Source organism: Sphingopyxis sp. (assembly GCF_036675685.1).
GTDB lineage: Bacteria > Pseudomonadota > Alphaproteobacteria > Sphingomonadales > Sphingomonadaceae > Sphingopyxis.
Map to the genome: position 1 here is coordinate 1 of NZ_JAKFEM010000017.1, position 109,967 is coordinate 109,967.

At 65.0% G+C, this 109,967-nt stretch carries 121 protein-coding genes and 4 tRNA genes (1 of these 125 running past the window's edge); 34 read left to right on the top strand and 91 right to left on the bottom strand.

Annotated features, from left to right (window positions below; genetic code table 11):
• From nuoL to V6M50_RS07635, 15 genes are all read right to left on the bottom strand, one after another.
• Positions 1–1,917: NADH-quinone oxidoreductase subunit L (gene nuoL / locus V6M50_RS07565; RefSeq protein WP_332817947.1), on the bottom strand; the 1,917-nt coding region annotated here is incomplete at its 3' end.
• A gap of 4 nt (positions 1,918–1,921) precedes the next feature.
• A complete protein-coding gene (gene nuoK / locus V6M50_RS07570) occupies positions 1,922–2,227 on the bottom strand; it encodes an NADH-quinone oxidoreductase subunit NuoK (RefSeq protein WP_260583119.1) in 306 nt (101 codons plus the stop codon).
• Entirely contained in the window at positions 2,224–2,835 is a 612-nt protein-coding gene (locus tag V6M50_RS07575) for an NADH-quinone oxidoreductase subunit J (RefSeq protein WP_332817948.1), read from the bottom strand. Before V6M50_RS07575 ends, nuoK begins: the two co-directional genes overlap by 4 nt.
• A gap of 12 nt (positions 2,836–2,847) precedes the next feature.
• Positions 2,848–3,336 (bottom strand): NADH-quinone oxidoreductase subunit NuoI, encoded by a 489-nt coding sequence (gene nuoI / locus V6M50_RS07580; protein ID WP_332817949.1) that lies wholly within the window; start codon positions 3,334–3,336, stop codon positions 2,848–2,850.
• Positions 3,333–4,382 (bottom strand): NADH-quinone oxidoreductase subunit NuoH, encoded by a 1,050-nt coding sequence (nuoH, locus tag V6M50_RS07585; protein ID WP_332817950.1) that lies wholly within the window; start codon positions 4,380–4,382, stop codon positions 3,333–3,335. The genes nuoI and nuoH overlap by 4 nt, the downstream gene beginning before the upstream one ends.
• The gene (locus V6M50_RS07590) at positions 4,379–4,516 is read right to left on the bottom strand and encodes a hypothetical protein (protein WP_332817951.1); all 138 of its coding nucleotides are present in this window, start codon (positions 4,514–4,516) and stop codon (positions 4,379–4,381) included. The genes nuoH and V6M50_RS07590 overlap by 4 nt, the downstream gene beginning before the upstream one ends.
• The gene (nuoG, locus tag V6M50_RS07595) at positions 4,513–6,525 is read right to left on the bottom strand and encodes an NADH-quinone oxidoreductase subunit NuoG (RefSeq protein WP_332817952.1); all 2,013 of its coding nucleotides are present in this window, start codon (positions 6,523–6,525) and stop codon (positions 4,513–4,515) included. Before nuoG ends, V6M50_RS07590 begins: the two co-directional genes overlap by 4 nt.
• Complete coding sequence (locus V6M50_RS07600) at positions 6,525–7,313, bottom strand: hypothetical protein (protein ID WP_332817953.1); 789 nt, start codon at positions 7,311–7,313, stop codon at positions 6,525–6,527. Before V6M50_RS07600 ends, nuoG begins: the two co-directional genes overlap by 1 nt.
• A complete protein-coding gene (gene nuoF / locus V6M50_RS07605; protein WP_332817954.1) occupies positions 7,310–8,599 on the bottom strand; it encodes an NADH-quinone oxidoreductase subunit NuoF in 1,290 nt (429 codons plus the stop codon). The genes V6M50_RS07600 and nuoF overlap by 4 nt, the downstream gene beginning before the upstream one ends.
• A 109-nt stretch (positions 8,600–8,708) precedes the next feature.
• Positions 8,709–9,377 (bottom strand): complex I 24 kDa subunit family protein, encoded by a 669-nt coding sequence (locus V6M50_RS07610; protein WP_332817955.1) that lies wholly within the window; start codon positions 9,375–9,377, stop codon positions 8,709–8,711.
• On the bottom strand, positions 9,370–9,606 hold the full coding sequence (locus tag V6M50_RS07615) for a hypothetical protein (protein ID WP_332817956.1): 237 nt from the start codon (positions 9,604–9,606) through the stop codon (positions 9,370–9,372). The genes V6M50_RS07610 and V6M50_RS07615 overlap by 8 nt, the downstream gene beginning before the upstream one ends.
• On the bottom strand, positions 9,603–10,820 hold the full coding sequence (locus V6M50_RS07620) for an NADH-quinone oxidoreductase subunit D (protein WP_332818071.1): 1,218 nt from the start codon (positions 10,818–10,820) through the stop codon (positions 9,603–9,605). The genes V6M50_RS07615 and V6M50_RS07620 overlap by 4 nt, the downstream gene beginning before the upstream one ends.
• A 35-nt stretch (positions 10,821–10,855) precedes the next feature.
• Positions 10,856–11,761, bottom strand: a complete 906-nt coding sequence (locus tag V6M50_RS07625) for an NADH-quinone oxidoreductase subunit C (protein WP_332817957.1) — start codon at positions 11,759–11,761, stop codon at positions 10,856–10,858.
• Positions 11,761–12,285: a NuoB/complex I 20 kDa subunit family protein gene (locus V6M50_RS07630; protein WP_332818072.1), complete on the bottom strand. Its 525-nt coding sequence runs from the start codon at positions 12,283–12,285 to the stop codon at positions 11,761–11,763. Before V6M50_RS07630 ends, V6M50_RS07625 begins: the two co-directional genes overlap by 1 nt.
• Before the next feature lie 59 nt (positions 12,286–12,344).
• Positions 12,345–12,719 carry an NADH-quinone oxidoreductase subunit A gene (locus V6M50_RS07635; RefSeq protein ID WP_332817958.1) on the bottom strand — a complete coding sequence of 125 codons (375 nt, stop codon included), beginning with the start codon at positions 12,717–12,719 and terminating at the stop codon, positions 12,345–12,347.
• 228 nt (positions 12,720–12,947) lie between these two features.
• Here V6M50_RS07635 and V6M50_RS07640 point away from each other — a divergent pair, with 228 nt between their 5' ends.
• Complete coding sequence (locus V6M50_RS07640; RefSeq protein ID WP_332817959.1) at positions 12,948–13,430, top strand: YbjN domain-containing protein; 483 nt, start codon at positions 12,948–12,950, stop codon at positions 13,428–13,430.
• A 127-nt stretch (positions 13,431–13,557) separates the two neighbouring features.
• Here V6M50_RS07640 and V6M50_RS07645 read toward each other — a convergent pair whose 3' ends face one another.
• The 4 genes from V6M50_RS07645 to thiE all read right to left on the bottom strand — a co-directional run bounded on the left by V6M50_RS07645 (position 13,558) and on the right by thiE (position 18,033).
• Entirely contained in the window at positions 13,558–14,376 is an 819-nt protein-coding gene (locus tag V6M50_RS07645; protein ID WP_332817960.1) for an inositol monophosphatase family protein, read from the bottom strand.
• Positions 14,377–14,472: 96 nt separating this feature from the next.
• Complete coding sequence (gene efp / locus V6M50_RS07650; RefSeq protein ID WP_332817961.1) at positions 14,473–15,036, bottom strand: elongation factor P; 564 nt, start codon at positions 15,034–15,036, stop codon at positions 14,473–14,475.
• A 100-nt stretch (positions 15,037–15,136) separates the two neighbouring features.
• Entirely contained in the window at positions 15,137–17,095 is a 1,959-nt protein-coding gene (locus V6M50_RS07655; protein ID WP_332817962.1) for an OPT family oligopeptide transporter, read from the bottom strand.
• Between the two features lie 299 nt (positions 17,096–17,394).
• Positions 17,395–18,033, bottom strand: coding sequence for a thiamine phosphate synthase (thiE, locus tag V6M50_RS07660; protein ID WP_332817963.1), 639 nt, complete (start codon positions 18,031–18,033; stop codon positions 17,395–17,397).
• Between the two features lie 35 nt (positions 18,034–18,068).
• Between thiE and V6M50_RS07665 the strand changes: the two genes are divergently transcribed.
• Entirely contained in the window at positions 18,069–18,473 is a 405-nt protein-coding gene (locus V6M50_RS07665) for a hypothetical protein (RefSeq protein ID WP_332817964.1), read from the top strand.
• A gap of 28 nt (positions 18,474–18,501) precedes the next feature.
• On the opposite strand, the gene V6M50_RS07670 is transcribed toward V6M50_RS07665, so the two are convergent.
• The 5 genes from V6M50_RS07670 to tkt all read right to left on the bottom strand — a co-directional run bounded on the left by V6M50_RS07670 (position 18,502) and on the right by tkt (position 24,467).
• Positions 18,502–19,158 (bottom strand): O-methyltransferase, encoded by a 657-nt coding sequence (locus V6M50_RS07670; protein ID WP_332817965.1) that lies wholly within the window; start codon positions 19,156–19,158, stop codon positions 18,502–18,504.
• A gap of 3 nt (positions 19,159–19,161) precedes the next feature.
• Positions 19,162–20,031: a fructose bisphosphate aldolase gene (locus V6M50_RS07675; protein ID WP_332818073.1), complete on the bottom strand. Its 870-nt coding sequence runs from the start codon at positions 20,029–20,031 to the stop codon at positions 19,162–19,164.
• A 100-nt stretch (positions 20,032–20,131) separates the two neighbouring features.
• Positions 20,132–21,328, bottom strand: a complete 1,197-nt coding sequence (locus V6M50_RS07680) for a phosphoglycerate kinase (RefSeq protein ID WP_332817966.1) — start codon at positions 21,326–21,328, stop codon at positions 20,132–20,134.
• 126 nt (positions 21,329–21,454) lie between these two features.
• On the bottom strand, positions 21,455–22,462 hold the full coding sequence (gap, locus tag V6M50_RS07685) for a type I glyceraldehyde-3-phosphate dehydrogenase (protein ID WP_332817967.1): 1,008 nt from the start codon (positions 22,460–22,462) through the stop codon (positions 21,455–21,457).
• 37 nt (positions 22,463–22,499) lie between these two features.
• Positions 22,500–24,467, bottom strand: coding sequence for a transketolase (gene tkt / locus V6M50_RS07690; RefSeq protein ID WP_332817968.1), 1,968 nt, complete (start codon positions 24,465–24,467; stop codon positions 22,500–22,502).
• Between the two features lie 181 nt (positions 24,468–24,648).
• Between tkt and V6M50_RS07695 the strand changes: the two genes are divergently transcribed.
• The 4 genes from V6M50_RS07695 to V6M50_RS07710 all read left to right on the top strand — a co-directional run bounded on the left by V6M50_RS07695 (position 24,649) and on the right by V6M50_RS07710 (position 26,377).
• A complete protein-coding gene (locus tag V6M50_RS07695) occupies positions 24,649–24,855 on the top strand; it encodes a hypothetical protein (protein WP_332817969.1) in 207 nt (68 codons plus the stop codon).
• Positions 24,848–25,294 (top strand): cell division protein ZapA, encoded by a 447-nt coding sequence (locus tag V6M50_RS07700; protein ID WP_332817970.1) that lies wholly within the window; start codon positions 24,848–24,850, stop codon positions 25,292–25,294. The genes V6M50_RS07695 and V6M50_RS07700 overlap by 8 nt, the downstream gene beginning before the upstream one ends.
• Before the next feature lie 247 nt (positions 25,295–25,541).
• Positions 25,542–26,135 carry a 5-formyltetrahydrofolate cyclo-ligase gene (locus tag V6M50_RS07705; RefSeq protein ID WP_332817971.1) on the top strand — a complete coding sequence of 198 codons (594 nt, stop codon included), beginning with the start codon at positions 25,542–25,544 and terminating at the stop codon, positions 26,133–26,135.
• Positions 26,132–26,377 (top strand): DUF2842 domain-containing protein, encoded by a 246-nt coding sequence (locus V6M50_RS07710; protein WP_332817972.1) that lies wholly within the window; start codon positions 26,132–26,134, stop codon positions 26,375–26,377. Before V6M50_RS07705 ends, V6M50_RS07710 begins: the two co-directional genes overlap by 4 nt.
• 79 nt (positions 26,378–26,456) lie before the next feature.
• On the opposite strand, the gene V6M50_RS07715 is transcribed toward V6M50_RS07710, so the two are convergent.
• Both V6M50_RS07715 and V6M50_RS07720 read right to left on the bottom strand, forming a co-directional pair.
• Positions 26,457–26,533 (bottom strand) — tRNA-Asp (locus V6M50_RS07715).
• Between the two features lie 43 nt (positions 26,534–26,576).
• Complete coding sequence (locus V6M50_RS07720; protein ID WP_332817973.1) at positions 26,577–27,803, bottom strand: AI-2E family transporter; 1,227 nt, start codon at positions 27,801–27,803, stop codon at positions 26,577–26,579.
• Positions 27,804–27,968: 165 nt separating this feature from the next.
• Between V6M50_RS07720 and V6M50_RS07725 the strand changes: the two genes are divergently transcribed.
• From V6M50_RS07725 to V6M50_RS07740, 4 genes are all read left to right on the top strand, one after another.
• On the top strand, positions 27,969–28,973 hold the full coding sequence (locus tag V6M50_RS07725) for a hypothetical protein (protein ID WP_332817974.1): 1,005 nt from the start codon (positions 27,969–27,971) through the stop codon (positions 28,971–28,973).
• A gap of 11 nt (positions 28,974–28,984) precedes the next feature.
• Complete coding sequence (locus V6M50_RS07730) at positions 28,985–29,449, top strand: hypothetical protein (protein ID WP_332817975.1); 465 nt, start codon at positions 28,985–28,987, stop codon at positions 29,447–29,449.
• Positions 29,450–29,524: 75 nt separating this feature from the next.
• Entirely contained in the window at positions 29,525–30,586 is a 1,062-nt protein-coding gene (locus V6M50_RS07735) for a hypothetical protein (RefSeq protein WP_332817976.1), read from the top strand.
• 68 nt (positions 30,587–30,654) lie between these two features.
• Complete coding sequence (locus tag V6M50_RS07740) at positions 30,655–35,763, top strand: hypothetical protein (RefSeq protein WP_332817977.1); 5,109 nt, start codon at positions 30,655–30,657, stop codon at positions 35,761–35,763.
• A gap of 114 nt (positions 35,764–35,877) precedes the next feature.
• Here the strand turns inward: V6M50_RS07740 and V6M50_RS07745 are convergent, their stop codons facing one another.
• The 4 genes from V6M50_RS07745 to thyA form a co-directional block, all read right to left on the bottom strand.
• The gene (locus V6M50_RS07745; protein WP_332817978.1) at positions 35,878–37,185 is read right to left on the bottom strand and encodes a dihydrolipoamide acetyltransferase family protein; all 1,308 of its coding nucleotides are present in this window, start codon (positions 37,183–37,185) and stop codon (positions 35,878–35,880) included.
• A 4-nt stretch (positions 37,186–37,189) separates the two neighbouring features.
• Positions 37,190–38,194, bottom strand: a complete 1,005-nt coding sequence (locus tag V6M50_RS07750; RefSeq protein WP_332817979.1) for an alpha-ketoacid dehydrogenase subunit beta — start codon at positions 38,192–38,194, stop codon at positions 37,190–37,192.
• A gap of 20 nt (positions 38,195–38,214) precedes the next feature.
• The gene (locus tag V6M50_RS07755) at positions 38,215–39,525 is read right to left on the bottom strand and encodes a 3-methyl-2-oxobutanoate dehydrogenase (2-methylpropanoyl-transferring) subunit alpha (protein WP_332817980.1); all 1,311 of its coding nucleotides are present in this window, start codon (positions 39,523–39,525) and stop codon (positions 38,215–38,217) included.
• Positions 39,526–39,617: 92 nt separating this feature from the next.
• Positions 39,618–40,553 (bottom strand): thymidylate synthase, encoded by a 936-nt coding sequence (gene thyA / locus V6M50_RS07760; RefSeq protein WP_332817981.1) that lies wholly within the window; start codon positions 40,551–40,553, stop codon positions 39,618–39,620.
• Between the two features lie 130 nt (positions 40,554–40,683).
• Between thyA and V6M50_RS07765 the strand changes: the two genes are divergently transcribed.
• Both V6M50_RS07765 and V6M50_RS07770 read left to right on the top strand, forming a co-directional pair.
• Positions 40,684–41,115, top strand: a complete 432-nt coding sequence (locus tag V6M50_RS07765) for a JAB domain-containing protein (protein ID WP_332817982.1) — start codon at positions 40,684–40,686, stop codon at positions 41,113–41,115.
• 116 nt (positions 41,116–41,231) lie between these two features.
• Positions 41,232–41,308 (top strand) — tRNA-Pro (locus V6M50_RS07770).
• A gap of 182 nt (positions 41,309–41,490) precedes the next feature.
• On the opposite strand, the gene V6M50_RS07775 is transcribed toward V6M50_RS07770, so the two are convergent.
• Complete coding sequence (locus tag V6M50_RS07775) at positions 41,491–42,366, bottom strand: N-formylglutamate amidohydrolase (protein WP_332817983.1); 876 nt, start codon at positions 42,364–42,366, stop codon at positions 41,491–41,493.
• Positions 42,367–42,521: 155 nt separating this feature from the next.
• Here V6M50_RS07775 and cpdR point away from each other — a divergent pair, with 155 nt between their 5' ends.
• Entirely contained in the window at positions 42,522–42,899 is a 378-nt protein-coding gene (gene cpdR / locus V6M50_RS07780) for a cell cycle two-component system response regulator CpdR (protein ID WP_332817984.1), read from the top strand.
• Positions 42,900–42,970: 71 nt separating this feature from the next.
• Positions 42,971–43,045 (top strand) — tRNA-Val (locus tag V6M50_RS07785).
• A gap of 95 nt (positions 43,046–43,140) precedes the next feature.
• Here the strand turns inward: V6M50_RS07785 and V6M50_RS07790 are convergent.
• Positions 43,141–43,359: a hypothetical protein gene (locus V6M50_RS07790; RefSeq protein ID WP_332817985.1), complete on the bottom strand. Its 219-nt coding sequence runs from the start codon at positions 43,357–43,359 to the stop codon at positions 43,141–43,143.
• Between the two features lie 114 nt (positions 43,360–43,473).
• A complete protein-coding gene (locus V6M50_RS07795; protein WP_332817986.1) occupies positions 43,474–44,265 on the bottom strand; it encodes an SDR family oxidoreductase in 792 nt (263 codons plus the stop codon).
• Between the two features lie 108 nt (positions 44,266–44,373).
• Between V6M50_RS07795 and V6M50_RS07800 the strand changes: the two genes are divergently transcribed.
• The 4 genes from V6M50_RS07800 (at position 44,374) to V6M50_RS07815 (ending at position 49,394) form a co-directional block, all read left to right on the top strand.
• Positions 44,374–45,243, top strand: coding sequence for an alpha/beta fold hydrolase (locus tag V6M50_RS07800; RefSeq protein WP_332817987.1), 870 nt, complete (start codon positions 44,374–44,376; stop codon positions 45,241–45,243).
• 84 nt (positions 45,244–45,327) lie between these two features.
• Positions 45,328–46,014 carry an energy transducer TonB gene (locus tag V6M50_RS07805; protein ID WP_332817988.1) on the top strand — a complete coding sequence of 229 codons (687 nt, stop codon included), beginning with the start codon at positions 45,328–45,330 and terminating at the stop codon, positions 46,012–46,014.
• Between the two features lie 134 nt (positions 46,015–46,148).
• Positions 46,149–48,653: a TonB-dependent receptor gene (locus V6M50_RS07810; protein WP_332817989.1), complete on the top strand. Its 2,505-nt coding sequence runs from the start codon at positions 46,149–46,151 to the stop codon at positions 48,651–48,653.
• Between the two features lie 57 nt (positions 48,654–48,710).
• Positions 48,711–49,394: a Fe2+-dependent dioxygenase gene (locus V6M50_RS07815; RefSeq protein WP_332817990.1), complete on the top strand. Its 684-nt coding sequence runs from the start codon at positions 48,711–48,713 to the stop codon at positions 49,392–49,394.
• On the opposite strand, the gene V6M50_RS07820 is transcribed toward V6M50_RS07815, so the two are convergent.
• The 5 genes from V6M50_RS07820 to V6M50_RS07840 all read right to left on the bottom strand — a co-directional run bounded on the left by V6M50_RS07820 (position 49,391) and on the right by V6M50_RS07840 (position 52,650).
• Positions 49,391–50,260, bottom strand: a complete 870-nt coding sequence (locus tag V6M50_RS07820) for an FAD:protein FMN transferase (protein ID WP_332817991.1) — start codon at positions 50,258–50,260, stop codon at positions 49,391–49,393. The genes V6M50_RS07815 and V6M50_RS07820 overlap by 4 nt on opposite strands.
• A 92-nt stretch (positions 50,261–50,352) precedes the next feature.
• Positions 50,353–51,180, bottom strand: a complete 828-nt coding sequence (locus tag V6M50_RS07825; protein WP_332817992.1) for a DUF4198 domain-containing protein — start codon at positions 51,178–51,180, stop codon at positions 50,353–50,355.
• Between the two features lie 17 nt (positions 51,181–51,197).
• Positions 51,198–51,725: a DUF2271 domain-containing protein gene (locus V6M50_RS07830; RefSeq protein WP_332817993.1), complete on the bottom strand. Its 528-nt coding sequence runs from the start codon at positions 51,723–51,725 to the stop codon at positions 51,198–51,200.
• An 11-nt stretch (positions 51,726–51,736) separates the two neighbouring features.
• A complete protein-coding gene (locus V6M50_RS07835; protein WP_332817994.1) occupies positions 51,737–52,381 on the bottom strand; it encodes a PepSY-associated TM helix domain-containing protein in 645 nt (214 codons plus the stop codon).
• A gap of 176 nt (positions 52,382–52,557) precedes the next feature.
• Positions 52,558–52,650, bottom strand: a tRNA-Ser gene (locus V6M50_RS07840).
• 243 nt (positions 52,651–52,893) lie between these two features.
• Here V6M50_RS07840 and V6M50_RS07845 point away from each other — a divergent pair.
• Both V6M50_RS07845 and V6M50_RS07850 read left to right on the top strand, forming a co-directional pair.
• Complete coding sequence (locus V6M50_RS07845) at positions 52,894–53,670, top strand: DUF1134 domain-containing protein (RefSeq protein ID WP_332817995.1); 777 nt, start codon at positions 52,894–52,896, stop codon at positions 53,668–53,670.
• A gap of 224 nt (positions 53,671–53,894) precedes the next feature.
• Positions 53,895–55,022 carry a GGDEF domain-containing protein gene (locus V6M50_RS07850; protein ID WP_332817996.1) on the top strand — a complete coding sequence of 376 codons (1,128 nt, stop codon included), beginning with the start codon at positions 53,895–53,897 and terminating at the stop codon, positions 55,020–55,022.
• A gap of 24 nt (positions 55,023–55,046) precedes the next feature.
• Here the strand turns inward: V6M50_RS07850 and V6M50_RS07855 are convergent, their stop codons facing one another.
• Genes V6M50_RS07855 through petA form a run of 4 tightly spaced genes read right to left on the bottom strand, consistent with a single transcriptional unit; the run spans position 55,047 to position 58,332 of the window.
• Complete coding sequence (locus V6M50_RS07855) at positions 55,047–55,601, bottom strand: adenine phosphoribosyltransferase (protein WP_332817997.1); 555 nt, start codon at positions 55,599–55,601, stop codon at positions 55,047–55,049.
• A 26-nt stretch (positions 55,602–55,627) separates the two neighbouring features.
• The gene (locus tag V6M50_RS07860) at positions 55,628–56,443 is read right to left on the bottom strand and encodes a cytochrome c1 (RefSeq protein ID WP_332817998.1); all 816 of its coding nucleotides are present in this window, start codon (positions 56,441–56,443) and stop codon (positions 55,628–55,630) included.
• Positions 56,444–56,474: 31 nt separating this feature from the next.
• Positions 56,475–57,761 carry a cytochrome b gene (locus tag V6M50_RS07865; RefSeq protein ID WP_332817999.1) on the bottom strand — a complete coding sequence of 429 codons (1,287 nt, stop codon included), beginning with the start codon at positions 57,759–57,761 and terminating at the stop codon, positions 56,475–56,477.
• Between the two features lie 13 nt (positions 57,762–57,774).
• Positions 57,775–58,332, bottom strand: a complete 558-nt coding sequence (gene petA, locus V6M50_RS07870) for a ubiquinol-cytochrome c reductase iron-sulfur subunit (RefSeq protein WP_332818000.1) — start codon at positions 58,330–58,332, stop codon at positions 57,775–57,777.
• Positions 58,333–58,555: 223 nt separating this feature from the next.
• Between petA and V6M50_RS07875 the strand changes: the two genes are divergently transcribed.
• Together V6M50_RS07875 and hemF are read left to right on the top strand one after the other, a co-directional pair.
• Complete coding sequence (locus V6M50_RS07875; protein ID WP_332818001.1) at positions 58,556–59,014, top strand: tRNA (cytidine(34)-2'-O)-methyltransferase; 459 nt, start codon at positions 58,556–58,558, stop codon at positions 59,012–59,014.
• Complete coding sequence (hemF, locus tag V6M50_RS07880; RefSeq protein WP_332818002.1) at positions 59,011–59,871, top strand: oxygen-dependent coproporphyrinogen oxidase; 861 nt, start codon at positions 59,011–59,013, stop codon at positions 59,869–59,871. Before V6M50_RS07875 ends, hemF begins: the two co-directional genes overlap by 4 nt.
• Positions 59,872–59,927: 56 nt before the next feature.
• Here hemF and V6M50_RS07885 read toward each other — a convergent pair whose 3' ends face one another.
• A complete protein-coding gene (locus V6M50_RS07885) occupies positions 59,928–60,782 on the bottom strand; it encodes a glycerophosphoryl diester phosphodiesterase membrane domain-containing protein (RefSeq protein ID WP_332818003.1) in 855 nt (284 codons plus the stop codon).
• Positions 60,783–60,826: 44 nt separating this feature from the next.
• Complete coding sequence (locus V6M50_RS07890; protein WP_332818004.1) at positions 60,827–61,570, bottom strand: hypothetical protein; 744 nt, start codon at positions 61,568–61,570, stop codon at positions 60,827–60,829.
• Between the two features lie 133 nt (positions 61,571–61,703).
• On the opposite strand from V6M50_RS07890, the gene lipB reads away from it, so the two are divergent.
• Entirely contained in the window at positions 61,704–62,357 is a 654-nt protein-coding gene (gene lipB / locus V6M50_RS07895) for a lipoyl(octanoyl) transferase LipB (RefSeq protein ID WP_332818005.1), read from the top strand.
• A 9-nt stretch (positions 62,358–62,366) separates the two neighbouring features.
• Complete coding sequence (locus V6M50_RS07900) at positions 62,367–62,711, top strand: hypothetical protein (RefSeq protein ID WP_332818006.1); 345 nt, start codon at positions 62,367–62,369, stop codon at positions 62,709–62,711.
• A gap of 8 nt (positions 62,712–62,719) precedes the next feature.
• Here V6M50_RS07900 and queE read toward each other — a convergent pair whose 3' ends face one another.
• The 6 genes from queE to V6M50_RS07930 form a co-directional block, all read right to left on the bottom strand.
• On the bottom strand, positions 62,720–63,352 hold the full coding sequence (gene queE, locus V6M50_RS07905) for a 7-carboxy-7-deazaguanine synthase (protein WP_332818007.1): 633 nt from the start codon (positions 63,350–63,352) through the stop codon (positions 62,720–62,722).
• A gap of 3 nt (positions 63,353–63,355) precedes the next feature.
• The gene (queC, locus tag V6M50_RS07910) at positions 63,356–64,048 is read right to left on the bottom strand and encodes a 7-cyano-7-deazaguanine synthase QueC (RefSeq protein WP_332818008.1); all 693 of its coding nucleotides are present in this window, start codon (positions 64,046–64,048) and stop codon (positions 63,356–63,358) included.
• 192 nt (positions 64,049–64,240) lie between these two features.
• Positions 64,241–64,645 (bottom strand): hypothetical protein, encoded by a 405-nt coding sequence (locus tag V6M50_RS07915; RefSeq protein ID WP_332818009.1) that lies wholly within the window; start codon positions 64,643–64,645, stop codon positions 64,241–64,243.
• A 137-nt stretch (positions 64,646–64,782) separates the two neighbouring features.
• Positions 64,783–65,697 (bottom strand): Hsp33 family molecular chaperone HslO, encoded by a 915-nt coding sequence (gene hslO / locus V6M50_RS07920; protein ID WP_332818010.1) that lies wholly within the window; start codon positions 65,695–65,697, stop codon positions 64,783–64,785.
• 10 nt (positions 65,698–65,707) lie between these two features.
• Positions 65,708–66,634 carry an ornithine carbamoyltransferase gene (gene argF, locus V6M50_RS07925; protein WP_332818074.1) on the bottom strand — a complete coding sequence of 309 codons (927 nt, stop codon included), beginning with the start codon at positions 66,632–66,634 and terminating at the stop codon, positions 65,708–65,710.
• A 28-nt stretch (positions 66,635–66,662) separates the two neighbouring features.
• Complete coding sequence (locus V6M50_RS07930; RefSeq protein ID WP_332818011.1) at positions 66,663–67,850, bottom strand: aspartate aminotransferase family protein; 1,188 nt, start codon at positions 67,848–67,850, stop codon at positions 66,663–66,665.
• A 96-nt stretch (positions 67,851–67,946) separates the two neighbouring features.
• Here V6M50_RS07930 and V6M50_RS07935 point away from each other — a divergent pair, with 96 nt between their 5' ends.
• Both V6M50_RS07935 and V6M50_RS07940 read left to right on the top strand, forming a co-directional pair.
• A complete protein-coding gene (locus tag V6M50_RS07935) occupies positions 67,947–68,435 on the top strand; it encodes a hypothetical protein (protein WP_332818012.1) in 489 nt (162 codons plus the stop codon).
• Positions 68,432–69,355 carry a cation diffusion facilitator family transporter gene (locus tag V6M50_RS07940; protein WP_332818013.1) on the top strand — a complete coding sequence of 308 codons (924 nt, stop codon included), beginning with the start codon at positions 68,432–68,434 and terminating at the stop codon, positions 69,353–69,355. Before V6M50_RS07935 ends, V6M50_RS07940 begins: the two co-directional genes overlap by 4 nt.
• Here V6M50_RS07940 and V6M50_RS07945 read toward each other — a convergent pair.
• The gene (locus V6M50_RS07945; RefSeq protein ID WP_332818014.1) at positions 69,352–70,338 is read right to left on the bottom strand and encodes an LLM class flavin-dependent oxidoreductase; all 987 of its coding nucleotides are present in this window, start codon (positions 70,336–70,338) and stop codon (positions 69,352–69,354) included. The two genes, V6M50_RS07940 and V6M50_RS07945, sit on opposite strands and share 4 nt — an antisense overlap.
• 67 nt (positions 70,339–70,405) lie before the next feature.
• On the bottom strand, positions 70,406–70,858 hold the full coding sequence (locus V6M50_RS07950) for an Lrp/AsnC family transcriptional regulator (RefSeq protein ID WP_332818015.1): 453 nt from the start codon (positions 70,856–70,858) through the stop codon (positions 70,406–70,408).
• Between the two features lie 73 nt (positions 70,859–70,931).
• On the opposite strand from V6M50_RS07950, the gene V6M50_RS07955 reads away from it, so the two are divergent.
• Positions 70,932–71,522 (top strand): LysE family translocator, encoded by a 591-nt coding sequence (locus tag V6M50_RS07955; protein WP_332818016.1) that lies wholly within the window; start codon positions 70,932–70,934, stop codon positions 71,520–71,522.
• Between the two features lie 25 nt (positions 71,523–71,547).
• On the opposite strand, the gene V6M50_RS07960 is transcribed toward V6M50_RS07955, so the two are convergent.
• The gene (locus V6M50_RS07960) at positions 71,548–72,117 is read right to left on the bottom strand and encodes a hypothetical protein (RefSeq protein ID WP_332818017.1); all 570 of its coding nucleotides are present in this window, start codon (positions 72,115–72,117) and stop codon (positions 71,548–71,550) included.
• A gap of 48 nt (positions 72,118–72,165) precedes the next feature.
• On the opposite strand from V6M50_RS07960, the gene V6M50_RS07965 reads away from it, so the two are divergent.
• Positions 72,166–72,618: a DUF411 domain-containing protein gene (locus V6M50_RS07965; protein ID WP_332818018.1), complete on the top strand. Its 453-nt coding sequence runs from the start codon at positions 72,166–72,168 to the stop codon at positions 72,616–72,618.
• 9 nt (positions 72,619–72,627) lie between these two features.
• Here the strand turns inward: V6M50_RS07965 and V6M50_RS07970 are convergent, their stop codons facing one another.
• From V6M50_RS07970 to V6M50_RS07980, 3 genes are all read right to left on the bottom strand, one after another.
• Entirely contained in the window at positions 72,628–72,858 is a 231-nt protein-coding gene (locus V6M50_RS07970; RefSeq protein WP_332818019.1) for a hypothetical protein, read from the bottom strand.
• Between the two features lie 15 nt (positions 72,859–72,873).
• Positions 72,874–73,743, bottom strand: coding sequence for a dienelactone hydrolase family protein (locus tag V6M50_RS07975; RefSeq protein ID WP_332818020.1), 870 nt, complete (start codon positions 73,741–73,743; stop codon positions 72,874–72,876).
• Between the two features lie 237 nt (positions 73,744–73,980).
• On the bottom strand, positions 73,981–74,643 hold the full coding sequence (locus tag V6M50_RS07980) for an HAD family hydrolase (RefSeq protein WP_332818021.1): 663 nt from the start codon (positions 74,641–74,643) through the stop codon (positions 73,981–73,983).
• A gap of 69 nt (positions 74,644–74,712) precedes the next feature.
• On the opposite strand from V6M50_RS07980, the gene V6M50_RS07985 reads away from it, so the two are divergent.
• Positions 74,713–74,901 (top strand): hypothetical protein, encoded by a 189-nt coding sequence (locus tag V6M50_RS07985; protein ID WP_332818022.1) that lies wholly within the window; start codon positions 74,713–74,715, stop codon positions 74,899–74,901.
• Positions 74,902–74,922: 21 nt separating this feature from the next.
• On the opposite strand, the gene V6M50_RS07990 is transcribed toward V6M50_RS07985, so the two are convergent.
• The 10 genes from V6M50_RS07990 to glmU are packed head-to-tail and all read right to left on the bottom strand — an operon-like array spanning position 74,923 to position 81,985.
• Complete coding sequence (locus tag V6M50_RS07990; protein ID WP_332818023.1) at positions 74,923–75,333, bottom strand: GFA family protein; 411 nt, start codon at positions 75,331–75,333, stop codon at positions 74,923–74,925.
• Positions 75,334–75,379: 46 nt separating this feature from the next.
• The gene (locus tag V6M50_RS07995; RefSeq protein ID WP_332818024.1) at positions 75,380–75,877 is read right to left on the bottom strand and encodes an STM3941 family protein; all 498 of its coding nucleotides are present in this window, start codon (positions 75,875–75,877) and stop codon (positions 75,380–75,382) included.
• Positions 75,874–77,697, bottom strand: a complete 1,824-nt coding sequence (glmS, locus tag V6M50_RS08000) for a glutamine--fructose-6-phosphate transaminase (isomerizing) (RefSeq protein WP_332818025.1) — start codon at positions 77,695–77,697, stop codon at positions 75,874–75,876. Before glmS ends, V6M50_RS07995 begins: the two co-directional genes overlap by 4 nt.
• 15 nt (positions 77,698–77,712) lie before the next feature.
• On the bottom strand, positions 77,713–78,081 hold the full coding sequence (locus V6M50_RS08005) for a PIN domain-containing protein (protein ID WP_332818026.1): 369 nt from the start codon (positions 78,079–78,081) through the stop codon (positions 77,713–77,715).
• Positions 78,078–78,302, bottom strand: coding sequence for a CopG family transcriptional regulator (locus V6M50_RS08010; RefSeq protein ID WP_332818027.1), 225 nt, complete (start codon positions 78,300–78,302; stop codon positions 78,078–78,080). The genes V6M50_RS08005 and V6M50_RS08010 overlap by 4 nt, the downstream gene beginning before the upstream one ends.
• Before the next feature lie 25 nt (positions 78,303–78,327).
• Entirely contained in the window at positions 78,328–78,972 is a 645-nt protein-coding gene (locus tag V6M50_RS08015; RefSeq protein WP_332818075.1) for a Pr6Pr family membrane protein, read from the bottom strand.
• Between the two features lies 1 nt (position 78,973).
• Positions 78,974–79,288, bottom strand: a complete 315-nt coding sequence (locus tag V6M50_RS08020) for a hypothetical protein (RefSeq protein WP_332818028.1) — start codon at positions 79,286–79,288, stop codon at positions 78,974–78,976.
• A complete protein-coding gene (locus V6M50_RS08025; RefSeq protein ID WP_332818029.1) occupies positions 79,285–80,046 on the bottom strand; it encodes an ankyrin repeat domain-containing protein in 762 nt (253 codons plus the stop codon). The genes V6M50_RS08020 and V6M50_RS08025 overlap by 4 nt, the downstream gene beginning before the upstream one ends.
• Positions 80,047–80,096: 50 nt before the next feature.
• Positions 80,097–80,633 (bottom strand): GNAT family N-acetyltransferase, encoded by a 537-nt coding sequence (locus tag V6M50_RS08030; RefSeq protein ID WP_332818030.1) that lies wholly within the window; start codon positions 80,631–80,633, stop codon positions 80,097–80,099.
• Between the two features lie 5 nt (positions 80,634–80,638).
• The gene (glmU, locus tag V6M50_RS08035) at positions 80,639–81,985 is read right to left on the bottom strand and encodes a bifunctional UDP-N-acetylglucosamine diphosphorylase/glucosamine-1-phosphate N-acetyltransferase GlmU (protein WP_332818031.1); all 1,347 of its coding nucleotides are present in this window, start codon (positions 81,983–81,985) and stop codon (positions 80,639–80,641) included.
• 59 nt (positions 81,986–82,044) lie between these two features.
• Here glmU and V6M50_RS08040 point away from each other — a divergent pair, with 59 nt between their 5' ends.
• On the top strand, positions 82,045–82,707 hold the full coding sequence (locus tag V6M50_RS08040) for an HAD-IA family hydrolase (RefSeq protein ID WP_332818032.1): 663 nt from the start codon (positions 82,045–82,047) through the stop codon (positions 82,705–82,707).
• Between the two features lie 74 nt (positions 82,708–82,781).
• On the opposite strand, the gene V6M50_RS08045 is transcribed toward V6M50_RS08040, so the two are convergent.
• The 8 genes from V6M50_RS08045 to V6M50_RS08080 all read right to left on the bottom strand — a co-directional run bounded on the left by V6M50_RS08045 (position 82,782) and on the right by V6M50_RS08080 (position 90,385).
• Positions 82,782–83,795 (bottom strand): nucleotidyltransferase domain-containing protein, encoded by a 1,014-nt coding sequence (locus V6M50_RS08045; protein ID WP_332818033.1) that lies wholly within the window; start codon positions 83,793–83,795, stop codon positions 82,782–82,784.
• A complete protein-coding gene (locus V6M50_RS08050; protein ID WP_332818034.1) occupies positions 83,792–84,658 on the bottom strand; it encodes an HprK-related kinase A in 867 nt (288 codons plus the stop codon). The genes V6M50_RS08045 and V6M50_RS08050 overlap by 4 nt, the downstream gene beginning before the upstream one ends.
• Positions 84,655–84,936 (bottom strand): HPr-rel-A system PqqD family peptide chaperone, encoded by a 282-nt coding sequence (locus V6M50_RS08055; RefSeq protein ID WP_332818035.1) that lies wholly within the window; start codon positions 84,934–84,936, stop codon positions 84,655–84,657. Before V6M50_RS08055 ends, V6M50_RS08050 begins: the two co-directional genes overlap by 4 nt.
• Positions 84,929–85,375, bottom strand: coding sequence for a MarR family winged helix-turn-helix transcriptional regulator (locus V6M50_RS08060; protein ID WP_332818036.1), 447 nt, complete (start codon positions 85,373–85,375; stop codon positions 84,929–84,931). The genes V6M50_RS08055 and V6M50_RS08060 overlap by 8 nt, the downstream gene beginning before the upstream one ends.
• A gap of 84 nt (positions 85,376–85,459) precedes the next feature.
• Positions 85,460–87,508, bottom strand: a complete 2,049-nt coding sequence (locus V6M50_RS08065) for a TonB-dependent receptor (RefSeq protein ID WP_332818037.1) — start codon at positions 87,506–87,508, stop codon at positions 85,460–85,462.
• Positions 87,505–88,137: a maleylacetoacetate isomerase gene (gene maiA, locus V6M50_RS08070; RefSeq protein ID WP_332818038.1), complete on the bottom strand. Its 633-nt coding sequence runs from the start codon at positions 88,135–88,137 to the stop codon at positions 87,505–87,507. Before maiA ends, V6M50_RS08065 begins: the two co-directional genes overlap by 4 nt.
• Positions 88,138–88,145: 8 nt before the next feature.
• Positions 88,146–89,174, bottom strand: coding sequence for an SO2930 family diheme c-type cytochrome (locus V6M50_RS08075; protein ID WP_332818039.1), 1,029 nt, complete (start codon positions 89,172–89,174; stop codon positions 88,146–88,148).
• The gene (locus tag V6M50_RS08080; protein WP_332818040.1) at positions 89,171–90,385 is read right to left on the bottom strand and encodes a parallel beta-helix domain-containing protein; all 1,215 of its coding nucleotides are present in this window, start codon (positions 90,383–90,385) and stop codon (positions 89,171–89,173) included. The genes V6M50_RS08075 and V6M50_RS08080 overlap by 4 nt, the downstream gene beginning before the upstream one ends.
• Before the next feature lie 95 nt (positions 90,386–90,480).
• Between V6M50_RS08080 and V6M50_RS08085 the strand changes: the two genes are divergently transcribed.
• Positions 90,481–90,894, top strand: coding sequence for a DUF2147 domain-containing protein (locus V6M50_RS08085; RefSeq protein WP_332818041.1), 414 nt, complete (start codon positions 90,481–90,483; stop codon positions 90,892–90,894).
• A gap of 34 nt (positions 90,895–90,928) precedes the next feature.
• Here the strand turns inward: V6M50_RS08085 and V6M50_RS08090 are convergent, their stop codons facing one another.
• From V6M50_RS08090 to V6M50_RS08120, 7 genes are all read right to left on the bottom strand, one after another.
• Entirely contained in the window at positions 90,929–91,627 is a 699-nt protein-coding gene (locus V6M50_RS08090) for an aspartate/glutamate racemase family protein (RefSeq protein ID WP_332818042.1), read from the bottom strand.
• 128 nt (positions 91,628–91,755) lie between these two features.
• Positions 91,756–93,267, bottom strand: coding sequence for an NAD(P)(+) transhydrogenase (Re/Si-specific) subunit beta (locus tag V6M50_RS08095; protein ID WP_332818043.1), 1,512 nt, complete (start codon positions 93,265–93,267; stop codon positions 91,756–91,758).
• A 1-nt stretch (position 93,268) separates the two neighbouring features.
• Complete coding sequence (locus tag V6M50_RS08100) at positions 93,269–93,550, bottom strand: proton-translocating transhydrogenase family protein (RefSeq protein WP_332818044.1); 282 nt, start codon at positions 93,548–93,550, stop codon at positions 93,269–93,271.
• A 164-nt stretch (positions 93,551–93,714) separates the two neighbouring features.
• On the bottom strand, positions 93,715–94,335 hold the full coding sequence (locus tag V6M50_RS08105) for a fasciclin domain-containing protein (RefSeq protein ID WP_332818045.1): 621 nt from the start codon (positions 94,333–94,335) through the stop codon (positions 93,715–93,717).
• A gap of 41 nt (positions 94,336–94,376) precedes the next feature.
• A complete protein-coding gene (locus tag V6M50_RS08110) occupies positions 94,377–94,985 on the bottom strand; it encodes a fasciclin domain-containing protein (RefSeq protein WP_332818046.1) in 609 nt (202 codons plus the stop codon).
• Positions 94,986–95,090: 105 nt separating this feature from the next.
• Positions 95,091–96,212, bottom strand: a complete 1,122-nt coding sequence (locus tag V6M50_RS08115; RefSeq protein ID WP_332818047.1) for an NAD(P) transhydrogenase subunit alpha — start codon at positions 96,210–96,212, stop codon at positions 95,091–95,093.
• Positions 96,213–96,222: 10 nt separating this feature from the next.
• Positions 96,223–96,345 (bottom strand): aa3-type cytochrome c oxidase subunit IV, encoded by a 123-nt coding sequence (locus V6M50_RS08120; RefSeq protein WP_332818048.1) that lies wholly within the window; start codon positions 96,343–96,345, stop codon positions 96,223–96,225.
• A gap of 264 nt (positions 96,346–96,609) precedes the next feature.
• On the opposite strand from V6M50_RS08120, the gene V6M50_RS08125 reads away from it, so the two are divergent.
• A complete protein-coding gene (locus V6M50_RS08125) occupies positions 96,610–98,013 on the top strand; it encodes a sigma-54-dependent transcriptional regulator (protein WP_332818049.1) in 1,404 nt (467 codons plus the stop codon).
• A 31-nt stretch (positions 98,014–98,044) separates the two neighbouring features.
• Here V6M50_RS08125 and folP read toward each other — a convergent pair whose 3' ends face one another.
• The 7 genes from folP to glmM form a co-directional block, all read right to left on the bottom strand.
• Complete coding sequence (gene folP / locus V6M50_RS08130) at positions 98,045–99,175, bottom strand: dihydropteroate synthase (protein ID WP_332818050.1); 1,131 nt, start codon at positions 99,173–99,175, stop codon at positions 98,045–98,047.
• Between the two features lie 151 nt (positions 99,176–99,326).
• The gene (locus V6M50_RS08135) at positions 99,327–100,466 is read right to left on the bottom strand and encodes a site-specific DNA-methyltransferase (RefSeq protein ID WP_332818051.1); all 1,140 of its coding nucleotides are present in this window, start codon (positions 100,464–100,466) and stop codon (positions 99,327–99,329) included.
• A 345-nt stretch (positions 100,467–100,811) separates the two neighbouring features.
• Entirely contained in the window at positions 100,812–101,708 is an 897-nt protein-coding gene (locus V6M50_RS08140; protein WP_332818052.1) for an oxidoreductase, read from the bottom strand.
• Positions 101,709–101,723: 15 nt separating this feature from the next.
• Positions 101,724–102,278, bottom strand: a complete 555-nt coding sequence (locus V6M50_RS08145) for a ribonuclease HII (protein ID WP_332818053.1) — start codon at positions 102,276–102,278, stop codon at positions 101,724–101,726.
• 28 nt (positions 102,279–102,306) lie between these two features.
• Positions 102,307–103,449, bottom strand: a complete 1,143-nt coding sequence (gene thiD / locus V6M50_RS08150) for a bifunctional hydroxymethylpyrimidine kinase/phosphomethylpyrimidine kinase (protein ID WP_332818054.1) — start codon at positions 103,447–103,449, stop codon at positions 102,307–102,309.
• Positions 103,450–103,555: 106 nt separating this feature from the next.
• The gene (locus V6M50_RS08155; protein WP_332818055.1) at positions 103,556–103,780 is read right to left on the bottom strand and encodes a DUF1272 domain-containing protein; all 225 of its coding nucleotides are present in this window, start codon (positions 103,778–103,780) and stop codon (positions 103,556–103,558) included.
• A 34-nt stretch (positions 103,781–103,814) separates the two neighbouring features.
• The gene (glmM, locus tag V6M50_RS08160) at positions 103,815–105,152 is read right to left on the bottom strand and encodes a phosphoglucosamine mutase (RefSeq protein ID WP_332818056.1); all 1,338 of its coding nucleotides are present in this window, start codon (positions 105,150–105,152) and stop codon (positions 103,815–103,817) included.
• Between the two features lie 176 nt (positions 105,153–105,328).
• Here glmM and V6M50_RS08165 point away from each other — a divergent pair, with 176 nt between their 5' ends.
• Together V6M50_RS08165 and V6M50_RS08170 are read left to right on the top strand one after the other, a co-directional pair.
• Positions 105,329–106,582, top strand: coding sequence for a dicarboxylate/amino acid:cation symporter (locus V6M50_RS08165; RefSeq protein WP_332818057.1), 1,254 nt, complete (start codon positions 105,329–105,331; stop codon positions 106,580–106,582).
• Positions 106,579–107,574, top strand: coding sequence for an aldo/keto reductase (locus tag V6M50_RS08170; protein WP_332818058.1), 996 nt, complete (start codon positions 106,579–106,581; stop codon positions 107,572–107,574). Before V6M50_RS08165 ends, V6M50_RS08170 begins: the two co-directional genes overlap by 4 nt.
• 167 nt (positions 107,575–107,741) lie before the next feature.
• Here the strand turns inward: V6M50_RS08170 and V6M50_RS08175 are convergent, their stop codons facing one another.
• The 3 genes in view from V6M50_RS08175 to V6M50_RS08185 are tightly spaced (at most 50 nt apart) and all read right to left on the bottom strand, a layout consistent with a single transcriptional unit that may run on beyond the window.
• A complete protein-coding gene (locus V6M50_RS08175; RefSeq protein WP_332818059.1) occupies positions 107,742–108,257 on the bottom strand; it encodes a DUF1003 domain-containing protein in 516 nt (171 codons plus the stop codon).
• 3 nt (positions 108,258–108,260) lie between these two features.
• The gene (locus tag V6M50_RS08180; protein ID WP_332818060.1) at positions 108,261–108,962 is read right to left on the bottom strand and encodes an NnrU family protein; all 702 of its coding nucleotides are present in this window, start codon (positions 108,960–108,962) and stop codon (positions 108,261–108,263) included.
• A 50-nt stretch (positions 108,963–109,012) separates the two neighbouring features.
• Positions 109,013–109,967, bottom strand: the 3' portion of a protein-coding gene (locus V6M50_RS08185; RefSeq protein WP_332818061.1) for an amidohydrolase family protein. It continues 347 nt past the right edge of the window; only the last 955 of its 1,302 coding nucleotides appear in the window; its start codon lies off the right edge, out of view — the gene reads right to left on this strand; the stop codon is at positions 109,013–109,015.

A 109,967-nucleotide genomic window follows, 5' to 3' on the forward strand; every position in this document is an offset into this window, starting at 1 on the left:
GCCATCGGGACCGAAGCGGTCGATGGTGCCTTCATCCCCGCGCTTCCAGAAGAAGCGGCCGATCGCGAAGGCGGGCTTCACGAAGAGGATGTTGTAGAGCTCGTCGAAATACCATTTGTTGTAGAGGAACTGGTGGAGCAGCTTGAACTGCGCCACGAAGCGCGCCGGCAGCGTGGTGTTGCGGATATAGCTGTTCCACGCGAGGAACAGGCCGATCGCCATCACCGTGAACGGCGTCCATTTCACCCACAGCGGCACTTCATGCGCGGCGTGCATCAGATGCTCGTCGAACGCGATGCTGGTGCCCCAGAAGGCCATGCCTTCTTCGGGATAGATGAACGGGTGCGCGAAGAAGAAGCCCGCGAACACCGCGCCGACCGACAGCAGGATCAGCGGGATCAGCATCGAGACCGGGCTTTCGTGCGGGTGATACCCCGCCGTGCCCTCGTGCGCGTCGGCGGCGTGCGCATGGTGCACGTCGTGGCCGGCATGCTCGTCCGACGGATGCGCATGATGATCGCCGTGCACCGCGTGCTGGATATGCTCGCTCGCGGCCCAGCGCGGCTTGCCATAGAAGGTCAGGAAGATCAGGCGCCACGAATAGAAGCTTGTCAGCAGCGCGGCGAAAATGCCGACCCAGAAGGCGACTTGCCCGCCGCCACCGGCTGCGAACGCCGCCTCGAGGATGCCGTCCTTCGAATGGAAGCCGGCAAAGCCCGCAACGCCCGCGATGCCGACGCCGGTGATCGCCAGCGTGCCCGCCATCATTGCCCAATAGGTGATCGGGATATGCTTACGGAGATCGCCATAATAGCGCATGTCCTGTTCGTGGTGCATCGAATGGATCACCGAACCGGCGCCAAGGAACAGCAACGCCTTGAAGAAGGCGTGCGTGAACAGGTGGAACATCGCCGCGCCATAGGCGCCGACGCCCGCGGCGAAGAACATATAGCCGAGCTGGCTACAGGTCGAATAGGCGATGACGCGCTTGATGTCCCACTGCGTCGTGCCGACCGTCGCGGCGAAGAAGCAGGTCGCGGCGCCGACGAAGGTGACGACGCCCAACGCAATCGGCGCGGTTTCGAACATCGGCGACAGGCGGCACACCATGAACACGCCCGCGGTGACCATCGTTGCGGCGTGGATCAGCGCCGACACCGGGGTCGGGCCTTCCATCGCGTCGGGAAGCCAGGTGTGCAGGCCAAGCTGCGCCGACTTGCCCATCGCGCCGATGAACAGCAGCAGGCAGAGAATCGTCATCGTGTCGAGGCGCATCCCCATGAAGGTGATGCTGCTGCCCGCCATGCCCGGCGCGGCGGCGAGGATGTCGGGGATCGACACCGTGCCGAACACGAGGAAGGTGCCGAAGATGCCGAGCATGAAACCCAGATCGCCGACGCGGTTGACGACGAACGCCTTGATCGCCGCGGCGTTGGCGCTCGGCTTCTTGTACCAGAAACCGATGAGCAGATACGACGCGAGGCCGACGCCCTCCCAGCCGAAGAACATCTGGACGAGGTTGTTCGCGGTCACGAGCATCAGCATCGCGAAGGTGAAGAGCGAGAGGTAAGCGAAGAAACGCGGCTGGTCCGGATCCTCCTCCATATAGCCCCAGCTATAGAGGTGGACGAGCGCCGAGACGGTCGTGATGACGACGAGCATCACCGCGGTCAGCGCGTCGACGCGCAGCTCCCAGTTGAACTGGAGCGCACCCGACGACACCCAGTGCAGCACCGGCGTCACACCGGCTTCGCCGGTTCCCATCACGAAGGACAGGAAGATCGGCCAGCTCAGGGCGCAGCTTAGAAAAAGCGCGCCCGTCGTGATGATTTTCGACGCGAAGGGGCCGATGGCCCGCTGGCCGAGCCCTGCGACAAGTGCCGCGAGCAGCGGCAGGAAAACGATCGCCTGGATCACCGGCTTACCCCTTCATCCGGTTGGCATCGTCGACGGCAATCGTGCCGCGGCCGCGGAAGTAAATGACGAGAATGGCGAGGCCGATCGCGGCTTCGCCCGCAGCGACCGTCAGCACGAACATCGCGAAGACCTGCCCGACAAGGTCGTTCAGCGCGGCGCTGAACGCGACGAGGTTGATGTTCACCGCGAGTAGGATCAGCTCGATCGCCATCAGGATGACGATGATATTCTTGCGGTTGATGAAGATGCCGAGCACGCCGAGCGTGAACAGCACCGCCGAAACGGCGAGATAATGGCCGACCGAAATCACAATTCCATCCCCTGCCCGACGCCCGGATCGACCAGCCGCGTCGCATCCTGCGGACGGCGCTGGTTCTGCAACGAGATATTCTGGGTGCGGACGCCGCCCCTTTTACGATGCGTCAGCACGATCGCGCCGATCATCGCGACGAGCAGGACGATGCCCGCCGCCTCGAACAGAAAGATGTAGCGCGTGTAGAGAAGCTCGCCGATTTGCTGGATATTGCTCTTGTCGGTGACCGCCGGCGCGGCGCGCGCCGCGAGATCGACCCCGCCCGCGCTCCATGCGCCGACCGCGAAGATCAGCTCGGCGGCCAGGATGATCGCGACCAGCGCGCCGAGCGGCAGATAGCGCACGAAACCCGCGCGCAGCTCGGCGAAATCGATGTCGAGCATCATCACGACGAACAGGAACAGCACCGCGACCGCACCGACATAGACGATGACGAGCAGCATCGCGATGAACTCGGCGCCCGCGAGCAGCATCAGCCCCGCCGCGTTGAAGAAGGCGAGGATCAGCCACATCACGCTATGGACCGGGTTGCGCGCGAAAATCACCATGGCCGCAGAGGCGATGACGATCGTCGCGAACAGGTAAAAGGCGATGAGTTGGATCATGTGCGCGCGCCCTTACCGATAGGGCGCGTCGGCGGCAAGATTCGCCGCGATCGCGCGTTCCCATTTGTCGCCATTGGCGAGCAGCTTGGCCTTGTCATAGAGCAGTTCCTCGCGCGTTTCGGTCGCGAATTCGAAGTTCGGCCCCTCGACCACCGCGTCGACCGGGCACGCTTCCTGACAGAAGCCGCAGTAGATGCACTTGGTCATGTCGATGTCGTAACGCGTTGTGCGGCGCGAGCCGTCTTCGCGCGGTTCGGCCTCGATCGTGATCGCCTGCGCCGGGCACACCGCTTCGCACAGCTTGCACGCGATGCAGCGTTCCTCGCCGTTCGGATAACGGCGCAGCACATGCTCCCCGCGGAAACGCGGCGACAGCGGGTTCTTCTCGAACGGATAGTTGATCGTCGCCTTCGGCTTGAAGAAATATTTGAGCGTCAGCCAATGGGCTTTGACGAATTCCCAAAGCGTGAAGCTTTTGACGAGATGGGCGATGGTGGTCATGAGTACCTCGTCAGCATCAGATAGCCGGAGATCAGGAAGATCCAGAGAAGCGAGATCGGCAGGAAGACTTTCCAACCGAGACGCATCAGCTGGTCGTAGCGGTAGCGCGGGACGGTCGCCTTCACCCAGCTGAAGACGAAGAAGAAGAACAGGATCTTGCCGAACAGCCAGACCCAGCCCGGAATGTCGAACCACGGGATCAGGTCGACATTGAGCGGCGGCAGCCAGCCGCCCCAGAACAGCACCGCGTTGAGCGTGCACATCAGGAGGACGTTGGCATATTCGCCGAGCCAGAAGAGCGCGAAGCTCATCGACGAATATTCGGTCTGGTACCCCGCGACGAGTTCGCTTTCCGCCTCGGTCAGGTCGAACGGCGCGCGCGCAGTTTCGGCGAGCGACGAGATCAGGAACATAACCGCGAGCGGGAAGAGCAGCAGGTTGAAGCCGAAGGCGTTGACCAGCCCAAGCCCGTGGCCCTGCTGCGCCTTGACGATCTCATTGAGGTTGAAGCTGTCGGCGAAGAGCACGACACCGATCAGGATGAACCCGATCGAGACTTCATAGCTGATCATCTGCGCCGAGGCGCGCATCGCCGAAAAGAAGGGATATTTCGAGTTCGACGCCCAGCCCGACAGGATCACGCCGTACACGCCAAGCGAAGAAATCGCGAGGATGTAGAGCAGCCCGACGTTGATGTCGGCAAGCACCGCGCCCGAATTGAACGGGATCACCGCCCACGCCATCAGCGCGACGGTGAAGGTGATGATCGGTGCGATCAGGAACAAGCCGCGGTTCGCGCCCGACGGGATGATCGTTTCCTGCAGGAACACCTTGAGGCCGTCGGCGAAGCTTTGCAGCAGGCCGAAGGGACCAACGACGTTCGGCCCGCGGCGCAACGCGATCGCCGCCCAGATCTTGCGGTCGGCATAGATGATCATCGCGACGCTGAGCATCAGCGGCAGCGCGATGAGCAGGATGCCGACAATCGTCGCGACGCCCCACGCCCAATTCGGGTCCATGCCCCAGGAGATGAAGGTCTCGGTCATTTCCGGGTCCCGTCCTGGTTGCGCCAGCCGTTATGCGGGCCGGGCCTTTCCGACTTGCGCGGGTTGAACCCGCGCCAGACCGAATAGCCCATCCCGACCAGCAAGATGCTGGCAATCGCATGCACCGGGGTCATTCCGCGGCCTCCGCAAAATCGACGCCATGGACCAGCTCTTCCGAGCAGCGCTGCATCGTCGGAGACGCGCGGCAGATGGCGTTGGTGAGGTAGAAATCCTTGATCGGCGACGGGATCGCGCGCGCTTCGGGCTTGGCGGCGAGCTTCGGCACTGACCAGCCGTAGTCGGCGAGGCCCTCAACCCCAAGCGCAGGCACCGCCGCAGCCATCGCCGCGCGGCACTGCGCGAAACTGTCAAAGCCGACCGACACGCCGAGCGCATCGGCCAAAGCCCGGAAAATGCTCCAGTCCTCGCGCGCGTCACCCGGTGCGAACACGGCTTTTTCGCTGCGCTGGACGCGGCCTTCGGTGTTGACCGTGGTGAAATCCTTCTCGGGCCACGCGGCCGCGGGCAGGATCACGTCGGCGGCGTGCGCGCCCTTGTCGCCATGATGGCCGACATAGACCTTCAGCGTCTTGTCGAAGGCGGTGAAATCGACCTCGTCGGCGCCGAGGAAGAAGGCGAGCTTGGGCTTGGCCGCGACTACATCCTTGATCCCGCCGGGCTGCGCATAGCCGAGCATCAGCCCACCCATGCGGCTCGCCGCCATATGGACGACCGAAAAACCGTTCCAGCCATCCTTGACCGCGTTCACCGACTTGGCGAGCGCGAGCGCCGCGCCGTGAACGCCGGGGACCGCGAGGCCGCCGCCGCCGACGATGATCAGCGGGCGTTCGGCGCCCTTGAGCGCGTCGAGCGCCGCCGCGGGCAGTTTCGCGACGAGCGAGGCGTCGTCGCCAAGCCATGCGGTCTTGTAGGTCTGGTCCTTCTCGGGACCGATCGCGAAGACCTTCGCGCCCTTCTTCCACACCGCCTTGCGCAGCCGCGTGTTGATGAGCGGTGCTTCCCAGCGCAGATTCGTGCCGATCAGCAGGATCACGTCGGCGTTTTCGGCCTCGGCGATGCCGGTGTTGAAATTCACCGCCGACAGGCTGGTGACGTCATAGTCGAGCCCGGTCTGGCGTCCTTCGAGCAGGGTCGAGCCGAGCGCGTTCACGAGCGCTTTCGCGGCGAACATCGTCTCGCAATCCGACATGTCGCCCGCGATTGCCGCGACCGACGAGCCGGCCTTGACCGCCGCGATGGCGGCGAAAGCCTCGTTCCAGCTTGCCGGCTGAAGCGCGCCATTCACGCGGACATAGGGCTGATCGAGACGGCGGCGCACCAAGCCATCGACATGGTGGCGCGTCTTGTCGCTCGCCCATTCCTCGTTCACATCGTCGTTGACGCGCGGCAGCACGCGCAGCACCTGGCGCCCGCGCGCGTCGATACGCACATTGGTGCCGACCGCGTCCATCATGTCGATGCCGAGCGTCTTGCTGAGCTCCCACGGGCGCGCTTCGAACGCATAGGGCTTGCTGGTCAGCGCACCGACCGGGCAGAGGTCGACGATATTGCCCGAAAGCTCGCTGCCTACCGCGCGTTCGAGGTAGGACGTGATCTGCATATTCTCGCCGCGATAGATCGCGCCGACATCTTCCACGCCCGCGACTTCCTCCGCAAAGCGGACGCAGCGCGTGCACTGGATGCAGCGGGTCATCACCGTCTTGACGATGGGACCCATATATTTCTCGGTGACCGCGCGCTTATTCTCGTCATAGCGCGTCGCGCCGCGGCCATAGGCGACCGACTGGTCCTGCAAATCGCATTCGCCGCCCTGGTCGCAGATCGGGCAGTCGAGCGGGTGGTTGATGAGCAGGAACTCCATCACCCCTTCGCGCGCCTTCTTGACCATCGGGCTGTCGGTCTTGATCACCTGCCCCTCGGCGGTCGGCAGCGCGCACGACGCCTGCGGCTTCGGCGGTCCCGGCGACACTTCGACGAGGCACATGCGGCAGTTGCCGGCGATGCTCAGGCGCTCATGATAGCAGAAACGCGGGATTTCCTTCCCCGCCAGCTCACACGCCTGCAGCACGGTCGCGCCCTGCGGGACGTCGAGTTCTACGCCATCTACGGTTACTTTAGGCATTACTTCGCTGCCCCGTTTTGTGTGTCTTGGATGATCGGCAAGTCCGCGCGGAGTTCCGGCTCCTCACCGGCCTTTGGCATCAGATTGGCGGGCAACAGGCCCGCAGCCGCCGAAAGGCGGTAATAATTGACTGCGATCGATCCCTTGGTGACGGTTCGGTTCAGGCGGACCTGCTTGCCCGTGGGAATGCAATGCGACATCGCCGGAGCAAAGGCCCTGAAGGCCTCATCCTCTTCGCTGCTACCGATCGGAGCGGCAAGGAGCGCCCTGGCGCCAGCCGGATCGCGGCGCACCGAACATTCACCGAGCATATCGGCGAGAAAGGCGACCGACTTGTTGGCGAGACTCATTTTGGCCTCTTCGGCCTTTTTCACGTCCGCAGGCAATTTTGCGGGATCAAGCGGCTCGGGCATCGGTCGGTGCGACAAGGGCGCGACGTCGGTCAGCGTTGGCACCGGCAATTTGGCGAGGTCGCGGCTGAACAGCGCCTGTGCGAGCACATAGCGATAATGGTCGGCAGGAAAAGTCGCCTGGACCGCGGGCATGGGTGAGTTGATGCTCAGGCAGAAAGGCACGATGACGCCCTTCTTCCAGCGTACCGCCTCGCCGTCGCGGACATCATTCAAGACATAATGGCGAGCAATCCCGCTCCGCTCGCCGACGACGCAATTGCCGTAGTCGCGCCCGATTTTGCGCGCCTTGGCTTCGCTGATTTCCTCGGCATGCGCCATCGCGGCCCCGGCGAGCGGAGCGGCGGCGACCAATGCGAGGGCAAGCACCGTTTTCACTCGGCCGCCTCCAGCACACCGCCATTGTCGCGGATACGCCGCTCCAGCTCAGGACGGAAATGCTTGATCAGGCCCTGGATCGGCCACGCTGCGGCGTCGCCGAGCGCGCAGATCGTGTGGCCTTCGACCTGCTTTGTGACATCGAACAACGTGTCGATCTCGCTGATGTCGGCGTCGCCGGTGCGCAGCCGCTCCATCACGCGCCACATCCAGCCGGTGCCCTCGCGGCACGGGGTGCACTGGCCGCAGCTTTCATGCTTGTAGAAATAGCTGATCCGGCTGATCGCCTGGACGACGTCGGTCGACTTGTCCATCACGATCGCGGCAGCGGTGCCGAGACCCGATCCGACGGCTTTCAGCCCGTCGAAATCCATCGGGCAGTCCATGATTTCGGCCGCGGGGACGAGCGGGACCGACGAGCCGCCGGGGATGACGGCGAGCAGATTGTCCCAGCCGCCGCGAATGCCGCCGCAATGCTTGTCGATCAGCTCGCGGAAGGGGATGCTCATCTCTTCCTCGACGACGCACGGCGTGTTCACATGGCCGCTGATCTGAAAGAGCTTGGTGCCCTTGTTATTCTCGCGCCCGAAGCTCGAAAACCACGGCGCGCCGCGCCGCAGGATCGTCGGGACGACCGCGATGCTTTCGACATTGTTGACCGTCGTCGGGCAGCCATAAAGGCCCGCGCCCGCCGGGAACGGGGGCTTCAGGCGCGGCTGGCCCTTCTTGCCCTCGAGGCTCTCGATCATCGCGGTTTCTTCGCCGCAGATATAGGCGCCGGCGCCGCGGTGGACGAAAACGTCGAAATCATAACCCGATTTTGCGGCATTCTTGCCGAGCAGGCCGGCGTCATACGCCTCCTGCACCGCGGCGAAGAGCGTCTCCGCCTCGCGGATGAACTCGCCGCGAATATAGATGTACGCGGCGCGCGCGCGCATCGCGAAGCCCGCAATCAGCGCGCCTTCGATCAGCTTGTGCGGATCGTGGCGGATGATCTCGCGGTCCTTGCACGAACCGGGTTCGGATTCGTCGGCATTGATAACAAGGAAGCTCGGGCGGTCGGCGCGCGGCTCCTTCGGCATGAAGCTCCATTTGAGCCCCGTCGGGAAGCCCGCGCCGCCGCGGCCGCGGAGGCCCGACGCCTTGATCTCCTCGATGATCGCGTCCTGGCCGCGGCTCATCAGATCCTTGGTATTGTCCCAATCGCCGCGTGCTTGCGCCGATTTGAGGTTCCACGGCTGGAAACCGTAGATGTTGGTGAAGATGCGGTCTTTGTCAGCGAGCATGGCTGGCCTCACTCACCCTTCTTTTTGCCGTTTTGGCGTGCAGCGAAGACGGCGATAAAAATGACGGCGACGCCCATGAAAGTGGAGCCCAATGCGATCCAGACCGCCATTACCAATCCTTCCGATAGTCGTGGTTGGCCTTGACCATTTCCTTCAGCGTCGTCGGGCCGCCCTCGGGTTCGCTGGTGTGGCGGCCCGGGGTCTGCGTTCCCGTCTTCGGCTGCTCGCCCGCGGCAAGCGCGTCGAGGATCGCCGCCATGCGGTCGAAATCGAGGTCTTCGTAATTATCGTCGTTGATCTGGACCATAGGCGCGTTGGTGCAGGTGCCCATGCACTCGACCTCGGTCAGCGTGAACAGCCCGTCGGGGGTGGTCTTGCCCTTGGTCATCCCGCGGTTCTTGCACGCGGCCATCACATCGTCCGACCCGCGCAGCAGGCACGGTGTCGTGCCGCAGACCTGCACATGATAGCGGCCGACGGGAACGAGATTGTACATGGTATAGAAGGTCGCGACCTCATAGGCGCGCATGAACGGCATATCGAGCTGCGCCGCGACATATTCGATCACCGGCACGGGCAACCAGCCCTGCGTCTGCGTCTCGGCGCCGACCTGCCGCTGTGCGAGGTCGAGCAACGGCATCACCGCCGAGCGCTGGCGCCCCGTGGGATAGCGCGCGATGACCGCCTTCGCCTTCTCGGCATTTTCGGCCGTCCACGCAAAAGCGCCCCAGCGCGCGCGGGTTTCGGCTTCGTCGGAGATTTGGGGTGCGTCAGCCATTATTGCCGCCCATATTTGAATTACGTTCTCGATACTTGAGCTGCAGCCAGCGTCCGCCAAATAGCACCAACTCGATCATCACGACGGTCTTGCCGATGCCGATCACCCAAACGATCGCCTTGCTGGTGTCGGGATCGCGAACATCGAAAAACCACTGCGCCACCAAGAGCACCACAAATGTTGACGCAGCTTGTGCCAGCCAACCTTCGGTCTGCTTGAGCGTCCTCACCGGTCACACTCCCCGAACACCACATCGATCGCGCCGATGATCGCGGTCGTATCTGCGAGCATGTGCCCCTTCGCCATCATGTCCATCGCCTGCAGGTGCGAAAACGCCGTCGGGCGGATCTTGCAGCGGTACGGCTTGTTGCTGCCGTCGCTGACCAGATAGACGCCGAATTCACCCTTGGGGCTTTCGGTCGCGACGTAGACTTCGCCCGCGGGGACGTGGAAGCCCTCGGTATAGAGCTTGAAGTGATGGATCAGCGATTCCATCGACTGCTTCATCTCGCCGCGTTTCGGCGGCACGACCTTGCGGTCGAGGCTCGCGATCGGGCCGGTCGGCATGTCGCGCAGGCACTGCTTGATGATCTTCGCCGACTGATAGACTTCCTCGACGCGCACCATGAAACGGTCGTAGCAGTCGCCGCGGGTGCCGACGGGAATGTCGAATTCCATCGCGGCATAGGCGTCATAGGGCTGCGACTTGCGCAGATCCCATGCGATGCCGCTGCCGCGGATCATCGGGCCCGAGAAACCCCATGCCAGCGCGTCTTCCTTGCTCACCGTCGCGATGTCGACGTTGCGCTGCTTGAAGATGCGGTTGTCGATGACGAGGCTCATCGCGTCGCCGAACAGCTTCGGCAGGCGTTTTTCGCACCATTCGCCGATGTCGACCAGCAGCTTTTCGGGGACATCCTGATGCACCCCGCCCGGACGGAAGTACGCGCTGTGCATACGCGCGCCGCTCGCGCGTTCGAAGAAATTGAGGCAATCCTCGCGCAGCTCGAACACCCAGAGGTTCGGGGTCATCGCGCCGACGTCCATGACGTGCGACCCGATGTTGAGCATATGGTTGCAGATGCGCGTCAGCTCGGCGAACAGCACGCGCATATATTGGGCGCGCGCCGGGACTTCGAGGTCGAGCAGCTTCTCGATCGCGAGCACATAGCTATGCTCCATCGCGAGCGGCGAGCAATAGTCGAGCCGGTCGAAATAGGGCAGCGCCTGCAGGTAAGTCTTGTACTCGATCAGCTTTTCGGTGCCGCGGTGGAGCAGGCCGACGTGCGGGTCGACGCGCTCGATGATCTCGCCGTCGAGCTCCATCACCATGCGCAGCACGCCGTGCGCCGCGGGGTGCTGCGGGCCGAAGTTGATCGTGTAATTGGTGACGACCTGATCGCCGACGGTATCGGCCGTATCGACCGGATAGCCTTCGAACATGTCGCTGCCGTGGTGCTTGACCTGAGGAGAGTCGGTCATGCGTCACCTCCTGTTTTGGGCTTGCGCGGTGCGCGCGGCTTTGCCGGCGCCTTTGCTGCCTTGGTCGTGGCGGGCGTTTTGGCCGTCTTGGTAGCGACCTTGGCGCTCGCGACGTCGCGGCTCGTCTTGGCGGCTTTCACATTGGCCTTCGCGCCCGCGCCGGTCTGAGACGGCTTTTCAGTGGTCTTCGGGGTCGGCGGCGGCGCTTTCTTTTCGGCCTTGTCGTCGGCGACCTTCACCTGCTGCGCGGTCATCGGGCTCGGCGCGCCCTTGCCGGGGCCTTCGCCCGTTCCGCCGGCCTTTTCATCGCCCGGCAGCACATAGTCGGCGCCTTCCCACGGCGACATGAAGTCGAAATTGCGGAAATCCTGTGCAAGCTTCACGGGCTCGTACACGACGCGCTTGTCTTCTTCGCTGTACCGCAGCTCGATATAGCCGGTGAGCGGGAAGTCCTTGCGCTGCGGATGCCCCTGGAACCCGTAATCGGTCAGGATACGGCGCAGGTCTGTGTTGCCCGCGAACAGCACGCCATACATATCGAACACTTCGCGCTCGAGCCAGCCGGCGTTCGGCCAGACGGGAACGATCGTCGGCACCGGCGTCGCCTCGTCGGTCGACACGCGGACGCGCAGGCGGTGGTTCTTCGTGACGCTGAGCAGGTGGTAGACGACCTCGAAGCGCTCGGCGCGGTCGGGATAGTCGACCCCGGCGATCTCCATCAGCTGCTGATAGTCGAGATTGTCGCGCAATGCGATCATCACGCCGGCAACGGCATCGCGATCGACGTCGATGCTGTCTTCGCCGACAACGAAGTCGTGCACGAGCAAATCCTTGCCCAGCAGCTTCCTGAGCGCGGCAGCGAGGCCCGGCTGCGGGGCGACGAGCGGAGCAGGACTGGCCATCAGCGTTCGATCGTCCCGGTCCGGCGAATCTTCCGCTGCAACTGCATCACGCCGTAAAGCAGGGCTTCGGCGGTCGGCGGGCAGCCGGGAACATAGATGTCGACGGGCACGATGCGGTCGCAGCCGCGCACCACCGAATAGCTGTAATGATAATAGCCGCCGCCGTTGGCGCAGCTGCCCATCGAGATGACATATTTCGGGTTCGACATCTGATCGTACACGCGGCGCAGCGCGGGGGCCATCTTGTTGCACAGCGTCCCCGCGACGATCATCACGTCGCTCTGGCGTGGGCTGGCGCGGGGTGCGGCGCCGAAACGCTCCATGTCATAGCGCGGCATGTTGACGTGGATCATTTCGACCGCGCAGCACGCGAGGCCAAAGGTCATCCACCACAGCGAGCCGGTGCGCGCCCAGTTGAACAGGTCTTCGGTCGAGGTGACGAGGAATCCCTTGTCGCCGACTTCGCTGTTGAGGTCGTCGAAAAAGCCCGCGTCGGGGCTTGTCCCCGGCGCCACTGGCATCATCTCGGGGTTTGCCCCGGGGGCAACCGGCATCTGGCCGGGCGGCAGGATGATCGAATTGCTCATTCCCAGTCCAACGCCCCTTTCTTCCACGCGTACACAAGGCCGATCGCGAGCTCGGCGAGGAAAATCATCATCGTGGCCCAGCCGGCCCAGCCGATTTCCTTCAGACTCACCGCCCAGGGAAAGAGGAAGGCGGCTTCGAGGTCGAAGATGATGAAGAGGATGGCGACAAGATAGAAGCGCACGTCGAACTGGCTGCGCGCATCCTCGAACGCCGGGAAGCCGCATTCATATTCGGTCAGCTTTGCCGGGTCGGGCTTGTGCGCCCCGGTCAGCCGCGCGACGCCCATCGGCAGGAAGACGAAGGCGGACGACAGGCCGATGGCGACGACCAGAAAGATCAGGATCGGCAAATATTGCGTCAGATCGACCATGGGAGCTCGCAGTTCTGTTGTTCATCTATTGGGGTGCCCTGCACCCGTTTATGGGGGGCGCTTTAGGCCAGCAAGTCGCGCCTCGCAAGCGTCGCGGGCATGAATTTCGCAACCCGCGTGACCAAAAGCACAAACGGCGCTGGCGACCGCCCCTATCCCTGTGATACCCCGCAAAAAAAGGGTCGGTGTACAGCGCTTTTCAGGCGCGACTTCGATATGGGAGTATCTATGGGACCTTTCACCACTCGCGCTGCCCTTGCCCTGGGCGCTGCAGCGTTTTTCTCCGCCACCCCGGCGCAGGCCGAACTGATCAACGCGGTAAATCCCGCAACGATCAAGGCGATCGTCGAGTCGCAGGGCTGGCCCGCGACGATCGTCGCGAAGCCCGGCGACGACCCCTATATCGAGAGCAACCGGGGCGGGCTGAAATTCCTCGTTCTCTTCATGAACTGCACCGAGGGCAAGAAGTGCAAGACGCTGCAATATTATATGGGCTTCAGCGACGCGAAGGACGTCTCGCTCGACAAGCTCAACAAGTGGAACAAGGAAAAGCGTTTCGCCCGCGCCTATAAGGATGATGAGGGCGATCCGGTGCTCGAAATGGACGTCGACCTCGATTTCGCGGGCATCCCGCGCGAAAATGTCGGCGAGACCTTCAACACCTGGGCGTCGCTGATGGACAGCTTTCGCGAGTATGTTTTCGAGAAGTAGGTCGACGTTCGCCTAGCGGGTGAACGTTTAATTTCATCGTCACCCCGGACTTGATCCGGGGTCCATGACCGCGCCGCTGGAATGGATGCCGGATCAAGTCCGGCATGACGAAGAAAAGGTACGACCGTCAGGCGTTGCGCAGCGCGCCCGCGACCAGTTTCTGCAGCTTCGAATGCACCGCGGCGCTGCCCGCGATAAATTCGCTGCGCTCGATCGCGCGGTCGCCGCCGCGAAAATCGCTCACGAAGCCGCCGGCTTCGCGCACGAGCAGCATGCCCGCTGCAACGTCCCAGATCTTGAGGTCGCTTTCCCAGAAACCGTCGTAACGGCCTGCCGCGACCCAGGCGAGGTCGAGGCTGGCGGCGCCGAAGCGGCGGATGCCTGCAACTTCGGGCGCGACCGCACCGAAAATGCGGCTCCACTGCGCCATATTGCCATGGCCCATATACGGGATGCCGGTCGAAACGAGGCATTCGTTGAGGTGACGGCGCGACGCGACACGCAGGCGCCGGTCGTGCAGCCACGCACCACGGCCGCGTTCGGCCCAATAGCTTTCGTCGGTGACGGGCTGATAGATCAGCGCCGCGGTGACATCGCCCCAGCCGCCGCCAATCTTCGGCTCCTGCACCGCGATCGAGATCGCGAAATGCGGGATCGCGTGGAGGAAGTTCGAGGTGCCGTCGAGCGGGTCGATGATGAAGCGCGGCTTGCCCGGCTCGCCTTCGATGATCCCGCCTTCTTCGAGCACGAAGCCCCAGCCCGGACGGTCGCGGCCGAGTTCGTCATACAGCGTGCGCTCGGCGGCCTGGTCGGCCTTCGACACGAAGTCGGCGGGCCCCTTTTGCGAGACCTGCAGATGCTCGATCTCGCCGAAGTCGCGGCGCAGCTTGGTCCCCGCCTTGCGCGCGGCGCGTTCCATGACGGTGATGATGCCGGATATGGCCATTTTCGTTTCCTTCAACGCGTCGCCCCCGCGAAGGCGGGGGCCGCTGTCGGCAATGTAAAACGCTAGCGGCCCCCGCCTTCGCGGGAGCGACGCTATTTAATCCGCGCGGCGGACATATTCGCGGTCGTACACATGCACGACGATCTTGGTGCCGCTGGTGATGTGCGGCGGCACCATCACGCGCACGCCATTGTCGAGGATCGCGGGCTTGTACGACGACGACGCCGTCTGGCCCTTCACCACCGCGTCGGCCTCGACGATCGTCGCTTCGATCGTTTCGGGCAGTTCGACCGAGATCGGGCGCTCTTCCCAAAGCTCGAGCACGACGTCCATGCCGTCCTGCAGGAATTCATGCGCGTCGCCGACGACATCCTTCGAGATGTTGATCTGCTCGAAACTGTCCTTGTCCATGAACACCAGGTCATCGCCCTCGGCATAGAGGAACTGGAAATCCTTGGTGTCGAGGCGGACCTTTTCGACCGTGTCGGCGCTGCGGAAGCGGTTGTTCAGCTTGCGGCCGTCGATGAGGTTCTTGGCCTCGACCTGCATATAGGCGCCGCCCTTGCCCGGCTGGGTGTGCTGGATCTTGGTGACCTTCCAGATGCCGCCTTCAAATTCCAGAATATTGCCGGGACGGATTTCAACGCCGGTGATTTTCATCGCGCACACTCACAGTTCAAGGATGGAAAGAGCAAACCGGCGCCCGCGGGGCATCGGTATCAGGAGCGCGCCTTTAGCCGCGCGCGCGACGAAGGGCAAGTCAGGGCGTTTCGGTCACCAAGCGCCGCGTGCGCTTGTAGCTCAGCCACACCAGCACGACGAACAGGACGAGCCCGACCCACGGCGCATAGGGTGCATAGCCGGCGCCGGTCACCGCGAGCGGCGCGTCATTGTCGGTCGCATAGACGGTGCCCGCGTAAAAGACGCCGAGCAGGCTTTCGCCGACGATCATCCCCGTCGCGGTCAGCACGCCCATCCGGTGCGCGAAGCTTGCGTTCGGGCGCTTCGCGGCCCAGCGGTCGTAGAACCAGCCGCCCACCGCGCCGATCACGACGGGCAGGATCACCGCCATCGGCAGATAAATGCCGATCCCGATCGCGAGCGGCGGCAACCGAAGCTTGCCCGCGCGGCCAAGCAATGCGTCGACGATGATGAAGCCGACGCCGGCAAGCACGCCATAACCGAGCATCGTCCAGTTGAGGTCGCCGCCGAGCACGCCCTTGGCCAATGAGGAGATGAGACCCGCCTGCGGCGCCGCCAGCGCCTCGGGGCCCGCGCCGGGAACCCCGACAAAGCCGACCGTCTCGTTGAGCACGTTGAGCACCGGCGGGACGACGAGCGAGCCGAAGATCACACCGATGATCAGCGCGACCTGCTGCTTCCACGGGGTCGCGCCGACCAGCTGCCCGGTCTTGAGGTCCTGGAGATTATCGTTCGAAATCGTCGCGATGCCGAACACCAGGCCGGTGACGATCAGCGCATAGGCGACCATCGCATTGATTTCCGCTTCACCCCCGGCGCGGCCGAGCAGGCCGAGCAGCAGCAGCGACGAGGCGATGATCGCGAGGATGCCGATCCCCGACACCGGCGAGTTCGATGCACCGATCAAACCGGCCATATAGCCAGTGACCGACGCGATCATCAGCCCGACGACGATGATGAACAGGACCGCGCCCGCGACCAGAATCATCGACGATCCCGCGAGCGGCCCGCCCGCGAGTTCCGACCAGAGCAGCCAGCCGATCGGCAGCATCAGCGCGAGCGAACCACCGAACACCCATTTGATCGAAATATCCTGTTCTTCGATCGCCAGCGCTTGCCCGCCCTGACGCGCGCGGCTTGCCGCCATCGCCGAACGGATGCCGCCGAGCACCGGGCCGGCGATCCGGATCAGCGTCCAGATCGCGGCAACCGCGATCACGCCCGCACCAAAGAAGCGCACGTCGGCGCGAAAAACGGTGTTCGCCAGTGTCTCGGCATCGCCTGCCCCGCCTTGCGTCAGGATCGGGAGCAGCACCCACCAGCCGGTGACCATGCCGACGAGCTGCGCCATACCGACCGACAGGCCAACAAGATGCCCGACGCCGAACAGCGCGAACGCCAGTCCGCCCGCGATGCCGGTCGCGCCGGTGCCGACGGTGAACCAGCGTGCAACTTCGGCGCCCGCGAGTTTCATCTGGGTGAGCAGCGTAAAGGCCGCGGCAACGACGCTGTTCCACATCAAGGCCGAAAGCCCGGCGCGATTTTCCTCGGCACCCTCGGCGCTTGCGGCACCGACCTGCAGCACTTCGGCGGCGGCGCGCCCTTCGGGATAGGGCAGGTCCGAATCGACGACGAGCGCCCGGCGCAGCGGCACCGAAAACAGCACGCCCAATATCCCGCCGAGCATCGTGATCGCGGTGGTCTCGAGCATCGGGAAGCCCTGCCAATAACCGACCATGACGAGCCCCGGCAGCACGAAGATGATCGCCGCCAGCGTGCCCGCGGCGCTCGCGATCGTCTGGACGATATTATTTTCGAGGATCGTCGACCCGGCCATATAGCGCAGCAGCGCCATCGAAATCACCGCCGCCGGGATCGAGGTTGCAAAGGTCAGCCCGACCTTCAGTCCCAGATAGACGTTCGCCGCGGTGAACATCAGCGTCAATATGCCGCCGAGCAGGATCGCGCGGAGCGTCAGTTCGCGTCCGCGTGCGGCCGGCGTGGTAATTTCAGTCATAAACTTCTCCCCGCCCGCTGTGTTGCGACACACCGGGCCCAGTGCAAGTCAAAAATAGGTGCGAGTCAAAAGGCGACGAACCGAAGCCGATTTGACGTATCGATCCAATATGAAAGCGCGCGGCGCTGCCATATCGGCGACATGATGAGTATCGATCTTTCCGATTTGACGCCGCCGCCAAGACGGCGGGATGCGAAGCCTTTGCGGCGCGGGGCGCCTTGCGCCGGCCTGTTCGGCTGGCGCAAGGATGCCGCACCGTCCCGGACGCCCGACGACACGCCGGGCAAGCCCGGGCGCGACTATCCCGCCGGTTGATTTTCAAGCAGCGCGCTGAACGCGCGTACCGCGGCTGCCGGCCCCTCGGGGTGCGCCCACACCCCGCCCGACACGGCAAGAAAATCGGCGCCGGCGTCGACCAGCGGACGCCCATTTTCGGGCGTGATCCCGCCGATCGCGACGCATGGCAATTCGAACATGCCCTGCCACCATTCCAGGATCTCGGGATCGGCATGATGCTCGACCGCCTTGGTTGTCGTCGGGAAAAAGGCGCCGAACGCCACATAGTCGGCGCCCGCCTCGCCCGCTTCCATCGCGAAGTGACGGCTCGCGTGACAGGTCACGCCGATCTGCGCCTGTGGCCCCAGCTCGCGGCGCACTTCCCTGGGATCGCCGTCGTCCTGCCCCAGATGCACGCCGTCGGCACCGAGCCGCTTCGCGAGCGCGACATCGTCGTTGACTATGAACGCCACGTCGCGTGCGGCGCAGATCGCCTGCAACGGCTCGGCAAGCCGCGCCGCTTCATGCTGGTCGAGTCCCTTGACGCGAAACTGGAAGGCCGCGACCGGGCCGGCGTCGAGTGCTTCGGTGAGCCGGTCGGGAAAATCGCCGCTGACGTCGAGCGGCGAGATGAGATAAAGCTGGCAGGGTGTACGGGTCATGGCGCGTTCATAGCGGCGCCGTCAGAGGTGAGCAAATGCAGAACATATATCGCGTCTTCGCTTCCTCCTTTGTCGCCGTCCTTGCCCTGTCGGCTTGCGCTGCGACACAGCAGAAAACACCGCTTGCCGAGGCCAAAAATGTCGCGCTGGGCCAGCAAGCCTATGCCGACGGCCCGATCGTCCAACCGGTCGCGGTGCTGGAGGACAGCCGTTGCCCGCAGGACGTCGTCTGCGTCTGGGCAGGGCAGGTCCGGGTGAAAATGCTGTGGATTCGCTCGGGCGGCCGCCAACAGGAGTTTGAAGTGACGCTGGGCAAGCGCACTCCGATCGCTGACGGATCGATCCTGCTCGAACGCGTCGCCCCGGCGCGAACCACATCGACCAAAGCAATCAAACCCGCTGATTATCGTTTCGATTTCCGTTTCGACGGCGGGCTCTGACCAACTCTCGCCTCCTTGAAATCGCCTCTCACCGCACCCGCGCGACGACAAAGCCGTCCCATTTCTTGACACCGACGGTCTGGACCGCGGTCGCATCGAGACGGGATTCGGCGCTGAGCATGTCGAACAGCGCGCGCGTGCCGACGATACGCTCGTCGTCGCTGTCCGCCTCCAGCACCCCGCCTTCGCGCACGACATTATCGACGATGATCGTCGTACCGGGGCGCCCAAGCCGGATCGCTTCGGCGACATAATGCGCGTTGCTCTGCTTGTCGGCGTCGATGAACACAAAATCAAAGGGCGCTTCGCCGGTGATCGCCGCCAGACTATCCGATGCGGGGCCGACGCGGATGTCGACCTTGTCCGAAACGCCCGCCTGTTGGAGGTTGGCGCGCGCAACCTCGGCATGATGCGGCTCCAGCTCGAGCGTCACCAGTTCCCCGTCTGCGGGCAGCGCCCGCGCAAGCCAGATCGTCGAATAGCCGCCGAGCGTTCCGATTTCGAGAATCCGCCGCGCGCCGGCGATTTGCGCGAACAGGAACAGCATCTTGCCCTGCGCCGGCGACACGTCGATCGGCGGCAGACCTTGCGCCGCATTGTTGGCGAGGGTGGCGGCAAGCACGTCATCGTCGCCAAATAGTTTTTCGGCGATATAGTCGTCGACGGCTTGCCACCTCTCTCCCATCACCTAGGCCACGGAGGCCGCGTGAATTTCCTTGATCGCGCCGCCGAGCGACGCGTTGAACTCGTCATCGCTCATCTGGTGGCGCAGGTCTTCGAGCAGCGCGCGGCTGAAGCTTGCGATCATGCCGCGGTTCTTCGCCAGCTCGGCGCAGGCTTCGGGGCGTGCGAAACCGCCCGACAGCGCGACGACGCGCAGCACCTTGGGGTGGTCGACCAGCGGCGCGAACAGGTTCGCTTCAGCGGGGATCGACAGCTTGAGCATGACGGGCGCACCGTCCCAGCTACCCAGCGCGGTGGTGATTTCCTTGAGCAGCAGGCGGTCGGCGCCATCGCGCTCGGCGCTCTTGATGTTCACCTCGGGCTCGATGATGGGAACGAGGCCGTGCGCAGCGATGCGCTTCGCTTCGGCGAACTGCTGTTCGACGATCGCCTTGACGCCCGCGGGGTTGGCGAGGTTGACGACGCTGCGCATCTTCGTCCCGAACACACCCTTGGCGACCGCGCGCTTGCAGAGGTCATCGAGGCCGGGGTTGGGCTTCATCAGCTGGACGCCGTCGGCTTCGTCTTCGAGCCCCTTGTCGACCTTCAGGAACGGCACCACGCCGCGGTCCCAGAGCAGCGCGGGGACGGGCTTGCCATCGGCGTCACCATCCATCGTGCGCTCGAACAGGATCGCGCCGATCACCTTCTCCCCGTTGAAGCACGGCGCGGTGACGATGCGGCTGCGCATCGCGTGGATCAAGCCGAACATTTCCTCGTCGCTCGAGAAAGCGTCCGCTTCAATCCCATAACCCTTCAATGCCTTGGGCGTCGAACCGCCGCTCTGGTCGAGCGCGGCGATAAAGCCCTGCCCCGATTTGATCTGGTCGAGCATGGCGGCATTGGCGGTGGTCATAAGATCTCCGGTTGTTTGCATACGTATGTGGCGGTGCGCATAGCGACCCCTTGGGCGCGATGCAATGCGGTCGGAAAGTCTAGGCCTTCAGCGCGTCGACGCCCGGCAACGCTTTGCCTTCCATCCATTCGAGGAAGGCGCCGCCGGCGGTCGAAACGAAGGTGAAGTCACCGGCAACGCCGGCATGGTTGAGCGCCGCAACGGTATCACCGCCGCCCGCGACCGAGATCAGCGAGCCTTCGCGCGTCAGTGCCGCGGCAGTCTTGGCAAGCGCAACGGTTGCGGTGTCGAACGGCGGGGTCTCGAACGCGCCGAGCGGGCCGTTCCAGACGAGGGTGCGGCAGTTCTTGAGCACATCGGCGAGCGCCTCGGTCGCGGCCGGGCCGACGTCGAGGATCATTTCGTCGGCCGCGACTTCGTGCACATTGACCGTGCGCGTCGGCGGGTTGGGGGCGAACTGCTTTGCCACCACGACGTCATAGGGCAAATGGATCGTGCAGCCCACGGCATCGGCGGCGTCGAAGATCGCGTTCGCCGTGTCGACCAGATCATGCTCGCACAGCGACTTGCCGACATCGACCCCGCGCGCGGCAAGGAAAGTGTTCGCCATGCCGCCGCCGATGATGAGGTGATCGACCTTGGTGACGAGGTTGCGCAGCACGTCGATCTTGCTCGACACCTTGGCGCCGCCGACGACCGCGGCGACCGGATGCGTCGGGTTACCCAGCGCCGCATCGAGCGCCTTGAGCTCGGCCTCCATCGCGCGGCCGGCGTAAGCGGGAAGCCGACGCGCGATGCCCTCGGTCGAGCCATGCGCGCGGTGCGCTGCCGAAAAGGCGTCGTTGACGTACAGGTCGCCGATTTCGGCGAGTGCATCGGCAAAGGCCGGGTCGTTCTGTTCCTCGCCGGGATAGAAGCGCGTGTTTTCGAGCACCGCGACGTCGCCCGCGGCGAGCACCGCGATCCCCGCCTTCGCGCCCTCACCGATGCAATCGGGGATGAACATCACCGAATGGCCGAGGACGTCCTCGACCCCGCCCATGACGAGCGACAGCGACTGGGTCGGGTTCTTCGCACCCTTCGGCCGCCCGAAATGCGCGAGCAGCAGGACGATCGCGCCTTTGTCCGCCAGTTCACGGATCGTCGGCATCGCCGCCTGGATCCGCGTCGCGTCGCTGACCGCGCCTTCGAACAACGGGACGTTGAGATCGACGCGCACGAGCACGCGCTTGCCGGTGACGTCACCGATATCGTCGAGGGTCTTGAAGCTAGCCATCACGGTCCCCTTTTCCGTTCGCCCTGAGGAACCGCTGAGCTTGTCGAAGCGGTGTCTCGAAGGGCCCTTCGAGACGGGCCTTCGCCAGGCTCAGCCCCTCCTCAGGGCAAACGGCTATCTATCAAATCAAAGCAGGCCGGCAATCACACCCGCGGTGTCGACCATGCGGTTCGAGAAGCCCCATTCATTGTCGTACCAGCTGACGACGCGGACGAGCTTGCCTTCGAGCACCGCGGTTTCGAGGCTGTCGACCGTCGAGCTTGCCGGATTATGGTTATAGTCGATCGAGACCAACGGCTCGTCGGAGAAAGCGAGCACCCCCTTCAGCGCGCCTTCCGACGCGTCCTTCAGGATCTTGTTTACTTCCTCGACGCTCGTGTCGCGCTTCGGCGTGAAGGTCAGGTCGACGAGGCTGACGTTCGGGGTCGGCACGCGGATCGCCGAACCGTCGAGCTTGCCCTTGAGTTCGGGCAGCACTTCGCCGACCGCGCGCGCGGCGCCCGTCGTGGTCGGGATGATCGACATGCCGGCGGCACGCGCACGGCGCATGTCGCTGTGGATCTGGTCGAGGATCTTCTGGTCGTTGGTATAGGCGTGGACCGTGGTCATCAGCCCGCGTTCGATGCCGATGCTGTCGTTGAGCACTTTCGCGACCGGCGCGAGGCAGTTGGTGGTGCAGCTGGCGTTCGAGACGACGATATGCTCGCCGGTCAGCTTGTCATGGTTGACGCCGTAAACGACGGTCAGGTCGACGCCCTTGGCAGGCGCCGAGATCAGCACGCGCTTGGCGCCGGCGGTCAAATGCTTCGACGCGCTGTCGCGGTCAGCGAAGAAACCCGTGCATTCGAGCGCGATGTCGACGCCGAGTTCGGCATGCGGCAGGTTCGCGGGGTCGCGCTCGGCGGTGACGCGGATGCGCTTGCCATTGACGACCATGGCGTCACCATCGGCGACGACGTCACCGGGGAACGGGCCGTGGACGCTGTCGCGCTTGAACAGCAGCGCGTTCGCCTTGGCATCGGCGAGGTCGTTGATCGCAACGAGCTCCAGCCCGCAATCGGGACGTTCGAGGATGGCGCGCGCCACCAGGCGGCCGATGCGTCCGAAACCGTTGATTGCGACTTTCACTGCCATATCGAAAAATCCTTTCTGCGTGTGGGAGGGCGGGCTCTTAGTTGCTCAGCCGTTCCAGGATCCGGGGGGTGATAGCATCGGCGGTCAGGCCGAAATGCTTGAATAGGTCTTCAATCGGTGCCGAGGCGCCGAAGCTGTCGATACCGAAGCGCAGGCCGTGGCGGCCGGTGTAGCGTTCCCAGCCGAAGGTCGTGCCCGCCTCGATCGACACGAGCAGCGCGTCGTCGGGCAGGATATTGGCCTGATAAGCGGCGTCCTGTTCGTCGAACAGCTCGGTCGACACCATCGAAACGACGTCGGCGCCATGGCCCGCGGCTTCGAGCTTGTCGGCGACTTCCATCGCGAGCGACACTTCGGACCCCGTCGCGATCAGCACGACCTTGCGCGCGGCGGCGGCATCGCGAAGGCGGTAACCGCCTTTCAGGCAAAGATTTTCCGTGACGTCATGACGCAGCGGCGGAAGGTTCTGGCGGGTCAGCGCGAGCAGCGACGGGCGATCTTCCTGCGCGAGCGCGAGCGCCCAGCATTCGGCGGTTTCGACCGCGTCGGCGGGGCGCAGCACGAGCAGGTTCGGCATCGCGCGGAGCGACTGGAGATGCTCGATCGGCTGGTGCGTCGGGCCGTCTTCGCCAAGCCCGATGCTGTCGTGCGTCATCACATAGACGACGCGTTGCTGTTGCAAGGCCGACAGGCGGATCGCGGCGCGGCAATAATCGGCGAACACCAAGAAGGTGCCACCATAAGGAACGACGCCGCCATGCAGCGCCATGCCGTTCATCGCCGCCGCCATGCCGAATTCGCGGATGCCATAATAAATATAGCGCCCCGAATAATCGTTTTTGGTCAGCGGCTTGGTCGACGAGGTTTTGGTATTGTTCGAACCGGTCAGATCGGCGCTGCCGCCGACGAGTGCCGCAATATCGGCGGTCAGCGCACCGAGCGTATTCTCCGACGCCTTGCGCGTCGCGACCTTCGGCGGCTCGGCGACCAAGCCGTCGAGATAGGCTTTGAAGGCATCGCCCGGAACGATCTTGCCGCTTAGCCGATCTTCAAATTCCTTTTTCTTTTCGTTGCTTGCAAGACGATCATTCCACTCGGCATGAAGAATCTTGCCCTTCTTGCCGAACGCCGTCCACGCCGAAGCGACATCGGCCGGAATGACGAAGGGCTCGGCGGTCCAGCCGAGCTCCTTGCGCGCTGCCGCAATCTCGTCGGCGCCGAGCGGGGCGCCGTGGGTGGCCGAGGTGCCCTGCTTGTTCGGCGCGCCGAAACCGATGATCGTGCGGCACGCGATCAGCGACGGGCGCGGATCGGCAAGCGCGGCGTTGATCGCACGGCGAATGTCGGCGGGGTCGTGCCCGTCGCAGCTTTCGACATGCCAACCGGTCGCCGCATAGCGCGCGGCAATATCTTCGCTCGTCGACAGGTCGGTCGACCCGTCGATGGTGATTTTGTTGTCGTCCCACAACACGGTCAGGCGACCGAGGCCAAGATGCCCAGCCAAACCGATCGCTTCGTGGTTGATGCCTTCCATCAGGCACCCGTCGCCCGCGATCACCCAGGTGCGGTGATCGACGAGGTCGTCGCCATAGATGGCGTTCAAATGCCGCTCGGCGATCGCCATGCCGACCGAGGTCGCGAGACCCTGCCCCAGCGGCCCGGTCGTCGTTTCGACGCCTTCGAGCTCGAAATTCTCGGGATGCCCCGCGCACGGGCTGTGCAGCTGGCGGAAATTGCGGATGTCTTCGATCGTCGGCCGCGCATAGCCGGCAAGGTGCAGCGTCGCGTAGGCGAGCATCGAGCCATGGCCTGCCGACAGAACGAATCGGTCGCGGTCGGGCCAATGCGGATCGGCCGCGTCGAACTTCAGATAGTCCGAATAGAGCACCGTGGCGACATCGGCCATGCCCATCGGCATCCCCGGATGGCCGCTGTTTGCGGCCTGTACGGCATCCATCGCGAGCGCGCGGATGGCATTGGCGAGCTGACGTTCGGGCAGTGTCATTGGTCCCCCGGAAATGGCTGGGCAGGCGCCGGGCCCAAAGCGATTCTGGGCATCCGGACTGGATGCGCACAGCCCTTTGCGGTGGCGCGGGCAGGAGTCAACCGCCCGTGACGCAAAATCCGTGCATTTTGGGCCGAGAGGGCAATTGCACCCCCTGTCCGGCGCTGCTAACCCCATCGTCATGGAACTCGATCTCGACGAATCCAGCTTGGCCATCGGCCGTATCGAACGCGCGCTCAGCCGCATCGAAAAGGCCCTGGCTGACCGCGCAAGCCGGCCAGCCGCCGCCATCGCAGCACCCGCCGCCGACCAATCGGCGCTAAAAGCCGAGGTTGCCGCGGTGATCGGCGAACTCGACCGCCTGATTGCGGAGGCCGGCCGTGGCTGATGTCAAACTGACCATCGCGGGACGCCCTTATGACGTTCATTGCGCCGACGGGGAGGAAACGCAGCTGCTCCAGCTCGCATCCGTGGTCGACGAAAAGGCGCGCGGGATTCAGGGCGGGACCGAGGTTCGCCAACTGCTTTTTGCCGCCTTGATGCTCGCCGACGATGCACAGGAAGCGAAGGGCAAGGTCGAAAAGACCGCGCCCCAGTCCGATTCGCTCCGCGCTGCGGTGGCGCTCGCCGAAAGCCGCGAGGCGGCGGCGCGCGACGAATTGCGCGCGGCGGTCGCGCGCGAGCAGGCGGCGCTCGAACAATTGGCGATGACAAGCGAAGCGGCTCCGGCGGACGCGCCGCAAGCGCGGCCCGTACACGACCGCGCGCTGTTGCAGATTGCCGACCGGATCGAGGCGCTCGCAGCGAAAGTCGAGCAAATCCCTTAAGAGCGCGCCCTCGCGCTCGCGCAAACCCCTTGAGCCGGCCCCTCCGCGCTCCTACATAGGGGGCGGCGGGTACTGCCCGGCACGAGCTTTTGCGAAAATCCCTGAGGCGATACATCATCCTAGGGAGCTGTCCCTGCCCGGACCCTGGTCCGACGCACATGGTTCCCACCTGACGTTACTGGCGTCAGAGGATCTTCCAGCAAACGACCTCGGCGGTCCCGCCAACCGATCCGTCCCAGAGGAGGCGATGACCCACTTGTCCGCCGATCTGGTTCAGCAAAAGCAGAAATTGCGCGAAAAACTGCGCTTCCGCCGAAAGCATTTCGCCGCGAATCTTGACGGCATGGCGCAGCTTGCGGCGTTTCGCGCGTTGCCCGCGCCGCTGTCCGATCTCATCGCCGATCACCCCGTCGTCGGCGCCTATGTCGCGTGGGGCGACGAGCCCGATATCATGCCGATGCTTGCGGGGCTTGGCGAAGCCGGAGCGCTTGCCCTGCCCCACCATGCGGGCCGCATCGACACGATGGACTTTCGGCGCTGGCGACCGGGCGAACCGCTGGTGAAGGGACCGTGGGGCACGCAGCAACCGGCGGATACCGCGGCTTCGGCAACCCCCAGCCTCATCTTCTGCGCCCTCGTCGGATTCGACCGCCAAGGCGGCCGGATTGGTCAGGGCGGCGGGCATTATGACCGCTATTTCGCGGCGCATCCCGATGCGATGCGGATCGGCGTCGGCTGGTCGGTGCAGGAAATCGACGCCGTTCCCGCCGAATCGACCGACATCGCGCTCGATGCGGTACTGACCGAACAAGAATTCATCATCTGTGGAGACCGCCTGTGAATCAGGACAGCCAGGACCCTTTCAAGGGCAATCCCCAGCCAAGCTGGCGCAAGCCCGTCGGCATGTTCCTGATTCTGCTGCTGATCGCGGTGTGGACGACAATCATCGTCAACCTCTCGCCGTGGGTCGGCGCCTGGCCCGTGCTGGTACAGGCCATTTTCTACCTCATCGCGGGGATCGTCTGGATCCTGCCGCTGAAACCGCTGCTGCGCTGGATGGAATTGGGGAAATGGCGCGGCTGAAGCGCCGCGCCATATCCTGATTTCCAGTGATGGAATGGTCCCAAGCCGCGGTGGCCATTCCGTCCGAAAATGGAAGGAATGGCGCGAGTGACGGGGCTCGAACCCGCGACCTCCGGCGTGACAGGCCGGCACTCTAACCAACTGAGCTACACCCGCGTGTGCTTGGGAGCAGCGCCAATATTGCGCGCATCCCGACCTGTCAACCGTCGCTTTCCTCATGCGTACGATTTAATCGATCGCGGACCTCGTCGGTGGTCGTCAACGTGCCGTGTTCAAACAGGAAACCCGCCAGATCTGGCGTTCCCGTCGATGCGAGCACCGTCTGCAGAATCAGCAGCAGCGGCACCGCGAGCAATGCACCGGGCGTTCCCCACACCCATCCCCAGAAGCTCAGGGACACCAGGATCAAGAGCGGATTGATCGTCAGGCGCTTGCCGAGCACCAGGGGGGTGATCAGATTCGCCTCGACCAGATGGACGCCGATGAAGATCAGCGCGGGCAGCAGCGCGAGCCCGACGGCGTCGAAGGTCATCAACCCGCCCAGCCCGAGCAGCACCGCGGCGACGATCGGTCCCAGATAGGGCACGAAATTGCAGATGCTGACGATTCCGCCCCACATGAAGGGCGACGGCATCCCCAGCGCCCACAGCAGCAGCGAGACCGTCAGGCCCAGAATCGCGTTGATCATCGTGATCGTCGCCAGATAGTCGGCGGTGGCATCGACGACATTCTGGATCACGCGTGCGGTCTGCATCGCGCCGTCGAAGCTGCCGCGGCGCCGGATCGTGCCCTTGCGCAGCCGCGTCCAGCCGGCGAGGAAGAAAAAGATCACCAGCACCGCGAAGAACAGCTGGATCGCCGCCGCGGGCGCCGAAGAGATGAAATAATCGACGACCGACGTCGGCGCGGTCGCCGCTACCGCCTGTGCTGTGGCCTCGGTCCCGCTTGCGACCGACATCAAGGTACGATCGACAAAGCGTTGCAATGTCGAATAAAAATCGATCAACGGCGCGAGATTGCTCTGGATGCGCGGGATCGAATCGGGAAGCCGGGCGAACCAGCCGGTCGCGGGCACTACGATGATCGCGAGCGCGGCATTGATCAGCGCGAGAAAGGCTGCGAGCGCGAGGAAGGCGGCGAGCGCCGACGGCACGCCGCGCCGTTCGAGCCATTCGAGCAGCGGGACGAGAGCGATCGCGATGACAATCGCGGCGGTCAGTGGCAGGAAAAACTCGGCGCCCGCCTGCAACGCGAAGGGCAACCCAAGGCAGAAACTGGCGCCGAAGATCAGCGCGAGCGCCGCGAGCAGCCGGTCGCGGCGGAAATCGTCGACCTCGATCTGGTGCAGCGGATTGGAACGCGCCGGACGCGTGTCCTTGCTCCCCCGGTCTTCCGCCACCCCGCCTCTCCTCGTTAACCGCCTCATCTTACGCGAGCTTATGTCTTCGCGCCAGTCGCCCCGTTTTGCGACGGATTACGGATCATTCTGTCCCTATCCGGGTCAGAACGCCTGTTTCTTCCTGCTTTTTAACCAGAAATTTCCCTTTATCGGCGAATGACGGCTCCAAGGACCAACCTGTTCGGAGTCAAAATGATGATGAAAGCGCCTGTGGGGGGCGCGAAGCATCAGCTTCTTCCCTCTTGTTCTGCTCTCGCCCTGCTGGCCGCGCTCGCGCTGCCGATGCAGGCCCAGGCCGCCGGCACACGCGCCGGATCGACCATCAGCAACACCGCGAGCGCCAGCTTCGATAACGGCGCCGGTACGCAGACGGTCGATTCGAACCGCGTCGACCTGCTTGTCGACGAATTGCTCGATGTCACCGTCGATTCGAGCGATCCCGCCGACGTTCCGACGACGCCCGGCGCGACCAGCCAGGTGCTGACCTTCGCGGTCACCAACAACGGCAACGGCGTCGAGAACTTCGGCCTCAGCACGATCGCGAATGCGGGTGGCGACAATTACGACCCCGTCGTTACGCAACTCTACATCGACAATGGCGACGGCGTTTTCGACGCCGGCACCGACACGCTCTATACACCGGGCGCGAACGACCCCGCGCTCAATCCCGACCAAAGCGTCACCGTTTTCGTCCTTGCGACGACACCGGGAACGGTTGTCGACGGCAATCGCGGCATCGTCAGCCTGGTTGCCGCAGCCAGGACGGGCACCGGTGCGCCGGGCACCAGCTTTGCCGGGCAAGGCGAAGGCGGCGGCGATGCCGTTGTCGGCTCAACCGGTGCCGATGGGCAGGACGCGGGTGCGTATGTCGTGTCGGCCGCCACTGTGACGCTCGTCAAATCGGCGACCGTGACCAATTCGCTCGGCACGACCGACCCGATCCCGGGCGCGTCTATCACCTATACGATCGTCGCCACGGTCGCCGGCAGCGGTTCGGTCAGCGGCCTCGCGATCACCGACAATATCCCTGCGGACACCAGCTATGTCCCCGGCTCGATCACGCTCGGCGGCAGTGGGCTATCCGACGCGGCCGACGCCGATGCGGGCAATTATAATGGCACGCGGATCAACGTCGCGCTCGGCACCGTCGCCGGCGGCCAGACCCGCACCGTCTCTTTCCGTACCACGATCCAATGATGGAGATGCGCATGCGCACCGCCCTTTTCCTTTTGGTCGCCGCCTTTGTGCCCGGCCAGGCGCTCGCCGCGAACCAGGTCGCGCTCGACAACAATGTGTTCGTCGAACGCGTTTCGACCGACGCCGCGGGCAAGCAGCGGATCTTGCTCGAAGAACCGAAGGTCGTCGTCCCCGGCGACCGGCTCGTCTTCGTGCTCAACTATCGCAACGCCGGCGCGCAGCCCGCCGACAAATTCGTGATCACCAACCCGCTGCCCGCCGCGGTCCGCTTTGCGGATGCCGGCGACGCAAGGTCGCTGGTTTCGGTCGATGGCGGCAAGCAGTGGGGACTGCTTTCCGATCTCACCGTTCCGATGACCGACGGCACGCGCCGCGCGGCGCAGCCGGCCGATGTCACGCACATCCGCTGGGCCTTCCAGAAACCGATTCCGGTCGGCGGAACGGGCAAGCTCATGTTTCGGGGAGTTGTAAAATAGATGAATGAATAAAACCGCTTAACGGTTGCCAGCGGTGGGGAAACGGCAACCGACATAAAGCCCAGGAGCTCAGCTATGACCAGCAAGCTGACTTATATGGGTGTCATCGGTCTGACGGCGCTTTCGAGCGTCGCCGCCACGCCGGCTTTTGCCGCCGGCACGACCGCGGGCACCACGATCACCAATACCGCCACCGTCGACTATCAGGTCGGTGGCGTCGCGCAGGGACAGCAGTCGGCGTCGAACAATTTCACCGTCGACCGCAAGATCAACCTGCTAGTCGAAGAAGTGGGGACGGTCACGACCAACGCCGTGCCCGGCCAGACAAATGCCGTCACGACCTTCCAGCTGACCAACAGCTCGAACGAAGCGCTCGACTTCGCGCTTGTTGCCTCGCAGATCGTCGGCGGCACCGCGGCGCATGGCGGAACCGACACATTCGACGCCAATAACGTCCGGATTTACCGCGACAATATAGCGACGGGCACGATCGGCAGCTGGGATGCGGGCGACGCGCTCGTCACCTATATCGACGAGCTTGTGACCGACACGGCGATCCGCCTGTTCGTCGTCGCCGATATGCCGGCCGGGCTCGCCAACAATGCGGTCGCGGGCGTGACGCTGCGCGCAACAGCACGCGAAGGCGCGCTTGTCGGCACCCAAGGCGCGGCGATCACCGAAACCACCGGCGCGAACACCGCCGGCAAGGACACGGTGTTTGCCGATACCGCGGGCGTTACCGGCGATATCGCGCGCGATGCGTCGCACAGCGATAACGACGATTATACCGTACAGACGGCGACGCTCGCGGTCACCAAGACCAGCCGCGTCATTTCGGATCCGTTCAACAACATAACGAATCCGAAATTGATCCCGGGCGCGGTCGTCGAATATTGCATCGCGGTCGCCAACAGCGGCAGTGCCGATGCGACGTCGGTCCTGATCAACGATCCGGTCCCGGGCCAGTTGACGTTCAATGCGGGGACGATCCTGCTGAACGGCACGGTCACCGCGGGAACCTGCAACGCCGATGGCGCTGCGGGTGGCAGCTATGCCGCACCGAATGTCTCGGGGACCATCGCCGCCGTTGCGGCGGGCGCCACACGCACGCTCATCTTCCGCGCGACCGTCAACTGATCGGGTAACGGACGGAGCAGCGGGTGGTCGGGCGAAAGCCGGGCTCCGCTGCTCCCTTCGGGGCTTGCATGGCGATCGGTACAAAATATCTCGGCCTCGTGACCGCCCTGGTCGCGGCAGCGCTGCTGCCTGCGATCCCGGCAGCGCGCGCGCAGGTGATTACGAACACGGCTTCGGCGCAGTGGACGCAAGACGGCCAGCCCGGTCAGGCGCTGTCGAACCGCGTCGACGTGACGGTTACGCCGCGCCCGCCCGAGCGACCGGCAATCACCACCTATCGGCTGGTCGATGGCGGCGGCAACAAATCGGTGCCGCTCGCCCCGACCCGGTGCAGCCGCGCGGGCGCGAGCGCGCGCAGCATCAGCAGCAGCACGATCCCGCTCAGCGGCGTTTATGAAGGCATATCGACCGCTCCCGCCTCGCTCCAGAGCACCGGCAGCTTCCGCGCCGGCGAAGTGCTGGTGGTCGGCGTCACGCTCGCATCGGCCAATGCCGATCCGCAGCAGCGCGACACCCTGCCCGTCGTTCTCGAGCTCGAAAATGGCGACCGCGAACAGATCGTCTTGACCGAAACCGCCAACGATAGCGGCGAATTTGTCGGCATCATCAACAGTATCGGCGTTCCGCCGGCCGTCGTCCAAGGCGACTGCCGCCTGTCGGTCAACCCCGGTGCGCCGCTGACACTGCGCGTCACCGACCAGGCGGACGCCAGCCTCGTCGCGCTCGCGACGATCGACTTCCTTGTCGACCCCTTCGGCATCGTCTTCGACAGCGGCGACGGGGCGCCGGTCGCCGGCAGCCGCGTCACGCTTGTCGACGCGGCGACCGGCCAGCCCGCGCAGGTGTTCGGCGACGACGGCTTTTCCGCCTATCCGTCGAGCGTCATCACCGGCCAGCGCGTGACCGATGCCGGCGGCACGACCTATAATTTCCCGCCGGGCGATTATCGCTTTCCGTTCGTCGCGCCGGGCACTTATCGCCTTATCGTCGAACCACCGGCGCCCTACGCCGCGCCGTCGAAATCGAGCGCGGCCGACCTCGCCGGTTTGCGCCGCCCCGACGACGGCCTGCCGTTCACGATCACGGGCGCGAGCTATGGCAACCCCTTCATGCTCAACAGCCCGGCGCCGGTGCGTGTCGACATTCCCGTCGACCAGCCCGGCCTGCCGCTGATCCTGCGCAAGACGACCTCGACGCAGGTCGCGGTGCCCGGCGACGCCATCCAATATCGTATCGAGGTCGCCAACCGCGACCCGCGCCGCAACACTGGGGCGGTGACCGTGCGCGACGTCCTGCCCGCCGGCATGCGCCTGCGCGCCGACACCGTGCGCGTCGATGGCGTGCGTGTGACCGCCGACGTCGCCGCCAACGGCCGCGAATTCGCCGTCATCCTGCCCACCATCGCGGCATCGCGTTCGGCGCTGCTCACCTACCTCGCCGAAATCACCGTGTCGGCGCAGCCGGGCAACGCGCTCAACCGCGCGACCGCGAGCGATAACCGCGGTTCGACGAGCAATATCGCCGAAGCGACGATTTCGATCAAACGCGACCAGCTTGGCGAACGGATGACGATCATCGGCCGGATCACCGATGGCGGGTGCCGCGTCGATCCAGACAAGGCCGACGGTGTCGCCGGGGTGCGCGTGATGCTGCAGGACGGTAGCTACACCGTGACCGACGAGGATGGCCGCTATCATTTCGAGGGCGTACGCCCCGGCCTGCATGTCGTGCAGATCGACCCGTCGACGCTGCCGCTCGACCGCGAGGCGATCGACTGCGCGCGCTCGACGCAGAGCGCCGGCAGCGCAATCTCGCGCTTCGTCGAGGGTCGCGGCGGTTCGCTGAAGCGCGCCGACTTCCGCGCGATCGCCGCCGCTCCGCGCGCGGCGCCCAAGACCGCCGCCATCGCAGCCCCGACGATCCTGAGCGACCCTGAAGCCGCCGGCGCGGGCCGCGACTGGCTCGCGGGTCAGGCGCCGGGCATCGCCTGGCTCTTCCCTGGCACCGATCACAACCCGCGCTCGAAATCGGTGCGCGCCACGATCAAGCATTTGCCCGGCCAGACGGTATCGCTCCGCGTCAACGGCAAGCCAGCCGACGCGCTGACCTTCGAAGGCGTGAGCAAGTCGGCCGACGGCAGCGTGGCGGCAAGCCTGTGGCGCGGGCTCGAAATCCGCGAGGGCGAAAACCGCCTCGTCGTCGAGGTGAAGGACGCGAACGGCGCCACAATCGAGACGCTTGAACGCAACGTCCATTATTCGATCACCCCGATGCGCGCGACGCTGATCCGCGAACGCTCGGTGCTGATCGCCGACGGTGTCACGCGCCCGGTGATCGCCGTCCGCCTGACCGACCGTGACGGGAAGCCGGTTCGCGCCGGCCTGACCGGCGATTTCAACGTCCCTGCCCCCTATTACCCCGCGGTCGAAGCCGACGCGCAGCAAGCGCGCCAGCTAGCGGGTCTCGAGCGCGCCCAGCCGGTGTGGAAGATCGATGGCGACGACGGTGTCGCCACTATCGAGCTGGAACCGACGACGGCGTCGGGCACGCTCGCAATGGATTTCACTTTCCGCGACGACAAGGTGACGCGCAAGCAGACGATCGAAACCTGGCTCGATCCGGGCGATCGTCCGTGGACGGTGGTCGGCTTTGCCGCGGGCACGCTCGGCTACAATATGCTCGACGACCGGATGGAGCCGGCGGCCGAGACACTCGACGACCTGGGCGCCGACGCGCGCCTCGCGCTCTATGCCAAGGGCCGCGTGCGCGGCAAATGGCTGATGACGCTGGCGTACGACAGCGACAAGGACGAGGACGACGCGCGGTTCGGCGGCGTAATCGACCCGCGCGCCTATTACACCGTCTACGCCGACCGCAACGAGACGCGCTATGATGCGGCATCGGTGCGCAAGCTCTACCTGCGCCTCGAACGCCCGCAATTCTACGCGATGTTCGGCGACATCGAGACGGGGATTTCGGAACCGCAGCTCGCCCGCTACCAGCGCGCGCTGAACGGCGGCAAGGCCGAGTATCGCGGACGCAACGTCGCCGCGACCGCTTTCGTCGCCGACACGCCCTATCGTTTCCGCCGCGACGAGATCCAGGGCAACGGCCTGACGGGCCCGTACCAGCTCGGCGCGAAGGACATTTTGCCGAACAGCGAGCGGATCGTCATCGAAACGCGCGACCGGTTGCACAGCGAGCGGATCGTCGACAGCGTCAGCCTGTCACGCCATGTCGATTACGACATCGACTATCTTTCGGGCACGATCCGCTTCCGCGAGCCCGTGCTCAGCCGTTCGTCGGACCTCGATCCGCAGTTCATCGTCGCCGAATATGAGGTTGGCGGCGTCGGCCAGCGCGTGCTCAACGCCGGCGGCCGAGTGAGCTATCAGTCGAACGACGAGAAACTGCGCGTCGGCGCGACCTTCATCCACGACGAGGACGGCAACGCCAAAACCAACCTCGGCGGCGTCGACGCGCGCTATCGCCACAATATCGACACCGAAGTCCGCGCCGAGCTCGCGGTCAGCGATGCGAAGGCGACCAATGGCAGCACCTCCAACGGCACCGCCAAGGCATGGCTGATTGAGGCCGAGCATCACAGCAGCAACATCGACGTCCTCGCCTATGTCCGCGAGCGCGAGTCGGGCTTCGGTGCCGGCCAGCTCAATCGCGGCGAAGATGGGACGCGCAAATTCGGTTTCGACGCACGGCTGCGCGCGACCCGTACGCTGTCGCTGACCGGCAGCGCGTGGCAGGAAGATTATCTCGATGTCGGCTCGCGCCGTCGCGCCGCGCGCGTGCTCGCCGAATATGACAATGGCACCACCGTCGCGCGCGCCGGGCTGACCCACGCCGACGATCGCCTGACCGACGGCACGCGCAACCGATCGAACATCGTCCAGCTCGGCGCGACGCAGCGGCTGTTCAACAAACGGCTCGAACTCGACGCGCAGACCGAATTCGCGCCGGGCGGCAAGGATGCCAGCGTCGACTTTCCGACGCGGCACCGCCTCGGCGCACGTTTCGCGATCAGCCGCGACGTCAATCTCGTCGGCAGCTACGAGATTGCCGATGGCGACACGATCAAGGCGCGGACGGCACGGCTTGGTTTCGACCTCGCGCCTTGGGCCGGGGCGCGGTTGCTCGCAACCGCGAACAGCCAGGAAATCGGCGAATATGGCCCGCGCAGCTTCGCCGCTTATGGCCTGTCGCAGTCGCTGAAGCTCGGCGAACGCTGGTCGGTCGATGTGTCGGTCGACGGCAATCGCACGATCGGCGGCGTCAGTGCCCGCGACGTGCTCAACGTCGATCATCCGGTCGCGTCGGGCGGCTTCCTCGGCACGGGCGGGGCACTGACCGAGGATTTCCTCGCGATCAGCGCGGGCGCCACCTATCGCGCCGACCGCTGGACGCTGACGGGCCGCGCCGAATATCGCGATGGCGAACTCGCCAACCGCTATGGCCTGACGCTCGGCGGGCTCCGCCAGCTTGGCGAAGGCCGCGCGCTGGGTGCACTCTTCACCTACGCCAAGGCGAGCGGCAGCGGCACGACGCCGACGACCGAAGTCATCCAGTTCGAAATGAGCTGGGCGCACCGCCCTGCCACATCGCGCGTGTCGTGGCTCAACAAGAGCGAATTCCGTTCGGACAAGATTCGCGATGCGATCGCCGGCCAACCTGGCCCCATCGGTAGCGGCGTACTGACGATCGACGGCGATGCGACGAGCCGCCGCCTGCTCAACAGCCTGTCGGTCAACTGGACCCCGCTCGGCGACCGCGGCGAACGGCGGGGCGGCGACAATATGTGGTACGAACGCGCCGAAGTCGGCTTCTTCTGGGGAACGCGCTATAATTTCGACCGCTTTGGCGAAGACGATGTCAAAGGCTGGTCGAACCTGATTGGCGCGGACTTCCGCTTCAACCTTGGCGAACATCTCGATGTCGGGGCGTCGGGTACGGTGCGCGTCGGCACCGACGCCGATACCGTCAGCTGGGCCGGCGGCCCGACGGTGACGCTGGCACCGATGAAGAATGCCAATATCACCTTCGGCTATAACTTCGCAGGCTTCCACGACCGCGATTTCGAAGACGCGCGATTCTCGCGCTCGGGTGCTTATGTGACCTTCAAGCTGAAGTTCGACCAGACCAGTTTCGCTGGTTTGGGTCTCTAAGCCGACGCCATTGCCCTAACCTTCGTCACCCCGGACTTGATCCGGGGTCCCGCTAGTCGACGTTGCAAAGCGGGATGCCGGATCAAGTCCGGCATGACGAAAAAAGGGAAACGCTCAATCCGCGAACAACAAAACCGGCGTCTCGACCAGCTTCTTCAGCGCCTGGACATAGCTCGCGGCATCCCAGCCATCGACCACCCGATGGTCGCAGCTGATCGACAAGTTCATCAGCTTCGCGCGGCGAATGTCGTCGCCGTCGAAAACGGGGCGCTCGACGATCTTGTTCGGACCAATGATCGCGACTTCGGGGCGGTTGATGACCGGTGTCGTGGCGATCCCGCCGAGCGGGCCGAGCGAGGTGACGGTCAGCGTGCCGCCGGTCAGTTCCTCGACCTTCGCCTTGCCCGTGCGCGCCGCTTCGGCGAGGCGGGTGATCTCGCTGGCGAGTTGCCAGACATTCTTGTCCTGCGCATCGCGGATGACGGGGACCATCAGCCCCGCGTCGGTCTGCGTCGCCATGCCGAGGTGCACCGCGCCATAGCGCGTGACCACGCCGCCTTCGTCGTCGTAGCGGGCGTTGATCATCGGAAATTGCGGGATGGCGCGGCAGATCGCGACGATCAGGAAGGGCAACATCGTCAGCTTCGGACGGCCGCCGCGATTGGCGTTGAGGTCGGCGCGCATCGCTTCGAGCGCGGTGACATCCATTTCCTCGACATAGGTGAAGTGCGGGATCGCGCGCTTCGACGCCGCCATATTCTCGGCGATCTTGCGGCGCATCCCGATGACCTTGATCGGCTCGTCGGCGCGGGCGCGCGAGGCGCCGGGCGCATGATAGCCCTGCCCGCCGCTGTAGCGGAGGAACGCATCGAGGTCGGCATGGCGAACGCGGTCGCCCTCTGCGTGCACTTGGCCAAGGTCGACGCCCAGATCCTTGGCGCGCGCGCGGACCGCGGGTGATGCCAAAACCTTGGCCTCATGTCCCGCTCGCCCTGAGCTTGTCGAAGGGCCGCTCTTCTCTTCGGAAGACAAGGACGGGGCTTCGACAAGCTCAGCCCGAGCGGGTTCTGGGGTTGATTCAGCCGCTTCGGCGACCGAAACTTCCTCGGCGCCGGGCGTCTCGGCCTCGATCTGCTGCTCAATCGGCGTATCCGCCGGCGGCGCTTCGACATCGCCGTCACCGTCGGTCTCGATCACCGCGAGCGTCGATCCGATCGGGATCAGGTCGCCGACCTCGCCCGCCAGTTCGACGACGATACCTGAAACGGGCGATTCCATTTCGACGGTCGCCTTGTCGGTCATCATATCGGCAAGCTGCGCGTCTTCCTCGACGCGCTCGCCTACACGCACGTGCCAGGCGACGATTTCGGCCTCGGCGATGCCTTCGCCGATGTCGGGCAGACGGAATGAATAGCGGGCCATGGCGTCAGTCCTTCAAAATCTTGGTCAGCGCGGTCGCGATGCGCACCGGGCCGGGGAAATAGGCCCATTCAAGGCTGTGCGGATAAGGCGTGTCGAACCCGGTCACGCGTTCGACCGGCGCCTCGAGGTGATAGAAGCAGCGTTCCTGCACCAGCGCGGCGAGCTCGGCACCGAAGCCCGAGGTGCGCGTCGCTTCGTGGATGATCAGGCAGCGGCCGGTCTTCTTGACCGACGCCTCGATCGCCTCGATGTCGAGCGGCAGCAGCGTCCTTAAGTCGATGATCTCGGCGTCGATGCCCATTTCCTCAACAATCGTCTTCGTCACATGCACCATCGTGCCATAGGCGAGGATCGTCAGCGCCTCGCCCGCGCGGATCGTAGCGGCCTTGCCGAGTTCGATGCGGTAATAATCCTCGGGCACCGCGCTTGCCGCGTGCTTCGACCAAGGTTCGACGGGGCGGTCGTAATAGCCGCTGAACGGGCCATTATAGATGCGCTTGGGTTCGAGGAAGACGACGGGGTCATTGTCCTCGATCGCCGCAATCAGCAGGCCCTTGGCGTCATAGGGGTTCGACGGGATCACCGTCTTCACGCCGCAGATATGCGTCATGATGCTTTCGGGCGACTGGCTGTGCGTCTGGCCGCCGAAGATACCGCCGCCGAAGGGGGTGCGCACCGTCATCGGGCAGATGAAATCGGCCGCCGACCGGTAACGCAAACGCGCCGCTTCGCTGACCAGCTGGTCGAGCCCGGGGTAGATATAATCGGCGAACTGGATTTCGGGGACCGGGCGCAGGCCATAGGCGCCCATGCCGACCGCGACGCCGATGATGCCGCATTCGTTGATCGGCGTATCGAACACCCGCGTCTTGCCATGCTTTTTCTGCAGGCCCGCGGTGGCGCGAAAGACGCCGCCGAAAAAGCCGACATCCTCGCCCATCACCACGACATTGCTGTCGCGTTCGAGCATGATGTCCATCGCGCTGTTGATCGCCTCAATCATGTTCATGGTTTTGGTCGAGCCGGTCATTATTCGGGCTTCCAGTCAGGGCCGAACTTCGCTTCCTGTTCGGCGAGCATCTGCGCGCATTGTTCCTGGAGGTGCCAAGGCATATCCTCGAACACGTCCTGGAACATCGTTTCGAACGGCTGGTGCATGCCGTGGCCCAAAATTCCGAGCTTTTCCGATTGCTTCTGGGTCGTCTTGACCAGATCGTCGAGCTCCTTCGCCTGCGCCTCGTGACGCTCGCCATCCCATTCGCCAAGCGTTTCGAGGTGCTGGCGCAGCCGCGCGATCGGATCGCCAAACGGCCAGGCGGTCGCTTCGTCGGCGGGACGATAGGCGCTGGGATCGTCCGACGTACTATGACCTTCGCTGCGATAGGTGAAATGCTCGATCAGCGTCGGCCCGTTGTTCGTCCGCGCGCGGTCCGCCGCCCACTGCGTTGCGGCATAGACCGCGAGCGGATCGTTGCCGTCGATGCGCAGTCCGGCGATGCCGTAGCCGACCGCACGCGCCGCGAAGGTCGTGCGCTCGCCGCCGGCAAAACCCGAAAAGCTCGAGATCGCCCACTGGTTGTTGACGACGTTGAAGATGACGGGCGCGTTGTACACGGTCGCGAAGGTCAGCGCCGAGTGGAAGTCGCCCTCGGCCGACGAGCCTTCGCCGCACCACACGGTCGCGATGCGGCTGTCGCCTTTCGAGGCCGAAGCCATCGCCCAACCCACCGCCTGCGGATATTGCGTCGCGAGATTGCCCGAGACGCTGAAGAAACCATGCTCGGGCGCCGAATACATGATCGGCAGCTGCCGCCCCATCAGATGGTCGCCGCGGTTCGAATAGATCTGGTTCATCATCTGGATCAGCGGATAGTCGCGCGCGATCAGGATGCCCTGCTGGCGATAGCTGGGGAAACACATGTCGCCGCGGTCGAGCGCCATCGTCGAGGCGACCGACGTCGCCTCTTCGCCGGTGCACTTCATATAGAAGCTGGTCTTGCCCTGGCGCTGGGCGCGGAACATGCGATCGTCGAATGCGCGTACCAGCATCATATAGCGCAGCATGACGCGCAGCCGCTCGGGCGTCAGTTTGGGATCCCACTGCCCCTTCGCCTGCCCGTCGAAATCGAGCACGCGGACAAGGCCATAGCAAAGCTCGCGCATCGCATCGGGCTTCGTCGCTTCGCTCGGCCGCGGCGTCGCGTCGACCGCGGGAACCTCGATATCGCCGAAGTCGGGCGTGTCGCCGGGGCGGTAACGCGGCTCGGGAATATGGAGCGACAGCGGCGGCAGATTGCTCGCCGGGCGCCCCAAATTCGCCTTGGGGGGCGTCTCGGGCATATCCTCGTCCTTCGAGGCGCGAATCAGCGCCTAGTTATATTTCAACATAGCGACATATTATTACGGTCGCCATACGAATGCAATGATGGCCATCAGACCGCGACCGGCGCGGAAATATGCGCCTGCGGCGCATAGGCCTCGACCGCGAAATCCTCGAACCGATAGTCGAAAATGCTCGAAGGCCGGCGAAGGATGCGCAGCTTGGGCGCCCCATCGGGAACGCGCGACAGCTGCTGTTCGACCAGTTCGGCGTGGTTCAGATACAGATGCACGTCGCCGCCGGTCCACACCAGTTCATGCGCGTGCAGGTCGCATTGCTGCGCGATCATCCGCGTGAGCAGCGCCGCCTCGAAAACATTGAAGGCAAAGCCGAGCCCGAGATCGCACGAGCGCTGGAACAGCAGGCAAGACAGGCCGCCATCGCTACGGACATGGAATTGATAGGTCATGTGGCACGGCGGCAGCGCCATGCGATCGAGGTCGGCGACGTTCCAACCGGTGAAGATATGCCGCCGCGACCCCGGATTGCTGCGCAGCCCGTCGATCAGCGCCGCGATCTGGTTGTGTCCCTGCTCGGCGCGGCGGAAAAGCCCCTCGCCCGCCGCCTCGTAACGCGGCCAGTTGACCCACTGATGGCCATAGACCGGGCCAAGGTCGCCCCACACCTTCGCAAAATCCGCATCATCGAGGATTCGCGCCTCGAACGCCTCGGCCGAAACATCCTCGCCCGTTTCGCAGCGATAGCGGTGGAGCGGCCAGTCGGTCCAGATACGCACGCCCTGCGCGATCAGCGGGCGGATATTGGTATCGCCGGTCAGGAACCAGAGCAGCTCGCGCAGCGCGGTCTTCCAATAGACGCGCTTGGTCGTGAGCAGCGGGATCGCATCGTCCGTCAGCGAGAATCGCATCGTCTCGCCGAACAGCGACCGCGTTCCGACCCCGGTGCGGTCGACGCGCTCGTCGCCTTCCACCCAGATGCGACGCATCAGGTCGAGATATTGCAGTTCATAATGGATGGAATCAGGCAAGACTCAGCTCCCGGCTTTGCCCATTGTTGCTAGGCCGCGCGCCGCGAACGGACAAGGCACGAACAGGGATGACGTCACAAAGCCTCCGATGCGGGGCAGTCCGGCGTTGGGAATCGCACTCCGCACGGGCATGCGGATCGCAATGACCCTGTTCGAACCTGTCGGCAAAATGCCGGAGCCTGCGGCGCTGGCCGGATTTGTGCCATGCCGATCCGAAGATGCGGTGGCGCGCCAGCTGCTGCGCCCGCAGCTCGACGACGAGCGGGAAACTTTGCTCCTCGCCGGATTCGATGCGTTCGATCGCCTCGTCCGGTTCGAACGCGCCGACGGTGATGCGACCGGACGCTGCATCATCCCGCCGCGGTGCTGGCGCGGTCTGCTGGACAGCAATATCGCTACCGTGGTGATGGCTCACAACCACCCGTCGGGCGCCGCTTGGCCGAGCGATGCCGACATGCGTTCGACGCAGGAAGCGGTGCTTTTCCTGCGGACGATGGGCATCGATCTGGTCGACCATCTGATTTTCGTTGCGGACGGACATTTCAGCTTTCGACGTGCCTAATTACTGTAGTCGCAGCAATCGCGTTCAATGTGCCGATTGGCGCTTGAAGTTCGCAGATTGCGCGTCTAGAGGACCGCCCTGCCTTCGCGGCGACCCCGGTCGGCGCGCAGATCGGTCGGGGAGTAGCTCAGCCTGGTAGAGCACTGTCTTCGGGAGGCAGGGGCCGGAGGTTCGAATCCTCTCTCCCCGACCAATTTCCTGCATATTGCAGATTTTGCACCGTCGCTTCTTGTAAGTCGGCGCACAACATCCTAGATTCGTCTTACGCCGCTATGGTTTTCCCCCTTTCCATCGCGGCGAGTGCCCCGTCATCATCGACGCGGGCGCGTCCTCCCTGGACCCTGGCCACCTCGTACTTCGGTACGAGGTGGTTTTTTATTCAGCGGCTTGCGGGAATATTTCGGCTTCGGGCCGTGTCTGCCCCGCTTCCGCGACGAGATCCGAAAACCAGCGCGCGAGCACCGCGATCCGACCTGCGTCGGGCGAGCGGTCGGGGGTGAGGTAGAGGCTGCGATCGATCTCGATCTGCACCGCATGAACAGCCTGTGCCGGCCGGCCGTGGGTGCGAATGATATGCCCGCCCGCATAGGGTTCGTTGCGCGAAACAGGCTCTTTCAATCGTCCGGCCGATTCCATCACCAGGTCGACCAGCCATTCGCCGGCCGTCGCGCCGAAATGATCGCCCACAATGATACGCGCGCCATGGCCGGGCTGGCCGGGCGGGATCGACGGCATCGAATGCAGATCGATCAATATCGCATGGCCGAACCGGTTGCGCGCTTCGGCGAGCGCCTCGGCGAGCGCGGCATGATAGGGCCGGTGGAAGGATTCGAGCCGCCAGTGCAGCGCGGCATGATCGATCGGCAGCTTCCACAGCGGACCACAATCGGCGAGCCGCGTCGGCACTACGCCCAGCCCGGCGCGTTCCTTGCGCCCCGGCACCGAGAATTGGGCACGCAGCGGCACGGCGACCTCGCCCGGCGCCATCTGGCCCTCACCGCGATTGCAGTCGGCGACCGCGCGGGCCCACAGCGCGTGGACGACTGTCGCCCCCGAATCGCGGGCACCGGCCGCGATCAGGTCGCACCACGCATCCTCGAGCCGCTCGAGGTCTTGCCGATCGACTCGCGCCGCCGCCAGCAGCTCGGGTGGATAGAGGCGCCCGGCATGAGGGACCGACACGATCACGGGCCCATCGATCGCCGGCCGGTTGACAGCAATGGCGGCAGGCGGGATGGTGCGGGACGACATAGCGCGATGGGTGGCAAAAAAAGCCGGAGGAATCCAGCGTGCCACGTCAATTTGTTAAATCTCTGGCGCTATGGCGGATTTCACGATGAGGGTGCAGCCGACCGGAACCGGCCGCATCGCGGGACCATATGAGCGACTGGGGGACAGATTACAGCATGATTCGTATTTTGCTGGCCGAAGATGATGACGTGATGCGCGAGTATCTGGCGCGGGCGCTGACCAGCGCCGGCTATCACGTCACGGCGGTCGATCGCGGCACCGAGGCCGTGCCCTATATCGATTCGGGGACTTTCGACCTGCTGCTGTCGGACATCGTCATGCCCGAAATGGACGGGATCGAGCTCGCCCAGCATACGGCGAAGGTCGCGCCGCAGACGCAGGTCATGTTCATCACGGGCTTTGCCGCGGTATCGCTGCGCGCCGAGGAAAATGTGCCACAGGCGAAGCTGCTGTCGAAACCCTTCCACCTCAAGGATCTGGTGCGCGAGGTCGACATGCTGTTCGGGCGCGCCGACCGGTCGAGCCAACAATAACGACGCGATCCTGCGCGAAGGGCTTGCCAAGCGATGCAGGGGATATTAGGGGGCGCGTCACCCCAAGGGATGGGCGTGTAGCTCAGTGGTAGAGCACTGTGTTGACATCGCAGGGGTCGCAAGTTCAATCCTTGCCACGCCCACCATTAAAAACGCCGCCACCCGAACGGGTTGGCGGCGTTTTTGCTTTGGGCGTCTGCCGCCCGGCGCATCTGACGCCTGCGGTCGTCCGGATATTTCGTCACCACCTGTAGGATGAGCGGGTAGTGACGTCCGTCTCTTTTGTCCGGACCTTTCCGCACGGCAGGGTCTTATCTTTCGCCTTGCAGCTTTTCCTGGCCACGGATTTGGTCGGGCATTTGATGACGACGCCCTGTGCGTTCTTGCAGGCTTCCGCAGGCGCCGGACTGGCGGCAGCAGTACCGGTAGCGATGGTCGCCGCCATGATGAAACCCATCATCGATAGACTCCTCGGTCAGAATGGCACGTCCAAGTGTGAAACGGCCGTCGGAGTTATTCAAGGCATCATCGCTCCTGACGCATCGCCGGGAGGTCGTCGCTACCGTCCAGTGGATCAAGCCATCCCGCGCGCCAGATCGCCGCGCGACGCGTCGCCGACCTGGCTGCCGCCGTCGCAGTCGAGGATCGTGCCGGTGATATAGCCCGCCGCGGGCGAGCAGAGGAACACCGCCGATTCGGCAACTTCCTCGATCTCTCCCCAGCGCTTCATCGCGATCCGGTCGAAATGCGACTGCCGCGATTCGGCGTCCGGAGCGAGGCGCGCCATGCCTTCGGTCCCGGCGATCGGCCCCGGCGAAATGCCGTTCACCCGCACCTCGGGTCCCCATTCGAGCGCGAGGACACGAATCAGCTGGTTGATCCCCGCCTTGGCCGCGCAGGCGTGCGCCTGCAGCGCAGACGCATTGACCGCTTGTCCCGCGGTGATCGCGATCAGCGAGGCGCCCGGACGGTTGAGCAGGTCGTGGCAACCGCGGAACACGTTGAAGGTGCCATTGAGGTCAATATCGACCACCGTCCGAAAGGCGTTGGCCGACATGCCGAGCGCCGGGGCAAGGAAGTTGCCCGCCGCGCCCGAAATCACGATGTCCATCGGCCCCAGCCGGTCCGCGACCTGCTCCATCGCGCCGCGGATCGCTGCATAATCGCGGACATCAGCCGACAGGCCGATCGCATCGGAGCCGATCTCCGCCGCCGCACGCGCCGCCTTTTCGGGATCGCGGCCCGCGACCGCGACCTTCGCGCCGAGTTCGGCAAAGCGCTTGGCGATGCCGAGGTTGATGCCGCTCGTGCCGCCGGCGACAAAGGCCGTCTTGCCCGCCAGCAGATTATCCCGGAATGTCGTCATGCTTCCCTCCCTTGCTTTCTGCCTATCGGCGCGCCCGGTGACGATGCGGGGTTGACGGATCGGAACCAGTCGCCTTTTGAAACTGGAACAGACAGCAAGGACGAACCGATGGCAAGTGCCGGCCCCACCTCGAACAGCTTCATCTCGCAGCGGCTGAAGCTGCACTATGTCGACTGGGGCAATCGCGGCGCGCCGCCGCTGCTGCTCGTCCACGGCGGCCGCGACCATTGCCGCAACTGGGACTGGGTCGCCGAAAAGCTGCGCGACCGCTATCACATCATCGCGCCCGACCTGCGCGGCCATGGCGACAGCGCCTGGTCGCCCGACGGCAATTACGCGATGGACGGCTTCGTCTATGACCTTGCGCAGCTAATCCATCAGCTCGATCTTGGGCCGATCTCGATCGTCGCGCATTCGATGGGGGGCAATATCGCGCTGCGCTATACCGGGCTCTATCCCGACAAGGTGCGCAAACTCGTCGCGATCGAGGGGCTTGGCCCGTCGCCCAAGGTCATCGCCGAGCGGGCAAAGACGGCCTATGCCGAGCGCTACCGCAAATGGATCGACGACAAGCGTCAGGCGGCCGGACGCACGCCGCGCCGCTATGCGACGCTCGACGACGCGCTGGCGCGCATGATGGGTGAGAACGCCTATCTGACCGAAGCGCAGGCGCGTCATCTGACCGTCCATGGCATCAGCCGCAACGAAGACGGCAGCTGGAGCTGGAAGTTCGACAATTATCTGAACGTCTGGCCCGCCTTCGACATGCAGCAGGCGGACATCGCCGCGCTGTGGGGCGCGATCACCTGCCCCACGCTCCTCCTTTATGGCGCTGACAGCTGGGCTTCGAACCCCGAACGCGACGGACGTCTAGAGTATTTCAACACCGCCAAGGTGATCGAGTTCGAAAATGCCGGCCACTGGCTGCACCACGACCAGTTCGACCGGTTCATGTCCACGCTAGACGAATTCCTCTAAACAGGTCGCCCACGTGCGCGGCGATGCGCGATAAGAGGCGGCGCAATGGCCTATACGGGGCATATTTCGAGACAACAGAAAGCCTTGTCCGGCGGCGGAGCGCTGATCGCCGTCGTTGCCGTAGGACTTGGGTTGGCCAGCGGGCTCGATCTCGACGTCGTCCGCAAGGCGAGCGAGGCGATCACCGCGATCGCCATCCCGGCGCCGCAGCCGCCGCCAGCGCAAGTCGTTCCGCGGAAAACCCCCGACGAAAAGGCGAGCGGCAGGGCTTCGGCGGCGAACAAACAGGCCAAGGCTGCTCAGATGGTCGCCCCCAAGCCCAAGCTGCCGCCAATCACGCCGCCGGTCGCGGCGGCCCCGCACCCCGGCACCGGCAGCGACACATCGGCGGGTGCGACGCCGACGCCCGGCCCCGGGTCGGGCGCGGGCGGGCGCGGCGACGGCACCGGAGCCGGCGGCGCGGGCAGCGGAACGGGTGGCGGCACCAGAGCCGCGTGGCGCAGCGGCACGATCCGCGACCGCGATTATCCCCGCGAAGCAAGCCGTGCAAAGGCCGGCGGCGAGGTCGAAGTCCGCTTCACCATCCAGCCCAGCGGCCGCGTCGCGGGGTGCCGCGTGACGCGCTCGAGCGGCGATGCGTCGCTCGACAGCACAACCTGCCGCCTCATAGAGGAACGCTTCCGTTTCAAGCCCGCGACCAATTCCGCCGGTGAAGCCGTCAGCAGCCAATATGGCTGGCGGCAAAGCTGGTGGCTGGAGCGACGGCATTAGCGGCCAAGCGCTCCCGTCACATCACCGGTAAGACAGATTGCGACATAAATGCGAGTAATTCTCAATAGAGATTGACTTTGCAATCGACTCTCAATAGCGGCGCCCCGAACCAATCACAAAACAGGGGGTTTACCGTGAAGTCATCGACGTCCGCCTCGTTCCTCGCACTCTCCTGCGTGGGCAGCCTGATCAGCGCCCCGGCGCTCGCCGCCGAAGTCGACGCGACGCAGGACGCACCCGGTGGCCGCAGTGACATTGTCGTCAGCGGCACCCTCGCGACCGAGGTCGAATCGCCCAAGTCGACCGCTCCCCTCGTCGACACGCCGCAGACGGTGACGGTGGTTTCGCAGGAGCAGCTGCGTCAGCAGAATCTCCTCACCTTGCGCGACGCGCTCTCGACGATCCCCGGCATCACCTTCGGCGCCGGCGAAGGCGGCGGCGGCTATGGCGACTCGATCAACCTGCGCGGCTATTCGGCGAACAACGACCTGACGGTCGACGGCGTTCGCGACAGCGCGCAATACAGCCGCACCGACCCCTTCAACCTGCAGCAGATCGAAGTCTATAACGGTGCAAACTCGGTCTTCAACGGGTCGGGCAGCGTCGGCGGCACGATCAACCTCGTCAGCAAGATCCCCTTCGCGCGCAATGCTACGACGGCGCAGGCCGCGGTCGGCACCGACAATTATTACCGCGCCTCGGTCGACAGCAACTGGCGCCTGAGCGACCTGATCGCGGTGCGCGTCAACGCGATGTATCACGAGAATGACGTGCCGGGCCGCGACGTCGAATCCTATCGGCGCTGGGGCGTCGCGCCGTCGATCACGATCGGCGTCGACAGCGACACCAGCCTGACGCTCGCCTATATCCACCAGGACGACGACAATACGCCGATCTATGGCGTTCCCTATTTCCTCGGCACCGTCATCGACGGGCCGCTGCCCGGCGTCGACGACAGCGACTATTTCGGCATCGTCAACCTCGACAAGCAGAAGACGAAGGTCGATCGCCTGACCGCAACCTTCCGCCATGCGTTCAACGACAATATCTCGATCCGCAACCTCACCCGCTGGCAGCGCGTCGGCCAGTATAGCCAGACGAGCGCGCCGCAAGGCACCTTCTGCCTCGCCAACAATCAGCAACCCATCGGTTCGACCGCCACCGCGACAACGGGCAGCGCCTGCACCGCGTCGCTGACCAACGTCGTCGATTCCAACGGGGTCTTCCGCACCAGCGCCAATCCGCTTGTGATCACCGTGGCACCGGGCTTCTATCAGCCCAACGGCCCGCGCGGACTGGTCCGCGATCAGGTGAACAATCTGGTGCACAACCAGACCGACCTGACCGTCGAGACGGGCCCGAAGGGCGGCATCCACAACATACTCGTCGTCGGCGGATCGATGAGCTGGGAAGATTACAGCATCACGACCGCCAGCCTGGCGCGCAATGCGCTGGGTCAGGCCGTCGTCCTGCCGCAGATCGATCTGGCCAATCCGGACACCGTCTATACCGGCCCGATCAACTTCACCGTCACCGCCCGCTCGCAGGGCAAGAGCCGCAACCTTGCGGTCTATGCGTTCGACACGCTCGAACTCGGCACGATGTTCGAACTGAACGCCGGCGTTCGTTACGAGAAGAACCGCGCCGAATTCCGCAACATCCCGCTTGGAACCTATCCGCCGGGCACCACGCCGCTGACGTCGCTGCAGTTGCCCACACAGGCCAGCGACGAGAATCTTTTCTCCTATCGCGTCGGCGCGGTGTTCCACCCGATCGAGAATGTCAGCCTCTACGCAGCCTATGGCAATGCCAAGACGCCGTCGTCGGCCACGGTTCGACTTGGCTGCGGAACGATCCCGGCAACGGGCGCGGCGGACCCCTGTGCGGTCGCTCCGGAAAAGGCGCGAACCTATGAAATCGGCGCCAAAGCCGAGCTCCTCGACAAGAAGCTGCTGCTGACCGCCGCGCTGTTCCGCAACGAGCGCAGCAATTTCCGTACGCCTTCTAACGATCCGTCGCGGCCCAACTCGCTGCAGGTTCTCGACGGCGAATCGCGCGTCGACGGCGTCGCGCTGGGCGTGACCGGCAACGTGACGCCCGAGTGGGCCATCTTTGCCAATTATACCTATCTCGACAGCGAAGTGAGGCAGAGCGTTTCGGACTATTGCCTCGTCAATCCGGACCCGCAGCCGGTCACGGTGCCGGCTCGCCCGGCTTGCGGCAACACCGCCGCCATCCGCGACCCGCAGGCCGGCGACCGGCTGATCCAGACGCCCAAGCATTCGGGCAGCCTCTTCACGACCTACGTATTCCCGTTCGGGCTGCAGATTGGTTACGGCGTGACCTATCAGGGCAAGTTCGCGACCAACCAGCGCAATATCGCGCAGCGTACGCAGTTCATGGTCGACGATTATCTGATCCACCGCGCCTTCGTATCGTACGACTTCAAGAATGGCCTGGTCGCGCAGCTCAACGTCACCAACCTGACGAATGAGGACTATTACACCGGCGTGCGCAACAATGTCGGCGCGGGAACCGTCGCCGCCAATGGCACCGTAACCGGCGGCGCCGTAACGGGCGGCTGGGCGACTCCTGGCGACGCGCGCTCGGCGGTGTTCAGCCTCTTCTACAACTTCTGATCGACAGGGCGGGCGCGGCGCATTGCCGTTCCCGCCCTTTTCAGCCTAGAAGCGGCCATGATCCGTATCGTTCCCGACGTGCTCGACGCCGACGGTGTCGCCAAACTGCGCTCGCTGCTCGACGCCGCCGACTGGATCGACGGCAACGAGACATCGGGACCGCAAGCCGCGCTCGCGAAGCGCAACCAGCAGCTCCCCGAATTCGGCGAGGCCGCGGCCGAAGCCGGGCGTTTCGTGCTCGATGCGCTGGGCCGCAGCCCGCTGTTCATTGCAGCCGCACTTCCGCTGAAAATCTATCCGCCCTATTTCAATCGCTATACCGGCGGGGACAATTTCGGCGACCATATCGACAATGCGATCCGCATGCGCCGCGGCAGCGAATTCCGGATGCGGAGCGACCTGTCGGCAACGATCTTCCTCGCCGATCCCGACAGCTATGAAGGCGGTGGGCTGGTCGTCGAGGGTTTTTCCGAAACGCCGGGGATCAAATTGCCCGCGGGCCATATGGTCCTCTATCCCGCCACGACGGTCCACCGCGTCGAGCCGGTGACCGCGGGTACGCGCGTCGCGAGCTTTTTCTGGATCCAGTCGATGGTCCGCGATCAGGGGCAACGCAACCTGCTCTTCGACCTCGACCTGGGAGTACAGGGCGCGGCAATGGCACTGGGTCAAGGCGATGCGACGGTCGTACGGCTGACCGGCGTCTACCACAATCTGCTGCGCCGCTGGGCCGACAGCTAGTCGAGCATCTCCCGCCAGGCGCGCGAGATATATTCCCGGTCACCCGCGATGACACAGGCTGCCAGTTGCTGCTCATCGGCCCGCGCGATGCCGGCCTGCGGCCCGAGCACCGTCAGCGCGGTCGCCCAGCCGTCAGCCATCATGCAGCTGCGGTGGAGCACGGTGACCGATGACACGCCGTTGACGATCGGGCGGCCTGTCTTTGGGTCAAAGCTGTGCGAATAATGTTGCCCGCCCCGAGCCAAACCGCGGCGATAATTGCCCGACGTCGCGACCGACAGGTCGTGCAGCGCGAGGCGATAGGGTGCTACCGGTGCGGAGGGCGGCATTTCGACATCAACCCACCAGGGCTCGCCGTCGGGCCGTATCCCCTCCCCGCGCAGCTCGCCGCCGACTTCGAGGAGGAAATGCCGCACGCCCTGCGCCAGCAACCATTCGGCCGCGAGGTCGACGCCATAACCTTTCGCTATGCCCGACAGGTCAAGTGCGGCGCCCTCGCTGCGCCGGATGCGCGGCCCGGCAGCGTCGAAATCGATCCGGCGGTCGATCGCACCGCCCGTCGTATCGACCGGAATCCGGTCGATCGGTCCTGCGCTCCCGAACCCCCATCGTTCGGTCAGCGCGCCAAGGCAAGGATCGAAAGCCCCGCCGCTCGCGCTCGAAATCTCCAGCGCCGCCGCGACGACATGCGCGAACTCGCCCGGCACAGAGTACCAAGCGCCAGGCACAGCGCGATTGAAGCGCGAGAGGTCGGACTCCGCCTCCCACTGGCTCATCTGCGCGACAACGCGGTCGAACGCAGCCTGGACGCCGTCGCTGGCCCCTGCGGGCGGCGAAACCACCTGCAGCGACCAGCTCGTCCCCATCGTTTCGCCCGAACAGGTATCGATCTGCGCCCCCGGGTCGCGCGCGGCAAAGGCCGCGGGCGTCAGCGCCCGGGGAATCAGGATGCGATCGGTCAGGGTGCGAGCACCTCGAGCGTCGTGACATAACTCGCACGGCGCGCCACCGCCGGCGCGGCGCCCTCAGGCTGCTCGGTCTGCGGCGTCGTGACGTTCAGCCAGTACATGCCGGGTTCGGGCCACATTACCTCAACCTTGCCGTCGGCGCCGGTCTTCAGGTCCATCTGGCCGAGCTGATCGCGATAGCGGATGCCGCCGGCGATCACCGTCACCGGCAGGTTCGCGGCCGGCTTGCCGTCGAGCAGGAACTGGAAAGTCGCGGCCTCGCCCGCAATCAAATCGTTCGGATGGGTGACGGGGGCCAGCTCGATGCCCTTGCCCGTCGGCTTGAACAGCGTCGTCGTTGGCTCACCCACCGTCACGAAAATCTCGTTGCGGTTGTTCGCCTCGGCGGTCTTCACATTGGTCGCGCCCGCGGGGATGCGCTCGGCAAGGTTGGTGGTGGTCGTCCCGCGCGGCAGGCGCTCGGTCTTGCCGTTCAGGTCGTAGCTGCCCATCACGCCGTCGACCACGGACCCGATCCGCCACGTCCCTTTCTGCGTCAGATGGACGTCGAAGGTACTGCGATAGCGCCCCGTCGCCTTGTTCTCGATCACCGCTTCGGTGCCGTCGGGCGCCCACGCCTTCATCGCGTCGAGGCGCAGCGGCTGATGCTCGAAATAGAAGAGGTCGTTCGACACCGCGGCGTCGACGGTGACCCAGACGTCGTCGCCCGACAGCACGGTCGACGACGGCATCATCCACTGGCGGTGTGCCGAGGCCGGAACGGCGACCAGCGCCGCAAGCGCGGCGGTCGCGGCGAAACCCCAAATTCGCTTCTTCATGTCCTGTCCTTTCAAGCTCAGCGGAAGGCGACCGACACGGCGCCCAGTTCGGTCGTTCCAGCGGCGCGCCCGCCCGTTCCGGCCTTGCCCGGCCAGATGAAGGGAATGCGCAAAAGTTCGCGGCCGCCCACCTCGCGCGCGGCTTCGATCACCAGCGTGTATTGGCCCGGCGCGGCGGCGGCGAGTTGCGCGCGCGTGAAGGAGATCTTGTGGGCGCCCGGTGCACGGGTAGCGCCGGTGATGCCGTTCGCGGGGAAGGTCATCGACCGGCCCGCGGCGCGCCACCACTGGCGCACGTCACGAAGCCACTTCGTGCCCTCGTTCGCCTTCATGTCATAATCGTACCAGATCGCGACCGTCTTCGCCGGGGCGCCTGCCTTTTCGACCCAGATCGCAACATAGGGTTTGTGATATTCGGCGACCTTCAGCCGCGGAATATTGATCGTTACCTCCATCGTGCCGGGATCGGCGGCGAGCGCGGGGACGGCGAATGCAGCCCCGAGGCCAATCGTACCGACGATACGCGCAGGGGTGGAAAGCGGCATGACTTGTCTCCCTAATGAATGAAAATGACGGCGATCGCCGCAGGAATGGCGAGGCCCATGCCGACGAGTGGCCAGGTGCTCTTCCGCTTCGCCGAATGAAGCTGCAGCAGGACCAGGCCGGTGATCGCAAAGACGAGGCAGGCGAAGGCGAAGATGTCGATGAACAGGCTCCACTCGCCGCCCGAGTTGCGCCCCTTGTGCAGATCGTTGAGGTAGGAAATCCAGCCGCGGCTGGTGACCTCGCTCGATGCCTCGCCCGTTGCGAGATCGATCGCGACCCACGCATCGCCGCCCGGGCGCGGCGCGGCCAGATAGACCTCGTCCGCGGACCATTCAGCCTCGCCCGACGCCTTCACCGGAAACGTCGTTTCCACCCAGTCGGCGACAGGCCCGGGCAAGGGCGCCTTGGCGTCGGCGGGGTTCGCCGCCTTGAGCCGGGCGACCAGCGCAGGCGGCAACTGCGCCGTCTTTTCGGCAACGACCGGCGTCCCTTCGATGTCGGCGGCGTGATTGAGCGTGAAGCCCGTGATCGCGAACAGCAGCAGGCCGATCAGGCTGACAGCCGAACTCATCCAGTGCCACATATGGAGCTGCTTCAGCCAGAAGGCTTTCCGGCTCTTCTTCGTCACTGGTCGCGGGGATGTGGGTGCGTGCATCGAGGGGTTCTAAAAGGAATGACGCGCGGGCATTATCGAGAATGATTCGCAATTACAAACATTATTGCGGCTTTTTTGGCTGTACTGGCCGCGACGATGGACCCGACGGAGCAACGACCGGCGGCGCCCCTGCTTGGGGAGCCGGCGACCGCGCGTTCAACGATGTCGGGAATAGGTGGCGGAGACGGAGGGATTCGAACCCTCGGTACCGGATTTACCAGTACGACGGTTTAGCAAACCGTTGGTTTCAGCCACTCACCCACGTCTCCGCATGGCCTGTCGCGCTAACGACAGTCTGGCCTAGGCGGGTCGCTATAGCCATGCACCTCGCGCCCCGCAACGCCAAAGATTGCCCGTTTTTGACCTTGTCGCGGGCGTTTCGTCGCCAAATCGATTCGGTCTGGCTTAAATTCGACTCGGGTCATCGCCCGTTCATTGCCCGCGGGCGAAAGCGAGTCATGATTGAAGCAGGTTTCGGCGCTCGGGTGCCGTTCGATTTTTGGGGGTCCGATATGCGGAAGACGTTCACCAGCCTTGCCTTTGCGGCGATGGCCTCGCTCGGCCTCGCGCTGACGCCGCTTCCGGCAGCTGCGCAAATGCGCGAAGTCGATCCCAACAGTACGGCGATCGATTCCGATCTCAACAATCCTGCTCCGCCGCCGGTATCGACCGATTCTACGGCCGGCACATCATATGACAGCGACCTTGCCACCGGCGACGAGCAGACCAGCGAAACGCCGCCGCCCGTAGACGGCACCGCGACCAGCGGCGACGTCTCGGCCACCACGACGGCCGCGGCGCCCGGCTCCACCTATAAGAAGGACGATCTGATCGGCGCCGCCGAAGGCGTGTTCGGCAAGGGCGCGCAGGGCCTCGCCGGCCTGATCGAGGATATTTTGAAGAAGCAGGGCGAACCCAACGCCTATATCATCGGCCGCGAGGCCGGCGGCGCGCTGGTGCTGGGGGTGCGCTACGGCTCGGGTACGCTGCATCACAAGATCGAGGGCGAACTGCCCGCTTACTGGACCGGGCCTTCGATCGGCTTCGACGCAGGCGCCAACGCCGGCAACACCTTTGTCCTCGTCTACAATCTTTTCGACAGCGAGGACCTCTACAAGCGTTATCCGGCGGGCGAAGGCGCTGCCTATCTGATCGGCGGTTTCAATGCGAGCTATCTGCGCCGCGGCGACGTCGTGCTGATCCCGATCCGCGTCGGCGTCGGCGCGCGGCTGGGCGCCAACGTCGGTTATATGAAGTTCCGCAAGAAACAGAATTGGGTGCCCTTTTAAAGAACAGCCCGTTTGCCACGGGGGCGATAGCCCGCGCTTCGGCGCGGGCTTTTTCTTTGCCGCGACGAGCCGGCCTCCGCACGGGCTGTGACGCAATCCGCTGTTACCAGACGTTAAGGCTATTGGCGTACCGTCACGGCATGAGACGATCGGATTCCTCCACACCGATCGAGTCGCCTTCTCGCTTGCGACTTTTTCCAAGCCCGGCGGCTCTACCGCTACCGGTGTATCGCGACTTCGTCGCCATGCTGTTCGACATGTGGCTTCCCATATTCGGACTGGGCACCGTTTTCGTCGGAATATGCGTGCTGGTCGGCCGCGAACTCGACAGCAACTTTCTTCTTGTTCTCGCCGCGCTCGGCGCACTCACCACCATGCTGCGCCTAGCTACACTTCGCGCCTATTTCCGTTCGGGCGCGGTCCGCGATTTCGACGGGCTGAGGCGTTGGGAGCGTCGCTATGCGATCGGCAATTATGCGTCGGCGATTCTCCTCGCGCTGCTCAATATCGTGGCCATTTCCGCCCATTATCCGCTGCTGCATCTCATCACGGTCAGCTTGGTTTTCAGCTTTGGCGCCGGCATCGTTTCGCGAACCTCGATCCGTCCGCAGATCTGCGTGACCAGCCTCTTGATTGCCACGCTGCCCACGATCGCCGCGCTGGCGCTTCACGCACTCGAAACGCACCCCACTGCACTCCACGGCGAACTGTTCCTGATCGAGGCGCTGATCGTTACGATGATCACCGCGCTCAGCCTCCAGACCGTCGATCATCTTTACCGCTCGGCGGTCGAACATCACACGGCGCGGCATGATATGGCAAAGCTCGCGAGGACCGACGCGCTTACCGGCCTCTCGAACCGTCTGTTGCTGCGCGAGCTTTTTCAGCTTCACACCGCGACGGCGGTGCGCGCGAAAAACCAGGTCGCGCTGCATTTTCTCGACCTCGACGGCTTCAAGGCGATCAACGATCGCTACGGGCATCCCGCGGGCGATGCGCTACTGGAACAAGTCGCGCGCCGGCTCGAGGGAATGGTTCGCAGCGATGATGTCGTTTCGCGCCTCGGCGGCGACGAATTCATCGTCCTGCAGGTCGGCTTGCGCGACGAAACCGAGGCCGAGCTGCTGGCGCGTAGAATCATCCGCGAGATCAGCAAACCCTATTTCGTGGACGATATATCGATGTCGGTGTCGGTCAGCGTGGGAATTGCGACGGCGCCCAAGCTGGGAGTGGAACTGGAACGCCTTCTCGCCTGCGCCGACGCGGCTCTATATCGCGCGAAAGCGGGAGGGAAAGCGCGAGCGCTCTTCTGTATCGAGGCCGACGCGGCAATGGCCGATCTGGCGGCCTGAAGACCCGGATGCTGGCAGTGCGAGCTAGTCGCCGTCAAAGGCGATCAGCGTCTCGCACGCGAGGCCCGTGGCCTCCAGCCGCTGCGACCCGCCAAGGTCGGGCAGGTCGATAACGAACAGTGCCGCCGCCACCTCGGCCCCCACGCTCTGCATCAGTGCCGCCGTCGCGAGGATCGTGCCGCCGGTCGCGAGCAGATCGTCGACGAGGACGACGCGGTGCCCCGGCAGGACCGCGCCCTCGTGCAGCTCGAGCCGGTCAATGCCATATTCGAGTTCATAGTCGACCCCGATCGTGACGCCGGGCAGCTTGCCCGCCTTGCGCACCGGGACAAGGCCGAGCCCCATCGCCGTCGCCATCGCGGCGCCGAACAGGAAGCCGCGCGCCTCGACCGCGACGATGAAGTCGGGGCGGTGGACGGCGGCGAGCGCGCTCAGCCGGCGGACGCTTTCGGCAAAGCCGGCGGCGTCGCCGATCAGCGTGGTGATATCGCGAAACTGGATGCCCGGCTTGGGAAAATCCGGGATGGTGCGGACCAGCGACGCGAGGTCGAGGTCCGGCTGAGGCGGGAGGGCGATCATGGAACCGGTCGCCCTCCCTTATGCCCTCAATGCTTCTTGTCGGCCCAGATGTTCCGGTACGACAGGTACGTCAGCACGGTGAAGATCAGCAGGAAGAAGAAGACTGCATAACCCACCTGGATGCGCTTGATCAGCCGCGGCTCGGCGGTCCAGACGAGGAACGCGGTGACGTCCTTCGCCATCTGGTCGACCGACGCCTCGGTGCCGTCGGCATAGGTCACCTGCCCCTTGGTCAGCGGCGGCGCCATCGCGAGGTTGAGGTTTGCGAAATAGGGGTTGTAGTGCAGCCCCGTGCCCGGCTTGAGTTCGGCAGGCAGGTTCTTCGGCGGGTTCTGGAACCCCGTCAGCAGCGAATAGACATAGTCCTTGCCGCCTTCGCGCGCCTTGGTGATCAGCGACAGGTCTGGCGGCAGCGCGTTGTTGTTCGCGGCGCGCGCGGCCGTTTCGTTCGCATAGGGCGAAGGGAAATAATCTGACGGCAGGCCAGTCCGCGTCGCCGGTTCACCCGTATCCGGGTTGATCGACGGAATATTGTCGTAGCTCTTGGCAAAGGTCTTCACCTGGCCCTCGGTATAACCGAGATCCTCGATGTCGCGGAACGCGACGAGGTGCAGGCTGTGACAGGCCGAGCAGACTTCCTTGTACACCTGCATCCCGCGCTGCAACTGCGCCTTGTCCCAATGCGGCAGCACGATGCCGTCGCTGGCCAGCTTCAGATGCTTGGGATGCTTGTGAAACTCGTGCGCGACATTGGCTTCATTGGTGAGCGGCGTCGTGAAGATCGCGAGCACCAGCGCGGTAATGAAACCCAGACCGACGAGAAAACCGAGCGGACGAACCATGGCTTTATCAGCTCCTATTAAAGTCCGGCGCTCAGGCCGTTGCCGAAGCCGACGAGGTGTCGGTGGCGTGTTTGGCGAGGACCGCTTCGGTAATCGAATTCGGCATCGGAAGCGGGCGTTCGATCCGCGACACGATCGGCAGGATCACCAGGAAGTGGGCGAAATAATAGATCGCGCCGAGCTGGCTGAGGATCACCCACGGCTGTTCCGCCGGCTGCATGCCGCACCAGCCGAGGAGGAACACGTCGGCCACCAGGATCCAGAAGAAGATGCGGTAGAGCGGACGGTAGTTCGACGACTTCACCGGCGAGCTGTCGAGCCAGGGCAGGAAGAACAGCAGCGCGATCGACGCGAACATCGCGATGACGCCCCACAGCTTCGCGTCGATCCACAGGAAATTGAAGGTGAATGCCTTCAGGATCGCGTAGAAGGGCAGGAAATACCATTCGGGAACGATATGCGCCGGCGTCGAGAGCGAGTTCGCTGGGATATAGTTGTCGGCATGACCCAGCATGTTCGGGCTGAAGAAGGTCAGCGCGACGAATACGAGCAGGAAGATGCCGACGCCGAAGCCGTCCTTCGCGGTGTAATAGGGGTGGAACGGGACGGTGTCCTGTTCGTCCTTCACCTCGATGCCCGTCGGGTTCGACGAACCTGGGATGTGCAGCGCCCAGATGTGCAGGATGATGACACCCAGGATCACGAACGGCAGCAGATAGTGCAGCGAGAAAAAGCGGTTGAGCGTCGCATTGTCGGGCACGAAGCCGCCGAGCAGCCACTCGCGCACCGGCTCGCCGACCAGCGGTATCGCCGAGAAGAAGCCGGTGATGACCTGCGCGCCCCAGAAGCTCATCTGGCCCCACGGCAGCACATAACCCATGAAGGCGGTCGCCATCATCAGGAGGAAGATCACGACGCCGAGCAGCCACACCATTTCGCGCGGCGCCTTGTACGAACCGTAATAAAGGCCGCGGAAAATGTGCAGATAAACAACGATGAAGAACATGCTCGCGCCGTTCATATGCGCATAGCGGATGAACCAGCCGGCGTTCACGTCGCGCATGATATGCTCGACCGAATTGAACGCGACGCCCGCATTGGCGGCATAGTGCATCGCGAGCACGATGCCCGTGATGATCTGGATCATCAACGCGGCGCCGGCGAGGACGCCGAAGTTCCAGAAATAGTTGAGGTTGCGCGGGACCGGATAGCCGGGGCCCGTGGCATTATAGACCAGCCGCGGGATCGGCAGCTTCTCGTCCATCCATTTCATCAACGGATGCTGAGGTTCATAGGGCTTGGCCCAGGGAAAGCTCATCTTATCTTGCTCCTCAGCCGATCGTCACGACGGTATCGCTGGTGAATTCATAGGGCGGCACGACCAGATTCTTGGGTGCCGGGCCCTTACGGATGCGCGCCGCGGTGTCGTAGTGCGAACCGTGGCACGGGCAGAAATAACCGCCGAAATCGCCACGATTCTCGCCCTCGGCAGCACCGAGCGGCACGCAGCCCAGATGGGTGCAGACGCCCAGCGTAATCAGCCAGTTTTCCTTGCCCGGCTTGGTGCGCTGGTCGATCGTTTCGGGATCGCGCAGGTCGTCCAGCGGCACGGCCTTGGCCTCGGCGATTTCCTTGGCCACCAGGTTACGGACGAACACGGGCTGCTTGCGCCAGCTGGTCTTGATCGCCTGGCCGGGCTGGATCGCGGAAATATCGATTTCGGTCGACGACAGTGCAAGCACATCGGCCGATGGGTTCATCTGGTTGAGCAACGGCAGGACCACCGCGACTGATCCAACGCCGGCGAAACTCACTGCCGCGATATTGATAAAGTCCCGGCGCCGCACGCCATCTTCGATGCCGGCGTTGAGTTCAGAGTCACTGGCCATTCGATTGCCCTTGCATGGGTGAACTAACAAATCTCCCGGAAAGGCAGGCCGCCCCGTTTGCGCGCGCACGAAATGGCGCGCCCCGGCGGCCCCTCCGGGAATTGCGGGCCTGATAGCCGCACATCCGAGGCTTGCCAACAGTCAATTTCCGCTTCTTTGACTGCATCGGGATACGCGTGCGAAGACCCTCGATTCCAAAGGCGGCCGCGGCTATGGCGACCCCATGGAAATCGCCCTGTTTCAACCGGATATTGCGGGCAATGTCGGCACGACCTTGCGCACCGCCGCCTGTTTCGGCGTGCCCGCGCATATTATCGAGCCGTGCGGTTTTCCCTTCTCCGACGGCGCGCTGAAGCGCGCCGGGATGGACTATGCCGTCAGGGCGAATGTGCGGCGGCATGCGGACTGGCCGGGCTTCCATGACTGGAGCGTCGGGGCCGGGCGGCGGATCGTGCTGATGACGACGGCGGGCGCGACGCCCCTCTCCGCCTTTGCTTTCGAATCCGGCGACATCCTGCTGCTCGGTGCCGAATCCTCGGGTGTGCCGCAGCATGTCCATGACGCGGCGGCGGCGCGGGTCGCGATTCCGATGCGAACCGGCTTTCGCTCCTTGAATGTCGCGGTCGCGGCTGGCATCGCGCTCGCCGAAGCGCTCAGGCAAACGAAAGGCTTTCCGGCATGATCTCGCTCGACCCCCAGCAGCAGACCGCGCGCACCTGGTTCGAATCGCTGCGCGACCGCATCTGCGCCGAGTTCGAAGCAATCGAGGCCGAGGCGGGCAGCGATGCGCGCTTTGCCTATACGCCCTGGGATCGCGAGGCCGATGCGCTGGCGCCGGGCGAAGGCGGCGGCGGTGTGCGCGGCGTGATGACGGGGCGGGTTTTCGAAAAGGTCGGGGTCAACGTCTCGACCGTCGCGGGCGAGTTCGCCCCCGACTTTGCCGGATCGATCCATGGCGCCAGCGAGGACCCCAGTTTTTTCGCGACGGGGATCAGCCTCGTCGCGCATATGGCGAACCCGCATGTTCCCGCGGTCCATATGAATACCCGTTTCCTCGCGACGACCAAGCGCTGGTTCGGCGGCGGCGCCGACCTCAACCCGCCGATTCCCTATGCCGAGGATACCGACGCCTTCCATGCAAGGCTGCGCGCTGCCTGCGCGCCCTTTGGCCCCGACGTCTATGAACGCTATGCCAAATGGGCCGAGGATTATTTCTATATCCCGCATCGCGGTGTCCATCGCGGCGTCGGCGGCATCTTCTACGATCATCTCGAATGCGGCGACGATGCCGAATATGACCGCAACTTCCAGCTGACGCAGGCGGTCGGCGAAGCCTTTCTCGACATCTTCCCGCAGATCGTGCGCCGGCGGATGAACCTGCCCTTCACCGAAGCCGATCGCGACGCGCAGCTGATCTGGCGCGGCCGTTATGCCGAATTCAACCTCGTCTACGACCGCGGGACATTGTTCGGGCTCAAGACCGGCGGAAACATCGACGCAATCCTGATGAGCCTGCCGCCGCTCGCAAAATGGAGCTGATGCAAAAAGGGCGCCCCGTTGCCGGAGCGCCCCTTTTTGTAAAATCGCCCCGGTAATCAGGCGAAAACGTCGGCCTGGCTACGCCCGCCCAGCGCGCGATAGATGCCCGCGGGAACCCCGACCTGCAAATAGGCCATCGGAATGCTGAGCAACAGCGCACCAATGACAAGGCCGATCATCGACCCGCCGCTGGGCACACCGCCCCCCGCGAACATCGACACGCCGACGATCATTCCGAGGATCAGGAAGATAACGAAAAACGCCACGCCGATCAGGATGAAATAACCGAAAATCTTCCACTGCGACACCGCCGTCATCCGCCACGATTCGCCCAGCCCGGTCAGGACATTGTACGTCCGCTGATCGGCCATCACGGGCCCGGTGCAGCAAAAGCGCGCTGCGAGCCACACCATAAACAGAAAAAACAGCAGCATGAGCAAAAGCATCAATATGCCGCTGCCCGCTGCTGCGGCTTCACTGGGCTGACCGCTCATCATCATCGGTGCGAGCGCGCTTCCGAAGACCACAAAGCCAAGCAGAGCGAGCACCAACACCACTACGATAACCAGCAACAAGGTCGGAAGTGCGGCCACCAGCCCATAGGCCAATGCCGATCCAAGCGGTTCGGCGCCGCCCGTCAGCCCGATCCGCCAGGAGGCAAAATAGCTGCCCGTCTGAAGAATATAGTTGATCAGGCTGAGCAGAATCATCAGACCGCCCATCGCCGCCATTCCGCCACCCCCAGCAAAGCTCATCGGGTCGGTCATCGCCGCGCCGCCGCCCAGCGCGAGCTGCAGGACCAGTGGAACAACGATGCCCACCCCGATCAGGGCGATCGCGTGGTTGGCCCCCTGCCCCGCAAAAAAACTGGTCGCATAGGACCAGGCTTGACTGATGCTGATCTTGTTCATCGTCTACTCTCCCCTGATTGATACTCCCGATATACGACCCGGATTCATGCGAATACGCCGCCCTCGGCGCGAACGGCCAGCTGACGGTAAATCGATGCGATGACCGCCGTATTGAGCAGCCCAAAACCCGCAGACACCGCCGAATTGATCGTGCTGCCGATCAAATGACCGAACGAGCCATGCGCCCCGAATAAGCTCGTAACCCCGCCGACGATCGCCGAAACGATGAGCAATACGACCATGAACAGGATCACGAACAGCGCGATGCGCCAGCCGTTGCCTTGCGTCAGTTGCCAGCTTCCCTGCAGCGCCGCGACCGGATTCTTGAGGTCGCGGTCCGCGAGCAACGGATAGACGGCGGCAAATCTTCCGATGAGGTAAATCGCCGGAACGATCAGCAACAGGAATGCGATACCGAACAGCAGCGACTGGATGAGGAATATCGCGATCAGCGTCGGTATCATCACAAGCGCAAAGGTAAGCGCTTCACCGACACTGGTTCCGGACCGCGCAAGCCAGAGCCGCAGGATCGCAACCGAGCCGAGCGTCGAGGCAATGGCGATTACCAGGAGCCAAGGGAGCTGCTGTCGCATATCGGCTAGCGCCAGCGCGAAGAGCTGGTCGGGCGTGGCATTGGCGGGCGGCGCGAGCGGCGCCGGGCCGAGTAACGCCAATATCATGCCCGGCAGAAAGAGGAACAACCCGGCAAGGATGCTCGTCAACGGAAGATGGGCTCGCACAAGCGTCGTCGCATCGTCCCAAGCCGCACCCATGTCGAATTTTACCATTGATACCCCGTCATTTTTCGGTCCACTTATTGCAAGGGAAAGTGACGATCTTCGGCGCTTCTGTCCAGCCCTGTCGGGATTTGGCGTTCGGCCCCTTGCGCGGGGCACCAAGGCGGGCCAGATAGCCGGCGCGATGAGCCCCTTTCCTCCACCCGAATGGGCGACCAGCCCTGGCCTGACCGACTATGCCGCCGCGCTCGCCGACATGGAGTCGCGCGCCGCCGCGATCCAGCGCGGCGAGGCGGGCGAGCGCATCTGGCTGCTTGAGCATCCGCCGCTCTATACCGCAGGGACCAGCGCCGATCCCGCCGAGCTGCTCGACCCGCGCTTCCCGGTTTATGACGCAGGGCGCGGGGGACGCTATACCTATCACGGCCCCGGCCAGCGGGTCGGCTATGTCCAGCTCGACCTGTCACAGCGCGGGCGCGATGTGCGCGCTTATGTCTCGGCGCTCGAAGGCTGGGTGATCGACGCGCTCGCGCGGCTCGGCGTTGCAGCGCGGCGCGCCGAAGGCCGCATCGGCATCTGGACCGACGACCCGAACGGCCGCGAGGCGAAGATCGGCGCCATCGGAGTGCGCGTGAAGCGCTGGGTGACGCTGCACGGTTTTTCGCTGAACGTTGCGCCTGACTTGTCGCATTTCGGCGGCATCGTTCCGTGCGGCATCGCCGAATTTCCGGTTACCAGCCTCGCCGCGTTGGGCCGGACGGCATCGTTCGGCGATGTCGATGCCGCGCTCGCAGAAACGCTTCCCGCCTTTCTCGACAAGCTCCGGCCGAGCGATTAGGAACGGCGCATGACCCGGACTTTCCTTGCTTCGCTCCTGCTCCTGTCACTCGCGGCCTGTGGCGGCGGCGATCCGGCGGGCAAATCGACGACCAAACTCGACGCGGTCGAGGTCCAGCCCGGCACGATCAGCGATTCGATGATCATCCTCGACGACGCGAGCGTCGACGGTACCGCGGTCGATAACAGCGTTCCCGACGATGGCACGAAGAAGGAAGCCGCCAAGGCGGGTGAGGAAAGCAGCGAGGACGAGTCTGCGGAAGCAGACAGCGAGGCAGAGAATCCCGACGCGGTTCCGGCCCCCGCCGCGAAAAAGGCCGTCACCGCCGATTCCGCCGCAAAGACGGGCGAATAGTCAGCGCGTCAGCGCAGCCCCAGACTCTTGTGGGTTTGCAGCGACAGGCGCCAGCGCGGATCCGCCATCACCAGATCGACGCACGCCTGCACATTGTCGGCCGCGTTGGGATCGTCGAGCGGCTGGATCAGCCGGTGGGTGAAATCAAGCGCCGCAAGCCGCTCGACGTCGCTACCGGGCTGCGGCCAGACGAGTTTCAGTTCGTCACCGTTCAACTGCACCAGCTCGCTGCCTGCCTTCGGACTGACGCAGATCCAGTCGATGCTGCGCGGGATTGGCAGCGTGCCATTGCTTTCGATCGCGATCGTAAAGCCCTGGTCGTGCAGCGCATCGATCAAGGCGGCATCGACCTGTAGCATCGGTTCGCCGCCGGTCAGCACGACATAGCGGTCCTTACCACCTTGCCCCCAGCTATCGGCGATGACCGTCGCCAGCGCTGCAGCATCGGCATATTTGCCGCCTAGCGTCCCGTCGGTGCCGACAAAGTCGGTGTCGCAGAATTTGCAGATCGCTTTGCCGCGATCCTTCTCGCGCCCCGTCCACAGGTTGCAGCCCGCAAAGCGACAGAAAACCGCGCGGCGGCCCGCCTGCGCACCTTCGCCCTGCAGGGTCAGGAAAATTTCTTTGACGGCGTAAGCCATCGGTCAGGGCCCAACGGCGTAGCGCGTCGGGTCGGCAAGGCCCGCGTCGGCGAAACCCTTGCTGCGAAGGCGGCAGCTGTCGCAAAGCCCGCAATGCAGGCCGCCGGGTGCAGGGTCGTAGCAAGACCAGCTTTCCCCGGCGTCCATCCCCAACCGTGCCGCTTCGGCCGCGATGTCAGCCTTGGTCATATGCTGCAGCGGGGCGTGGATGCGAAAATCGACGCCCTTGTCGCCATCGCGTGTCGCGAGGCGCGCGAGATCCTCGAACCCGGCGATGAATTCGGGGCGGCAGTCGGGATAGCCCGAATAATCGAGCGCGTTCACGCCGATGACGATGTCCTGCGCGCGGCGCGCTTCCGCCAGCCCGAGCGTCAGCGACAGGAAAATGAGGTTGCGCGCCGGCACATAAGTGACGGGAACATCGCTCCCGACCCCATCCTTCGGCACATCGATGTCGGCCGTGAGCGCCGAACCGCCAAAGCGGCGAAGGTCGAGCGGGAGGACGATATGCTCGATCGCGCCGACAGTCTGGGCAATCCGCGACGCCGATTCCAGTTCGACCCGGTGGCGCTGGTTATAATCGATCGTCAGCGCGACGATCCGCGCCCCGGCTTCGCGCGCAAGACCCGCGCACACCATCGAATCGAGCCCGCCCGATAAAAGGACGATCAGGGTTTTTCCGGCAACATCGTGCATCGGCGCCCGATACGCCCGCTCCGATTTGGGCGCAAGAGGCGCCTTGCTGCGGCGCACCAAAAGAAATGGGCCGCGCAACCTGTGTCACACGGCCCAGTTCGGCATGAAAGCCGTTAGGGAGAAGACATACATCGGCATGTCTTGCCCCGGTTTAGCGGCGGATGGTTAACATTGCGTTAGCGCGGCGGATACTCAGCAACCGCCTGTTCGCCGGGCCTCGATCGCCTGCGAAAAGGGCTTGCCGTCGGCTATGCCCTGCGTGTCGATCTGGACAAGGCGGTTCGTTTCGCTGCGGATGCTGGTGCGGCCATGCCCGGCGCCGGGGCAGGTATAATGGACCGTCACCGAGCCCGGCGTATCCTCGATAACGTAACGCGAACATGTGGCGCGCGGGTGATAGACCTGGATCATCCGCCGGGCATCGCCGACGCAAACCGTCTGGAGCACCGCATCCTTGCCGCGCTCGCGAAGCTGCCAGCTCCCTTTTTCAAGCCGGTCGAGCATCGCCAGCGACGGCGCCTGCGCCGGCACGGTCGTAGCCACCGCCAGCGCGGGCGCAACGAGAGAGTATCGCACAAAGGGGGAGAAGATCGCCATTTTCACCTATCCGTTGGCTGCCCGCAAGCGGGCTGAATTGCGACCCCGTTTCACCCTAGGTAGCAACGCCGGGACGGCATTTCAACCGCTTGGCGCTGGATTGCCTCGCCTCGTCGACCAGATATGTTCGCGCGGCGTCAGCTATGCGCCGAAATCTCGTCGAGCGGGATCGGGAAAACGCGTGAACAAAAGGCGCAGTCGACGACGATCTGTCCCGTCTCGTCGGCCATATCCTGCCGCTCGGCTTCGGGAAATTGCGCGAGCACGCCGGCAAAATAGCCGGTGCTGCACCGGCAGCCGCGCGAGACCTGGGCCCCCGGTTCGATCCGCACTTCATCCTCGTGGAACAATCGCCACGCCAGCGTTTCGAGCGAGTGCGCGGGATCGGTGAGCTCTTCGGGCTTCAGCGTCGCCGCGATCGTGCGCGCATGGTCCCATTCGGGATTGTCGTGACGGACGTGCAGCCGGTCGCGGCCGGTTTCGCCCTCGGGAAGATGCTGGAGCAACAGGCCGCCGGCGATGCAGCCCGCCTCGGCATCGTGACGCGCGGCAAGCCTGATGAGGCTGGAGATCTGTTCCGACTGCTCGAAATAATGCTCGGCGGCTTCGCCGATCGACGTGCCTTCGAGCGGGACGATGCCCTGATAACGCTCAGCGGTCGTCGCCTGATCGAAGGTGATCGCGAGGAACCCCTCGCCGAACAGCGCGAACAGCGTCGGGTCGGGTCCGGCCTCGGCGAGCCGCTCGGCATCGAACTTCAGGTAACCGCGCAATTCGCCGCCGCGATAGTCACACACCAGCAGTTCGATCGGCCCGCCACCGGTCTGCGCCTGGAGCGTCATCTGGCCATTCTCGTCCTTCAGGGTCGAGCCCAGCAGGACGGTGAGCACCAGCGCCTCGCCCAACAGCTTTTCGGCCACCGGCGGATAGTTGTGCGCGGCAATGATCGTCTTCAGCGTCGGACCGAGCCGCACCAGTCGCCCACGCACATGGCGCGCGGCGATCGTGAACAGCAGCGGCTGGTCGAACCAGGTTTCGATAGTCTCGCTCACGATTTCGAACTCACAATTTCCCGAAGGCCCACAGCAGGATCGACTTTTGCGCATGGACGCGGTTCTCCGCCTCGTCCCAGACGCGCGACTGGGGACCGTCGATCACGGCATCGACGACCTCGTCGCCGCGGTGCGCGGGCAGGCAGTGGAGGAACACAGCATCGCTCTTGGCGCCCGCCATCAGCCGTTCGTCGACCCGATAGGGCGCCATCGCCGCGACCTTGTTGTGCGCATGATCCTGCCCCATCGACACCCAGGTGTCGGTGACGACCAAGTCGGCGCCGGCCACGGCCGCGCGCGCGTCGCGCACGATGTCGACGCGGACACCCCTGGCGCGTGCGGCTTCGACGAAGGCGGCGTCGGGCTCATAGCCTTGCGGGCATCCGGCGCGGACGTGGAAACCGAACAGTCCGGCGGCCTCGATCAGCGACGCGAGCACATTGTTGCCATCGCCGAGCCAGGCGAGCTCGAGCCCCGGCAAAGACTTGCCCTGTTCGACGATGGTCAACAGGTCGGCGACGATCTGGCACGGATGCGACAGGTCGGTCAGGCCGTTGATCACCGGGACCGATGCGTGCGCCGCCAGTTCCTCGACCTTCGCATGATCGTCGGTGCGGATCATGATCGCATCGGCATAGCGCGACAGCACGCGCGCGGTATCGGCGATCGTCTCGCCGCGGCCAAGCTGCGTCACCCCCGCGTCCATGATCATCGGCGTGCCGCCAAGCTGGCGGATCGCGATGTCGAACGACGCGCGGGTTCGCGTCGAATTCTTCTCGAACACCATCGCCAGCACATGGCCGGCAAGCGGGGCGTCGGCGTCCGGCTGGCCCTTCGGCCAGCCCGCGCGCGCCGCTTTGCGATCGATCGCATCGGACAGCATCGCGGCGACGGCATCGCCGCCCGCGTCGGACAGGTTCAGGAAATGCCGCATCAGGCCCCTCCGTTCGGCACGAACGGAATCATCATGATTCCGGCGGCGTGTAACTCGCCGCACCCGCTGACAGTTTTTCGATGAACTCGGCGATATGATTATCGTCGATGTTGAGCGGCGGCAGGACGCGCACGACATTTTCGCCCGCCGCAACGGTGAGCAACCCGTGATTGTCGCGCAGGTGCGCAACGAAGGCGCGGCTATCCGAATTGAGCTTGAGCCCGAGCATCAGCCCCATGCCGCGCACGCTGTCGAACAGATGGTCGTGGTTGGGGATCAGCTGTTCGAGCGCGCCGCGCAGCCGCTCGCCAGTCGCCTTGACCTGGTCGAGGAAGCCTTCTTCGAGCACGACGTCGAGCACCGCCTGCCCCGCCGCCATCGCCAGCGGATTGCCGCCATAGGTCGAACCATGCGTGCCGATGACCATGCCGCGCGCGGCTTTTTCGGTCGCGAGGCACGCGCCCATCGGGAAGCCGCCGCCGATGCCTTTGGCGCTCGCCAAAATATCGGGGGTCACGCCATATTGTTCATAAGCATAGAGCGAACCCGTACGGGCGACGCCGCACTGAACCTCGTCAAAGACGAGCATCAGGTCGCGCTTGTCGCAAATATCGCGCAGCGCCTGCAGGAAGGGTTGCGACGCCGGGCGAATGCCGCCTTCGCCCTGGATCGGCTCAATCAGGAAACCCGCCGTATTGTCGTCGACAAGATCGAGCGCGGCGTTGAGATCGTCGAACGGCGCATAGGCAAAACCGGGCAGCAACGGATCGAAACCCTTGCGCAGTTTTTCCTGGTTGGTGGCCGAGATCGTCCCCAGCGTGCGCCCGTGGAAGGCGTTGTTGAAGGTGATCAGATTATGCTTCTGCGCATTGTCGGCGCTCGAATGATAGGCGCGCGCGGTCTTGATCGCGCATTCGACCGCCTCGGCGCCCGAATTGGTGAAAAAGACGGTGTCGGCGAACGTATTCTCGACGAGCCGCGCGGCATAGGCTTCGCCCTGCGGGCTGCCGTAAAGGTTCGAGACGTGCATCAGCGTCGCGGCCTGATCCTGGATCGCCTTGGTCAGGTGCGGATGGCCGTGGCCGAGCAGGTTCACCGCAATGCCGCTCGCGAAGTCCAGATAGCGCTCGCCGCGCTCGCCGATCAAATAAGCGCCTTCGCCGCGCACCGGACGCACACCGCACCGGGGGTAAACGGGCATCAGCGGCGTGATCGACATGGCAGGCACCTTTCGGACTAAAGTAAAAAGGCGACCCCAAACGGGCCGCCCTTGGTCGGGCCGACCCTATACTGCCGCTGCCGGAGCCGCGTCAACATGGGCAGCATGTGGCGCAACCAAGGCGATGGCACCGCGTTCGCTGGAATGATGCGCCATCGGCTCAACCTCTTGTTCCTGCTGCCGGCACTCGCCGGGTGCGATGCGCTGCCGCGCGATGCGTCGGGCGCCACCGAACGGATCGAGCGCAGCGGCGAGATGCGCATCGCCGTGCTTCCGGGCACACCCGATGCCGCACCCGCGCTGGCGCTCCTCCATGCCTATGCCGCGCAGCATGACGCCCGCCTCGCGATGGTCGCGGTCCATGGCGAACATGCACCGCACTGGCTGGAGGATGGCAAGGTCGACGCCATCGTCGGCCATTTCGCCAAGGCCTCACCCTGGCAGGCCCATATTTCGCTGTCGAAACCCGTCGCGCGCGCCGAGCCGAAGAACAGCAAACAGCCCGTGCTGCGCATCGCGCGGCGAAACGGCGAAAATGCCTTCATCCTCGCCACCGACCGCGCCGTGGCCGAGACGGCCGAATGAGCCTGCACGGCGGCATTCCGCGTGCGATCGCGGCCGATGTAAAGCGCGGCGAACGGCTCGAATATTGGACGCTCGGCTGGATGGTCAGCGTCGTCCTCGTCATGTGGCTGGTGATGGGATCGAGCCAAGCGATGAAGGCCGCGGTGATCGAGGATCTGCTCAGCCTCGTCCCCGCAATCGTCTTTCTGCTCTCCGTACACTGGGAACGACGCCGGCCCAACCGCCGCTTTCCCTTCGGCTATCGCCGCGCGAACAGCCTTGCCTTTCTTGTCGCGGCGACGGCGCTGCTCTCGGTGGGCGGCTTCCTGGCCTATGAGAGCGTCACAACGCTGATTCGGCAGGAGCATCCGACCGTCGGCGGCATCACCCTGTTCGGCCACACGATCTGGCTCGGCTGGCTGATGATCGCCGCGCTCGCCTATTCGGTCGTTCCGCCGATCATCCTCGGCCATATGAAGCAGCCCGTCGCCGAGCGCATTTGCGACAAGGTGCTGCACACCGACGCGCTGATGCAAAAGGCCGACTGGCAGACGGGTCTGGCGGGTATCGCGGGGATCATAGGTATCGGGCTCGGCTGGTGGTGGGCCGATGCGACCGCGGCGCTGTTCATTTCGCTGTCGATCGTCAAGGATGCGATCGGCGCGCTCGAAAAGGCGGTCTCCGAGTTACTCGATGGCACACCCCGCGCGCTCGATTCCAACAGGCTGTCCGACGACGCCGAGCGATTGATCGCGGCGCTCAAGGCGCGCTTCGAGAACGCCGATGTCCGGCTGCGCGAGACAGGCCGCTACATCGCCGCCGAAGTCGATTGCGCACCGCCCAAGGATATTCCGACCGCCAATGAGCTGATGGGCGACGACCTTGCGTGGCGCCTCGCGAGCCTCAGCTTCCGCCCCGAACCTGCGGACGCGGGTCCTTAAAGCGCCTTTGCCGCTTCGATCGTCAACGCGAGCGAATGTTTTCGCGCGCCATGATCATACATCGACGACGCGACGATCACCTCGTCGACCCCGGTGCGCGCTACGAAAGCCTTGAGCCCCGCGGCAATATCGTCGACGGTGCCGACCGCCGAGCATTGCAGGACATGATCGAGGATCGCGCGCGCGTTGGGCGGCAGGCTGTCCTTATAGCCCGCAAGCGGAGGCTTCATCCGTCCTGGATTGCCGGTGCGCAGCGCAACGAACGCCTGCTGCTGGGTCGAGGCGAGCAGTTCGGCTTCCTCGCGGCTGTCGGCGGCGAAGGCGTTGAACGCGGCCGCCGCATAGGGCTCGGCGAGCTGCGCCGACGGTTTGAACTGGCGGCGATAAATGTCGAGCGCCTCGTCGAGCGCGTCGGGCGCGAAATGGCTGGCGAAGGCATAGGGCAGACCCAGCATCGCCGCGAGCTGCGCGCCGAACAGGCTCGAGCCCAGAATCCAGAGCGGAACATGTGTCCCCTCGCCCGGCACGGCGCGAATGCCGATGCGATCGTCACCGGCTAGAAAGGCCTGAAGCTCGAGGACATCCTGCGGGAACTGGCGCTCGTCGCTGGCGAGATTGCGGCGCAAGGCGCGCGCGACGACGCCATCGGAGCCGGGCGCGCGGCCGAGGCCGAGGTCGACGCGGCCGGGGAACAGCGCCTCGAGCGTGCCGAACTGTTCGGCGATCACCATCGGGGCGTGGTTCGGCAACATGATCCCGCCCGCCCCGATGCGGATCGTTGCGGTCGCCTGCCCGATATGCGCGAGCACGACCGAGGTCGCGGCGCTCGCGATCCCCGCCATGCCGTGATGCTCGGCGACCCAATAGCGTTCGTAGCCGAGTGCCTCGGCGTGGCGGGCAAGATCGGCTGCATTGGCGAGCGACTGGGAGATCGTGCCGGTGTCGGTAACGGGCACGAGGTCGAGAAAGGAAAGTTTCGTCATGAAACCGATATGCGGTGGCGGGGGCCGCGGTTCAAGCTCACCCCTTCGCGGGCACGGCGAAGAAAAACTATGCCCGCTCGTCCTTCGGCGAACCCATCAGCACATAGGTGGTGATCGCATTGACTTGCGGCAGCACGCCGAGCACCTCGGTATGGAAATGCTTGTAGGCCGCGAGATCGGCGGCCTCGACGCGCAGCAGATATTCGATCGCGCCGGTGATATTATGGCATTCGCGCACCTCGGGCGCGAGCGCCATCGCCGCCTCGAAATCTTCCTGCGCCTGCTTCGTGTGCGTCGACAGGCCGACGGTCACATAGGCGAGAAAGCCAAACCCCACCTTGGCCGGGTCGATCCGCGCACGATAGCCGGTGATCACACCGCTCCGTTCGAGTTCCTGCACGCGCCGCAAACAGGCTGACGGCGACAGGCCCACACGCTCGGCAAGTTCGATATTGGAGATTCGCCCGTCCTGCGACAGTTCGCGCAATATCTTGCGTCCAATGGCATCAATATCACTCATAGATTGCACAAATTACCACTTGATCGCCCATCTTTGCAACCCATTGCATGTCAGAACGCATTATGTTGCGCGCATGAACCAAACCACCCTCCTCGCGCTCTCCGCCTTCGCGCTCGTCTCGTCGATCACGCCGGGGCCGAACAATATGATGCTGATGGCATCGGGCGCCAATTTCGGCCTTCGCCGCACCATCCCGCACGCGCTCGGTGTCGGCTTCGGCTTCACCTTGATGATCGTCCTCGTCGGGGTCGGGCTGATGGGATTGTTCGACCTGTTCCCGGTGCTGGGCATCGTGCTCAAGGTCGTGAGCGTCGTCTATCTGCTCTGGCTCGCGTGGAAGATCGCCAATTCCGCGGCGCCCGACACCGCAGGCAGTTCGCAGGGCAAGCCGATGACCTTCCTGCAGGCGGTGCTCTTCCAGTGGGTCAATCCCAAGGCGTGGTCGATGGCGCTGACCGCGATCGCGCTTTACGCGCCCGACCGCAACATCGGCGCGGTGTTGCTCGTTGCGGTCGTCTTCGGGATCATCAACCTGCCCTCGACCAGCCTGTGGGCGGTGATGGGCCAGGTGCTGCGCGGCTGGCTGTCGAGCCGCAAGCGGCTCCGCGCCTTCAACTGGACGATGGCGGCGCTGCTGGTGGGGTCGCTCGCGCTGCTGATCTGATTGCTCGTCCGATCGGGATGACGCGCTAGAGGATTTCCCCGGAGGGCCATTCGAGCACCAGCGCCTCGCCGACCCGAAGCGCGCGCCACGCTTTCGAAAGCCGCTCGAACCGTTCGAGCACGCGCGGCCGCGCGGCGTCGATCCGCGCCCGCTCATCGGTGCTCAGCGACCGACGCGTGCGCTCGGCCTCGCCGAGCGCCGCGCGCTGCGCCGCGCTGTCGGGGCGCGACTGACTCCGCCAGTCGACGTCGAACAGGAAGGCGGCAAGTTCGGACAATTCGCCTTCGCGGCCCTGGCTCTTGACCAGCTTCGCGCCTTTCACGACCTGCTTTCGTACCGCGCGCTGGCGCTCCTTCGCCGACAGCGCGCCATCCGCCGCCTCGACGCGAAAAGAGCCGGCATTACCGCCCGCGGCGATCTGGCCGAACACCCCGGTCTTCAGCCCCAGCGCCGCCTCGACGACGAAATGGACCATGTCATGCGGCAGGTCGGGATCGAACCCCGGCGCCGGGTCCATCACGAGCGCAGGCCCTTCGGCGCGCACGATCCGCACGCTGTAGCGCCGCTCGCCCGACCGGATGAAATGGACTTTCATCACCCTAGCCTATAGGTTCGCCCGCCTGTCTGCCAAAAGGATTTTGCGATGATTCCTGCCCGCCGCGCGATGTTCGCGCTCGCTGCTTTCACCGCCACCGTCAGCCTTGCCCACGCCGCGAACCCGGTGATGTTCCGCGACGCGGGCTGCGGCTGCTGCCTCAAATGGCTCGAGCAGGTGAAGGCGTCGTTCGGGCAGAAGGCGGTGATCGTCAATTCGCCCGACATGGCGGCGGTGAAGGACAAGCAGGGGGTGCCGCAGGCGCTGCGCAGCTGCCACACCGTGCTTGTCGGCGGCTATGTGATCGAGGGCCATGTGCCCGCGAAGGAGATCAGCCGCCTGCTCCGCGAGAAGCCGAAGGGCGTGAAGGGCCTCGCCGTCGCCGGGATGCCGACGGGCTCTCCCGGCATGGAGCATGGCGACCACCGCGAGGCGTATAAGGTCACGACCTTCGGCCCCGCCGGCCAGCGCGTCTATGCGAGCTATGCCGCGAGCCGCTGACCGGATGCCTCAACCGCGCGACGGTGGAAACTCGTCATTGTCGAGCAGCATGGCAGCCTCGTCGACCCGCCAGCCGCGCTCGTAAGCCACGCCATCGCCGGTTCCGATCCGGTCGACAATAGGTGGTGGCGAGGGCGGACTTTCGGGTTTGCGTCCTCGATAGCGGCGGGCGAAATAGATCGGGATGCCGGCCATCACACCGAGGGTTCCGAAATAGAGGGCCAATGCGGTCCAATTCATCCGACAGTCCTCCAGCTACAGGCTCGCCTTGAACAACGCCAGCATCCGCGCCCATGCCTTTTCCGCCGCGGCTTCGTTGTAAGCGCGGCCGTCGGGTGGGCACCAGCCGTGCATCGCGCCAGCATAGACCTCGACCTCGTGCCACTGCTTGCGCGGTTCCAGCACAGCCTTGAGCAGGACCTTCTCGTTCGGGCTTTCCTTGTCGTCGTTGTCGGCGATCGCGAAGAGGTAGCCGGCATTGGTTTGCGGGATCAGCAGGTGCGGGCTGTCGGGCTTGTCGGTGCCGACGCCGCCGCCATGGAAGCTCCCCGTCGCCCCGACGCGATCGGGTTTCAGCGCTGCGGTGTAGATCGTCATCGCCCCGCCCATGCAATATCCGGTGGTGCCGATCTTGCGCTTGGTATCGACTTCCTTTTGTGCGTCGAGAAAGGCGAGGTGCGCCTTGGCGTCGGTCTCGACGATCGGCCGGTTTAGTTGCTTCAGATAGCCGAACAGTTTTTCGCGGATCGCGGGATCGTTGAAATCGTTGGCAGCGTCAACCACCGGCGACTTCTGCCAGCGGTAGAAGGGATTGACGCACAGCACTGCATAGCCCTCCCCCGCGAGCCGGTCAGCCATCTGGCGAAAGGCGGGGCGCAGGCCGCGGATATCGGGCCAGATCAGCACGCCGGGATGTTTGCCGCTCGCGGGCGCGACGAAATAGGCGTCGCAAGTGCCATCATCGGTCTTGATCGTGACATCGCGACCCTTCACGGGCTTGCCGGCGATTGCGCGCGCGGGCAGCGCCGCGATCAGCGCCCCGGCACCCGCGAGCGCGGCAAAACTACGCCGCCCGACGGGCAGACCCGCGCGGTCGAGATCGGCTTCGGTGTTTTCGGTGCACATATCTCTCTCCTCGGAGGGCATTTGGAAAAGTCGCGGAAAACTGGGCAACTTCACTCGGGATTCGATTGTCCGTCCCGTCGCCGGGGTACGAACGGATGGCGAAGCTAATCCAGCCCGCTTTTATAGGACAGCGGTTTTTGAGTAGCTTGCCACCCTCCCCTTTCGTCATTCCCGCGAAAGCGGGAACCCAGTTGCAACGTCTGCTCGCTGGGTTCCCGCTTTCGCGGGAATGACGAGTTAGAGGATATGAGCAACAACCTCATCGAACGTCAGCGCCACATGATGCACACCAACCTCGCGCAGCATCGCGGCGTGGCCCGAACGGTCAACGATATGCCCTGCCCCGCAAAAGCCGATTACTGTCATCCCCGCCGCGATGGCCGCCTGCGCGCCGGTCGGCGAATCCTCGATCACGAGGCACGCGGCCGGATCAACACCGAGTCCCCTGGCGGCGGCCAGATAGATATCGGGAAACGGCTTGCCGCGATCCCAGCCATCGGCGCTGTAGATCTGCTCGCCGAAATGATGGCCCAGCCCGAAGAGCCCGAGCGCCCAGCCGATATATTCGGCGCGGCTCGACGAGGCGATCGCGCGCGGCAGCGCGCCGAGCGTGTCGAGGAACGCCGGGACGCCGGGCACGGGATCGAAGCCTTCCATATAGTTCGCTCGGGCGCGCTCGCGGTGCGTCTCCCGGAAATCGGTGGGCAGCGCACGGCCATAACGCGCGGCGATCCGCCGCTCGGTCTCCTGCCAGTTGTGGCCGTAATAGTCGCGCAGGCACTCGTCATAGGTCGCGGGCATGCCGACCGCGGTCAGGCTCTCGGCGAGCGACTGGTTCGCGCGCACCTCGCTGTCGGCGATGACGCCATCGAAATCGAAGATGATCGCGGCGAAACTCACCGAGGCGACTCCTGTTTATGCGAATGCAACATGTTGCCCCCAAAGATGGCCGGGTCAGGAGACAACATCATGAAATTCATTTCCCTCAACTCGCGCGGCGGCAATTATCTGGTCGTCGCCGAAAATGTCGCCTGGCTCCGCGCCGCCGAAAATGGCCAGACGCAGGTCGGCATGGTCGGCGGCACGCCGCTGCTCGTCGCGGGCACGATCGAGGACATCGCGGCGTCGATTCTTGCGCAGGCGAATGCGGTGGAGTGATATGCCAGCGATAATCTCCCGTCAGCGCATGATCTCATGGTCGCGCGCATAGCCCCACGGCCCCTCGCCCGACCAGCCCCGCCCATCGGGGAAGCTGAGCTTTAGACCGCTCAGCTGCGACGGAGCGAACAGGCGCATGTTCACGCCCATCATGTCGACCTCGCCCATCCGTTCGATCAGCCCCTCGGTTGCCGACCAGTGCGTCGTGCAACCGCACGTTGCGCAGAAATGCAGGTCTGAATTGGGGGTTTCCCGATCGGCGCGATTATAGGTCCGCGTCTCGCCCTCGATCACCACGTCGCGCGGCGACAGATACGCCCAGAGGATGCCGTGCGAATAGCAGAGCGAGCAATTGCATTCGGCAATCTCGACTGGCGCGTGCGCGAGCGTCACCGAGACGGCGCCGCAATGGCACGTCGTTTCCCAATTCATCGGGCACGCTCCAAGGTCAAAAGCAGGCTTTCCTCGTCAGCTTGTTTCATGTGCTGCGCCGATAGCGGTCGATGGTCGCCATGGCATCGGCGAAATTGCCGTCGGTGCCGACGAGGCTGATCGGGACGTCACCGCCCGCCAGCGCGCGGTTAGCGCCGGCGACCTTGCCGAGGAGCTTCTTCGACGGAAAGCGGCCGGGGTCCGCCAAGTGCAGGATGATCGGCTTTTGCCCCTGGAATTGCCAGACGGTCACGTCGCGGATTTCGGACCAGGGGATCGTCTGCTCCGACCAGGGTTTGAAATAGATCCCCCGGCCGTCGATACGAACGGCCTCGCTGCGGTCGAACAGGCGCTGCATGATCGCCAGCCCGCCCAGCCCGAAAAAGATCACGCAAAACCAGCCGAACCATTCGGCGCCCGGCCGGGGCGGCGGGCCGAACAGGCCGGTGATCACAAGCCCGCCGAATTCGAAGGCGGCAGCCCCCGCTCCCAGCAGCGCAAGGCGCCAGCGGGAATGGCGCGCCGTGAACAGCGCCGCCCTCACTCCACCGTCACGGACTTTGCCAGATTGCGCGGCTGATCCACGTCAGTCCCCTTGGCCACCGCGACATGATACGCCAGCAGCTGCACCGGCACCGCGTAAACCAAAGGCGCGATCAGCGGGTGGACCTTGGGCATTTCGATCGTCGCCATGCAGCCGTCGCCGGCTTCGGCGAGGCCTTCGGCGTCGCTGATCAGTACGACCTTGCCGCCGCGCGCCATGACTTCCTGCATGTTGCTCACAGTCTTTTCGAACAGCGGGCCGCTGGGCGCAAGGACGATCACCGGGACCGCCTCGTCGATCAGCGCGATCGGGCCGTGCTTCATCTCGCCCGAGGCATAGCCTTCGGCGTGGATGTAGGAGATTTCCTTGAGCTTGAGCGCGCCTTCCAAGGCAAGCGGATAGTCGGGGCCGCGGCCGAGGTAGAGGACGTCGCGCGCGGGGGCGACGAGATGCGCCATCGCCGCGATGTCCTCGTCATGCGCGAGCGCGGCATTCAATGCGGCGGGTGCCTCGATCAGATGCTTCACGATCTCATGCTCTTCGTCGGCGCTGAGCTTGCCTTTCTTGAGCGCGAGATGCGCGGCGAGCGCGGCGAGCACCGCGAGTTGGCAGGTGAAGGCCTTGGTCGAGGCGACGCCGATTTCGGGCCCCGCGTGGGTCGGGAGTAGCAGGTCGGCCTCGCGCGCCATGCTGCTGGTCGGCACATTGACGACAACCGCGATCGTCTGGCCATGCGCCTTGCAATGGCGGAGCGCGGCGAGCGTGTCTGCGGTCTCCCCCGACTGCGAAATGAAGAGCGCGAGTCCGCCGGGCTGGAGCACCGGATCGCGGTAGCGGAACTCGGAGGCGACATCGATGTCGACGGGGACGCGCGCAAAGGTTTCGAACCAGTATTTGGCGACCATGCCGGCGTAAAAGCTGGTGCCGCACGCGACGATGGTGATGCGCTCGACGCCCGCGAGGTCGAAATCCATCTGCGGCAGCGCGACGGTCTGTTCGAGCGGACGGATGTAGGAGGAGAGCGTCTGCGCGACGACGGTCGGCTGCTCGAAAATCTCTTTCTGCATGAAGTGGCGGTAATTGCCCTTCTCGATCGTCGCGGCGGTGACGCCCGAAGTCGTGATCTCGCGCGTGACCGGGTTGTTGTCGGCGTCGAAGATCTGCGCGCCTTCGCGCCCGATGATCACCCAATCGCCCTCGTCAAGATAGGCGATCTTCTGCGTCAGCGGCGCGAGCGCGAGCGCGTCGCTGCCGAGATAGGTCTCGCCCTCGCCATAGCCGACGACAAGCGGCGAGCCGAGGCGCGCGCCGATCAGCAGGTCGGGATGCTGGCGGAACGCGATCGCGAGCGCGAAGGCGCCGCGTAGCTGCGGCAGCACCGCCTTCACCGCGTCGGCGGGCGACTGGCCGGCCTCGACCTGTTCGGAAACGAGATGCGCGACGACCTCGGTATCGGTGTCGCTCTCGAACCGCCGCCCGCGCCCGGTCAGCGCCTCGCGCAGCGGCTTGAAATTCTCGATGATCCCGTTGTGGACCAACGCGACTTCGCCCGTCGCGTGCGGATGCGCGTTGCTCGTCGTCGGCGCGCCGTGCGTCGCCCAGCGCGTGTGTGCGATGCCGACGGTCCCGGGCGCGGGATTGCTGCCGAGTTCCTTGACGAGGTTGCCGAGCTTGCCCTCGGCGCGGCGGCGTATCAGCTGGCCGCCCTCGACCGTGCACACACCCGCCGAATCATAGCCGCGATATTCCATGCGCTTCAACCCGTCGACGAGACGATCCGCCACCTGGGCCTTGCCGATGATTCCGATAATTCCGCACATGGATCTGGCTTTCTTCTAAAGCGTGTAGGGGGCGCGAATACCCGGCATAGCCGCCGGGAACACCTTGATATTGCGAGTCACGAGGATGCGGCCGCTGATTTGCGCGGTCGCAAGTACGAAAGCGTCGGCCAGCGTCAACCCCTTGCGTTCGGCGCGCAGCGCGGCCGCGCGGCGCGCGACCGCGTCGCCGACCTCCTCGAGCGCGAAGCAGCCGAGGAACGCCTCGACCGCCTTCACCGATGCCGGGTCGGCGGCCGACATGACTTCGGTCCAGCTGATCCGGCTGATGCTTTTGCGCCCGGCGCGGCGAATTTCGGCGCGCGCCGCCTCGACCCCGTTGAGCGCGTCGATGAGGATGTCGCTGTCGAACTGCGCGTCGATCATTCGCGCTTGCCCCGCAGGCGCCGCTGATATTTCAGCCCATCGCCGATGTCGTCGCGGCCGCGCCAGATACCAAAGGCATTGTCGATCGCGTCACCCGAAATGTCGGCGCGATAGGATGCCACCGCACGGCGGACGAGTTCGGCACGCGACACGCCTTGCTCGATCGCGAGCGCGTCGAGCCATTGGACGTCGGCCTCAGGAATATCGGCGAGAAAGCGCATGAAATCTTGATATCATATCATGGTATCAATGCAAGCCCGGCAAAGGAAGGAGTGTGCGACGGGCAAGCAACTTGTCGATCCAGAGGAACAGCAAGGAAATGAGCAGCACGCCGAGCAAGATCACCACGGCATTGACCAGAAACCGGGTGACGCCGAGCGCGGGCAGATCGAGGAAATAATAAGCGTACCAGCCATCGAAGGCGCCGCGGATCACCGCATAGGCGAAATAGGCCACCCCCGGCACCAACGCCCATAGCGCATCGCGCCGGCCGAGCGCGCCATGCGGCGCCGCGAGCCAGGCGAGCAGGTAGAGCAGCGGCACCGCGTCGTGGAGCATATGGTCGGCGACCGCCCCCCACCCCTCGGGGCTCCAGACATGGCGCAGCGCGAGCGAATAGGTGATGCCGACGAGCAGAATCGTGATCAGGGCCGCGAACCGTATGCGGGCGGATGCCAGTGCATGATCCGATGCGAGCACGGCAACGCTCGATACGATAGCCACAAGGAAATTGGCGAGGATCGTGAAAAAGCCGACGAAGCGCCAGATTGCGGCCGCGGCCGGCCGGCCTTCGTCGGCGAAGTTTCCGACGAGCAGGATCAGCTGGAGCGCCAGCGCCGCCCAGGCCGTGATCGCGGCAACGGCGTGCAACAGCGTCGCGCCGCGCGCCATCTCAGGCACGCGGGAAATTCCGGTCGACGAAAATATAGGCGAATTGCACCGGGTCGGCGGGTTGGCCATTCCCTTCCTCGAACCGCGCCTTGCCTTCGGTCCAGATTTTCCGGATCTGTGCCTTCAATTCGGGCGCGAATTTCATCTGCTTCTCGACGATCTGCTCCCAGTCTCCCGCCAGGCCGAAACTCTGCTCAAGCTGGGGCACCATCGCCTGGCAATAGGTTTCGGTCGCTTCGTCGAGGTGGCCGATCGCCTTCAGCACCCAGGCGTCGACAAACCGCAGGAAAGGCTTGTCGGTATAACGATCGGTCACTTTTTCTTCTCCGGATTTTTCGAAAGCGATAGCGGCAGATAGTCGCCGAGGATATTGCGTTCCATCCCATAGCCCCATCCCGCGCCATGGTCGCTGGTAATCCGCGCGACATGGCGGTCGGTGATGACATGGTCGCCGTACGCGAGCAATTGCAGGATTGCGCCGGGTCGCAAGTGGCGGCTTGCCCAGCCGAGCGGGGTGTCGCCATGTGCGTCGCGGCACTGCTTGTCCGCCCCGGCGCCCAGCAGCAACGCGATCGTCGCGGTGTCGGCATAGGCGGCGGCGAGATGGAGCGGATATTCGCCGCAGGTGCGGGCATCGCGCATGAAAGCGCCGGTTTCCCTGCCCGCGACCGTCGCGACATTCGGGTCGGCGCCATGGTCGAGCAGCAGCCGCACGGTCATCGCATAATGGGGACGGCCCGCCTTCGACAGCGCGGCGTGGAGTACGGTTTCGCCGGTTTCGGCGCCGCGCCAGTTCGGGTCGGCGCCGTGCTCGATCAGAAAATCGGCGACCTTCCAGTGGCCCGAAAAGGCGGCATTGCCGAGTTCGGCGCCGAGGTCGAGCTTCGCGAAGTCGGCGCCGGCATGGAGTGCGGCGCGGAGGCCGGTGGCGTCGCCATAATAGACGAGCCATTGCAGCGCGGACACGCGGCCGGCGGCTGCGCGTGCGCCGCCGCCGGGGCGGGCAAGCAGATCGACGATCAGGTCGGTCCGCCCCTTCGCGATCAGGTCGAGCAATTCGCCGTCTTCCATCATTCGCCTCCTGCCCGTTCGGCGGGTGCGGCGGTCATATCATCGCGGCACCGCTATGGCGACCGGCTCCATTCCTCGCGGAGCAGGCCGAAGATCAGCGAATCGCGTACCCCGATATGCGTCAGCCATTCGCCGCGCAGCCGCCCTTCGTGCTGGAAACCGAGATGTTCGAGCAGCGCGATCGACCCGCTGTTTTCAGGATCGGTGTCGGCAAAGATGCGGCGGAGGCCGAGATCGCCGAACGCATGATCGACGACACGGCCCACCGCCTCGCGCGCGATGCCGCCGCCCCATTTGTCACGGTGCAGGATATAGCCGATCTCGCCGACGCCGGGCTTGCCGTCCATCAGGATGACCCAGCCGAGCGCGGCATCGTCGCCGTCGATGGTGATCGCCCAGCAAAGCCAGCCCTGTCCCTCGGCCGCGTTGCGCGCGACGTAATCCACGGTCTCGGCCAGCGACTGGTGCGCCCCGCTCGACCACCAGGTCATCAGCTCGGCGTCGGACAGCACCGGGAACAGCGCCGCGGCATCGTCGGCGCGGAGCTGACGCAGCACGAGGCGCGCCGTGGTCAGCGTCGGCGCGGGCATGATAGCTACTTGCCCGCCTTTTTCTTCCGCATCGCATCATGGAAGCGGTCGGCCCAGCCGGGCTTGACGAGCTGCTCGCCGCGGACGAGGCGGAGCTCGCCGTCGGCAACGTCGAGAGTTACGGCGCTGCCCGCCGCGACGATCGCGTCGCGGCCGATCCTGACGGGCGCAATGAGTGCGCTGTTCGACCCGATGAAGGCATTTTCGCCGATCTCGGTCTTATATTTGAAATAGCCGTCGTAATTGCAGGTGATCGTGCCCGCGCCGATGTTCGCGCGCGCGCCCACGGTGACGTCGCCCAGATAGGTCAGGTGGTTCGCCTTGGCGCCATCGCCGAGAATCGCCTTCTTGGTTTCGACGAAATTGCCGATCTTTGCCTTCTCGCCGAGGATGGTGCCGGGGCGAAGACGCGCGAAGGGGCCGACTTCGCAGCCCGTACCGACGATGGCGCCTTCGATATGGCAATTCGCGCGGATCTTCACATTGTCCGCAATCTTCGCGCCCGGGCCGAAGAAGACATTGGGTTCGATCAGCACATCGCGGCCAAGCTCGGTATCCCAGGCGAACCAGACGGTATCGGGCGCGATCAGGCTGGCGCCGTCGGCCATGGCCTGCATACGGCGGCGGGCCTGCCACTCGCCTTCCATCGCTGCCAGCTCGCCGCGGCTGTTGATGCCCGCGACGTCATAGGGATCGGTAACGACGACCGCGCAATGGCGCCCGTCGGCGTTCGCGATATTGACGATGTCGACGAGGTAATATTCCTCGGCAGCATTGTCGTCGGTGACGCGCGCGAGCAGCGCAAACAGGTCGGCCGACTTCGCGGCCATCAGCCCCGAATTGCAGAGGCGCACCGCGCGCTCGGCCTCGGTTGCGTCCTTGTGCTCGACCATCTTGGTCACGCGATCGCCTTCGGTGATCACACGGCCATATTGCTGCGCATCGGCGGGCTCGAACGCGAGCACGACGACGGCGGGCGCGTCGGGGGCGTTGAGCCGGTCGATCATGGCGCGCATCGTCGCCGCGGGAACGAAAGGCACGTCGCCGTAGAGGATCAGCACATCGCCGTCGAAACCGGCCAGCGCCGCCTCGCCCTGCTGCACCGCGTGGCCGGTGCCGAGCTGCGGGTCCTGCACCGCCAGATCGGCGCTCCCCGCCAATGCCGCCTCGAGCTGGTCGGCCTTGTCGCCGACGATCACGACCTTCTTCGCGGGGCTGAGTTCGTCGACGCTCGCCATCAGGTGCAGCAGCATGGGGCGCCCGGCGATCGGGTGCAGCACCTTGTGCAGGTCGGACTTCATGCGGGTGCCCTTGCCCGCGGCAAGGACGATAGCGGCGATCTTGTTGCTCATGCACGTTGCCATGCCAGCAAATCATTGCGGTTTCCAGAGGATCGCGCCATGCGCGGCGGATGAACGGATTTCCTTTCGCGATCGTCGGCTTCGACCTCGACGGCACGCTCCTCGATACGCTCGGCGACCTTGCGGCAGCGGTCAATCATACGCTGGGGCTGATGGACCGCGCCCCGCTGGCCGAGGCGGCCGTGCGGCCGATGATCGGGCGTGGCGCGAAGCATATGCTCGAGGAAGGTCTGCGCGCGTCGGGCGGCGTCCCCGATGGCGCGGTCGAGCGGCTCTATCCCGAACTGCTCGATTTCTACGAAGCGCATATCGCGGTCCACAGCCGCCCCTTCCCCGGTGTGATCGCCGCGCTCGACCGGCTGGGCGCGCTGGGCGTGCGCACCGCGGTCGTCACCAACAAGGCCGAGCATCTGGCGCGCGTCCTGCTCGGCGAGTTCGGTCTTGCCGACCGAATGGCGGCGATCATCGGCGGTGACACGCTGGGTGTCCGCAAGCCCGCGCCCGAACCGATCCATGCCATGACCCAGCGATGCGGCGGCGGGCGCGCGGCCTTCGTCGGCGACAGCATCTATGATGTGATGGCCGCGAAGAATGCGGGCGTGCCGAGCGTCGCGGTCAGCTTCGGCTTTCTCGACCGCCCCGCGCCGGAGCTTGGCGCCGACCATGTGATCGATCATTTTGACGAATTGGTGCCGCTGCTCGAAACTTTGTGATCCCCGGCAAAAGCCGGGGTCCATTTCAACGGTAGCCGCTGGCCCCCGGCTCTCGCCGGGGAACAATATGGAGCTTAGCGCCTCCGCCACTTCGTCCAGAGATGCTTCGCGAGCATCGCGGGCGGCATGCGCAGCCAGTGCGAGCGGATGTAGAAAGCCTGTTCGAGCAGCGGGCCGGTCACACGGCCCCAGTCGTCGCGCGCGAAGAGGCGGCGGCGGAACCAGGCGTCGGTCGGCTCCTGCCGATCCCACCCGCTCGGCAGCGCCGCGCCATAGAGATCGCGCGCCAGCCGCGCGGCGCGGTGCACCGCGTCCTGCAAGCCGTGCAACGCCGCGCGCCCGTCGAGCTGGCCCCAGAAGCCCGCGTCGGCGGCCGCGAAGTCGCGGGTCATGGTGTGGAAATCCCAGAGGTTGCGAAGCCCGCCCTGCAGATCGCCGTCGGCCAGCATGTGCGCGGCGCAGTGGCATGCCATGTCAGTGGGAAGGAGTACCGCAAAGCCGCTCCCGGCCCCGACGGCATCGCTCATCAGCGCCAGTGCATCGGGGGTGATCCGGTGCGTGCGCGGTAATATCGTGTGGTGGACGTCGATCATGCGGTCGCGCACCTTGTGGATCAGCGGCGGCAGCTCGTGCATATGCTGACGGTAATAGGCGTCGTCATAGGGGTCGGACTTCACCCATTCCCACCCGGCCTTGAGCAGGTCGTTTTCGGCGCGGCGGATGTCGTGCGCTAGCACCAATATGTCGAGATCGCCGATCTGCCGCCCCGCGGCGCACGACATGCCGGCGGCGGCATAGGCCGCGCCCTTGAGCAGCACAAATTCGATTCCCGCCGGGGCGAGCGCGCGCCGTGCCATTTCGGCCTCCCACAGCGCCTGACGCTGCGCGACCGCGGCGGCAGCGCGCTGGTCGGCGAACAGCGCGGCGACGGCGGGGGGCAGGTCGGCGTCGGCAAGGCGGTGCGCGAGCGTCGCGAGCATCGCTTCGCTACGCGCGACGCCGATCACGCCATCCCAGTCCTGGGAGGCGAGGCTGCGCGCGTGACGCTGGCCGGCGAGCAGGTCGACGAAAGTCCGTACCGCGCTCATTTGGGCGTCTCCGCCCATAACTGCTCGACGAGCGCGATGCCGGTGGCGCCGTCGGGATAGGAGATGCCGAAAGCGGGCGTTTCGCGAACGAGCCGGGTCAGCGCGGCAAAGCCCGTTTCGCCGAGCGCGACATAGTTGGTCGACGCCTCGGTCAGGCGGACAAAGGCCTCGCCCTCGCCCATCGGTTCGATCGCCGCGTCACCACCGAAGCGCGGGAAGAGCAGCAGCGCGGGGCGCGCGGGCTCGTGCATCGCGGCGATCGCTTCGGCGCGCGGGATAAGATGGCGAATATCGCCCTTCGGCGTTCCCGCAAGCAGCGGCCCAAGCCGCGCCGCATCGACCCGCGCCGCGACCTCGGCAATCGCTTCATTCTTCAGGCTGACCGCGCGGGGAAAGGCCAGCGCGTCGCCGCCGACCGGATCGATCAGCGTGAACTCGTCGCCCATCAGCCGCCAGTCGCTTTCGCCCAGCAAGGCGGCGAGGGTCGACTTTCCCGACCCCGATTCGCCCGACATCAACAGCGCGCGGCCGTCCTTTTCCACCGCGCTCGCGTGGAGCAGCATATGCCGCCGCCAGCCGAGCGCGACCTGCAGGTTCATCCCCATCTCGGCCGCGAGCAACCCCATCGAGAGCGGCAGCGGCAGCGCGTCGGGAACGATGAAGTCGCCGCCGATATGCACCGAGGGGCGCAGCCAGCGCCGCCACGGCCGCGCCGCGAACAGCCGCACCGTCGCCTCGGCGGGGCGCGCGTCGTCCTGCGGATAGCCGGCGTAGAGACGGCCCAGCGCCGCGATCGGTTCCGCCCAGTCGCTGCCGATGCGGAACTGAACCGGGCCGACCGCGATGCGTATGCTGTGCCTCACGCGCGCTCCACCAGCCCCATCGCGGCAAGCTCGCCGAGCCGTTCGGCGAGGATCGGCCGGGCGTCGTCGGCGCTATCGAAGTCGAATGTTGCGGCCAGCCGGGCCGCAAGCATCGCCGCGTCGCACGCGTCGACACCCATCGCATCGAGGATTTCAGGGATCGGCGAGACGACGAGATGCGTCTGCATCGACCGGCGGTCGAAGATGGCTGTCAACTCGCCCAGCGGCTCGACGCGCAGCGCGCCCGGCGGCGCGGCGCGGTAGGAGCGATCAGCCATAATCTTCAGCGGCGGCGGTCAGCTTGGCAAGGATACGCATGAGCGCGGCACGCTCGTCGGCGCTGATATTCGATTCGAGCTGCGTCTCGCTCGCCAGCGCGGCGGGGACAATGGCATCGTAGAGCGAGTAGCCCGTTTCGGTGAGCTCCAGATGGTGCGAACGCCCGTCGGCCTCGTGCGCCTGGCGCGCGATCAGATGCCGATCGGCGAGCGCCTTGGCCGCGCGGTTCACGGTGACCTTGTCCATGCGCGTCGCCTCGACCAGCTCGCGCTGCGTCTTTGGCTGGCCTTCGCCGAGCACCGCCATCAGCCGCCATTCGGGAATCTTGAGCCCAAAGCGATTCTCATATTCGGCGGCAATCCGGCTCGACAGGGCATTCGATGCGATGGACAGGCGGTACGGCAGGAAATTATCGAGATTCAGTTTCTTCGCGGCCATGCCTTCGTAACCCCCAACACCCTGTCCGGTCGCGACTATCCTATAGCCTGTTTCGGGTCTGTGAAGGCCGGAACGATGCGAAATTCAGAAAGAAACGCGCGCGCCGATCCACAGCGTCCGCGGCGTCGCGCGTTCGACGATCCCCGACGACGAGATCGCGGCGGGCACCAGCTTGTCGAACAGATTCTCGCCGCGCGCCTCGATACTGACCGCCTCGGCAAGCCGCCACGACAGCCCGGCGTCGAGCGTCAGCGCGTCACCGAGCTCGAGCAGGCCGAGGTCGTCCTCATTCTGCTTGCCGACATAGCGCAGCGTCGCGAAACCGCCGAACGGGCCACTCGCGTTGCTGCGCAGCGACACGCTGCCGCCATGCTTCGCAATCTGCGCCGGGCGGCGGCCATCGAGCGCAAGCGCCCCGCCCGAAGCGTCGACTTCGGCATCGGTGAAGGCATAGGTGGCACGCAGCGTTGCCGGACCGATCCGCTGCTCGGCGGAAAGCTCGATCCCCTTGCTGTCGATCGCGTCGAGATTCTGCCTCTGGTTGAGGTTAGGAGCGAGCGTGACATTGGCGATTGCGTTCGTCAGATGGTTGGCGAAGAGGGTCGCCGACAGCTTGGTATCGCCAGTGTCCCAATCGATCCCGACCTCGCCGCCCCACAGCCGTTCGGGTTTGAGTGCGGCGTTCGCGGTCGTCACCTCGGCGCCGACGCGGAACGGGCGATAGAGTTCGTTGAGCGTCGGCAGGCGCCAGCCGCGATAACCCGCGGCGCGCAGCGAGAACGCATCCGAGGTCCAGCGCACCCCCGCGCGGCCGCTGCTTTCCCACCCTTGCCGCGCCGCAAAACGCACGTCGGTGACGACCGGGCCGGCGATATTGCGCTCGAGCCGAAACCCCTCACCCAGCCACCAGCGATCGACACGGCCGCTGAGCGTCCAGAGGAAGCCGTCGCCCGGATCGCCCGACGTCCATTCGGCAAAGGCGCCGACCGTGTCGCTGCTGCCGCCGGCGATGCGGTGGCGACCGGGCACACCAGCGGTGAAAAAGAAATCCTCCTCGGTCCGGCCCGTGGTGCGGCGCCAGTCGGTGCCGAGACGGAGTGGGTTTGCGCCGCCGATCTCGGGACGAAATTCGAACCGGGCGCCAAGACCTGTCGCCGGCACCCGCTGGAAGAGCGCAGGCGCAACGCTGTTCCGGCCCGCCGCCACACTCGCGAAGCCGCTGTCGAAGTCGCGCAATTGGACATAGGCGAGCGCGAGCCATTGCCCGGCGCCCGCCGGATCGTGGACGACGCGCAGGCTGGCATCGAGGCCATCGACCTTGCTGGTCGTAAAGTCGGTCCCGCGGTCGCGCCGGTCGGAAAAGCCGCGCACGCTGGCTTCGATCCGGCTGTCGTCGCCGGCGTCGAAGCGCAGGCGCAGGCCGAGCCCGCCCTGCTCGTAGGGCGCCGCGCGATCGACCGCGCCGCGCTGGCCCTTGGCAATGGGAATGAAGCCGTCACCGCGGCTGTAGCGTCCATCGACCGCGACCTGACCGCTGCCCAATTTGCCGCCGACCGACGCCGACGCGTCCCAGCTATCGCGGCTGCCATAGGCGAGACTGGCGGTCGCACCGTCGGTCAGCGTCGAATAGAGCGCGATCGTTCCCGCAAGCGCGCCCGGTCCGTCGGCACCGCTGCCACCGCCGCGCGTGATCGCGATGCCGCCAAGGTTGATCGAATCATAGGCGGACCACGCGACCCAGCCGCCAAACGGATCGGCCTGCGGGACGCCATCGAGCGTGACGAGCGCACGGCTCGACGCGTTGCCGCCGAGGCCGCGCAGGGTCGCGCCCTGGCTGGTCGGATGCGCCGAACGGGCGTCGGAACGCCGGAACTGGACCAGGCCCGCCTCGTCGCGCAGCCGGTTCTCGACGCGCGCGCCCAGGCCGGGGGCGAGATCGCGAAGCAGCGCAATGGCTTGGACCGCATCGCCCGCCGACGGCGTCAGCGCGCCTGCGCCGACAACCACGATTTCCTGCGGATCGACCTTTCCGACATTGCAAAGACAGACGTCGGGGTCTTCGTCCCCGGCCTGTTGCGCCATCGCCGCCGCCGGCAGCGCCAGCGCGAGGGTCCCCGTCAGAAGGCGGATCACGCGGGCTTCACCGCGTCGGGGTGGGCTTTCTGGAACGCATCCAGTTCCATGCACGCGGCATCGATTTCGACCAGCCGCGGATAATCGCCCAGCGGCACCTCGAAGCGCCGCGCATTATAGATCTGCGGCACCAGGCAGCAGTCGGCGATCCCCGGTGTCTCGCCGCCGAGATAGGTGCCCTCGCCCACCATCGCCTCCAGCGCCTCGAAGCCCTGCGCGATCCACGTCGCGATCCAGCGATCCTTGGTCTGCTCGTTGAGCCCGAGGTCCTTGGTCAGATATTTGAGGATGCGGAGATTGTTGAGCGGATGGATGTCGCTCGCGATCACCTGTGCCTGCGCCAATGCCACCGCGCGCGGCATCGCTTCGTCGGGGATCAGGCGCGGTTCGGGGTAGGCACGGTCGAGCCAGTCGATGATCGCCATGCTCTGGATGATCGGCTCGCCGTCGACCACCAGCATCGGGACGAAACCCTGCGCATTCTGCTCGAGGTACGCGTCACTGCGCTGCTCGCCCGCGATCAGGCTGATCTCGACGCGCTCATAGGACAGGTCTTTCAGGTTCATCGCGATACGGACGCGAAAGCTGGCCGAGGAGCGGAAATAGTCGTGGAGGACGAGTTGGGTCATGGCGCCGTCTAATGCGATGCTTTCGGCATCTCCGCAATCCATTGCCGCAGCAAGGCCGCGCCTTCCTTGTGCACCGTCGATCGGCCGACTTCGGGCATCGCGATGCCGGGGTCGGTGCTTTCGAGGCGATAGATCAGGAAGCTGTGGTCGGGGTCGCCCGGCGCAATCGCGAAATCCATCCCGCCGCTGCCGCGCCCCGCCGCGGTCGGACGCTTGCCGAGACCGAAATTGACGCCGGTCGGGTCGTCGGTCCAGCGCAGGAACAACCCGCTGTTCGACGCACTTCCGCCCGGATTGTGACAATGCGCGCAATTGACATCGAGATAGGCGCGCGCGCGATCGGCGACGCTGCCCGACTTGGGATCGTCCCACTGTGGCATCGTCGGTTTCAGCGCCGCGGGGTTGTCGAAATACAGGCCGCGAAGCTGGCTGGAGGCCGCGGGGTCGAGGATAAAATTCCGCACTTTCGGTCCGATCGGCACAATCTCGCCGTTCAGGCTGTGGCATTCCTTGCACTGGTTCTTGTTCGGCACCGCATAACGAATGCTGTGCGTCTCGCCATCGGGGCTCTTGAAGCTCACCGGAACCCGGCGCCCGCCCAGCGCGAGCGTCGCATCCTTGCCGTCGGCGTCCCAGATATAGGGCAGCGCGGTCCAGCCGCCCGCGCGGCGGATCAGCAGCCGTGTCTCGACCGGGCGCCCGTCGTTGACGTCGCTCCAGCCGAAGCTTTTGACGAGCACCGTTCCCACAGGAAAGTCGATTACTCCGTCGGCGAGTATTTTTGCGTTCTTCCCCATGGGGATCGAAATAAAGCGATACTTGTCGGTATAATCGCTGAACAGCGGCGCGCGCAGCGTATAGCCGACGCCCGTCGACGGCATTTTGGGGTCGTTGCCGCGAAACAGTCCGAACGCCGACAGTTTCGGCGGCATCGCGTCGCTGTCGATCACCTCTTGGCTGACGCCGGCCAATGGCACCGCCACCGCCACCCCGGCACAAAGCAGCGCCGCGGCCAGCGCGGCAAATGCACGTCTCACCGGACCTTCGCCTCCATTGCTTCGGGCAGCTTGATCGTCGGCAAGGCCGCGGGCGGTGTGCCCTTCGACAGATCGGCGGGCGACGGCTTTGCTTGGCTCTGCGGCGTTGCGACGTCGGGCAGGTTCAGCGACAGCACGCCGACCTTGTCGAGTATGATCGCATCGCCCGCGCCGTCCCACAGCACCGGCGGGATCGTCCCGCCGAACGCCGCGGCAATCTCTGCGCCGCCCGGAAAGGCCGGGGCATAGCCCGCCTTGCCATGCTGGTTGCCGCGCACGACGATCGCCCTCGGCAGCGGCTGATATTTCGGATCCTTATGCTCATAGCGATAGCCGACGATCATCACGTTCGCGGTGCCGTTCTGGTCGAACACATTGTCGAATATCTCGACATTGCGGTTCGCCATGATCAGCACGCCGGTGCCGGTCGGCACGCTTGCGACAATATTGCCCTTGGGCGCGAAGTTCGGGACGCTGTTATCGCTGACGACGTTCGAAAAGACGCGGACATTGTGCCCGCCCTGCATCGGCAGGCTGGGCAGGTCGAACACCAGGATGCCGCCGGTGTTCCGGTTCGCAACATTGTCGTGAACGTCAGCGTCATAGCTGTTCTCGATCTCGATCCCCGCGACATTTTCGGTGGCGATCGATTCGCGCACGACAATATTCTTCGACTGGCCGACATAGATGCCCGCATCCGACGCGCCGCGGACATAGACGCTGTCGATCAGCACGTCGCTGCTTTCGACGGGGTAGATGCCATAGGCGCCGTTGGTCGCCCTCGGCCCCGCGGTCCATTCGACGCGCAGCTTGTGATAGACAATGCGGTCGGCGCCCTTCGATTTGATGCCGTCGCCCTTGGTGTTGAGCACCGCGAATTCGGTCAGGAAGACATCGTCGGAGGTGACGAGCAGCCCCTCGCCCGCGCCCTGCTGGCCCGCAAAGTCGAGGATCGACCCGCCCTCGCCCGTCCCGGCGCCGCGCAGCGTCACATTGGCGACGTCGAGCGACAGGCCGTCGGTCAGCTTCCAGACGCCCGCACCCAGTTCCACCACATCGCCAGGCTCGGCTAGAATCAGCGCCTCCTGCAGCTTTTCGTTGGCGTCGGGCGTTGTTGCACTGACGCTGATCGTCTTTGCGGCCGCCGGACCGGCGGCAAAGGCCGCAACGAAGCCGAGCATCGCCGCGTGGCGCAGGCCTTGGAATCGCATCACTCTCTCCCTTGTTTTGGGCGAGCATGCGGCAAGACTTGACGGATGCCAAGCGATGTTGCTGACAGGCATGTAGCTAACCGGGGAGAGGTCGCTTGATTCACAGATTATCGTTGGCGCTTGTCGCCTTGATTGCCGTTCCGTCGATGGCGGCGGCGCCCGCGCCGCTTGCCGGGCGCTGGAAAACCGACGACGGCAAGGGCATCGTCGTCATGGCCGCGTGCGGCGACAAGATGTGCGGGCGCATCGAGCGTATCCTGCTCAAGCAGCCCGCCGGGGGCCAGCTCGATGAGCGCAATCCCGACAAATCCAAGCGCAGCCGCAAGATAACGGGCCTGCAAATCTATTGGGACCTCGCCCCGCACGGCGACGGCTGGAAAGGCGAAGGCTATAGCCCCGAGGACGGTCGCTATTACAAGGCGCATCTGCGCGTGAAGGGCAACAAATTGACGATGAAGGGCTGCGTTGCGGTCTTTTGTCGCACGGTGACGTGGACGAAGATGGCATGATGAGTTCCCCTCCCGCTTGCGGGAGGGGAGAAGATCAGCCCTCGCCGCCCAAAATCCAGTCGACGCCCGCGGCGACATGGATGCGCGTGGTGTCATAGATCGGCAGCACGTTCGCATCCGCATCGACGAGCATCACCAGTTCGGTGCACGCCAGGACAATCGCCTGAATATCCTGCTTCGCGACATCGGTGATGAAGGTCTTCATCGTGCGACGCGAACTTTCATTCACCTTGCCCAGCATCAGTTCTTCATAAATGATCCGGTCGATCTCGTCGGCGCGGGTCGTGTCATAAGGGGCGAGCGTCAGCCCGTGGCCGACCAGCCGCTGGCGGAACCAGGCTTCGGTCATCACGTTGCGCGTGCCGATCACCGCCGCCGCCTTGACCCCGTCGGCCTTCATCTTCTCGCCGGTTTCGTCGACGATGTGCAGGATCGGGATCGAAATCGCCCCTGCGACGTCTTCGGCCACCTTGTGCATCGAATTGGCCGCGATCATCAGCGCGGTCGCGCCCGCCGCCTCGAGCCGCCGCGCCGAGGCGATCAGCACCTCCTTTGCATGCGCCCATTGCTCAGGCGTCGTGATGCGCGACAGCTCGCAATAGTTGAGGCTTTCCATCAGGATCGGCGCCGAACAGGCGGTACCGAGGCGCTTTTGCACGCCCTTGTTGAGGTGGCGGTAATAAAGCTCGGTCGATGCCCAGCTCATTCCCCCGATCAGGCCGATTTTGCGCATTTTATCTCCAGAAAAACAAAAATCCGTTCGCCCTGAGCTTGTCGAAGGGCTGTTCTTCCACCCGGTAGAGGAAAAAACAGTGCTTCGACAAGCTCAGCACGAACGGTGTTTTGATCGGACCGTCGGATTTAGTGCCCGCTACCGCTCAGCGCCTTGACGATGTCGTCGGCCATCTTCTTGGCATCGCCGAGCAGCATCATCGTCTGGTCCATGTAGAATACGTCGTTGTCGACGCCGGCGTAACCGACCCCACCCATCGAGCGCTTCACGAACAATACGGTCTTCGCCTTTTCGACGTCGAGCACCGGCATGCCATAGATCGGCGAGGTCTTGTCGGTCTTCGCCGCCGGGTTGGTCACGTCGTTGGCGCCGATGACGAAGGCAACGTCGCACTGCGCGAATTCGCCGTTGATGTCCTCGAGCTCGAACACCTCGTCATAGGGGACGTTCGCCTCGGCGAGCAGGACGTTCATATGGCCGGGCATGCGCCCTGCGACCGGGTGGATGGCATATTTGACATTGACGCCTTCCTTCTTGAGCTGGTCGCCCATCTCGCGCAGCGCATGCTGCGCCTGCGCCACCGCCATACCGTAACCGGGGACGATGATGACGTTTTCGGCCTGGCTCATCAGGAAGGCAGCGTCTTCGGCGCTGCCGGGTTTCCATGGCCGCTGTTCCTTCGATCCGCCGGCCCCTGCTGCCGCATCGTCACCACCGAAGCCGCCCGCGATCACGCTGATGAAGCTGCGGTTCATCGCGCGGCACATGATGTACGACAGGATCGCACCCGACGAGCCGACGAGCGCGCCGGTAATGATCATCGCGGTGTTGCCGAGGGTGAAACCCATCGCCGCCGCGGCCCAGCCCGAATAGCTGTTGAGCATCGACACGACGACCGGCATGTCGGCGCCGCCGATCGGGATGATCAAGAGGAAGCCGATGGCGAAGCTAAGCCCGGTGACAGTCCAGAACACCCACGGGCTTTGGTCGAAGGTGAAATAGGCGACGAGCCCGATGATCGCGGCGAGCGTCGCAAGGTTGATGGCATGGCGCCCCGGCAGCATGATCGGCGCACCCGACATATTGCCGTTGAGTTTCAGGAAGGCGATGACCGATCCCGAGAAGGTGATCGCGCCGATCGCGATGCCAAGGCCCATTTCGATCCGGCTGACGGTGAAAATCTCGCCCGCAGCATCGGCAATGCCGAACGCCTGCGGGTTGAGATAAGCGGCCGCAGCGACCGCGACCGCAGCGAGGCCGACAAGACTGTGGAAGGCCGCGACGAGCTGCGGCATCGCGGTCATCGCGATGCGACGCGCCATCACGATGCCAATGACAGCGCCGATCGCGATCGCGACCAAAATCTCGATAAATGCTGTGCTGTCGAAGCGCCACACATAGGAATCGGGACCAAAGGTGTCGGTTGTTCCAGGTAAATGCGTGACCAGCGTGGTCACGACCGCGATCGCCATGCCGATCATACCGAACCGATTGCCACGCTGCGCCGACGCCGGGCTGGCCAAGCCGCGAAGCGCGAGGATGAAGAAGACGCCCGCTACCAGATAGGCGACGGCGGCCCAGGGATTGACCGCGAGGCCGTGTCCGCCGGTCGCGGCGGAAAGGATCGACTGAAACTCCATCTCAGCGCTCCTTCTTCTTGTACATCGCCAGCATGCGCGCGGTGACGGCAAAGCCGCCGAAGATGTTGATGCTCGCCATCACGACCGCGGCAAGACCGAGCCATTTCGACGCCGCAGATCCTGCGGCGGCGCTGGCGATCAGCGCGCCGACGATGATGACCGACGAAATGGCGTTGGTGACACTCATCAGCGGCGTGTGCAGCGCCGGGGTCACCGACCAGACGACGAAATAGCCAACGAAACAGGCCAGGACGAAAATCGAAAAAATGGCGATGAAATCCACGGCGCGCTCCCCTGCTGATTCCGCGAGCGCACCTCTTGCCGTGGCGATGCTGGCCTGTCGACTCCTAAGCGGTCAAAAAAATGGGCCCGCATTCTCCAAAAGCGAGAAATGCGGACCCATCGGGACATAAAATGTCGTGAAGCCGGTCAAACCGGCCCCATCGCTTACATTTTCGGGACGAGCACCGCGTCGACGACGTGGATTACGCCATTCGACTGACCCACATCGGCCTGCGTGATCGTCGCCTTGTTGCCGCTGGCGCTGGTCAGGACAATCGCATCGCCGCTCTTCGTCGCGGTGATATCCTGTCCGTCAGCAGTCTTCAGCACGGCCTTGCCACCGCCTTCGGCAATCTTGGCGGTCAGTTCGGCCGCGGTCAGCTTGCCCGGGACGACATGATATTTGAGGAGGCCGGCCAGCACGACCTTCTGTGCCGGGCGCATCCAGCCTTCGCGCGTCTGCGGCGCGACCTGGTTGAAGGCATCGTCGGTCGGCGCGAAGACCGTGAACGGACCCGCGCCCGCCAGCGTCTCGACCAGCCCGGCCTGTTTCACCGCGGCAACCAGCGTCTTGTGGATCGGCGAGGCCGAGGCGTTTTCGACGATGTTTTTCGTCGGCAGCATTTCGGCGCCGCCGACCGTCGGGTTCGCGCTCGTCGTGTCGGCCGCCGGCAGCGTCTCCCCACCCGCGACGGTGGTCGTCTCGGTCGGCGTTTCGGGTTTGCTGTTGCAGCCGGCGAGCGCCAGCGCAGCCGCTGCGGTCGTCACTATCAGGCGGATTTTCATTGTCTTCTCTCCTTATGACAAACGAACGCAGCGGCAGCAGGTCAGCCGAGGGTCGGCATCAGCACGCCGTTGATGACGTGGATGTTTCCGTTCGACTGTTCGACGTCGGGCTGTGTGATAAAACCGCTGCTGCCCTGCGTTCCGTCGACCTTGATATTGCCCTGCACCTCGGTGAAGGTCAGCGTCTCGCCTTCGACGGTCGTCAGCGTCGCCTTGCCGCCGCCGGTCTTGATCTTGGTAAAAATATCCTCGGCGGTCACGCGGCCGGGGACGACGTGATAGGTCAGCACCTTGGCGAGCGATTCGGTGTTGTTCGGATCCATCAGCCACTGCGTCATCGGCTGCGGCACCGCGGCAAAGGCCTGGTCGGTCGGGGCGAAGATCGTGAAGGGCTGGCCGGCCAGCTTCTCCGAAACACCGGCCGCGGTCAGCGCCGACGCGAGCGTCTTGTGATCGGGCGATTTCGCAGCGATTTCAGCAGCGATGCCGGTCGGCTGCGCGGGTGCGGCGGGGGCTGCCGGAGCAGCGGGTGCGGCCTCGGCAGGCGCGGTCTCGGCCGGTGCGGGGGGAGCCGTCTCTTCCTGCGCATAAACGGGCGACAGGGTAGCGAGGACAAAAAGGGGAGTGGCGAAAAGCTTCGCAGGCAACATCAATCATTCTCCAGTCGGTTGATAATCAGGGTGGAAGGCCCTGAACGTATACTAACCGGAGAAAGTTTCATGAAAAGACCGAAATTGGCCGTTTCGTGACGATTTTCAGCTCAGAAGCCGCTCGTTCACGACCTTGCCGCCCTGCGTCAGCCGCACCGCATTGCCGATTTCCTCGTCGAGCACGGGCTTGCCGGCTTCCTTGTCCCAGAAGGCCGAGAGGAAGTTGAACAGGTTGCGGCTGAACAGCGCGCTCGTGTCGGCGGGCATCAGCGCCGCGATATTCTTCGCGCCGATCACGGTGACGCCGTGGATGCGTTTCGCCTCGCCCGAGACCGAGCCTTCGACATTGCCGCCGCTTTCGGCGGCCATGTCGACGATCACGCTGCCCGTCCGCATCGTCGCGAGCTGCGCGTCCGAGATCAGCCGCGGCGCGGGGCGTCCCGGGATCAGCGCGGTGGTGATGACGATGTCCTGCTTGGCGATGTGCGACGACACGAGTTCGGCCTGCGCCGCCTTATACTCGTCGGACATTTCGGTGGCATAACCACCCGCGCCCTCGCCCTCGATCCCCGCAACGGTCTCGACGAAGATCGGCTTGGCGCCGAGCGACATGATCTGCTCTTTCGTGGCCGCGCGCACGTCGGTCGCGCTGACCTGTGCGCCGAGGCGGCGTGCGGTCGCGATTGCCTGCAGCCCGGCGACGCCGACGCCCATCACAAATGCCTTGGCGGCGCTGACGGTGCCCGCGGCGGTCATCATCATCGGAAAAGCACGGCCATAGGCGTTCGCCGCGATCAGCACCGCTTTGTAGCCCGCGAGATTCGCCTGGCTCGACAATATGTCCATCGACTGCGCGCGCGTGATGCGCGGCATGAATTCCATCGCCAGCGCATCGAGCCCGAGCTTGGCATATTCGTCGACGCGCGCACGCTCGCCGAACGGGTTGAGCCCGGCGACGAGCCAGGCGCCGTCGGCAAAACCCGTCAAACCCTTGGGATCGGGTCCCTGGATCGCGAGGATGATGTTCGCACCCTTCAGCGCATCGGCGCGGCTGCCGACCTTGGCACCCGCGGCGCTATAATCGGCATCGGCGATCGAAGCTTGCTCGCCCGCTCCCGATTCAACGGCAACTTCGGCGCCCAGGCCAATGAATTTCTTCACGGTTTCGGGCGTGGCGGCGACGCGGGTCTCGCCGTCGGCGAGCTCCTTCAGAACAGCGATGCGCATGCCGGTCCGGTCAGGACGCGATGAGGAGAACGACGCCGATGACGACGACCGCGGTGATGATCGACCCGACCTTGAACAGGTTGATGAAACCCGCGTAGGTTTCCTCGGCTGCCTTCATTTCCTGCTGTGCCATCGCTTTTCCCCTTCAGCCGCCGTTTCGGATGGATCCAGACGCGCCGCGCCTAGCCCAGAATCGGCCTTCGCGCCGGTCTTAGCTATGCGCTCCCATATGCTCAATAGCGGAAAGCCGCACCACGTGGCAAAAGTCCAACGACCTTAATCGCCCTTTTACCCCTATCGGATAGAGCAGATGTCCTCAGCGGAACAAACACCCATAAATATCGGTTCAGGGGGCAGATTCGGGACAATGGCAAGCACGCGCGACACGCGAACGATAATGATTGTCGACAGCGAGCCTGCACAGCAGCGCTTTCTGGCGGCGCTGGTGTCGCGCGGCGGCTGGCGCAGCGTCATCGCGGGCGACACCGACACCGCGCTGGCCAAGCTCGGCACGCAGGAAGGCATGGCGCTCGACGCCGTGCTCGTCGACCAGGGTGCGCCGGGCATGGACATGACCGAATTCGTCACCGAACTCCGCCGCTGGCGCCCCGCGCTGCCGCTCGTCGTGATCACGATGCGCAACGGGGTCGAGGTCGCGGTTGGCGCGATGCGCGCCGGCGCGAGCGATTTCGTCCAGAAACCCATTGCCCCCGACCGGCTGCTCGAGGCGCTCGATCGCGTCGTATCGACCGGCGGCCCGCAGGGCGAACTGCGTCCGCTGACCGAAAAGCTCCGCGCCCCGCTCGCTTTCGAGGAAATCATCGGGTCGAGCCCCAATTTCCGCAGCGCACTCGCGATCGCCGCCAAGGCCGCGCGTGCGCGCGTGCCGGTGATGATCAACGGCAAGCCCGGCACCGGCAAGGAAGTTTTCGCCCGCGCGATCCACAGCGCGAGCCCACGCGCCCGCGGCGCGCTGGTGATGGTCGATTGCTCGGCGGTGTCGCCGGGGCTGATCGGATCGGGCCTGTTCGGCCACGAACGCGGCGCTTTTGCCGGCGCCTTCGATCGCCAGGTCGGCCGGCTCGTCCAGGCCGACGGCGGCAGCGTCATCATCGACCATGTCGAGTGCATTCCGCTCGAAACGCAGGCGAAGCTGGTCGAATTCCTGAACACCGGCGAAGTCCAGATGATCGGCGGCACGATCCGCCAGAGCGTCGACGTGCGCATCATCGCGACGAGCACCAGCCCGCTCGACAAGCTGATCGCGGCGGGCCACTTCCGCGAAGACCTGTTCTATGCGCTGTCGAGCGCGCAATTCACCCTGCCCTCGCTCAGCGAACGCCGCGGCGACGTCGGCCCGCTCGCGCGCCACCTGCTCGCGCGCATCGGCGGGCTGCCGAATATGGGGCCGATCGGGGTCACCGACGACGCGCTGCGCCTGCTCGCCGCCTATGCCTGGCCGGGCAATGTCCGCCAGTTGCAGGACGTGCTGTTCCGCGCCGCGGTCGGCAGCACCACCGACGTGCTCACCAGCGCCGATTTCCGCGCGATCGAGGCGACGCTCGGCGGCGGCAGCATGAGCGGCGAAGGCGAGATCGCGATCAACGGCGAAGCCATCGGCGTGACGCTCTACCTGCCCGACGGCAATTTGCGCCCGCTCGAGGAAATCGAGGCCGACGTCATCCGCCTCGCGATCGGCCATTATCGCGGCCGGATGAGCGAAGTCGCGCGCCGCTTGGGCATCGGGCGCTCGACGCTCTATCGCAAATTGAGCGACCTAGGGATCGATACGGCGGCCTGAACAATCTTCTCCTCTCCCTGAAAGGGAGGGGCTAAGCGGTCAGCGCCGCATCCCTCAGCCCACGCCACACGCGCAGCGCCTGGCGATTCTCAGCAATGTCGTGGACGCGCAGCAGCTGTGCCCCCTGCGCGGCCGCCTGATAGTGCAGCGCGACCGTGCCGCCGAGCCGCTGGTCGGCCGCCGCCTCATTGTCGAGCGCGCCGATCATCCGCTTTCGGCTCGCCCCGAACAGGATCGGGCATCCGAGCGTGTGGAACAGCGCAAGGCCGTTGATGAGCGCCAGATTGTCAGCGACGCTCTTGCCGAAACCCAGCCCCGGATCGACGATGATCTTCGCCGGATCGACCCCCGCCGCGATACAAGCGGCCACGCGCTCGCCGAGCATGTCGTAAACGTCGAACAGGACATGTGCGTAAGAGCCGCCCTCGTGCGGGTCGCTCTTCGCCGACGGCGCGTGCATCAGCACGACCGGGCAGCCGGCCTTCGCTACCACCTCCATCGCGCGGTCGTCGTACCGCAATGCCGAAATATCGTTGACGATCGTCGCCCCCGCCGCGAGCGCCGCCTCCATGACCGCGGCCTTGCGCGTGTCGATCGAGACCGCGACGCCGCCCTTGGACAAAGCCGACACCACGCCTTCGATGCGCTTGATCTCGTCGCCTTCCCAAACCAGCGGCGCGCCCGGGCGGGTCGATTCCCCGCCGACGTCGATGATCGCCGCGCCCGCCGATCCCATCGCGAAACCGGCTTCGGCGGCCGCGGCGGTGTCGACATGCTTGCCGCCGTCCGAAAAGCTGTCGGGCGTGACGTTCAATATGCCCATGAGCTGCGGCTCGTTCAGCCGGATCGTCCGTTCGCCGAGCTGAAGAACGCCGCGCGGACGGGCTACCCCGGCGCGCTGCGCCGCCGCCGCCTGTGCAAGCGTGTCGGGCATGGCCGCAATCCAGCCGGCCCATTCGGGAACCGCGACGATCGCCGATTTGACGCTGGCACCATCGCGCAGGCTGATATGCCACGCGGCGAACCAGACCATCGTGTCGGCGATCCTCAGACAGGCGTCGTCGAGTTCGTGCGGCCGGTCGACGAAGCAGGTCGGGCGGCAATAGATTTGGGCGCCGGCGGAGGCGTTGCCGAGGTCGGCTTTGGTCAAAGGTGCGAACATTGCTCGCCCCCTACCCGTTCGTGCTGAACTTGTCGAAGCACCGTTCTTCCTTTGCAGCATAGAAGAGAAGGACAGCCCCCTTCGACTGCCTTGCAGGCGCTCAGGACAGGCTTCGACAAGCGCAGGGCGAACGGAGTTTTAATGGGCAGCGTTACGCCTCGTTCGCCAGCAGCCAGTCCTGCCGCACCGCGTCGATCACGCGGAGCTCCTTGCCATTGTCAACGTGCCAGAAGGTCCAGCCGTTGCAGCTCGGCGCGCCCTGCACGCCCGCGCCGACCTTGTGGATCGACCCCGCGGGCTGGCCTTCGCATTCGAGGCTGCCGTCAACGCGCACCTTCGCCTTCCAGCGGCGCTTCGTATCGGTCAGCACCGTTCCCGGCGCAATCAGCCCGCCCTCGACCAAAGTGCCGAACGCGACACGCGTCGCGGCCTGCGGCGCCATCATCGTCTTCACCGCGCTCTCGTCGAGCGGCAGCGCCATTTCGATGCGTTCCTTCGCGGCGGCGATATAGTCATCCTCGCGTTCGATGCCGATATAGTGGCGGCCGAGGCGCTTCGCGACCGCGCCCGTCGTGCCGGTGCCGAAAAAGGGATCGAGGATCACGTCGCCGGGGTTCGAACAGGCAAGCAGGATGCGATAGAGCAGCGCCTCGGGCTTCTGCGTCGGGTGGACCTTGGTGCCGCCCTTCTTGAGCCGTTCCTGCCCGCCGCAGATCGGGATCAGCCAGTCGCTGCGCATCTGCAATTCGTCGTTCAGCGTCTTCATCGCGCGATAGTTGAAGGTGTAACGCGCTTTCTCGCCCATCGAAGCCCAGATCAGCGTCTCATGCGCGTTGGTGAAGCGCGTGCCCTTGAAATTGGGCATCGGGTTCGCCTTGCGCCACACGACGTCGTTGAGGATCCAGTATCCCTGGTCCTGCAACGCGGTGCCAACGCGGAAGATGTTGTGATAGCTGCCGATCACCCAGATGCTGCCGCCGGGTTTCAGGATGCGCTTCGCTTCCTTCAGCCACGCGTGGGTAAAGCGGTCATAGGTCGCGAGGCTGTCGAACTTGTCCCATTCGTCGTTGACCGCATCGACCTGACTCCCGTCGGGGCGAAGGAGATCGCCGCCAAGCTGGAGATTATACGGCGGATCGGCGAAGATCATGTCGACCGACGCGGCGGGTAGGCTGCGCATCATCTCGACGCAATCGCCTTGCAGGATGCTGTCGAGCGGCAGATCCACGGGCGCCGTTTTCGCCGTGCGCTGTTTCACCGCCGGGGTCTTCACCCGTTCCATCACACCCATGTTTCGCCCCTGTTCTTAACCGCGTCCATAATCGCAAGAAGGCCCTGATGAGTCCGGCGACACCCGCCGTCAAGCTCCAGACTCTAGGGATTCCGCCTCTCCAACTGGTTAACGCGATGAGAACGAAAGGAGTCTGGCACAGCATATGGAGTCGTCGGCGACTCGAGGACTCAACCACTGGTGGTGTGGCGATGAGGACTCACTGGCGAAAAAAAATTCCCGAAAAGTTCAAAATCCGCATCCCCGAGCGAAGACGAGGGGCTGGGCCGAGCGAAGCCGAGGCCGCGACGGTGCAGGTTCTCGCTACGCTCGAACGGGCCCCTCGTCTTCGCTCGGGGATGCGGCTCAAATCCCCGGATCGACGCCGGTCAGATCGATCGACCGCGCCCACAGCTCGCGCGCGAGCTTCGGATCGCGCGCGGTGCGCGTCGCGCGCGCGGGACCCGAGCGTCCCGACACCTCGCCGAGGCCCTGTGGCCCCAGATAGTCGCCGCCCTGCACATGCGCGCCCGTCGCCGCCTGCAAGGTCGGCCACGCGCCCTGCGCCGCGCTGTTGAAGAAGGGCCCGGCGAGCGGGGTCATCGCGCGGAGCGGCATCGGCAGGTGCCGCGTCAGTTCGGTGAGCGCGACCCCCGGATGGCAGCCGATCGCCTGCGTCGAGCGCCCCGCGGCGCCGAGCCGCCGGTCGAGCTCGAACATGTGGAGCAGGTTCGCGAGCTTGCTCGTCTGGTAACGCTGCCAGTTATGATAGCTGCGCGACGCCGACAGGTCGCTGAAATCGATCTCGCCGCCCTTGTGCGCGATGCTCGAGGTGATGACGATGCGGTCGACGACATGGCCGTACAGCAGCCCCGTGAGGGCAAAGGTGCCGAGATGGTTGACCCCGAATTGCAGTTCGAAACCCTGCTTGGTCAGCGTCTTGGGCGGAATCATCACACCCGCGTTGTTGATCAGCACGTCGATCCGCGGCCCCGCGAGCACGGCCTTCGCCGCGTCGCGCACCTGATCGAGATCGGCGAGATCGAGCGGCTGGAACGACAGCTCGGCGGCGGGAACATCGATGCGGATGCGGTTCATCGCCGCCTCTGCCCGGCCCGCATCGCGGCATGCGAGGATCACATGCGCCCCGCGCGCGGCCAATATCTTCGTGGTTTCGTAGCCGATCCCGGCATTGGCACCGGTGACAAGGAAGATGCGCCCGGTTTGGGCCGACACATCGTCGGCCGTGAATCCCCTGCTCATCGCCGTCTCCTCGATTCAGACCAGCTGCATTTGTGCGACCGGGGCAAAACTGGTCCGATGGAGCGGCGTGGGGCCATGCTGCCGCAGCGCCGCGAGATGCTGCGCGGTACCATAACCCATGTTGGTTTCCCAGCCAAAGCCGGGGAAATCGCGCGCCATGGCAACCATGAAGCGGTCGCGATGCTCCTTCGCGATGATGCTCGCGGCCGAAATGCACGGATGGCTTGCATCGCCGCCAACGATGGCGCGCGCGGTGTAGCGCCAGCGCGGCAACCGATTGCCGTCGACCAGCACCTCTGCGGGCTCGAAACCGAGCGCCTCGACCGCGCGCGTCATCGCGAGCAAGGTCGCCTGCAAGATGTTGATGCGGTCGATCTCCTCGACGCTCGCCTCGCCGACGCCCCAGCGGCAGCGCGCCTTGATCTGGGCTTCGAGTTCGGCGCGCCGTTTCGCGGTGAGTTTCTTGCTATCGTCGAGACCGGGGATGCCGCCCTCGCAAAGCAGCACCGCCGCCGCGACCACCGGCCCCGCGAGCGGGCCGCGCCCGGCTTCGTCGACCCCGACGATCATCTATCCCTCCCGGCAAGCGGGAGGGTGGCTATATGCGCCACGGCGGATACCTCCGATATTCGCCCGCTTGGTACAGGCACAGGCGATTGCCCGCCGGATCGGTCAGCCGCGCCTCGCGCCAGCCCCATTCCTCGTCCTTCGGCATCTGCTCGAACCGCACGCCGCGCCGCGCCAGATAGGCGACCCACGCATCGAGCGCGCCGCTTTCGAGATAGGTCGCCGCGCAGCCCGCCGCGCCGTCGCCGTCATGGATCGACAGCGTGACGCCGTTGGCGGCCTCGAACCGCGCATAACCGTTGTCCGGGCTGTCGACGATCTGCTTCAAGCCCATCTGCTTGTAGAAGGCGACCGACGCCGCGTAATCGGCTGCCGGCAAGGTGATCTGGTTGAGCGCCGGGCCGGTGAACAACCCGTCGTTGCGCACGAACTGCTGCCCCATCGGGCCGTGGCCCTGCCCAAGCCCCGGCGCATCGAGCAGCGAAAGCCGCACAAAATCGCGCGCGCGTGCGATCGCGGGTTCGAGCGGCATGCCTTGCGCCAGCCCCGTCGCGATCGCGCTCGCCAGCGTGCATCCGGTGCCGTGGCTGTGTTTCGTGTCGATCCGCGGCGCTTCCCAGCGCGCGACCTCGCCCTCGCCCGTCTCGAGCAAGCGGTCGATCACCGTCTCGCCCTCGGCATGGCCGCCCTTGACCAGCAGCGAACAGCCATGCGCGAGCACCGCATCCTCGCCGCCCAGCGCTTCAAGCTCGGGCAAATTGGGCGTCGCAACCATCGCGCGGTCGAGCAGCGCCCGAAAGGCATCGATCGTCGCGCTATCGGCGAGCACCGACCCGCTCGTCGCCACCATCACCGGGTCGAACACCAGCGCCACTTGCGCGAGGTCGGGCTGTGTGAGCCGCTCCGCCACCGCCGCGGCAGTTTCGGCGCTGCCGATCATCCCGATCTTGACCGCATCGACACCGATGTCGGCGGCAACACTGTCGATCTGCATCAACACCATGTCGACCGGAACCGGATGGACGCCCTGAACACCGAGCGTATTTTGCGCCGTGATCGCGGTGATTGCTGTCATCGCATGGCCGCCGAGCATCGTGACCGTCTTGATGTCGGCCTGGATGCCCGCGCCGCCGCCGCTATCGGACCCGGCAATGATCAGGACGCGTGCAGTCACGGTTCACCATCAGAATCTTCGTCACCCCGGGCTTGATCCGGGGTCCATGACGCCGAGGCAGCGATGGATGCCGGATCGAGTCCGGCATGACGAAAATGAGAAAAAGTCACCCCTTATGCTTTCGCTCCGTCGAGGCGGGGAACTTCGCCAACGCCGCGCCTTCGCGCAGCGGGCGGTCGAGCAGGTCGCCGCCGCAATTGGGGCAAATCTCGTCGAGCTTGTCGGCGCAGTTCGCGCAGAAAGTGCATTCGAACGAGCAGATGAAGGCGCCATGGACGTCGGCCGGCAGGTCGCGGCCGCACTTTTCGCAATCGGGTCGCATTTCAAGCATGATAAGTCTCTTTCAGTCCTAAAAAATCAAATGTTTATGCGGCGGCGGCGCGTACCGCGTCGCAGATCATGTCGACGACGCGCTCGACCTGCCCGGCGTCGTCGCCCTCGGCCATCACGCGGATCAGCGGTTCGGTTCCCGACGGGCGGATCACAAGGCGGCCGCGCCCGTTCAGCGCCGCCTCGCCCTCGGCGATCGCGGCCTGGACATGCGCGTCGTCGAGCGGCTTGCCGCCGGCAAAACGAACGTTTTTCAAAAGCTGCGGCACGGGGTCGAACTGGTGCAGCAATTCGCTCGCCGGCCTGCCCGACGCGACCAGTTCGGCGAGCACCTGCAACGCCGCGAGTGTGCCGTCGCCGGTCGTCGCATAGTCCGACAGGATCATATGCCCCGACTGTTCGCCGCCGACGTTGAACCCACCCTCCTTCATGCGTTCGAGCACATAGCGGTCGCCGACTTTCGTGCGCTCGAGCCGCAGCCCCTCGCCTTCGAGAAAGCGTTCGAGCCCGAGGTTCGACATCACCGTCGCAACGACGCCGCCGCCTTTTAGCCGCCCCTGCCGCGCCCAGCTCGCGCCGATCAGGCCCATGATCTGGTCGCCGTCGACGACCCTGCCCTTTTCGTCGACGACGATCAGCCGGTCGGCGTCGCCGTCGAGCGCGATCCCGATGTCGGCGCCGCTCGCGACCACCGTTTCCTGGAGCAGCACGGGCGCGGTCGATCCGCATTTGTCGTTGATGTTGATCCCGTTCGGCGTGACCCCGATCGCGACCACATCGGCGCCGAGTTCCCAGAACACCGTCGGCGCGCTGTTGTACGCCGCACCATTGGCGCAATCGAGCACGATCCGCAGCCCGTCGAGGCGAACGGACTCGGGCAAGCTCTGCTTCACCGCGTGAATATAGCGGCCGCGCGCGTCGTCGATGCGCTTCGCGCGCCCGATATGCGCGGCGTCGGCAAGCTTCGGCTCCTGCGTCAGCAGATGTTCGATCTGCGCCTCATCCTCGTCGGACAATTTATATCCGTCGGGGCCGAACAGCTTGATGCCATTGTCGTAATAGGGATTATGGCTCGCCGACAGCATCACACCCAGGTCGGCGCGCATCGAGCGCGTCAGCATCGCAATCGCGGGGGTCGGCATCGGGCCGACCTGCACCACATCCATGCCGACGCTGGTAAAGCCCGCGACGAGCGCGTTTTCCAGCATATAGCCCGACAATCGGGTGTCCTTGCCGATCACGACGCGGTGCTTGTGGTCGCCGCGCAGGAAATGTGCGCCCGCGGCCATGCCGACGCGCATCGCGACCTCGGCCGTCATCGGCACCTGATTGGTTAACCCTCGAATCCCGTCGGTTCCGAAAAACTTGCGCATGCCACCTCTGCTACTTAAGCCGATGATCAGACCAATGCCTGCCCCGGCGTCCACGGGATGGCCCCCGTGGAGCATTTCCCGGCCCAAAAACCGGTTCCCACTTCTGCCGGGAGGTGCTCTATGTCACCCTCTTTTGCTTGGCAAGCTGGCCAGAAAAATCGCCGGGAGAATCTGTCTTGAAATCCGCTTGGTTTATCCTGTCGGCGCTCATCGCCGGTATGCTTTTGGGGATCGGCGTCGAGCTGGTTTCGCCCGACGCCGGGACCGCTTCGCTTCCCTATATCGAACCCATCGGCCTCTTGTGGCTCAACGCGCTCAAGATGACGATCGTCCCGCTGGTCGTCGCGCTGCTGATCACCGGCATCACCGCGACCGCCGACGCGGCGCGGGCTGGAAAACTGGCCTTCCGCGCCGTGATGATCTTTCTCGGCGCGATCTTCCTGTCGGGACTGATGTCGCTGCTGATGACGCCGCTGCTGCTGCGGCTCTTTCCTCTCTCCGCGGGTGCGGCCGAGGCGCTGCGCCACGGCCTCGGCGGCACGACCGAGGCGGGGCCATCGCCGACCTTCGGCGATTTCCTGCTCTCGCTGATCCCGACCAATCCGATCGCGGCGGCCGCCGAAACCGCAATCCTGCCGCTGATCGTCTTCACCACCATCTTTGCCTTTGCGATCACGCGGCTCGAGCCCGAACAGCGCGCGACGCTCTCGGGGCTGTTCAAGGCCTTGGGCGACGCGATGCTGATCGTCATCGGCTGGGTCCTCGCGCTCGCGCCGATCGGCGTTTTTGCGCTCGGATATGCGCTCGCGGTCAAGGCTGGCGTCGCGGCATTCGGCGGGCTGATCCATTATGTCCTGATCCTGTCGGGGGTCGGTATCAGCTGCATCATCCTCGGCCTCCTGCTCGCGTGGCTCGTCGTCGGCATCCCGCTGCAGCACTTCGTCCGCGCGATGGTGCCAACGCTGGCGGTCGCGATCAGCACCCAAAGCTCGCTCGCCAGCCTGCCCGCGATGCTGAAATCGTCGGAGGAGCTTGGCGTCGACCCCAAAAAGGCCGACGTCGTCCTGCCGCTCGCGGTCGCGCTGTTCCGCTTCACCAGCCCGGCGATGAACCTCGCGGTCGTCGTTTATGTCGCGTGGCTGTTCGGCATCGAATTGACCCCGTGGGAAATGGCGGTCGGCCTTGGTGTCGCGATGGCCGCGGCGCTGAGTTCGGTCAGCCTGCCCGGATCGATCAGCTTCGTGACCTCGATCGCGCCGATCGCGGTGTCGATGGGAGTTCCCGTCGCACCGCTGGGGCTGCTCGTCGCGGTCGAGACCTTTCCCGACATCTTCCGGACACTCGGTAACGTTATAGGTGACGTGGCGGCCACAAAATATGCCGCCGACGGGCTCGACGACAAGGCCCCCACATCAGGAGAAACTCCATGAAATATCGCAAGCTCGGCCACGGCCTCGAAGTCTCGGCGATCGGCATCGGCTGCATGCCGATGATCAAGGGCGGCAATATCCTCTATGGCGAGGCGGCCGACGTCGACGAATCGACGCGCACGATCCACCGCGCGATCGACCTTGGCGTCACCTTTTTCGACACCGCGCAAATCTATGGCCCCTTCTCGAACGAGGAGCTGCTTGGCGAAGCGATCAAGGGCAAGCGCGACGGGCTCGTCATCGCGACCAAGTTCGGCTTCAAGTTCGAGGGCAAGCAGATCACCGGCGTCGACGGTTCGCCCGCCAACGCCCGCGCCGCGTGCGAAGGCTCGCTGAAACGGCTCGGCATCGACACGATCGACCTTTTCTACCAGCACCGCGTCGACCCTTCGATCCCGATCGAAGAGGTCGTCGGCGGTATGATGGAGCTCGTGAACGAGGGCAAGGTTCGCCATATCGCGCTGTCGGAAGCTGGCCCCGAAACGATCCGCCGCGCCGCGAAGGCCGCGCCGATTACCGCGCTGCAAAGCGAATATTCGATCTGGGAACGCGATATCGAGGACGAGATCCTGGGCGTCTGCCGCGAAAACGGCATCGGCTTCGTCCCCTATTCGCCGCTCGGCCGCGGTTTCCTCGCGGGCGCGGTGCGCAGCCGCGACGAGCTGCCCGAGAATGACTGGCGCCGGAACGACCCGCGCTATTCGGACGAAAATCTGCCCGCCAACCTCGCAATCGTCGACGCGATCGGCGCGGTCGCCGACCGGCATGGCGTGTCGAAGGCGCAGGTCGCGCTGGCCTGGCTGCTCGCGCAGGGCGACGACATCGTCCCGATCCCGGGCACCAAGCGCCGCGCGACGATGGAAGACAGTGTGGGGGCGGCCGAGGTCACTCTGACGGCTGCCGACCTCGCGGCAATCGAGGCGGCGGCACCGAAGGGCGGGACGAGTGGGCCGCGCTACGGCGAAATGGGCATGCGGATGGTGCGGCTTTGAAAACGCCTTCTCCCTTGATGGGAGAAGGATATGAAGCCTTATCGCGAAGCGATTAGGCGAAGCTGGATGAGGGTGATGGTGCGTCCATAAACTGCAGTTTCAGGCCGGGACCGCACCCCCACCACTGCGACTAGCCAGCAAGCTGGCAAGTCTCGCTGCCTCCCCCATCAAGGGGAAGGAGAAGCTTTCAACCCCTTCACCTCACCCATCAGCTCATCGAGCTTGTGGTGCAGCCGCATGATCTCCAGCTCGGCGCGCAAATTGATCTCATAATCGAGCCCCGCGGCGATGCGGTCCTTCGCCGATGCGCGGTTCTGGCTCATCATGATGATCGGCGCCTGCACCGCCGCGAGCGTCGACAGCATCAGGTTGAGGAAGATGAACGGATAGGGATCGAACGCCAGCCCCCAGCGCGACAGCACCTCCGAATTGAGCAGCATCCAGCCGAGCAGCACCACGGTGAACAGGATGATGAAGCCCCACGACCCGCCCACCGCGGCAACACGGTCGGACAGGCGGGCGCCGAAACTGGCTTCCTTGTCGACAAGGTCGGCGGCGTCGCGGCTGGTCAGGCGGCGTTCGGCGATGGCGTCGAGAACGCGGCGCTCGTCATCGTCGAGTTCGTCGAGCGGCCGTCCGAGCAAACGAAGCGACAGGTCGGCGGTCTTCGTCGCATCGTGCATCGATCAGCCCATCCAGCGCCAGATGCCCGCGACCATATAGCCGAGCGCGCCATGCGACCAGGTCGCGGCCAGCCACAGTATGATACCGCCGAACAGCGCGTGCGGGCGCGGGATCGTATCGCCCCACGGCGTCGCGCCGCTCAATTGGCGGGCAAAGGGGATGAAGCTTGTCCGCGCCGCCCAATGACGCCAGGCATCGCCCATCAGCCGCGCCTTTTTGATGTCCTGCCCCGCCGAACCGGCGAGCGCGAGGAAGGCGATCATACCCGACAGCACAAATTGTGCGCCGGTCGGCACCACCAGCGCGTGCGCTAAGGCCCAGAGCGCAAAACCCCACATCATCGGATGCCGCGTGATCGCAAAGACCCCGCGCGGCGCCCCCTGTGCGGCGAAGGCGGCGTTTGGCGCGGGCAGCGCGGGATTGCCGATCAGCGACCCCATGAAAAGGATGCTCGCGAACAGCACGGTCAGCGACGCAACGATCCACAGCCCGTCGCCGACCGCCCACATCGGCGGTTCGGGCGGCATGCCGCGCCATGCCTGTACGACCATGATGAAGGTCGCGATCGCGACCACCGAATAGACGACCTGGAACGCGCGCTCGCCCATCCGATCGGCGAGCGGCGCGCGCAGCGGGTGCGACAAAATGAAATGCGTGCCGACGAACAGGACGCACGTCGTGACCAAAAGCGACATCGGTTGCATTGGGATCCTTCCCTCCTCCTCACCGGCATCGCGTTGGTCAGGCGCGGCGCCTATCTGTCGTAAGCCTTGGGCAGCGCCCCTTCCTGCGGGGTCGCATAGCGGTCGCGCAGCCGGTCCTGCCGCGTCGTCAGCGACTGCGCCTTGCCGTCGATCCACACGGCGGTCGGGCGGCTGCCCAACTCAAGCGGATCATCGTCCCAGATCACGACGTCGCCGACGCGCCCGGGCCGGAGCGACCCGATGCTGCCATCCATCCCGACCGCACGCGCCGGGGCGCTGCTGATCGAAGCAAAGGCCTGGTCCCAGGTCATGCCGCTCGCGCCCGGCAGCTTCGCCAGTCCGACGAGGTTGCCGGCATATTGCGTTGCATAGCCCATTTTGTGCGCATCGTCGTCGTCGAACACACCAACCGCCACGTCAACACCCGCGGCCTTCAACCGTCCGGCGTTCGATTGGGTCGCACCGAGTTGCTCGAAACTGCCCGGCAGGTCGGTGAGCGGCGAGACAAGCACCGGCACTTTGGCGGCGGCAAGCTCGCGCGCGACGAGCCAGCCTTCGGTCACCCCGACCAGCACGAGCTTCAGCGCGGGGAACTCGCCCTTGAGCTTGAGTACATTCACGATGTCGACGGCACGGTCGACGCGGACGAACAGCGGCGTCGTGCCGTCGATCACGCGCACCAGCGCATCGGCGTCGGCGCGCTGGATCATCGCGTCATTGCCCCATTCGGCAAGCGTCGCGGGATTGCCGGCATAGCTGCGCGCGGCGAGCAATTGTTCGCGAAAGAGCAGGAAGGTCGCCGCGCGGCTGCCGCCGGCCTTCGCCGACCCGTCCTCGCCGAACGCGACATATTGCAGCGCGCGCGGGCGCGTCACCATCTCCATGTCGTCGGCGAGATCGACGACCGCGCCCTGGCCCGCGAACAAATTGCTGCTGCTGCCCGGCGCGACGATCGCGCGGGTAACGCCCGATGCGCGGTTGACCGCGACCGGCGAGCCCATCGGA

What these genes read in the sequence shown, in the direction of transcription:
- V6M50_RS07575 (WP_332817948.1), bottom strand. Translation starts at nt 2,835, where the DNA reads ATGATCCAACTCATCGCCTTTTACCTGTTCGCGACGATCGTCATCGCC.
- nuoI (WP_332817949.1), bottom strand. Translation starts at nt 3,336, where the DNA reads ATGACCACCATCGCCCATCTCGTCAAAAGCTTCACGCTTTGGGAATTC.
- nuoH (WP_332817950.1), bottom strand. Translation starts at nt 4,382, where the DNA reads ATGACCGAGACCTTCATCTCCTGGGGCATGGACCCGAATTGGGCGTGG.
- V6M50_RS07590 (WP_332817951.1), bottom strand. Translation starts at nt 4,516, where the DNA reads ATGACCCCGGTGCATGCGATTGCCAGCATCTTGCTGGTCGGGATGGGC.
- nuoG (WP_332817952.1), bottom strand. Translation starts at nt 6,525, where the DNA reads ATGCCTAAAGTAACCGTAGATGGCGTAGAACTCGACGTCCCGCAGGGC.
- nuoF (WP_332817954.1), bottom strand. Translation starts at nt 8,599, where the DNA reads ATGCTCGCTGACAAAGACCGCATCTTCACCAACATCTACGGTTTCCAG.
- V6M50_RS07610 (WP_332817955.1), bottom strand. Translation starts at nt 9,377, where the DNA reads ATGGCTGACGCACCCCAAATCTCCGACGAAGCCGAAACCCGCGCGCGC.
- V6M50_RS07620 (WP_332818071.1), bottom strand. Translation starts at nt 10,820, where the DNA reads ATGTTCGAAGGCTATCCGGTCGATACGGCCGATACCGTCGGCGATCAG.
- V6M50_RS07625 (WP_332817957.1), bottom strand. Translation starts at nt 11,761, where the DNA reads ATGGCCAGTCCTGCTCCGCTCGTCGCCCCGCAGCCGGGCCTCGCTGCC.
- V6M50_RS07630 (WP_332818072.1), bottom strand. Translation starts at nt 12,285, where the DNA reads ATGATGCCAGTGGCGCCGGGGACAAGCCCCGACGCGGGCTTTTTCGAC.
- V6M50_RS07635 (WP_332817958.1), bottom strand. Translation starts at nt 12,719, where the DNA reads ATGGTCGATCTGACGCAATATTTGCCGATCCTGATCTTTCTGGTCGTC.
- V6M50_RS07640 (WP_332817959.1), top strand. Translation starts at nt 12,948, where the DNA reads ATGGGACCTTTCACCACTCGCGCTGCCCTTGCCCTGGGCGCTGCAGCG.
- V6M50_RS07645 (WP_332817960.1), bottom strand. Translation starts at nt 14,376, where the DNA reads ATGGCCATATCCGGCATCATCACCGTCATGGAACGCGCCGCGCGCAAG.
- efp (WP_332817961.1), bottom strand. Translation starts at nt 15,036, where the DNA reads ATGAAAATCACCGGCGTTGAAATCCGTCCCGGCAATATTCTGGAATTT.
- V6M50_RS07655 (WP_332817962.1), bottom strand. Translation starts at nt 17,095, where the DNA reads ATGACTGAAATTACCACGCCGGCCGCACGCGGACGCGAACTGACGCTC.
- thiE (WP_332817963.1), bottom strand. Translation starts at nt 18,033, where the DNA reads ATGACCCGTACACCCTGCCAGCTTTATCTCATCTCGCCGCTCGACGTC.
- V6M50_RS07665 (WP_332817964.1), top strand. Translation starts at nt 18,069, where the DNA reads ATGCAGAACATATATCGCGTCTTCGCTTCCTCCTTTGTCGCCGTCCTT.
- V6M50_RS07670 (WP_332817965.1), bottom strand. Translation starts at nt 19,158, where the DNA reads ATGGGAGAGAGGTGGCAAGCCGTCGACGACTATATCGCCGAAAAACTA.
- V6M50_RS07675 (WP_332818073.1), bottom strand. Translation starts at nt 20,031, where the DNA reads ATGCTCGACCAGATCAAATCGGGGCAGGGCTTTATCGCCGCGCTCGAC.
- V6M50_RS07680 (WP_332817966.1), bottom strand. Translation starts at nt 21,328, where the DNA reads ATGGCTAGCTTCAAGACCCTCGACGATATCGGTGACGTCACCGGCAAG.
- gap (WP_332817967.1), bottom strand. Translation starts at nt 22,462, where the DNA reads ATGGCAGTGAAAGTCGCAATCAACGGTTTCGGACGCATCGGCCGCCTG.
- tkt (WP_332817968.1), bottom strand. Translation starts at nt 24,467, where the DNA reads ATGACACTGCCCGAACGTCAGCTCGCCAATGCCATCCGCGCGCTCGCG.
- V6M50_RS07695 (WP_332817969.1), top strand. Translation starts at nt 24,649, where the DNA reads ATGGAACTCGATCTCGACGAATCCAGCTTGGCCATCGGCCGTATCGAA.
- V6M50_RS07705 (WP_332817971.1), top strand. Translation starts at nt 25,542, where the DNA reads ATGACCCACTTGTCCGCCGATCTGGTTCAGCAAAAGCAGAAATTGCGC.
- V6M50_RS07720 (WP_332817973.1), bottom strand. Translation starts at nt 27,803, where the DNA reads ATGAGGCGGTTAACGAGGAGAGGCGGGGTGGCGGAAGACCGGGGGAGC.
- V6M50_RS07725 (WP_332817974.1), top strand. Translation starts at nt 27,969, where the DNA reads ATGATGATGAAAGCGCCTGTGGGGGGCGCGAAGCATCAGCTTCTTCCC.
- V6M50_RS07730 (WP_332817975.1), top strand. Translation starts at nt 28,985, where the DNA reads ATGCGCACCGCCCTTTTCCTTTTGGTCGCCGCCTTTGTGCCCGGCCAG.
- V6M50_RS07735 (WP_332817976.1), top strand. Translation starts at nt 29,525, where the DNA reads ATGACCAGCAAGCTGACTTATATGGGTGTCATCGGTCTGACGGCGCTT.
- V6M50_RS07740 (WP_332817977.1), top strand. Translation starts at nt 30,655, where the DNA reads ATGGCGATCGGTACAAAATATCTCGGCCTCGTGACCGCCCTGGTCGCG.
- V6M50_RS07745 (WP_332817978.1), bottom strand. Translation starts at nt 37,185, where the DNA reads ATGGCCCGCTATTCATTCCGTCTGCCCGACATCGGCGAAGGCATCGCC.
- V6M50_RS07750 (WP_332817979.1), bottom strand. Translation starts at nt 38,194, where the DNA reads ATGAACATGATTGAGGCGATCAACAGCGCGATGGACATCATGCTCGAA.
- V6M50_RS07755 (WP_332817980.1), bottom strand. Translation starts at nt 39,525, where the DNA reads ATGCCCGAGACGCCCCCCAAGGCGAATTTGGGGCGCCCGGCGAGCAAT.
- V6M50_RS07765 (WP_332817982.1), top strand. Translation starts at nt 40,684, where the DNA reads ATGCGGATCGCAATGACCCTGTTCGAACCTGTCGGCAAAATGCCGGAG.
- V6M50_RS07775 (WP_332817983.1), bottom strand. Translation starts at nt 42,366, where the DNA reads ATGTCGTCCCGCACCATCCCGCCTGCCGCCATTGCTGTCAACCGGCCG.
- cpdR (WP_332817984.1), top strand. Translation starts at nt 42,522, where the DNA reads ATGATTCGTATTTTGCTGGCCGAAGATGATGACGTGATGCGCGAGTAT.
- V6M50_RS07790 (WP_332817985.1), bottom strand. Translation starts at nt 43,359, where the DNA reads ATGATGGGTTTCATCATGGCGGCGACCATCGCTACCGGTACTGCTGCC.
- V6M50_RS07795 (WP_332817986.1), bottom strand. Translation starts at nt 44,265, where the DNA reads ATGACGACATTCCGGGATAATCTGCTGGCGGGCAAGACGGCCTTTGTC.
- V6M50_RS07800 (WP_332817987.1), top strand. Translation starts at nt 44,374, where the DNA reads ATGGCAAGTGCCGGCCCCACCTCGAACAGCTTCATCTCGCAGCGGCTG.
- V6M50_RS07815 (WP_332817990.1), top strand. Translation starts at nt 48,711, where the DNA reads ATGATCCGTATCGTTCCCGACGTGCTCGACGCCGACGGTGTCGCCAAA.
- V6M50_RS07820 (WP_332817991.1), bottom strand. Translation starts at nt 50,260, where the DNA reads ATGGGGACGAGCTGGTCGCTGCAGGTGGTTTCGCCGCCCGCAGGGGCC.
- V6M50_RS07825 (WP_332817992.1), bottom strand. Translation starts at nt 51,180, where the DNA reads ATGAAGAAGCGAATTTGGGGTTTCGCCGCGACCGCCGCGCTTGCGGCG.
- V6M50_RS07830 (WP_332817993.1), bottom strand. Translation starts at nt 51,725, where the DNA reads ATGCCGCTTTCCACCCCTGCGCGTATCGTCGGTACGATTGGCCTCGGG.
- V6M50_RS07835 (WP_332817994.1), bottom strand. Translation starts at nt 52,381, where the DNA reads ATGCACGCACCCACATCCCCGCGACCAGTGACGAAGAAGAGCCGGAAA.
- V6M50_RS07845 (WP_332817995.1), top strand. Translation starts at nt 52,894, where the DNA reads ATGCGGAAGACGTTCACCAGCCTTGCCTTTGCGGCGATGGCCTCGCTC.
- V6M50_RS07855 (WP_332817997.1), bottom strand. Translation starts at nt 55,601, where the DNA reads ATGATCGCCCTCCCGCCTCAGCCGGACCTCGACCTCGCGTCGCTGGTC.
- V6M50_RS07860 (WP_332817998.1), bottom strand. Translation starts at nt 56,443, where the DNA reads ATGGTTCGTCCGCTCGGTTTTCTCGTCGGTCTGGGTTTCATTACCGCG.
- V6M50_RS07865 (WP_332817999.1), bottom strand. Translation starts at nt 57,761, where the DNA reads ATGAGCTTTCCCTGGGCCAAGCCCTATGAACCTCAGCATCCGTTGATG.
- petA (WP_332818000.1), bottom strand. Translation starts at nt 58,332, where the DNA reads ATGGCCAGTGACTCTGAACTCAACGCCGGCATCGAAGATGGCGTGCGG.
- V6M50_RS07875 (WP_332818001.1), top strand. Translation starts at nt 58,556, where the DNA reads ATGGAAATCGCCCTGTTTCAACCGGATATTGCGGGCAATGTCGGCACG.
- hemF (WP_332818002.1), top strand. Translation starts at nt 59,011, where the DNA reads ATGATCTCGCTCGACCCCCAGCAGCAGACCGCGCGCACCTGGTTCGAA.
- V6M50_RS07885 (WP_332818003.1), bottom strand. Translation starts at nt 60,782, where the DNA reads ATGAACAAGATCAGCATCAGTCAAGCCTGGTCCTATGCGACCAGTTTT.
- V6M50_RS07890 (WP_332818004.1), bottom strand. Translation starts at nt 61,570, where the DNA reads ATGGTAAAATTCGACATGGGTGCGGCTTGGGACGATGCGACGACGCTT.
- lipB (WP_332818005.1), top strand. Translation starts at nt 61,704, where the DNA reads ATGAGCCCCTTTCCTCCACCCGAATGGGCGACCAGCCCTGGCCTGACC.
- V6M50_RS07900 (WP_332818006.1), top strand. Translation starts at nt 62,367, where the DNA reads ATGACCCGGACTTTCCTTGCTTCGCTCCTGCTCCTGTCACTCGCGGCC.
- queE (WP_332818007.1), bottom strand. Translation starts at nt 63,352, where the DNA reads ATGGCTTACGCCGTCAAAGAAATTTTCCTGACCCTGCAGGGCGAAGGT.
- queC (WP_332818008.1), bottom strand. Translation starts at nt 64,048, where the DNA reads ATGCACGATGTTGCCGGAAAAACCCTGATCGTCCTTTTATCGGGCGGG.
- V6M50_RS07915 (WP_332818009.1), bottom strand. Translation starts at nt 64,645, where the DNA reads ATGGCGATCTTCTCCCCCTTTGTGCGATACTCTCTCGTTGCGCCCGCG.
- V6M50_RS07930 (WP_332818011.1), bottom strand. Translation starts at nt 67,850, where the DNA reads ATGTCGATCACGCCGCTGATGCCCGTTTACCCCCGGTGCGGTGTGCGT.
- V6M50_RS07935 (WP_332818012.1), top strand. Translation starts at nt 67,947, where the DNA reads ATGGGCAGCATGTGGCGCAACCAAGGCGATGGCACCGCGTTCGCTGGA.
- V6M50_RS07940 (WP_332818013.1), top strand. Translation starts at nt 68,432, where the DNA reads ATGAGCCTGCACGGCGGCATTCCGCGTGCGATCGCGGCCGATGTAAAG.
- V6M50_RS07945 (WP_332818014.1), bottom strand. Translation starts at nt 70,338, where the DNA reads ATGACGAAACTTTCCTTTCTCGACCTCGTGCCCGTTACCGACACCGGC.
- V6M50_RS07950 (WP_332818015.1), bottom strand. Translation starts at nt 70,858, where the DNA reads ATGAGTGATATTGATGCCATTGGACGCAAGATATTGCGCGAACTGTCG.
- V6M50_RS07955 (WP_332818016.1), top strand. Translation starts at nt 70,932, where the DNA reads ATGAACCAAACCACCCTCCTCGCGCTCTCCGCCTTCGCGCTCGTCTCG.
- V6M50_RS07960 (WP_332818017.1), bottom strand. Translation starts at nt 72,117, where the DNA reads ATGAAAGTCCATTTCATCCGGTCGGGCGAGCGGCGCTACAGCGTGCGG.
- V6M50_RS07965 (WP_332818018.1), top strand. Translation starts at nt 72,166, where the DNA reads ATGATTCCTGCCCGCCGCGCGATGTTCGCGCTCGCTGCTTTCACCGCC.
- V6M50_RS07970 (WP_332818019.1), bottom strand. Translation starts at nt 72,858, where the DNA reads ATGAATTGGACCGCATTGGCCCTCTATTTCGGAACCCTCGGTGTGATG.
- V6M50_RS07975 (WP_332818020.1), bottom strand. Translation starts at nt 73,743, where the DNA reads ATGTGCACCGAAAACACCGAAGCCGATCTCGACCGCGCGGGTCTGCCC.
- V6M50_RS07985 (WP_332818022.1), top strand. Translation starts at nt 74,713, where the DNA reads ATGAAATTCATTTCCCTCAACTCGCGCGGCGGCAATTATCTGGTCGTC.
- V6M50_RS07990 (WP_332818023.1), bottom strand. Translation starts at nt 75,333, where the DNA reads ATGAATTGGGAAACGACGTGCCATTGCGGCGCCGTCTCGGTGACGCTC.
- glmS (WP_332818025.1), bottom strand. Translation starts at nt 77,697, where the DNA reads ATGTGCGGAATTATCGGAATCATCGGCAAGGCCCAGGTGGCGGATCGT.
- V6M50_RS08005 (WP_332818026.1), bottom strand. Translation starts at nt 78,081, where the DNA reads ATGATCGACGCGCAGTTCGACAGCGACATCCTCATCGACGCGCTCAAC.
- V6M50_RS08010 (WP_332818027.1), bottom strand. Translation starts at nt 78,302, where the DNA reads ATGCGCTTTCTCGCCGATATTCCTGAGGCCGACGTCCAATGGCTCGAC.
- V6M50_RS08015 (WP_332818075.1), bottom strand. Translation starts at nt 78,972, where the DNA reads ATGGCGCGCGGCGCGACGCTGTTGCACGCCGTTGCCGCGATCACGGCC.
- V6M50_RS08025 (WP_332818029.1), bottom strand. Translation starts at nt 80,046, where the DNA reads ATGATGGAAGACGGCGAATTGCTCGACCTGATCGCGAAGGGGCGGACC.
- V6M50_RS08030 (WP_332818030.1), bottom strand. Translation starts at nt 80,633, where the DNA reads ATGCCCGCGCCGACGCTGACCACGGCGCGCCTCGTGCTGCGTCAGCTC.
- glmU (WP_332818031.1), bottom strand. Translation starts at nt 81,985, where the DNA reads ATGAGCAACAAGATCGCCGCTATCGTCCTTGCCGCGGGCAAGGGCACC.
- V6M50_RS08040 (WP_332818032.1), top strand. Translation starts at nt 82,045, where the DNA reads ATGAACGGATTTCCTTTCGCGATCGTCGGCTTCGACCTCGACGGCACG.
- V6M50_RS08045 (WP_332818033.1), bottom strand. Translation starts at nt 83,795, where the DNA reads ATGAGCGCGGTACGGACTTTCGTCGACCTGCTCGCCGGCCAGCGTCAC.
- V6M50_RS08055 (WP_332818035.1), bottom strand. Translation starts at nt 84,936, where the DNA reads ATGGCTGATCGCTCCTACCGCGCCGCGCCGCCGGGCGCGCTGCGCGTC.
- V6M50_RS08060 (WP_332818036.1), bottom strand. Translation starts at nt 85,375, where the DNA reads ATGGCCGCGAAGAAACTGAATCTCGATAATTTCCTGCCGTACCGCCTG.
- maiA (WP_332818038.1), bottom strand. Translation starts at nt 88,137, where the DNA reads ATGACCCAACTCGTCCTCCACGACTATTTCCGCTCCTCGGCCAGCTTT.
- V6M50_RS08080 (WP_332818040.1), bottom strand. Translation starts at nt 90,385, where the DNA reads ATGCGATTCCAAGGCCTGCGCCACGCGGCGATGCTCGGCTTCGTTGCG.
- V6M50_RS08090 (WP_332818042.1), bottom strand. Translation starts at nt 91,627, where the DNA reads ATGCGCAAAATCGGCCTGATCGGGGGAATGAGCTGGGCATCGACCGAG.
- V6M50_RS08095 (WP_332818043.1), bottom strand. Translation starts at nt 93,267, where the DNA reads ATGGAGTTTCAGTCGATCCTTTCCGCCGCGACCGGCGGACACGGCCTC.
- V6M50_RS08105 (WP_332818045.1), bottom strand. Translation starts at nt 94,335, where the DNA reads ATGAAAATCCGCCTGATAGTGACGACCGCAGCGGCTGCGCTGGCGCTC.
- V6M50_RS08110 (WP_332818046.1), bottom strand. Translation starts at nt 94,985, where the DNA reads ATGTTGCCTGCGAAGCTTTTCGCCACTCCCCTTTTTGTCCTCGCTACC.
- V6M50_RS08115 (WP_332818047.1), bottom strand. Translation starts at nt 96,212, where the DNA reads ATGCGCATCGCTGTTCTGAAGGAGCTCGCCGACGGCGAGACCCGCGTC.
- V6M50_RS08120 (WP_332818048.1), bottom strand. Translation starts at nt 96,345, where the DNA reads ATGGCACAGCAGGAAATGAAGGCAGCCGAGGAAACCTACGCGGGTTTC.
- V6M50_RS08125 (WP_332818049.1), top strand. Translation starts at nt 96,610, where the DNA reads ATGATTGTCGACAGCGAGCCTGCACAGCAGCGCTTTCTGGCGGCGCTG.
- folP (WP_332818050.1), bottom strand. Translation starts at nt 99,175, where the DNA reads ATGTTCGCACCTTTGACCAAAGCCGACCTCGGCAACGCCTCCGCCGGC.
- V6M50_RS08135 (WP_332818051.1), bottom strand. Translation starts at nt 100,466, where the DNA reads ATGGGTGTGATGGAACGGGTGAAGACCCCGGCGGTGAAACAGCGCACG.
- V6M50_RS08140 (WP_332818052.1), bottom strand. Translation starts at nt 101,708, where the DNA reads ATGAGCAGGGGATTCACGGCCGACGATGTGTCGGCCCAAACCGGGCGC.
- V6M50_RS08145 (WP_332818053.1), bottom strand. Translation starts at nt 102,278, where the DNA reads ATGATCGTCGGGGTCGACGAAGCCGGGCGCGGCCCGCTCGCGGGGCCG.
- V6M50_RS08155 (WP_332818055.1), bottom strand. Translation starts at nt 103,780, where the DNA reads ATGCTTGAAATGCGACCCGATTGCGAAAAGTGCGGCCGCGACCTGCCG.
- glmM (WP_332818056.1), bottom strand. Translation starts at nt 105,152, where the DNA reads ATGCGCAAGTTTTTCGGAACCGACGGGATTCGAGGGTTAACCAATCAG.
- V6M50_RS08170 (WP_332818058.1), top strand. Translation starts at nt 106,579, where the DNA reads ATGAAATATCGCAAGCTCGGCCACGGCCTCGAAGTCTCGGCGATCGGC.
- V6M50_RS08175 (WP_332818059.1), bottom strand. Translation starts at nt 108,257, where the DNA reads ATGCACGATGCGACGAAGACCGCCGACCTGTCGCTTCGTTTGCTCGGA.
- V6M50_RS08180 (WP_332818060.1), bottom strand. Translation starts at nt 108,962, where the DNA reads ATGCAACCGATGTCGCTTTTGGTCACGACGTGCGTCCTGTTCGTCGGC.